90 protein-coding genes and 1 pseudogene are annotated in these 88,444 nt (G+C 68.5%); 50 read left to right on the top strand and 41 right to left on the bottom strand.

Features of this window, described 5'->3' with window-relative positions:
- The coding region (locus D3H34_RS20465; RefSeq protein ID WP_119556084.1) for an NTP transferase domain-containing protein at positions 1-546 on the bottom strand (546 nt) is incomplete at its 3' end.
- Between the two features lie 149 nt (positions 547-695).
- Here D3H34_RS20465 and D3H34_RS20470 point away from each other — a divergent pair.
- The 3 genes from D3H34_RS20470 (at position 696) to D3H34_RS20480 (ending at position 4,640) form a co-directional block, all read left to right on the top strand.
- On the top strand, positions 696-2,792 hold the full coding sequence (locus tag D3H34_RS20470; protein WP_119556085.1) for a transketolase family protein: 2,097 nt from the start codon (positions 696-698) through the stop codon (positions 2,790-2,792).
- A 132-nt stretch (positions 2,793-2,924) separates the two neighbouring features.
- Entirely contained in the window at positions 2,925-3,926 is a 1,002-nt protein-coding gene (gene gap, locus D3H34_RS20475) for a type I glyceraldehyde-3-phosphate dehydrogenase (RefSeq protein WP_119556086.1), read from the top strand.
- A 114-nt stretch (positions 3,927-4,040) separates the two neighbouring features.
- Entirely contained in the window at positions 4,041-4,640 is a 600-nt protein-coding gene (locus tag D3H34_RS20480) for a hypothetical protein (RefSeq protein ID WP_119556087.1), read from the top strand.
- Between the two features lie 22 nt (positions 4,641-4,662).
- On the opposite strand, the gene D3H34_RS20485 is transcribed toward D3H34_RS20480, so the two are convergent.
- The 3 genes from D3H34_RS20485 to D3H34_RS20495 form a co-directional block, all read right to left on the bottom strand.
- Entirely contained in the window at positions 4,663-5,262 is a 600-nt protein-coding gene (locus D3H34_RS20485; RefSeq protein ID WP_119556088.1) for a hypothetical protein, read from the bottom strand.
- Between the two features lie 15 nt (positions 5,263-5,277).
- A complete protein-coding gene (locus D3H34_RS20490) occupies positions 5,278-5,874 on the bottom strand; it encodes a hypothetical protein (RefSeq protein ID WP_119556089.1) in 597 nt (198 codons plus the stop codon).
- 95 nt (positions 5,875-5,969) lie between these two features.
- Positions 5,970-6,278, bottom strand: coding sequence for a putative quinol monooxygenase (locus D3H34_RS20495; protein WP_119556090.1), 309 nt, complete (start codon positions 6,276-6,278; stop codon positions 5,970-5,972).
- Between the two features lie 220 nt (positions 6,279-6,498).
- On the opposite strand from D3H34_RS20495, the gene D3H34_RS20500 reads away from it, so the two are divergent.
- Positions 6,499-6,789 (top strand): YciI family protein, encoded by a 291-nt coding sequence (locus D3H34_RS20500; RefSeq protein ID WP_119556091.1) that lies wholly within the window; start codon positions 6,499-6,501, stop codon positions 6,787-6,789.
- A gap of 24 nt (positions 6,790-6,813) precedes the next feature.
- On the opposite strand, the gene D3H34_RS20505 is transcribed toward D3H34_RS20500, so the two are convergent.
- Both D3H34_RS20505 and D3H34_RS20510 read right to left on the bottom strand, forming a co-directional pair.
- A complete protein-coding gene (locus D3H34_RS20505) occupies positions 6,814-7,896 on the bottom strand; it encodes a pirin family protein (RefSeq protein ID WP_167481244.1) in 1,083 nt (360 codons plus the stop codon).
- A 147-nt stretch (positions 7,897-8,043) separates the two neighbouring features.
- A complete protein-coding gene (locus tag D3H34_RS20510) occupies positions 8,044-8,460 on the bottom strand; it encodes a VOC family protein (protein ID WP_119556093.1) in 417 nt (138 codons plus the stop codon).
- A 227-nt stretch (positions 8,461-8,687) separates the two neighbouring features.
- Between D3H34_RS20510 and D3H34_RS20515 the strand changes: the two genes are divergently transcribed.
- The 19 genes from D3H34_RS20515 to D3H34_RS20605 all read left to right on the top strand — a co-directional run bounded on the left by D3H34_RS20515 (position 8,688) and on the right by D3H34_RS20605 (position 27,368).
- Complete coding sequence (locus D3H34_RS20515; RefSeq protein WP_119556094.1) at positions 8,688-10,361, top strand: sigma-54-dependent Fis family transcriptional regulator; 1,674 nt, start codon at positions 8,688-8,690, stop codon at positions 10,359-10,361.
- A 255-nt stretch (positions 10,362-10,616) separates the two neighbouring features.
- On the top strand, positions 10,617-10,850 hold the full coding sequence (locus D3H34_RS20520; protein ID WP_119556095.1) for a phenol hydroxylase subunit: 234 nt from the start codon (positions 10,617-10,619) through the stop codon (positions 10,848-10,850).
- A gap of 42 nt (positions 10,851-10,892) precedes the next feature.
- Positions 10,893-11,897, top strand: coding sequence for an aromatic/alkene monooxygenase hydroxylase subunit beta (locus D3H34_RS20525; RefSeq protein ID WP_119556096.1), 1,005 nt, complete (start codon positions 10,893-10,895; stop codon positions 11,895-11,897).
- Positions 11,898-11,943: 46 nt separating this feature from the next.
- Positions 11,944-12,240 carry an MmoB/DmpM family protein gene (locus D3H34_RS20530; protein WP_119556097.1) on the top strand — a complete coding sequence of 99 codons (297 nt, stop codon included), beginning with the start codon at positions 11,944-11,946 and terminating at the stop codon, positions 12,238-12,240.
- 43 nt (positions 12,241-12,283) lie between these two features.
- On the top strand, positions 12,284-13,861 hold the full coding sequence (locus tag D3H34_RS20535) for an aromatic/alkene/methane monooxygenase hydroxylase/oxygenase subunit alpha (protein ID WP_119556098.1): 1,578 nt from the start codon (positions 12,284-12,286) through the stop codon (positions 13,859-13,861).
- Between the two features lie 94 nt (positions 13,862-13,955).
- Positions 13,956-14,318: a phenol hydroxylase subunit P4 gene (locus D3H34_RS20540; protein WP_119556099.1), complete on the top strand. Its 363-nt coding sequence runs from the start codon at positions 13,956-13,958 to the stop codon at positions 14,316-14,318.
- Positions 14,319-14,352: 34 nt separating this feature from the next.
- Positions 14,353-15,414 (top strand): NADH:ubiquinone reductase (Na(+)-transporting) subunit F, encoded by a 1,062-nt coding sequence (locus D3H34_RS20545; protein ID WP_119556100.1) that lies wholly within the window; start codon positions 14,353-14,355, stop codon positions 15,412-15,414.
- 13 nt (positions 15,415-15,427) lie between these two features.
- Positions 15,428-15,790 carry a 2Fe-2S iron-sulfur cluster binding domain-containing protein gene (locus D3H34_RS20550; protein ID WP_119556167.1) on the top strand — a complete coding sequence of 121 codons (363 nt, stop codon included), beginning with the start codon at positions 15,428-15,430 and terminating at the stop codon, positions 15,788-15,790.
- Between the two features lie 32 nt (positions 15,791-15,822).
- Positions 15,823-16,755: a catechol 2,3-dioxygenase gene (locus tag D3H34_RS20555; protein WP_119556101.1), complete on the top strand. Its 933-nt coding sequence runs from the start codon at positions 15,823-15,825 to the stop codon at positions 16,753-16,755.
- Between the two features lie 13 nt (positions 16,756-16,768).
- Entirely contained in the window at positions 16,769-18,223 is a 1,455-nt protein-coding gene (locus D3H34_RS20560; protein ID WP_119556102.1) for a 2-hydroxymuconic semialdehyde dehydrogenase, read from the top strand.
- Between the two features lie 13 nt (positions 18,224-18,236).
- Positions 18,237-19,973 carry an arylsulfatase gene (locus D3H34_RS20565; protein WP_119556103.1) on the top strand — a complete coding sequence of 579 codons (1,737 nt, stop codon included), beginning with the start codon at positions 18,237-18,239 and terminating at the stop codon, positions 19,971-19,973.
- Positions 19,960-21,006, top strand: a complete 1,047-nt coding sequence (locus D3H34_RS20570; protein ID WP_119556104.1) for a formylglycine-generating enzyme family protein — start codon at positions 19,960-19,962, stop codon at positions 21,004-21,006. The genes D3H34_RS20565 and D3H34_RS20570 overlap by 14 nt, the downstream gene beginning before the upstream one ends.
- 17 nt (positions 21,007-21,023) lie before the next feature.
- Positions 21,024-21,854: an alpha/beta fold hydrolase gene (locus tag D3H34_RS20575; protein ID WP_119556105.1), complete on the top strand. Its 831-nt coding sequence runs from the start codon at positions 21,024-21,026 to the stop codon at positions 21,852-21,854.
- A 43-nt stretch (positions 21,855-21,897) separates the two neighbouring features.
- Positions 21,898-22,680 carry a 2-oxopent-4-enoate hydratase gene (dmpE, locus tag D3H34_RS20580; RefSeq protein ID WP_119556106.1) on the top strand — a complete coding sequence of 261 codons (783 nt, stop codon included), beginning with the start codon at positions 21,898-21,900 and terminating at the stop codon, positions 22,678-22,680.
- Between the two features lie 17 nt (positions 22,681-22,697).
- A complete protein-coding gene (locus D3H34_RS20585) occupies positions 22,698-23,624 on the top strand; it encodes an acetaldehyde dehydrogenase (acetylating) (protein ID WP_119556107.1) in 927 nt (308 codons plus the stop codon).
- A gap of 11 nt (positions 23,625-23,635) precedes the next feature.
- On the top strand, positions 23,636-24,709 hold the full coding sequence (gene dmpG, locus D3H34_RS20590; protein ID WP_119556108.1) for a 4-hydroxy-2-oxovalerate aldolase: 1,074 nt from the start codon (positions 23,636-23,638) through the stop codon (positions 24,707-24,709).
- Entirely contained in the window at positions 24,706-25,494 is a 789-nt protein-coding gene (gene dmpH, locus D3H34_RS20595; RefSeq protein ID WP_119556109.1) for a 2-oxo-3-hexenedioate decarboxylase, read from the top strand. The genes dmpG and dmpH overlap by 4 nt, the downstream gene beginning before the upstream one ends.
- Positions 25,491-25,709 carry a 2-hydroxymuconate tautomerase gene (gene thmT / locus D3H34_RS20600; RefSeq protein ID WP_286186006.1) on the top strand — a complete coding sequence of 73 codons (219 nt, stop codon included), beginning with the start codon at positions 25,491-25,493 and terminating at the stop codon, positions 25,707-25,709. Before dmpH ends, thmT begins: the two co-directional genes overlap by 4 nt.
- 81 nt (positions 25,710-25,790) lie before the next feature.
- The gene (locus D3H34_RS20605) at positions 25,791-27,368 is read left to right on the top strand and encodes a CYTH and CHAD domain-containing protein (RefSeq protein ID WP_119556111.1); all 1,578 of its coding nucleotides are present in this window, start codon (positions 25,791-25,793) and stop codon (positions 27,366-27,368) included.
- 60 nt (positions 27,369-27,428) lie between these two features.
- On the opposite strand, the gene D3H34_RS20610 is transcribed toward D3H34_RS20605, so the two are convergent.
- Together D3H34_RS20610 and D3H34_RS20615 are read right to left on the bottom strand one after the other, a co-directional pair.
- Positions 27,429-27,905 carry an FKBP-type peptidyl-prolyl cis-trans isomerase gene (locus tag D3H34_RS20610; RefSeq protein ID WP_119556112.1) on the bottom strand — a complete coding sequence of 159 codons (477 nt, stop codon included), beginning with the start codon at positions 27,903-27,905 and terminating at the stop codon, positions 27,429-27,431.
- 38 nt (positions 27,906-27,943) lie between these two features.
- Complete coding sequence (locus D3H34_RS20615; RefSeq protein ID WP_119556113.1) at positions 27,944-28,873, bottom strand: LysR family transcriptional regulator; 930 nt, start codon at positions 28,871-28,873, stop codon at positions 27,944-27,946.
- Between the two features lie 132 nt (positions 28,874-29,005).
- On the opposite strand from D3H34_RS20615, the gene D3H34_RS20620 reads away from it, so the two are divergent.
- The 12 genes from D3H34_RS20620 (at position 29,006) to D3H34_RS20675 (ending at position 40,491) form a co-directional block, all read left to right on the top strand.
- The gene (locus D3H34_RS20620) at positions 29,006-29,605 is read left to right on the top strand and encodes an NADPH-dependent FMN reductase (RefSeq protein WP_119556114.1); all 600 of its coding nucleotides are present in this window, start codon (positions 29,006-29,008) and stop codon (positions 29,603-29,605) included.
- Positions 29,602-30,456: a pirin family protein gene (locus D3H34_RS20625; RefSeq protein WP_119556115.1), complete on the top strand. Its 855-nt coding sequence runs from the start codon at positions 29,602-29,604 to the stop codon at positions 30,454-30,456. Before D3H34_RS20620 ends, D3H34_RS20625 begins: the two co-directional genes overlap by 4 nt.
- A 90-nt stretch (positions 30,457-30,546) precedes the next feature.
- Positions 30,547-31,752, top strand: coding sequence for a M20 aminoacylase family protein (locus tag D3H34_RS20630; protein WP_119556116.1), 1,206 nt, complete (start codon positions 30,547-30,549; stop codon positions 31,750-31,752).
- 42 nt (positions 31,753-31,794) lie between these two features.
- Positions 31,795-32,772 carry a tripartite tricarboxylate transporter substrate-binding protein gene (locus tag D3H34_RS20635; RefSeq protein ID WP_119556168.1) on the top strand — a complete coding sequence of 326 codons (978 nt, stop codon included), beginning with the start codon at positions 31,795-31,797 and terminating at the stop codon, positions 32,770-32,772.
- Between the two features lie 291 nt (positions 32,773-33,063).
- Positions 33,064-33,978 (top strand): dihydrodipicolinate synthase family protein, encoded by a 915-nt coding sequence (locus tag D3H34_RS20640; protein ID WP_119556117.1) that lies wholly within the window; start codon positions 33,064-33,066, stop codon positions 33,976-33,978.
- 49 nt (positions 33,979-34,027) lie between these two features.
- Positions 34,028-35,170 carry a branched-chain amino acid ABC transporter substrate-binding protein gene (locus D3H34_RS20645; RefSeq protein ID WP_119556118.1) on the top strand — a complete coding sequence of 381 codons (1,143 nt, stop codon included), beginning with the start codon at positions 34,028-34,030 and terminating at the stop codon, positions 35,168-35,170.
- 11 nt (positions 35,171-35,181) lie between these two features.
- On the top strand, positions 35,182-36,117 hold the full coding sequence (locus D3H34_RS20650) for a 4-hydroxyproline epimerase (protein WP_119556119.1): 936 nt from the start codon (positions 35,182-35,184) through the stop codon (positions 36,115-36,117).
- A gap of 11 nt (positions 36,118-36,128) precedes the next feature.
- Positions 36,129-37,232: an NAD(P)/FAD-dependent oxidoreductase gene (locus D3H34_RS20655; protein WP_119556120.1), complete on the top strand. Its 1,104-nt coding sequence runs from the start codon at positions 36,129-36,131 to the stop codon at positions 37,230-37,232.
- Positions 37,229-37,486, top strand: coding sequence for a (2Fe-2S)-binding protein (locus tag D3H34_RS20660; RefSeq protein ID WP_119556121.1), 258 nt, complete (start codon positions 37,229-37,231; stop codon positions 37,484-37,486). Before D3H34_RS20655 ends, D3H34_RS20660 begins: the two co-directional genes overlap by 4 nt.
- Positions 37,483-38,757 carry an NAD(P)/FAD-dependent oxidoreductase gene (locus D3H34_RS20665; protein ID WP_119556122.1) on the top strand — a complete coding sequence of 425 codons (1,275 nt, stop codon included), beginning with the start codon at positions 37,483-37,485 and terminating at the stop codon, positions 38,755-38,757. Before D3H34_RS20660 ends, D3H34_RS20665 begins: the two co-directional genes overlap by 4 nt.
- 44 nt (positions 38,758-38,801) lie before the next feature.
- Positions 38,802-39,470 (top strand): GntR family transcriptional regulator, encoded by a 669-nt coding sequence (locus tag D3H34_RS20670; RefSeq protein ID WP_286185991.1) that lies wholly within the window; start codon positions 38,802-38,804, stop codon positions 39,468-39,470.
- 79 nt (positions 39,471-39,549) lie between these two features.
- Positions 39,550-40,491 (top strand): fatty acid desaturase family protein, encoded by a 942-nt coding sequence (locus tag D3H34_RS20675; RefSeq protein WP_119556124.1) that lies wholly within the window; start codon positions 39,550-39,552, stop codon positions 40,489-40,491.
- A gap of 12 nt (positions 40,492-40,503) precedes the next feature.
- On the opposite strand, the gene D3H34_RS20680 is transcribed toward D3H34_RS20675, so the two are convergent.
- Entirely contained in the window at positions 40,504-40,962 is a 459-nt protein-coding gene (locus tag D3H34_RS20680) for a CopD family protein (protein WP_119556125.1), read from the bottom strand.
- Positions 40,963-41,017: 55 nt separating this feature from the next.
- Entirely contained in the window at positions 41,018-41,995 is a 978-nt protein-coding gene (locus D3H34_RS20685) for a LysR family transcriptional regulator (RefSeq protein WP_119556126.1), read from the bottom strand.
- 112 nt (positions 41,996-42,107) lie between these two features.
- On the opposite strand from D3H34_RS20685, the gene D3H34_RS20690 reads away from it, so the two are divergent.
- The 6 genes from D3H34_RS20690 to D3H34_RS20715 all read left to right on the top strand — a co-directional run bounded on the left by D3H34_RS20690 (position 42,108) and on the right by D3H34_RS20715 (position 48,706).
- Complete coding sequence (locus tag D3H34_RS20690) at positions 42,108-43,457, top strand: DUF3100 domain-containing protein (protein ID WP_119556127.1); 1,350 nt, start codon at positions 42,108-42,110, stop codon at positions 43,455-43,457.
- Positions 43,458-43,482: 25 nt separating this feature from the next.
- On the top strand, positions 43,483-44,652 hold the full coding sequence (locus D3H34_RS20695; RefSeq protein WP_119556128.1) for a M20 aminoacylase family protein: 1,170 nt from the start codon (positions 43,483-43,485) through the stop codon (positions 44,650-44,652).
- A 4-nt stretch (positions 44,653-44,656) separates the two neighbouring features.
- Entirely contained in the window at positions 44,657-46,042 is a 1,386-nt protein-coding gene (locus tag D3H34_RS20700; RefSeq protein WP_167481248.1) for an L-serine ammonia-lyase, read from the top strand.
- A gap of 106 nt (positions 46,043-46,148) precedes the next feature.
- Positions 46,149-47,243 carry a serine hydrolase domain-containing protein gene (locus D3H34_RS20705; RefSeq protein ID WP_167481245.1) on the top strand — a complete coding sequence of 365 codons (1,095 nt, stop codon included), beginning with the start codon at positions 46,149-46,151 and terminating at the stop codon, positions 47,241-47,243.
- 25 nt (positions 47,244-47,268) lie between these two features.
- A complete protein-coding gene (locus D3H34_RS20710; RefSeq protein WP_119556131.1) occupies positions 47,269-48,099 on the top strand; it encodes an isocitrate lyase/PEP mutase family protein in 831 nt (276 codons plus the stop codon).
- Positions 48,047-48,706 (top strand): uracil-DNA glycosylase family protein, encoded by a 660-nt coding sequence (locus D3H34_RS20715; protein WP_167481246.1) that lies wholly within the window; start codon positions 48,047-48,049, stop codon positions 48,704-48,706. The genes D3H34_RS20710 and D3H34_RS20715 overlap by 53 nt, the downstream gene beginning before the upstream one ends.
- On the opposite strand, the gene D3H34_RS20720 is transcribed toward D3H34_RS20715, so the two are convergent.
- Together D3H34_RS20720 and D3H34_RS20725 are read right to left on the bottom strand one after the other, a co-directional pair.
- A complete protein-coding gene (locus tag D3H34_RS20720; RefSeq protein ID WP_119556133.1) occupies positions 48,669-50,327 on the bottom strand; it encodes a hypothetical protein in 1,659 nt (552 codons plus the stop codon). The two genes, D3H34_RS20715 and D3H34_RS20720, sit on opposite strands and share 38 nt — an antisense overlap.
- A gap of 64 nt (positions 50,328-50,391) precedes the next feature.
- Positions 50,392-50,586, bottom strand: coding sequence for a YjiS-like domain-containing protein (locus D3H34_RS20725; protein WP_119556134.1), 195 nt, complete (start codon positions 50,584-50,586; stop codon positions 50,392-50,394).
- Between the two features lie 90 nt (positions 50,587-50,676).
- On the opposite strand from D3H34_RS20725, the gene D3H34_RS20730 reads away from it, so the two are divergent.
- Complete coding sequence (locus tag D3H34_RS20730) at positions 50,677-51,567, top strand: LysR family transcriptional regulator (RefSeq protein ID WP_119556135.1); 891 nt, start codon at positions 50,677-50,679, stop codon at positions 51,565-51,567.
- A gap of 14 nt (positions 51,568-51,581) precedes the next feature.
- On the opposite strand, the gene D3H34_RS20735 is transcribed toward D3H34_RS20730, so the two are convergent.
- From D3H34_RS20735 to D3H34_RS20795, 13 genes and pseudogenes are all read right to left on the bottom strand, one after another.
- Positions 51,582-52,235, bottom strand: coding sequence for an ANTAR domain-containing response regulator (locus tag D3H34_RS20735; RefSeq protein WP_205736777.1), 654 nt, complete (start codon positions 52,233-52,235; stop codon positions 51,582-51,584).
- Between the two features lie 60 nt (positions 52,236-52,295).
- Entirely contained in the window at positions 52,296-53,450 is a 1,155-nt protein-coding gene (locus D3H34_RS20740; protein ID WP_119556137.1) for a transporter substrate-binding domain-containing protein, read from the bottom strand.
- A gap of 70 nt (positions 53,451-53,520) precedes the next feature.
- Positions 53,521-55,155 (bottom strand): nitric oxide reductase activation protein NorD, encoded by a 1,635-nt coding sequence (locus D3H34_RS20745; RefSeq protein WP_119556138.1) that lies wholly within the window; start codon positions 55,153-55,155, stop codon positions 53,521-53,523.
- Entirely contained in the window at positions 55,152-55,970 is an 819-nt protein-coding gene (locus D3H34_RS20750) for a CbbQ/NirQ/NorQ/GpvN family protein (protein WP_119556139.1), read from the bottom strand. Before D3H34_RS20750 ends, D3H34_RS20745 begins: the two co-directional genes overlap by 4 nt.
- Positions 55,967-56,977 carry an alpha/beta fold hydrolase gene (locus D3H34_RS20755; protein WP_119556140.1) on the bottom strand — a complete coding sequence of 337 codons (1,011 nt, stop codon included), beginning with the start codon at positions 56,975-56,977 and terminating at the stop codon, positions 55,967-55,969. The genes D3H34_RS20750 and D3H34_RS20755 overlap by 4 nt, the downstream gene beginning before the upstream one ends.
- An 11-nt stretch (positions 56,978-56,988) precedes the next feature.
- A complete protein-coding gene (locus D3H34_RS20760; RefSeq protein ID WP_119556141.1) occupies positions 56,989-58,026 on the bottom strand; it encodes an aliphatic amidase in 1,038 nt (345 codons plus the stop codon).
- 39 nt (positions 58,027-58,065) lie between these two features.
- A complete protein-coding gene (gene urtE / locus D3H34_RS20765) occupies positions 58,066-58,755 on the bottom strand; it encodes an urea ABC transporter ATP-binding subunit UrtE (protein WP_119556142.1) in 690 nt (229 codons plus the stop codon).
- A gap of 17 nt (positions 58,756-58,772) precedes the next feature.
- Positions 58,773-59,555: an urea ABC transporter ATP-binding protein UrtD gene (gene urtD, locus D3H34_RS20770; RefSeq protein WP_119556169.1), complete on the bottom strand. Its 783-nt coding sequence runs from the start codon at positions 59,553-59,555 to the stop codon at positions 58,773-58,775.
- A gap of 14 nt (positions 59,556-59,569) precedes the next feature.
- The gene (gene urtC / locus D3H34_RS20775; RefSeq protein ID WP_119556143.1) at positions 59,570-60,634 is read right to left on the bottom strand and encodes an urea ABC transporter permease subunit UrtC; all 1,065 of its coding nucleotides are present in this window, start codon (positions 60,632-60,634) and stop codon (positions 59,570-59,572) included.
- A gap of 4 nt (positions 60,635-60,638) precedes the next feature.
- Positions 60,639-61,541: an urea ABC transporter permease subunit UrtB gene (gene urtB, locus D3H34_RS20780; RefSeq protein WP_119556144.1), complete on the bottom strand. Its 903-nt coding sequence runs from the start codon at positions 61,539-61,541 to the stop codon at positions 60,639-60,641.
- A 5-nt stretch (positions 61,542-61,546) separates the two neighbouring features.
- Positions 61,547-62,740 carry an urea ABC transporter substrate-binding protein gene (urtA, locus tag D3H34_RS20785; protein ID WP_119556145.1) on the bottom strand — a complete coding sequence of 398 codons (1,194 nt, stop codon included), beginning with the start codon at positions 62,738-62,740 and terminating at the stop codon, positions 61,547-61,549.
- Positions 62,741-63,151: 411 nt separating this feature from the next.
- On the bottom strand, positions 63,152-63,646 hold the full coding sequence (locus D3H34_RS20790) for a hypothetical protein (protein WP_119556146.1): 495 nt from the start codon (positions 63,644-63,646) through the stop codon (positions 63,152-63,154).
- Positions 63,647-64,601 (bottom strand): annotated as a pseudogene (locus tag D3H34_RS20795) (LysR family transcriptional regulator).
- Between the two features lie 95 nt (positions 64,602-64,696).
- Between D3H34_RS20795 and D3H34_RS20800 the strand changes: the two are divergent.
- A complete protein-coding gene (locus D3H34_RS20800) occupies positions 64,697-65,686 on the top strand; it encodes an NAD-dependent epimerase/dehydratase family protein (protein ID WP_119556147.1) in 990 nt (329 codons plus the stop codon).
- Positions 65,687-65,689: 3 nt separating this feature from the next.
- Here D3H34_RS20800 and D3H34_RS20805 read toward each other — a convergent pair whose 3' ends face one another.
- From D3H34_RS20805 to D3H34_RS20825, 5 genes are all read right to left on the bottom strand, one after another.
- The gene (locus D3H34_RS20805) at positions 65,690-66,637 is read right to left on the bottom strand and encodes a glutaminase (protein ID WP_119556148.1); all 948 of its coding nucleotides are present in this window, start codon (positions 66,635-66,637) and stop codon (positions 65,690-65,692) included.
- Positions 66,634-67,542 (bottom strand): DMT family transporter, encoded by a 909-nt coding sequence (locus D3H34_RS20810; protein ID WP_119556149.1) that lies wholly within the window; start codon positions 67,540-67,542, stop codon positions 66,634-66,636. Before D3H34_RS20810 ends, D3H34_RS20805 begins: the two co-directional genes overlap by 4 nt.
- Before the next feature lie 93 nt (positions 67,543-67,635).
- On the bottom strand, positions 67,636-68,142 hold the full coding sequence (locus D3H34_RS20815) for a BON domain-containing protein (protein ID WP_119556150.1): 507 nt from the start codon (positions 68,140-68,142) through the stop codon (positions 67,636-67,638).
- Positions 68,139-68,648, bottom strand: a complete 510-nt coding sequence (locus D3H34_RS20820; RefSeq protein ID WP_119556151.1) for a flavin reductase family protein — start codon at positions 68,646-68,648, stop codon at positions 68,139-68,141. The genes D3H34_RS20815 and D3H34_RS20820 overlap by 4 nt, the downstream gene beginning before the upstream one ends.
- Before the next feature lie 50 nt (positions 68,649-68,698).
- The gene (locus D3H34_RS20825; RefSeq protein WP_119556152.1) at positions 68,699-69,625 is read right to left on the bottom strand and encodes a LysR family transcriptional regulator; all 927 of its coding nucleotides are present in this window, start codon (positions 69,623-69,625) and stop codon (positions 68,699-68,701) included.
- Between the two features lie 132 nt (positions 69,626-69,757).
- Here D3H34_RS20825 and D3H34_RS20830 point away from each other — a divergent pair, with 132 nt between their 5' ends.
- The gene (locus tag D3H34_RS20830; protein ID WP_119556153.1) at positions 69,758-71,761 is read left to right on the top strand and encodes an alkyl/aryl-sulfatase; all 2,004 of its coding nucleotides are present in this window, start codon (positions 69,758-69,760) and stop codon (positions 71,759-71,761) included.
- Here D3H34_RS20830 and D3H34_RS20835 read toward each other — a convergent pair.
- Positions 71,743-72,972, bottom strand: a complete 1,230-nt coding sequence (locus tag D3H34_RS20835) for a nucleoside recognition domain-containing protein (protein ID WP_119556154.1) — start codon at positions 72,970-72,972, stop codon at positions 71,743-71,745. The genes D3H34_RS20830 and D3H34_RS20835 overlap by 19 nt on opposite strands.
- 82 nt (positions 72,973-73,054) lie before the next feature.
- On the opposite strand from D3H34_RS20835, the gene D3H34_RS20840 reads away from it, so the two are divergent.
- From D3H34_RS20840 to D3H34_RS20850, 3 genes are all read left to right on the top strand, one after another.
- A complete protein-coding gene (locus D3H34_RS20840; protein WP_286186000.1) occupies positions 73,055-74,635 on the top strand; it encodes a phospholipase D family protein in 1,581 nt (526 codons plus the stop codon).
- A 92-nt stretch (positions 74,636-74,727) separates the two neighbouring features.
- The gene (locus D3H34_RS20845) at positions 74,728-75,894 is read left to right on the top strand and encodes an ABC transporter substrate-binding protein (protein WP_119556156.1); all 1,167 of its coding nucleotides are present in this window, start codon (positions 74,728-74,730) and stop codon (positions 75,892-75,894) included.
- A 101-nt stretch (positions 75,895-75,995) separates the two neighbouring features.
- On the top strand, positions 75,996-76,346 hold the full coding sequence (locus D3H34_RS20850) for a hypothetical protein (protein ID WP_119556157.1): 351 nt from the start codon (positions 75,996-75,998) through the stop codon (positions 76,344-76,346).
- 4 nt (positions 76,347-76,350) lie between these two features.
- On the opposite strand, the gene D3H34_RS20855 is transcribed toward D3H34_RS20850, so the two are convergent.
- From D3H34_RS20855 to D3H34_RS20890, 8 genes are all read right to left on the bottom strand, one after another.
- Positions 76,351-77,076, bottom strand: a complete 726-nt coding sequence (locus tag D3H34_RS20855; protein WP_119556158.1) for an ABC transporter ATP-binding protein — start codon at positions 77,074-77,076, stop codon at positions 76,351-76,353.
- Positions 77,069-77,836, bottom strand: coding sequence for an ABC transporter ATP-binding protein (locus D3H34_RS20860; RefSeq protein WP_119556159.1), 768 nt, complete (start codon positions 77,834-77,836; stop codon positions 77,069-77,071). Before D3H34_RS20860 ends, D3H34_RS20855 begins: the two co-directional genes overlap by 8 nt.
- Entirely contained in the window at positions 77,833-78,795 is a 963-nt protein-coding gene (locus D3H34_RS20865; RefSeq protein ID WP_119556160.1) for a branched-chain amino acid ABC transporter permease, read from the bottom strand. Before D3H34_RS20865 ends, D3H34_RS20860 begins: the two co-directional genes overlap by 4 nt.
- Positions 78,792-79,652: a branched-chain amino acid ABC transporter permease gene (locus D3H34_RS20870; protein ID WP_056574479.1), complete on the bottom strand. Its 861-nt coding sequence runs from the start codon at positions 79,650-79,652 to the stop codon at positions 78,792-78,794. The genes D3H34_RS20865 and D3H34_RS20870 overlap by 4 nt, the downstream gene beginning before the upstream one ends.
- 40 nt (positions 79,653-79,692) lie before the next feature.
- Positions 79,693-80,889, bottom strand: a complete 1,197-nt coding sequence (locus D3H34_RS20875) for an ABC transporter substrate-binding protein (RefSeq protein ID WP_119556170.1) — start codon at positions 80,887-80,889, stop codon at positions 79,693-79,695.
- A gap of 99 nt (positions 80,890-80,988) precedes the next feature.
- The gene (locus D3H34_RS20880; protein ID WP_119556161.1) at positions 80,989-81,312 is read right to left on the bottom strand and encodes a 2Fe-2S iron-sulfur cluster-binding protein; all 324 of its coding nucleotides are present in this window, start codon (positions 81,310-81,312) and stop codon (positions 80,989-80,991) included.
- 11 nt (positions 81,313-81,323) lie between these two features.
- Complete coding sequence (locus D3H34_RS20885) at positions 81,324-82,772, bottom strand: glutamine synthetase family protein (protein WP_119556162.1); 1,449 nt, start codon at positions 82,770-82,772, stop codon at positions 81,324-81,326.
- Between the two features lie 8 nt (positions 82,773-82,780).
- The gene (locus D3H34_RS20890; RefSeq protein ID WP_119556163.1) at positions 82,781-84,112 is read right to left on the bottom strand and encodes an aromatic ring-hydroxylating dioxygenase subunit alpha; all 1,332 of its coding nucleotides are present in this window, start codon (positions 84,110-84,112) and stop codon (positions 82,781-82,783) included.
- Positions 84,113-84,407: 295 nt separating this feature from the next.
- Here D3H34_RS20890 and D3H34_RS20895 point away from each other — a divergent pair, with 295 nt between their 5' ends.
- A complete protein-coding gene (locus D3H34_RS20895) occupies positions 84,408-85,142 on the top strand; it encodes a GntR family transcriptional regulator (protein ID WP_070061340.1) in 735 nt (244 codons plus the stop codon).
- A 21-nt stretch (positions 85,143-85,163) separates the two neighbouring features.
- Here D3H34_RS20895 and D3H34_RS20900 read toward each other — a convergent pair whose 3' ends face one another.
- Entirely contained in the window at positions 85,164-85,970 is an 807-nt protein-coding gene (locus tag D3H34_RS20900) for a metallophosphoesterase (protein ID WP_119556164.1), read from the bottom strand.
- Positions 85,971-86,098: 128 nt separating this feature from the next.
- Here D3H34_RS20900 and D3H34_RS34300 point away from each other — a divergent pair, with 128 nt between their 5' ends.
- Positions 86,099-86,272 (top strand): hypothetical protein, encoded by a 174-nt coding sequence (locus D3H34_RS34300; protein WP_167481247.1) that lies wholly within the window; start codon positions 86,099-86,101, stop codon positions 86,270-86,272.
- Positions 86,273-86,309: 37 nt separating this feature from the next.
- Here the strand turns inward: D3H34_RS34300 and D3H34_RS20905 are convergent, their stop codons facing one another.
- Positions 86,310-87,293 (bottom strand): LysR family transcriptional regulator, encoded by a 984-nt coding sequence (locus D3H34_RS20905; protein ID WP_119556165.1) that lies wholly within the window; start codon positions 87,291-87,293, stop codon positions 86,310-86,312.
- Positions 87,294-87,416: 123 nt separating this feature from the next.
- On the opposite strand from D3H34_RS20905, the gene D3H34_RS20910 reads away from it, so the two are divergent.
- The gene (locus D3H34_RS20910) at positions 87,417-87,959 is read left to right on the top strand and encodes a hypothetical protein (RefSeq protein WP_119556166.1); all 543 of its coding nucleotides are present in this window, start codon (positions 87,417-87,419) and stop codon (positions 87,957-87,959) included.
- Positions 87,960-88,444 lie beyond the last annotated feature (485 nt).

Here is an 88,444-nt window from a genome sequence, read left to right on the forward strand (position 1 = left end):
CAGGCCCTGCTCCGACAGGCCGAAGTCGCCTTGCGGATGGTGCTCGGGATTGGCCACCAGCCACAGGTGGGCCAACTGGTCGCTGGCCGCGAAAGCGGCCGCCGCCGCGGCATCGAACGTGAAGTCGGGGGCGAACACATCGCCGGCCGCGAGCCAGAACACGGCGCCCAGCTGCGGCAGCGCACGCGCAATGCCACCCGCCGTCTCGAGCGCCGAACCCTGGCCCGACGGGTCCTCATCGGAGTAGATCAGCGGCAGCGCCGCGCCCGCGCCGGCGAAAACACTGCCAAGGCGCTGGGGAATCTGCGCGCCGAGCCAGCCGGTATTGATCACCGCGCGCGGCACGCCGGCCTGGGCCAGGGCCTGCAGATGCCACTGCAGCAGCGACCGGCCCTGCACCGCCAGCAGCGGCTTGGGGCAGTGGTCGGTCAACGGCCGCATGCGCTCGCCGCGCCCCGCGGCCAGCAGCATCGCGGGCGGCTGAAACAGGCCTGCGGCAGGCGACGGAACCGCCGTCGAAGGCGCGGAAAAAAGGGCGGAAGGCATGCGCTGAAAACTCCGGAAATGCAGGCTGGACAGAGGTTTGACCATGGGCTGCACTGTAGTGCATTGCCCCGCGATACGGCACAAAACGGCCTGCCGCTTAAAATATCGGGCTTCCCCTGACAAACACCCTCCTTTTTCGGAGCGCCCTGATGGCCAACACTCAACAAATGGCGAATGCGATCCGCGCGCTGGCAATGGATGCCGTTCAACAAGCCAATTCCGGACATCCGGGCGCACCGATGGGCATGGCCGACATGGCCGTCGCCCTGTGGGGCGAGCACCTGCGCTACAACCCCGCCAACCCGCACTGGTTCGACCGCGACCGCTTCGTGCTGTCCAACGGCCACGCCTCGATGCTCATCTACGCGGTGCTGCACCTCACGGGCTACGACCTGCCCCTGGCCGAACTCAAGAACTTCCGCCAGCTGCACAGCAAGACCGCCGGCCACCCCGAAGTCGACGTCACCCCCGGCGTCGAGACCACCACCGGCCCGCTGGGCCAGGGCATCACCAATGCCGTGGGCTTCGCGCTGGCCGAGAAGCTGCTGGCCGCCGAGTTCAACCGCAAGGGCCACGACATCGTCGACCACCACACCTACGCCTTCCTGGGCGACGGTTGCATGATGGAAGGCATCAGCCACGAAGCCTGCGCACTGGCCGGCGCCTGGCACCTGAACAAGCTGATCGCGCTGTACGACGACAACGGCATCAGCATCGACGGCCAGGTCAAGCCCTGGTTCATCGACAACACCGAAGAGCGCTTCAAGTCCTACGGCTGGAACGTCATCGGCCCGGTCGACGGCAACGACGCCAAGGAAGTGGCGAAGGCCATCGCCAAGGCCAAGAAGGAAGCCTCCAAGCCCACGCTGATCGTCTGCAAGACCACCATCGGCAAGGGCAGCCCGAACCGCGCCGGCACCGCCAAGGCGCACGGCGAGGCGCTGGGCGCCGAAGAAATCAAGCTCACCCGCGAAGCCATCGGCTGGCCCTACCCGGCCTTCGAGATCCCGGCCGAGGTGTATGCCGACTGGGACCACAAGGCCGAAGGCGCCAAGACCGAAGCCGCCTGGAACGACGCCTTCGCCGCCTACGCCGCCGCGTACCCCGAGCTCGCCGCCGAGTTCACGCGCCGCATGAAGGGCGAGCTGCCCAAGGACTTCCACCAGGTCGCCTTCGACACCGTGGTTGCCGCCCACACCAAGGGTGAAACCGTGGCCAGCCGCAAGGCCAGCCAGCTCGCGCTCGAGGCCTTCACGGCCGCACTGCCCGAAATGCTCGGCGGCAGCGCCGACCTCACGGGCTCCAACCTCACCAACACCAAGAGCACCGCCGCACTGCGCTTCGACGCCAAGACCGGCGCCGTGGTCATGAACGTGCCGGCCGTGGAAGCCACGCCGGGCGCCGAAGACGAGGCCGCACCGGCGCCCGTCGAGGCACCGCACGGCACCATCGGCCGCCACATCAACTACGGTGTGCGCGAGTTCGGCATGGCCGCCATCATGAACGGCGTGGCGCTGCACGGCGGCTACATCCCCTACGGCGGCACCTTCCTGACCTTCAGCGACTACAGCCGCAACGCCATCCGCATGGCCGCGCTCATGAAGCGCCGCGTGGTGCACGTGTTCACGCACGACTCCATCGGCCTGGGCGAAGACGGCCCGACGCACCAGTCGATCGAACACGCCGCCTCGCTGCGCCTCATTCCGAATCTGGACGTCTGGCGTCCGGGCGACACGGCCGAAACCGCCGTGGCCTGGGCCGTGGCGCTGCAGAACCAGTCGCGCCCCACGGCGCTGCTGCTCAGCCGCCAGAACATTGCCTATGCGCCCAAGAGCGAGCTGGGCGACATCAGCCGCGGCGCCTACGTGCTGTCCGAGCCCGAGAACGTCGGCCTCAAGAACAAGAAGACCGCGGCCGTCATCATCGCCACCGGCTCCGAAGTGCCGCTCGCGCTGGCCGCCCAGAAGCTGCTGGCCGAGAAGAAGATCGCCGTGCGCGTGGTGTCGATGCCCTCGACCACCACCTTCGACCGCCAGGACCTGGCCTACAAGAAGGCCGTGCTGCCCAAGAAGATCCCGCGCGTCGCGGTCGAAATGGGCTGCACCGACGGCTGGTGGAAGTACGGCTGCGCCGCTGTGGTGGGCATCGACAGCTACGGCGAGTCGGCCCCCGCGCCCGCGCTGTTCAAGCACTTCGGTTTCACGGCGGAGAACGTCGCCGCCACCGTGGAAGCCGCACTTCAATAGGCTCACCCCCAGTCTTCGCGCACTTCGTGTCGCTGCGCCAACCCCCTACCGGGGGCAACACCAGCGGCCCGGCAAAGCCGGTTCCGCGGTGTTCCCGAATTCTTAGTTTCTCAACCTTTAGGAGCAAGTCAGATGGCTATCAAACTCGGTATCAACGGCTTCGGCCGCATCGGTCGCAACGTGCTGCGCGCAGCCGTGCAGAACTTCAAGAACGACATCGAAATCGTTGCCATCAACGACCTGCTCGAGCCGGAATACCTGGCCTACATGCTCCAGTACGACTCGGTGCATGGCCGCTTCAAGGGTGAAGTCACGGTCGAAGGCAACACGCTGATCGTCAACGGCAAGAAGATCCGCCTGACGCAGGAGCGCGATCCCGCGCAACTGAAGTGGAACGAAGTCGGCGCCGACATCGTGCTCGAATCGACGGGTCTGTTCCTCACGAAGGAAACGGCTCAGAAGCACATCGACGCGGGCGCCAAGAAGGTGATCCTGTCGGCACCGTCGAAGGACGACACGCCCATGTTCGTCTACGGCGTGAACGACAAGAAGTACGCCGGCGAAGCCATCATCAGCAACGCCAGCTGCACCACCAACTGCCTGGCCCCGCTGGCCAAGGTGCTGAACGACAAGTGGGGCATCAAGCGCGGCCTGATGACCACCGTGCACGCTGCCACCGCCACGCAGAAGACCGTCGACGGCCCGAGCAACAAGGATTGGCGCGGTGGCCGCGGCATCCTGGAAAACATCATTCCCTCGAGCACCGGCGCTGCCAAGGCCGTGGGCGTGGTGATCCCCGAGCTGAACAAGAAGCTCACCGGCATGAGCTTCCGCGTGCCGACCTCCGACGTGTCGGTGGTCGACCTGACCGTCGAGCTCGTCAAGGACGTCACGTATGCCGAGATCTGCGCCGAAATGAAGGCACAGAGCGAAGGCGCGCTGAAGGGCGTGCTGGGCTACACCGAAGACAAGGTCGTCGCCACCGACTTCCGCGGCGACCCGCGCACCTCGATCTTCGACGCCGAAGCCGGCATTGCACTGGACGGCACCTTCGTGAAGCTCGTGAGCTGGTACGACAACGAATGGGGCTACTCGAACAAGTGCCTCGAAATGGTGAAGGTCGTGTCGAAGTAAGACTTCGCCGCTTCAACAAGACAAACGCGCCCTCGGGCGCGTTTTTTATTGCCCTGCGAAGCGGATGCTTGCCCCTCCTAGAATCAAATAACAATTCATTACGAGGAGAAGCATGTGATTGCAAGACTGGTTGGCATCTGCTTGGGTGCCCTGTTGATCGTGGGATGCGCTCACCGGGCGGAAGTCGGGAGCACGTCGGCGGCTTACGAGGTCCGCCGTGACCGGGTCCAGTCGAGCAAGGCGTACGTCGCTGTGTCGGGCGATCTGGCAACACTCGAGAAAATCGTCAAGCCGGGCCACATCTGCGGCGCACACAGCTTCCCGGTGGCGCTGGGCGCTGCCGTCAAGACGTCCATCGTGCGCACCGTCTCGGCGGCACACTCGTCTGTGGCGGCGATTTCGACAGCCTCGGAAGCGGGTAATGACGGCGTGCTCTACACCTTCGCTCTCGACGACTTCAACCCGCGCTTGCGGTTCCAACCGGGCTTCTTCGTACCCACCGCGGATGCGAGCGTGGAGATTTCCATCAAGACCACAGCGGTCTCCGCCGACGGCCGGGAACTCGCAACGACCACGGTGCGTGGTTTTGGACAGGAGTCGGTCGATGGCCAGTGCCCTGTGGGTGCAGAGGCCCTTGGGAAGGCCACTGAAAAGGCGATCCGGGTGTCGCTGGAAAACTTCGTGGGGCGCGTGATCAACCAGCGTCTGGACTGACGTCCGCGCTTGAGAGTGAGGCTCAGCGCAGCTTCTCGTTGCGTCGGATCTCGCTGCTGAGTTGCGCCGTCATCCGCGTGGCTGCGCGCCGGGCGGCCAGGCCGTAGTCGCCGTTGAACTCGCCGAATTCCGCCGTGCCGTTGCCGACCGCGCGCACGCGCGTGACCTCGGCGCCCGCCGTGTCCGTGACCACGCACGCCACCTCGGCCGTGAACGCGGTGGGGGGCCAGGTGATCCATGAGGACGAGCTCGAATCGGTCTTGATCTGCGGCGTGAACACCAGCGACACGCCTGCCGCCTCGTTGGCCTTGGCGTCGCCGGCGGTACGCAGGACGACGACGTTGCGGTAGACCGCGCGCAGCGCGTCGCGGATCGACTTTTCCAGGTCGCGGTAGGGGTAGTAGCTCACGCGGTCGCCGCTGCCGCCGGCGGTGGTGACCTGCAGGTCGCGCTGCGCGTCGGTCATCACGTAGGCCACCTTCTTCGGGATGAGGTGGGCGGTCGACCGCGGCGGGGCGGTCTCGGTGATCATCGTGATCGGGTGGGAGCACCCGGCCAGCAGCACGGCGGTGGCCAGCGCTGCGGCCAGCCGGGGCATCGGGGAAGAAAGAAGAAACGACATGGGGCTTCTCCTGTTCTACGGTGCCGACGGTGCAATGGCCGCGACGAACTGCGGATCGCCATACACCTGCCGCAGCAGCGCCCGCACCAGTCGCGGGTACGCGGCCTGCCCGGCGGGCACGGCCACGATGTTGGCGTAGCTGGAGTCGAAGGCGATCTCGCCGCGGTAGGTCTTGCGCAGCGTCTGCGCGGCGTTGCGTGTGACGGTGACTTCGACATCCATGCGGCCGGTGCCGTTGACCACGCCCAGGTCGAGTTCGTTCACGAGGATGCGCGCCGCGATGCGGGTCGGAGCCTTGGGGTCGTAGACCGAGATCTCGCCCAGGTCGCGCACCAGCGCGTCTTCGAGGTACTGGGCGAAGCTGCCGCTGGGCGACACCAGCTTCGCGCGGCGCAGGCCCAGGGTGTTGATCTTGTCGTTGGGGTCGGTCGGCTGCACCTTGGCCACCGCGACCTTGCCGGGGTTGCGCGCTTCGAGGCGGTCGAGCGCCTCGTAATCGGCGGCATAGGGTGGTGCGCCGAGTTGCGCGCAGCCGGTGGCCAGTGCGGCCAGCAGGAGCGCGCAAGTGCAAGTGCGCCAGCGCAGACCCTGCGGTCTGAAGACGATCGCCATGTCGTGAGTCCCCCTCGTCCGAGATGTCTTCTTCTCCCCGGCGCGAGGGTAGCAGGCATCGCGCCGCGCGCGAAGGCGGCGGCGGCGCGGCAGACTCAGATCGGCTCGAGGATGTGGATGCGCTTGCTCTCGGTGAATTCCTTGGTCTGGGCGCTGAAGGCGGCCATGTGGGGGGCCGCCCCGTGGGCCATCAGGGCGGGCAGCGACGCCCATTTCTCGATGACCACGAAGGTGTCGGGACCGAAGCTGGCCTTCGACGGCGGAATGCCCTGCGCGTCGACCGTGGCTCCGTATTCGATGCAGCCGTCCTCGGCCAGCACGGCGGCGCGGTTGGCGGCGAAGGCTTCGAGCAGACGGGCGCGCTGGCCGGGCTTGGCGGTGATGACGGCAACGACTTGGATCATGGAACAGGGTCTCCGGTGAAGTGACGTGGAAGAAGGTGTGGAACGACCGAATCTACGGGATCGCGTACCACCGCGCGGGTCCGGTGGGCGACAAGGCGCCGTGTCGGGTGCCGCATGCACAGCCCGCATGCGAGAGTTACCGGCGAGACACACACTCGCCCCGCCACTGTCGCGCCGAGGTCATAGGATCGGGTCTTCTTCCGCACCGACCTGCCTTGCCATGTTCATCGTGACCCTGACCTACATCCGCCCGCTCGAGGAACTCGACGCTCTGATGGATGCGCATGTCACCTGGCTCAAGAAGCACTACGCCAGCGGCCTGTTCGTGGCCTCGGGCCGCCAGGTGCCGCGCAAGGGCGGCGTGATCCTCGCGCGCTCGGGCGACCGCGAGGGGCTCGAGGCGGTGCTGGCGCGCGATCCCTTCGTGCAAGGGGGCGTCGCGCGCACCGAGGTGATCGAGTTCATTCCCAGCATGACCGCGCTGAGCGTCGAGGTGCTGCGCGGCTACTGAGCGCCGCGCCGCCTCGGAGGCAGATCAGGCCCCCGGCACTTCCTTGCGCCCGTCCGGGTGCCGCGCAAAGCGCGCGGCATCGGCGCCGTGCACCGGCGCCGGGTCGGTCCAGGGCCAGCCGCCGAACTGGGTGCGGCGGTAGTCGGCCATCGTCTGGGCGATCTCGGCCTGGGTGTTCATCACGAAGGGGCCGTACTGCGCCACCGGCTCGGCGATCGGGCGGCCCTGCAGCAGCAGGAATTCGCCCTCGCCCTCGGGGCCGTTGACCAGCTCGACCGCCGCGTCGGCGCGCAGCTCGATGGCCGCCGGCCCTTCCACGCGTCGGCCCGCCACCTGCGCGGTGGCGCCCTTGAAGAAGTACAGCATGCGCCGCGTGCCCTCGCCCGTGGCGGGCGGCAGCGTCCAGCGCGCGCCGGGCGTCATGCGCAGCGTCCAGATCGCGAGGTCGGCACCGGCCTGCGCGGCCCACGAATCGGGGGGCGGCGCGAGCGGGTCGATGGCTGTCTGTGCCTGCGCGTCATTGCCGCCGAAGCGCCCGGCGATCACCGCGACCTCGGTGCGGCCGCCCTGCGCGTCGTCCGAGGCGAAGCGCGGAATGGCCTCCGACCAGAACATCGTGAAGTGCGGCTCGGCCATCTTGTTCTTGGCCGGCAGGTTGAGCCAGATCTGGAACAACTCCAGCGGGTTCGGCGCGCCGGCGTCGAGCAGCGGGAACATCTCCGAATGCACGATGCCCTTGCCCGCCGTGAGCCACTGCACATCGCCGCCGCCGAAGCGCGCGGTGGCGCCCAGCGAGTCGGAATGGTCGACCAGGCCCTTGCGCACGATGGTCACGGTCTCGAAGCCGCGGTGCGGGTGCGAAGGAAAGCCCGGCACCGTCTCGCCGTGGTACATGCTCCAGCCGTCCTTGCGGCTGAAGTCCTGGCCGATCTGGCGGCCGGCCAGCGAGGCCTCGGGGCCCATGCGGCCATTGCCCTTCGGGTAGGCGTCGTCGTGGTAGACGCAGAACAGGAACGGATCCAGCGTCTGCCACGGGAAGCCGAGCGGCTGGACCTGGACGATGGGGGACGGGCTGCTGGCGCTGCTGTTGTCGTTGCTGTCGGACATGTCGGTACTCCTGGGTGGGGTGGGCACGGCCGCCATGCGGGCCGTGCCTGAACCAGGCATATCGGGGCGCCGCCGTCTTCCGGTAGGTGCCTTCCGCGCAACGATGAAGAGCGCATATGGAACGATGGGCATCGTCCGGCCCCGCGTTCACTGCTTGGGCATTTCGGCGTTCGGGTCCATGTAGACCAGCTCCCACAGGTGGCCGTCGAGGTCCTGGAAGCCGTGACCGTACATGAAGCCGTAGTCCTTCGGCTCGCTGGGCGTGGTGCCGCCGGCGGCCACGGCCTTGGCGACCAGGTCGTCGACCTCGGCGCGGCTCTCGCACGACAGGCACAGCAGCACCTCGGTGCTCGTGCGGGTGTCGGTGATGCTCTTGGTCGTGAAGGTCTTGAAGAAGTCTTCCATCAGCAGCATCGCGTGGATGCTGCCTTCGTGGATGACCATGCAGGCGGCGTTGGCGTCGGTGAACTGCGGGTTGAAGGTGTAGCCCAGTGCGGCGAAGAACGCCTTGCTCTTGTCGAGGTTCTTGACGGGGAGGTTCACGAAGATCTGCTGGGTGGCCATGGTGTCTTTCCTGTGTCGATGAAGGGTGGATCGGGTCTTTGCCGACGTCTTGTGTACGCCGTCCACAAAAGATATCAAAGAAAATGGACGGCGTCCACATTATTTTTCGGACCCGGTCTTCGGCGCGGGTGTGTACCCCGTGATCCGTGGATCGAACCGCCCTGCCGTTCGTCCTTGCAGGAGAATGCAAACGGAACGGATTTTGAAAACCAAAGGGGACAGACACTGTGGGAGAACTTCTCTCTCTCCTGCGCTTCAGCGCCGGCTCGGGCCACATCTGGCTGGACGAGCAGCGCATGCTGCTCATGCACGCCCGCGCCCTGGCCGAGTTGCGCAAGGAACTGCTCGATTCCCTGGGCATCGAGCGCGCCCGCGGGCTGCTGGTGCGCATGGGGTTTGCCTCGGGCCTGCGCGACGGCGAAGTGGCGGTGCGCGAGCGCCGCGCCGGCATGCGCATCGACGACGCCTTCATGCTCGGGCCGCGCCTGCATTCCATCGAGGGCATCGTGTCCGTGCAGAAGGTGCACGTCGACCTCGACCTGGAGACGAAGCATTTCTACGGCGAGTTCCTCTGGGAGAACTCCTGGGAGTGCGAATCGCACGTGAGCGACTTCGGCTACGGCGAAGACCCGCAGTGCTGGTCGCAGATCGGCTACGCCTCGGGCTACACCACCGCCTTCATGGGTCGGCTCGTGGTGTTCAAGGAGCTGGAATGCACCAGCATGGGCGACAGCCGCTGCCGCATCGTGGGCCAGCCGGCCGAGATGTGGAACGACGAGCACTACCTCGACTACTTCCGCCAGCACCACGTGGCCGAGAAGCTCATCGATTTCAATCTCGGCCTGCAGCACCTGCGCCGCCTGCAGCCGCGCCGCGAGTACGACCAGAAGCTGGTGGGCGTGTCGCCGGGCTTTCGCGCCGCGTTCGAGCTGATGCGCAGCGCCGTCGACAGCGCCATCACCGTGCTGCTGCTCGGCGAGACCGGCGTCGGCAAGGAAGTGTTCGCGCGCTGGCTGCACGACAACGGGCCGCGCGCCAAGCAGCCCTTCATCGCCGTCAACTGCGCGGCGATCCCGGCCGAGCTGATCGAAGCCGAGCTGTTCGGCGTGGAAAAGGGCGCCTACACCGGCGCTCACCATGCGCGCGCCGGCCGCTTCGAGCGCGCCCACGGCGGCACGCTGTTCCTCGACGAAGTGGGCGACCTGCCGCTGGCCGCGCAGGTCAAGCTGCTGCGCGTGCTGCAGACCGGCGAGGTCGAACGACTGGGCGCCGAGCAGCCGCTGAAGGTCGACGTGCGCATCGTCGCCGCCACCAACGTCAACCTGCAGCAGGCCATGCAGGCGGGCAAATTCCGCACCGACCTGTTCTACCGGCTCAACACCTTCCCGATCCAGATTCCGCCGCTGCGCGAGCGCACCGCCGACATTCCAGCGCTGGTGGCGCGCTTCCTCGAAAAGTACAGCGCGCTCTACGGCAAGAAGCTGCGCGGCCTGACCGACAAGGCCGCGCGCGACGTGCAGAAGCACGCCTGGCCCGGCAACATCCGCGAGCTGGAGAACGTGATCGAGCGCGCCGTGCTGCTGGCGCCCGACCACGGCGACATCGAGGCCTGCCACCTGTGGATGCAGCCGCCCGGCGCGCCGCTGGACAACCAGGTCGATGCCAGCGGCAAGGTCGGCGCTGCCGCCGCGCCCGCCTCGGGTGCCGACGCAGATGAACTCGACGCGCTGTGCCAGCGCGTGCTGGCGCAGAACATCGACATCGCCTCGCTGGAGCAGCGCCTCATGCAGACGGCGATGCAGCGCGCCAAGGGCAACCTGTCGCAGGCGGCGCGCCTGCTGGGCATCACGCGCCCACAGCTGGCCTACCGCCTCAAGAAGGAAGGCCTGCCGACGTCCTGAGCGGCGTCGGTGTCTTTTCTGTTTTTCACCATTTGATCAAGCTGCACCGCAGCAAATGATCAAAACAGCATCCGGGACTTCCCGGTGCTGCGGGCCCGCAGGCGCAGCGGGCCTTTGCAAATCAATCACTTAGCCACGCTGGCACGCCCGTTGCCCTTATCAGGCCGGGCGGCGCTGGTGCCGTCCACCTGTTGATGGATTGAACAAGTGATGCCCTCGATACAGCCAGGCCCCCGCAGCGGCAGCGCCGGACAGATGACCGGACAACCGTGTTTCGTGCGCGTCACCGGCACGCGCGACGCCCGTTTCGTGGAGTTCGAGTTCGCCATCGGCGACCCCGAGCTGGCCGTGGAGCTGACGTTGCTGTTCGACCAGTTCCGCGAGTTCTGCGCGCGCCACGAAGTGCGCCACCTCACCACCGAAGAGGGCGCCCGGCTCGACTTCGAGCGCATGAAGTGGCGCTTCGGCGCGCCCGGCATCGACCACTGACCGACCCGCATTCTTTTCCCGCGATAACCAAGGAGACATCCCGTGCAAGTCGACATCAAGACCTCGGACATCCGGCCGATCCGGCAGACCTTCTCGCATGTGGCGCGGCGGCTCGGCGACAAGCCGGCCTCGCGCTACCAGGAAGCCACGCTGGACATGCAGCCCACGGCCAACTTCCACTACCGGCCGCTGTGGGACCCGCAGCACGAGCTGTACGACAAGCGCCGCACCGCGATCGCCATGGCCGACTGGTACAGCTTCAAGGACCCGCGCCACTACTACTACGGCGTGTACACCATGACCCGCGCGCGCCAGCAGGAAGGCGCCGACCGCCAGTTCGAGTTCGCCGAGAAGCGCCAGCTGCTGGCCCAGGCCGACGCCGCCGTGCGCGAGTCGCTGCAGCAGGTGCTGGTGCCGTTGCGTCACTACGAGTGGGGCGCCAACATGAACCACAGCTACTGCTGCGGCCATGGCTACGGCACGGCCATCACCCAGCCCTTCATCTACGCGGCCATGGACCGCCTGGGCATCGCGCAGTACCTCTCGCGCGTCGGCCTGCAGATCGACGGCAACTCGGGCCGCGCGCTCGACGCCGGCAAGGAAGCCTGGCTTGCCCACCCGGCCTGGCAGGGCGTGCGCCGGCTGATGGAGAACCTTTTCGTCACCAAGGACTGGTTCGAGGTGCTCGTGGCCCAGAACCTCGTGCTCGACGGCCTGCTGTACCCGCTGGTCTACCGCCACTACGTCAACGCGCAGGCCGCGGGCACCGGCAATGCGCTGCCGATGCTCACCGAGTTCATGAACGAATGGTTCGACGAGAACGTGCGCTGGGTCGACGCCACGCTGAAGACCGCCGCCGACGAATCGCCGGCCAACGCCGAACGGCTCGCCCAGTGGTACGCGAGCTGGCGCAACCAGGCCGTGGAGGCGCTGTCGCCATTGGCCGCGCTGGCGCTCGGCGCGCAGGGTGCCGAAGTGCTGAAGACCTTGCACACCGCGCTCGATGCGCGCGTGGCCCGGCTGGTGCGCACGGGCACCACCGCCTGAACCCGCGCCCGAATCGATTGCATCCAGAGAACCAAGGAGACATCCCATGACCACTGCCACCGCCGAAGTGTCCCGACCGCCCGTCTTCATTGCGCTGCAGACCGGCGAGGCCGCGCGCGCCATCGTCGAGGCCATCGTGGCCGACAACCCCGAGGCCACCGTCAACGAGTACCCCGCGATGGTCAAGATCGACGCGCCCGGCCGCCTCGTGATCCGCCGCGAGAGCGTCGAAGGCCTGGTCGGCCGCCGCTGGGACCTGCAGGAGCTGCACCTGAGCCTGATCTCGCTGTCCGGAAGCATCGAAGAGACCGACGACGAATTCACCCTCCATTGGGGTGCCTGAGCGCACACCCCCCGGACCACGCAGGACCACGAAGGACAACGCCATGACCCAAGCACAAAAGACCAGCCCCACCCCGCGCCTCGGCCTGAAGGAGCGCTACGCCATGATGACGCGCGGCCTCGGGTGGGAGACCACCTACCAGTCGATGGACGACGTGTTTCCCTTCGACAAGTTCGAGGGCATCAAGATCCACGACTGGGACCAGTGGGAAGACCCCTTCCGCCTCACGATGGACGCCTACTGGAAGTTCCAGGGCGAGAAGGAGAAGAAGCTCTACGCCATCATCGATGCGTTCCAGCAGAACAACGGCCAGTTCAACATCAGCGACCCGCGCTACCTGAACACGCTGAAGCTCTTTCTCACCGGCGTGTCGCCGCTGGAGTACGCCGCGCACCGCGGCTACGCGATGGCCGGGCGGTCGCTGCGCGGCGTGGGTGCGCGCGTGGCCTGCCAGATGCAGTCGATCGACGAGCTGCGCCATGCGCAGACGCAGTTCCACACCATCAGCCACTTCAACAAGTACTTCAACGGCCTGCACGACCCGCAGCACATGCACGACCGCGTGTGGTATCTGTCGGTGCCCAAGAGCTACTTCGAGGACGCGATGAGCGCGGGGCCCTTCGAGTTCATCACCGCGATCTCGTTCTCGTTCGAGTACGTGCTGACCAACCTGCTGTTCATGCCCTTCATGAGCGGCGCCGCCTACAACGGCGACATGGCCACCGTCACCTTCGGCTTCTCGGCGCAGAGCGACGAGTCGCGCCACATGACGCTGGGCCTGGAGGTGGTGAAGTTCATCCTCGAGCAGGACCCGGACAACGTGCCCATCGTGCAGAAGTGGGTCGACAAGTGGTTCTGGCGCGGCTACCGCCTGCTCACGCTGGTCGCGATGATGATGGACTACATGCTGCCCAAGCGCGTGATGAGCTGGTCCGAGGCCTGGGAGATGTACTTCGAGAAGAACGGCGGCGCGCTGTTCGAGGACCTGGCGCGCTACGGCATCCGCATGCCCAAGTACCACGAGGTCGCCTCGAAGGAAAAGAGCCGCATCTCGCACGAGGCCTGGGCCATCTTCAACAACTACGGTCATGCCGCCAACTTCAACGTCTGGGCACCCAAGCCCGACGAGATGACCTGGCTGGCCGAGAAGTACCCCGAGACCTTCGACACCCTGTACCGCCCGCGCTTCGAGTGGCTGGCCGAGCAGGAGAAACAGGGAAAGCGCTGGTTCAACAACACGCTGCCGATGCTGTGCCAGATCTGCCAGATCCCGATGGCCTTCACCGAGCCCGACGACCCGACCAAGATCTGCTACCGCGAGAGCAGCTACCACGGCATGAAGTACCACTTCTGCTCCGACGGCTGCAAGGACGTGTTCGACGGCGAGCCCGAGAAGTACGTGCAGGCCTGGCTGCCGGTGCACCAGATCTACCAGGGCAACTGCTTCCCCGAGGGCACCGACCCGACGGTGGAAGGCTTCAACCCGCTCGCGGCGGTGCTCGACTACTACCACATCAATGTCGGCGCCGACAACGGCGAGTTCAACACCTCGCCCGACAAAGCCAATTGGGAACGCTGGACAGGGCAGGACCTGTCGGCGGCCGAGCCCAAGGTGGCCTGAGCACCCAGGCCCCAGCACCTTCATCGACCCCTCGCGCTCCCGCCGTGCCCCACGCACGGCGCGGGCGGCGCTCACCCCAAAAAAGGAGACCGACATGTCTGTTGTTGCACTCGCCCCCGGCTACACCGGCACCGTCATGGACAGCGAAGACCGCTTCCACGGCAACCGCCTGCTCTACATCGGCTGGGAAGACCACCTGCTGTTCTGCGCCCCCGTGTGCCTGCCGCTGCCCGGCGCCATGCCCTTCGGCGCGCTCGTCAGCGACGTGCTGCCCGGCGTCTACGGCAGCCACCCCGATTTCGAGAAGGTCGACTGGTCCAAGGCCGAATGGTTCGACTCCGGCAAGCCCTTCACGCCCGATGCGACCAAGTCGCTGGCCGAGAACGGCCTGGGCCACAAGTCCGTGATCCGCTTTCGCACGCCGGGCCTCGAAGGCATCGGCGGCTCGCGCAGCTGAGCACGCAGCCCTACGACACGCAAGGAGCGATGCCATGAGCTTCCAGATCATGATCGAGCCGCTGGGCCAGAGCGTCGCCGCGGCCGAGGGCCAGACGGTGCTCGACGCCTGCCTGCGCGCCGGCGTGTGGCTGCCCCACGCGTGCGGCCACGGCGTGTGCGGCACCTGCAAGGTGCAGGTGCTCGAAGGCGAGTGCGACCACGGCGACGCCTCCAACTTCGCGCTGATGGACTTCGAGCGCGACGACGGCAAGATCCTCGCGTGCTGCGCGATGGCGCAGGCCGACCTCGTCATCGAAGCCGAGATCGACGAAGACCCCGACGCGCAGTTCCTGCCGCTGGAAGACTTCGACGCCGAGCTCGTCGAGGCGCGCATGCTCACGCCCACCATCCGCGGCCTGTGGCTGCGCACCGACCGGGCCGCCGAGTTCCAGGCCGGCCAGTACGTGATGCTGCATGTGCCGGGCGTGGACGGCGCGCGCGCCTTCTCGATCGCCAATGCGCCGGGCGAAGACCTCCTCGAGCTGCACATCCGCCGCGTGCCCAACGGCCGCGCCACCGGCTGGCTGCACGACGAACTGCAGGTGGGCCAGCGCCTGCGCTTCACCGCGCCCAACGGCCGCTTCTTCGTGCGCAAGTCGGCCGGGCTGCCGATGATCTTCGTGGCCGGCGGCTCGGGCCTGTCGAGCCCGAAATCGATGGTGCTCGACCTGCTGGCCGAAGGCTGCACGCTGCCGATCACGCTGATCCAGGGCGCGCGCAATGCCGGCGAGCTGTACTTCCGCGAACTGTTCGAACAGTTGGCCGATGTGTACCCGAACTTCACCTACCTGCCGGTGCTGTCCGATGCACCTGAAGAAGGCTCCGACTGGACCGGTTCACGCGGCTTCGCGCACGAAGCGCTCAAGGCCCACTTCGCCAACGACTTCCGCGGCCACAAGGCCTACCTGTGCGGACCGCCGCCGATGACCGAGGCCTGCATCGCCACGCTGATGCAGGGGCGCCTCTTCGAGCGCGACATCTACACCGAGAAGTTCTTCACCGCAGCCGATGCTGCGTCGGCTGCGCCGCGCAGCCCGCTGTTCAAGGCGCTGTGACGTGGAGCCCGCCATGCGCTTCTCGGTCGCCATCGACAACACCCGCGAGCAGTACCTGTGCCGCGCCGACCAGACCTTGCTCGGCGGCATGGAACAGCTTGGCCGCAAGGGCATCCCTGTCGGTTGCCGGGGCGGCGGCTGCGGCGTGTGCAAGGTGCGCATCGAGTCCGGCGCCGTGCGCCGCGAGCGCATGAGCCGCTGCCACGTCAGCGTCGAAGAAGAAGCCCAGGGCTACGTGCTCGCCTGCCGCGCCTACCCGCAGAGCGACCTGGCGCTGCGCGCCGTCGAGAAGCTGGCGCGCTGCATCGAGCGGCGCCTCGCGGCATCGACACCGCCACCGCCGTCGCCACCAATCGATTCCCGTTCCCCCACCTGAACCCGTTCCCACTCAACCACAAGGAGACTCTCATGGCACTCACTGGCGTCATTCGCCCCGGCCACGTGCAACTGCGCGTGCTCGACCTCGGGGCTGCCCTCACGCACTACCGCGACGTGCTGGGCCTGATCGAAACCGGCCGCGATGCGCAGGGCCGCATCTACCTCAAGGCCTGGGACGAGCATGACCACCACAGCGTCGTGCTGCGCGAGGCCGACGAGGCCGGCATGGACTTCATGGGCTTTCGCGTCGACTCGCCCGCCACGCTCGAAAAACTCGCCGGCGACCTGAAGGCCAGCGGCCTGGCCACCGACATGCAGTGGATCGCAGCCGGCGAGCACCTGCGCACCGGCAAGCGCTTCCGCTTCACCGTGCCCACCGGCCACGCCATCGAACTCTTCGCCGAAAAGGAGAAGGTCGGCAACGGCATGCCCTATGAGAACCCCGAGGTCTACCCCGACGACCTCAAGGGCATGGCGCCCTCGCGTTTCGACCACTGCCTGCTGTACGGCGACGACCTGGACGGCACCATGAAGCTGTTCACCGAGGTGCTGGGCTTCGAGCTGGCCGAGAGCGTGGTGGCCGGCCCCGAGCGCATGCACATCGCGGCCTTCCTCACCTGCTCGACCAAGCCGCACGACATCGCCTTCATCCGCCACCCGGAGAAGAACAAGTTCCACCACGCCTCGTTCCTGCTGGACAACTGGGGCGAGGTGCTGAAGGCGGCCGACATCATCACCAAGAAGCGCGTGTCGCTGGACATCGGCCCCACGCGCCACGGCATCACGCGCGGCGAGACCATCTACTTCTTCGACCCGAGCGGCAACCGCAACGAGGTCTTCTCGGGCGGCTACATCTACTACCCGGACAAGCCGCCGCTGGTGTGGACCGACGACGAACTCGGGCGCGCGATCTTCTATCACGACCGCAAGCTCAACGAGAACTTCCTGAGCGTGGTGACCTGAAGGAGCGCACGCGATGAAACAGTTCATGAACTTCATCGGCGGCGAGTTCGTCGCCACCACCCGCACCTTCGAGAACCGCGCGCCGGTGGACAACCGCGTCATCGGCAAGGTCCACGAAGCCGGCAAGGACGAGGTCGATGCGGCCGTGCGCGCCGCACGCGCGGCGCTCACCGGCGAATGGGGCCGCATGAGCGTCACGCGCCGCGTCGAGCTGCTGCACGCAGTGGCCGACGAGATCAACCGGCGCTTCGACGACTTCCTGGCGGCCGAGATGGCCGACACCGGCAAGCCGCACGCGCTGGCCTCGCACGTCGACATTCCGCGCGGTGCGGCCAACTTCAAGGTGTTCGCCGACATCGTGAAGAACGTGCCCACCGAGAGCTTCGAGATGACCACGCCCGACGGCGGGCAGGCCATCAACTACGCGGTGCGCTCGCCGCTGGGCGTGATCGGCGTCGTGTGCCCGTGGAACCTGCCGCTCTTGCTCATGACCTGGAAGGTCGGCCCCGCGCTGGCCTGCGGCAACACCGTGGTCGTGAAGCCCTCGGAGGAAACGCCCGCCACCGCCACGCTGCTGGGCGAGGTGATGAACGCGGTCGGCATTCCGCCCGGCGTCTACAACGTGGTGCACGGCTTCGGCCCCGACTCGGCCGGCGAGTTCCTCACGAAACACCCGGGTGTGGACGGCATCACCTTCACCGGCGAGACCCGCACCGGCGAGGCCATCATGGGCGCGGCCGCCAAGGGCGTGCGACCCGTGTCCTTCGAGCTGGGCGGCAAGAACGCCGGCATCGTGTTCGCCGACGCGGACTTCGACAAGGCCGTGGCCGGCATCACGCGCTCGGCCTTCGAGAACTGCGGGCAAGTCTGCCTGGGCACCGAGCGCGTCTACGTGCAGCGCCCGATCTTCGAGAAGTTCGTTGCCGCGCTCAAGGCCAAGGCCGAGGCGCTGAAGCCGGGCCCGTCGGAAGAAGCCGGTGTCGGTCTCGGCCCGCTCATTTCGCGCGAGCACCAGCAGAAGGTGCTGTCGTACTACGACAAGGCTGTGAAGGAAGGCGCCACCGTCGTCACCGGCGGCGGCGTGCCGAAGATGGCCGGCGCGCTGGCCGAAGGCCACTGGGTGCAGCCCACCATCTGGACCGGCCTGCCCGAGACGGCCTCGGTGATCCGCGAGGAGATCTTCGGCCCCTGCTGCCACATCGCGCCCTTCGACACCGAGGAAGAAGCCATCGCCCTGGCCAACGCCACCGACTACGGCCTGGCGACCACCGTGTGGACCGAGAACCTGGGCTGCGCGCACCGTGTGGCCAGGCAGGTGCAGGTCGGCATCTGCTGGGTCAACAGCTGGTTCCTGCGTGACCTGCGCACGGCCTTCGGCGGTGCCAAGTCCTCGGGCATCGGGCGCGAAGGCGGCGTGCATTCGCTCGAGTTCTACACCGAATTGCGCAACGTCTGCATCAAGCTCTGAAGAGGAAAAAGGCATGAGAAAGCTCTTCCTGGCGCCGCGCGCGGTGCGTGGGCTGGCCCTGGCGGCGGTGCTGGCCGCCGGCGCGGGCCTGGCGATGGCCGCGGGCACCGAGGCCGGTGCCCGCCGTCCCAACATCCTGCTGATCGTGGCCGATGACCTTGGTTACTCGGACATCGGCGCCTTCGGCGGCGAGATTGCCACGCCGAATCTCGACGCGCTCGCCAGGCGCGGGCTGCGGCTCACCAACTTCTATGCCTCGCCCTTCTGCTCGCCGACGCGCGCGATGCTGATGTCGGGCGCCGACAGCCACCAGGTGGGCTTCGGCAGCATGGCCGAACTGCTCACGCCACAGCAGCGCAGCCAGCCCGGCTACGAAGGCTTTCTCACCGATCGCGCGTTGCCGTTCCCCGTGCTGCTGCAGGACGCGGGCTACCACACCTACATGGCCGGCAAGTGGCATCTCGGCGTGAAGGAGGAGCACGCGCCACCGAACCGGGGCTTCGAGAAGTCCTACGCCATGATGAACGGCGGCGCGAGCCACTTCGATCAGACCGGCATCATCACCTTCGATGCCGAGAAGACGCCGATGGCGCTGTACCGAGAGGACGGCAAGGAAGTCCAGATCCCGAAGGACTTCTATTCGAGCGAGCAGTTCGCCTCGAAGCTGATCTCCTACATCGACGGCGGCAAGGGCGACGGCAAGCCGTTCTTCGGCTACCTCGCGTTCACGGCGCCGCACTGGCCGCTGCAGGCGCGCGATGCCTACATCCGCAAGTACGAGGGACGGTACGACGTGGGCTACGACGTGATCCGCGAACGCCGGCTTGCGCGCATGAAGACGCTGGGCATCGTGCCCAAGGACATGAAGCCCTACGTGGGCAACCCGGCCTGGCCGCGCTGGAAGCAGCTGAGCGCACGACAGCAGCGCATCGAGTCCAGGCGCATGGCGGTCTATGCCGCGATGGTCGAGTCGATGGACGCCGAGATCGGCCGCGTCATCGATCACCTCAAGGGCATCGGCGAGTACGACAACACGGCGATCTTCTTCATGTCGGACAACGGCGCAGACGGCAACACCGTGCTGGATGAAGGCCAGACCCGCGCCTGGGCGAAGAAGCACCGCGACAACAGCTACGAGAACACCGGCCGCATCGGTTCGTTCGCCGAGTACGGCCCCGGCTGGGCGCAGGTCGGCTCGACGCCCTTCAACATGTACAAGGCCTTCATGTACGAGGGCGGCATCGCCGTGCCGAGCATCGTCAGCCTGCCCCGCGATGCACGCAAGGGTGCGATCTCGCGTGCACCCGCGCACGTGACCGACATCGCGCCCACGCTGCTCGAACTCGCGGCCGTAAAGCCGCCGGGCACGCAGTACCAGGGCCGCGAGGTGATCGCGATGCAGGGGCGTTCGATGGTGCGGCTGCTGTCGGGCCAGAGCGAGCGCGTGCACGAGCAGTTCACCCGCGGCTGGGAGATGAACGGCCGCCGCGCCATGCGCGTGGGCGACTGGAAGATCGTCTCGGCCAACAAGCCCTGGGGCACCGGCGAGTGGGAGCTCTATCACCTGTCGACCGATCGCTCGGAGCTGAAGAACCTGGCTGCGAGCCAGCCCGCGAAGCTCAAGGAACTGCTGGCCGCGTACGAACGCTATGCCAAGGACAACGGCGTGGTCGACTTCGAGGGCCTGGCCACGCGCCCGGGCTACAGCAACAGCCTCAACTACTACAAGGACGTCGATGAGACCGACTGACCTGTCGTGGGCGCTGTTCGCCGTGGTGTTCGCTGCACCGGCGCTCGCTGCCCAGCCGGCCTTGTGCGATGCGTACAGCGGCCTGCCGTCCGGCTTCGCCGCCGCGCAAGGCGGGCAGCCGAACCGCGCAGGGTTGGTGGCCATCGCCGGGGGGCGCTTCCGCATGGGATCGGACGAAGGCTATCCCGAGGAGCGTTCGGTGCATGAGGTGCGCGTCGATGCGTTCGCCATCGACCGCCACGAAGTGACGAATGCCCAGTTCGCCCGCTTCGTGCAGGCGACCGGCTACGTGACGCGCGCCGAGCGCGCACCTGAGGCGGCCGACTTTCCGGCCGCGGCCGCCGACCGCCTGGCGCCCGGCGCCGCCGTGTTCGTGCCGCCGCGCAAGGGCGAGCATCTGCGCGGCGCCTATGCCTGGTGGCGCTGGATGCCGGGTGCCGACTGGCGCCATCCGGCGGGCCCGGGCAGCGACATCCGCGGTCGTGGCAACCATCCGGTGGTGCAGGTGGCTTTCGAGGATGCGCAGGCCTACGCGAAATGGTTGGGGCGCGAGCTGCCGACCGAGGCGCAGTGGGAGTACGCGGCGCGCGGCGGGCTCGACGGCGCGACCTATCCCTGGGGCAACACCCCCGAGACGCGCACCCGGCCGATGGCGAACACCTGGCAGGGACGGTTCCCTTTCGGCGATCAGGGCACGGATGGACGCAAGGGCAGTGCGCCCGTGGGCTGCTACGCCGCCAACGGCTACGGCCTGGTCGACGTGGTCGGCAATGCCTGGGAGTGGACGCGCGACCTCTACAAGGCAGAGCACGACGTGCGGGCGGTCGAGAACCCGATGGTCGTCTCGCTCAATGCGGAAGGGACCGCCACGACGGCTGCGACAACGAATGCGGCACGGGTCATCAAGGGCGGCTCTTTCCTGTGCGCGCCCGACTTCTGCGTGCGCTACCGGCCCGCGTCGCGCCAGCCGCAGGAAGCGACGCTCGGCGCGATGCACGTCGGCTTTCGCACCGTTCTCAATGCACCGAACTGAACCGAGAGAGACAGCGCATGACGACCTCCAATCCTGAAATCGCCAACAGCGTCCGCACGGGTGCATTCCGCACCAACGTCCACGACCTGGGTGAAGGCGAACCCGTGCTCTTCATCCACGGCTCCGGCCCCGGTGTGAGTGCCTGGGCCAACTGGCGCCTCGTGCTGCCGGTGCTCGCGCAGACGCGCCGCGTCGTCGCGCCCGACATGGCGGGCTTCGGCTTCACCGAGCGCGTGCCGGGCGCGACGTACACGATGGACGCCTGGGTGCAACAGGCGATCGACCTGCTCGACGCGCTCGACATCGAACGCGCTGACGTGGTGGGCAACTCCTTCGGTGGCGCACTCGCACTGGCGCTGGCCATCCGCGCGCCGCACCGCGTGCGCCGGCTGGTGCTGATGGGCAGCGTCGGCGTGCCGTTCGCGATCACGCCGGGGCTCGACGCGGTCTGGGGCTACACGCCTTCGTTCGAGCACATGCGCCGCATCATGGATGTGTTTGCCTTCGACCGCACGCTGGTCACCGACGAACTTGCCCAGCTGCGCTACGAGGCCAGCATCCGCCCCGGCTTCCAGGAGTCGTTCGGCGCGATGTTCCCGGCGCCGCGCCAGCGCTGGGTCGACGCGATGACCAGCCCCGAGGCCGCCATTCGTGCGCTGCCGCACGAGACGCTGCTGATCCACGGCCGCGAGGACCAGGTGATCCCGCTCGCCACCTCGCTCACGCTGAGCGAGTGGATTCCCAACAGCCAGCTGCATGTGTTCGGCCGCTGCGGCCACTGGACGCAGATCGAGCACAGCGCGCGCTTCGCCCGCCTGGTCAGCGACTTCCTTGCCGAAGCCGACTGACGGACCGATTGATTCACCCGAGACAGAGCAAAGGAAAAGACCCATGGACCCCACCCTGATCCACCGGCTCGGCGACGAGCTCTACGACGCGCTGCGCGAGCGCAGCGTCGTGGACCCGCTCACCAGCCGCCACGAAGGCATCACCATCGCCGACGCCTACGGCGTCCAGCAGCGCATGATCGCGCGTCGCCTCGAGGCCGGCGAGCGCGTCGTCGGCAAGAAGATCGGCGTGACCTCGCGCGCCGTGATGAACATGCTGGGCGTGTACCAGCCCGACTTCGGCTACCTGCTGGACGGCATGGTCGTCGGCGAGGGCGAGAGCATCGACAGCCGCACGCTGATCCAGCCCAAGGCCGAGGGCGAGATCGCCTTCCTGCTCAAGCGCGACCTCATGGGCCCGGGCATCGGCAACGCCGACGTGCTGGCCGCCACCGAGTGCGTGATGCCCTGCTTCGAGATCGTCGATTCGCGCATCCGCGACTGGAAGATCAAGATCGCCGACACCGTCGCCGACAACGCCTCCTGCGGCGTGTTCGTGCTGGGCGACAGCGCGGTCGATCCGCGCCGCATCGACCTGACCACCTGCGGCATGGTGCTGGAGAAGAACGGCGAAATCATCGCCACCGGCGCGGGCGCCGCGGCGCTGGGCTCGCCGGTGAACGCGGTCGCGTGGCTGGCCAACACGCTCGGCGCGCTGGGCATCGGGCTCAAGGCGGGCGAGGTGATCCTGTCGGGCGCGCTCGCCGCAATGTTCCCTGCGAAAGCCGGCGACAACTTCCGCGTCTCCATCGGCGGCCTCGGCGGCTGCTCGGTGCGCTTTCATTGAATGAAGGAGAAAACCCCATGACGACAACGAAGATCAAGTGCGCGCTGATCGGCCCCGGCAACATCGGCACCGACCTGCTCGCCAAGCTGCAGCGCAGCCCCGTGCTCGAACCCGTGTGGATGGTGGGCATCGACCCCGAATCCGACGGCCTGAAGCGCGCCCGCGAGATGGGCCTGAAGACCACCGCCGAGGGCGTGGACGGCCTGCTGCCGCACGTGAAGGCCGACGGCGTGCAGATCGCCTTCGACGCCACCAGCGCCTACGTGCATGCCGAGAACAGCGCCAAGCTCAACGCGCTGGGCGTGCTGATGATCGACCTCACGCCCGCGGCCATCGGCCCGTTCTGCGTGCCGCCGGTCAACCTGAAGAACCTGCTGACGGCGGGCGGCGCGCGGCCGTCGAACGTCAACATGGTCACCTGCGGCGGGCAGGCCACCATCCCCATGGTGGCGGCGGTGTCGCGCGTGCAGCCGGTGGCCTACGGCGAGATCGTGGCCACCGTGTCGAGCCGCTCGGTCGGCCCGGGCACGCGCAAGAACATCGACGAGTTCACGCGCACCACGGCCGGCGCGGTCGAGCGCGTGGGCGGCGCGGCCAAGGGCAAGGCGATCATCATCGTCAACCCGGCGGAGCCGCCGCTGATCATGCGCGACACGGTGCACTGCCTCACCGAAGGCACACCCGACGAGGCCCGCATCACGGCCTCGGTGCACGAGATGATCGCCGAGGTGCGCAAGTACGTGCCGGGCTACAAGCTCGTGAACGGGCCGGTGTTCGACGGCAACCGCGTGTCGATCTACCTGGAGGTCGAAGGTCTGGGCGACTATCTGCCCAAGTACGCCGGCAACCTCGACATCATGACCGCCGCCGCGGCGCGCACGGCGGAGATGTTCGCCGAAGCGATGCTCGCCGGCCTTCCGCAACCCGAGCCCGCCGTGGCCTAGGAGCACACCCCATGACCACCACTCCCACCACGACGAACACCCATCTCCAGGGCCGCCGCGTCACCCTGCACGACATGACGCTGCGCGACGGCATGCACCCCAAGCGCCACCTGATGTCGCTCGACCAGATGAAGCACATCGCCACGGGCCTCGATGAAGCCGGCGTGCCGCTCATCGAGGTGACGCACGGCGACGGCTTGGGCGGCAGCTCGGTCAACTACGGCTTTCCCGCGCACTCCGACGAGGAGTACCTGGGCGCCGTGATCCCGCTGATGAATCAGGCCAAGGTCTCGGCCCTGCTGATCCCGGGCATCGGCACCGTCGACCACCTGCGCATGGCGCACGGCCTGGGCGTGCACACCGTGCGCGTGGCCACGCACTGCACCGAGGCCGACGTGTCGGAGCAGCACATCACCATGGCGCGCAAGCTCGAGATGGACACGGTCGGCTTCCTCATGATGGCCCACATGGCCTCGCCCGAGCTGCTGGTGCGCCAGGCGCTCTTGATGGAAGGCTACGGCGCCAACTGCATCTACGTGACCGACTCGGCCGGCTACATGCTGCCGGGCGACGTCACGGCGCGCATCGGCGCGGTGCGCGCGGCGCTCAAGCCCGACACCGAGCTGGGCTTTCACGGCCACCACAACCTCGCGATGGGCGTGGCCAACTCGGTCGCTGCCGTCGAGGCCGGCGCCAACCGCATCGACGCCGCCGCGGCTGGCCTGGGCGCGGGCGCGGGCAACACGCCGATGGAGGTGTTCGTCGCCGTGTGCGACCGCATGGGCATCGAGACCGGCGTCGATGTGTTCCGCATCCAGGACGTGGCCGAAGACCGCGTCGTGCCGATCATGGACCACATGATCCGCGTCGATCGCGACTCGCTCACGCTGGGCTACGCGGGCGTGTATTCGAGCTTCCTGCTGTTCGCCAAGCGCGCCGAGAAGAAGTACGGCGTGCCTGCTCGGGAAATATTGGTCGAGCTGGGACGGCGCGGCATGGTCGGCGGCCAGGAAGACATGATCGAAGACACGGCCATCACGCTGGCCCGCGCGCGCCAGGCTGTGCAGCAAGGGGTGGCAGCATGAAGCTCGATGCAAACACCATCGCCGCGCTCGCCGAGCACCTGGAGACCTGCGAGCTGGAAGCCCGCGACACGCCCAAGATCACCGACGAGCATCCCGAGATGGATTGGGACGACGCCTACGCCATCCAGAACGAGATCCGCCGCCGCAAGCTCGCGCGCGGCCAGCGCATCATCGGTCTCAAGGCCGGGCTCACCTCGCACGCCAAGATGAAGCAGATGGGCGTGACCACGCCGGTGTTCGGCTTCATGGCCGACAACTTCGCCCTGCCCGAGGGCGGCGAATGCAAGGTGAGCGAGCTGATTCATCCGAAGGTCGAGCCCGAGATCGCCTTCGTCACCAAGCGCGCGCTCAAGGGCCCGGGCTGCCACATCGCCGCCGTGCTCGCCGCCACCGACTTCGTGCTGCCCGGCATCGAGGTGATCGACAGCCGCTACCGCGACTTCAAGTTCGACCTCAAGAGCGTGGTGGCCGACAACACCTCGGCCTCGCGCTTCGTGGTCGGCGGGCGCGCGCTGCCCGCGAGCGAGGTCGACCTGCGCACCGTCGGCATCGTGCTGGAGAAGAACGGCGAGCCCGTGGCCTTCGGCGCGGGCGCCGCGGTGCTGGGCCATCCGGCCGCGGCCATCGCGATGCTGGCGAATCACCTCGGCGCGCGCGGCGAGGAGATTCCGGCCGGTACGCTGATCCTGTCGGGCGGCATCACCGAGGCCGTGGCCGTGCAGGCGGGCGACGCCGTCACGCTCAAGGTGCAGGGCATGGGCAGCGTCGGCCTGCGCTTCGTCTGACCACGCAAGCAAGGAGACACACCATGCCGTTTGCACAGATCTATCTCATCGAGGGCCGCACCGAGGCCCAGAAGCGCGCGCTCATCGAAAAGGTGACGAGCGCCATCGTCGAAGCCATCGATGCACCGAAGGAGAACGTGCGCGTCTGGCTGCAGGACGTGCCGAAGGAAAACTGGGGCATCGCGGGCGTGTCCGCGAAAGACCTGGGGCGCTGAGCACGGGCTCGTGGCCCGAGTGGCCATCGACGCCCTTTTTCCTTGGCGGTCTCTTGCCTCGCTGAAAAAAGAGCGGGCATCATGGCCGCCATGGAAATCGAGTTCAAGTTCTGCATTCCCGCCGGCCGCCTGAAGGCCGTCGAAGCCGCGTTGCGGCGCGGCGCCGTCGTGCGCACGCGGCTTCAGGCCCGCTATTTCGACACCGCCGACCAGCGCCTCTCGGGCGACGGCATGGTGCTGCGCCTGCGCAAGGAGGGGCCGCGCTGGGTGCAGACCGTCAAGGCCACCGGCGACAACGCGCTGCACCGGCTCGAACACAACGTCGACCTGGGCACCGGCGCCGCCGCGCCCGCCATCGACCCCGCACGCCATGCCGGCACACCCGTCGGCGAGCGCCTGGCCCGCCTGCTGCAACCGGCCGATGGCGGTGATGCGGTGCCGCTGGTCGAGCGCCAGTCGACCGACATCGTGCGGCTCACGCGCGACGTGCGCGTGAGCGGCCCCGGCGGCGCCGTGGTCGAGATGGCGCTCGACGTCGGCAAAGTCGCCGTGCACGCGGGCACGCCCGCGCAGCGCAGCTCGCCCGTGTGCGAGCTGGAACTCGAACTCAAGAGTGGCGACGTGCAGGGGCTCGTGGCGCTTGCACGGCGCTGGTCGCAGCAGCACGGCCTGTGGTTCAGCACCGTCTCGAAGGCCGAGCGCGGCATGCGCCTGCTGGCCGCGCAGGAGACGGAGCCCGCCGTCAAGGCCGAAGCGCCGCGCTTTCCCGCGCAAGCGCCGGACGGCCGCGCCATCCAGCAGGCCGTGGTCGCGTCATGCCTGGCCCAGATGCTGCCCAACGCCAGCGAGATCGCCGCGGGCAGCACCGACGAGGAACAGATCCACCAGCTGCGCATCGGCATCCGGCGCCTGCGCACCGCGCTGCGCGAACTCGCGGGGCTCGATGCCGATGCAAGCCGTTTCGACGCCGCCACTTGGGAGCCCCCGCTGGTCGATGCCTTCCGCGCACTCGGAGACCTGCGCGACCGCGAACAGGTCGTGAAGCTGGCCCAGCCGCGACTGCGCGAGGCGGGCGCGCCGGAGGTCGATCCGCTGGCGGGTGATGCAGCGCCGTCGGCATCGTCACCCGGCGACATCGTGCGTGCTGCGGCGTTCCAGAACGTGCTGGTGTCGCTGATCGGTTTCACTGCGGCCACGCCTGCCTCGAAGCCGGAAGACCCGGCGCCACTCGCCCCCGACGAGGCCCGCCAGCAGCTGCGCGGACGGCTCCAGCGTCTGCACAAACAGGCGGTGCGCGACGGCCGCCGCTTCGAGTCGCTCGCCACCGAAGACCAGCACCGCGCGCGCAAGCGGCTCAAGCGCCTGCGCTACCTGGCGGAGTTCGCGGCGCCTCTGTTCGCCGAGACGGAAGGCAGCAACAAAAAGAAGAAGGGCGCGGCAGAGCGCTACCTGAAAGCCCTGCGCCCCGCGCAGGACGCGTTGGGCGAGTTCAACGACGAGGCCGTGGCGCTCGCGCTGTACCGCGAGGTCGCATCGCGCGATCCGCGCGCGTGGTTCGCGGTCGGCTGGTTCAGCGCGCGCCGCGCGGCGGGGGCGAAGGCGTGCCGCGAGGCGCTGGAGAGGATCGGCGAGGCGCCGAAGTTCTGGAAGAAGAAGTAAGAGGCAACTGACGAGGCGAACGCCGGGCCGCGCGGCCCTCGGCGTTCGTCAGCCGCTCCATCAGTGATGGTGCCCGTGCGCCCCATGCACATGCCGGTGCTCGATCTCCACCGGCAGCGCCTCGCGCACATCCGTCACCTGCAGGCTGAACTTCAGCGCCTTGCCGGCCCAGGGGTGGTTGCCGTCGAGCAGCACGACCGGGCCCTTGATCTTCATCACGGTGAACACGTGCTCGCGGCCGTCGTCGAGCCGGCCCTGCAGCTGGCCGCCGACCTTCACGCCGGGCGGGAACTCGGTCTTGGGGATGCTGCGCACCAGCGTCTCGTCGCGCAGACCGAAAGCGTCTTCGGGGGCGAGGTTCAGCGTGGTCTGGTAGCCCTTTTCCTGGCCGGCGAGCGCCTCTTCGATCTTGGGCAGGGTGTTCTCGTAACCGCCATGCAGGTAGGCCATCGGCTCGGGGCTGGCTTCGATGAGCTTGCCCTGGGCATCGGCGACTTTGTACTTGAGGGTGACGACGGTGTCTTTTTCGATTTTCATGGCGGGCATTTTCTGTGGAAATCGATCCTGGCCTGAAGTCAGGTCTTCCGTGCCCGCCACACATCCGGCAACGCCTCTTCCTCCCGCAACCTCTGCGTCACCACCCCGATGAACGCCGACACCGCCAGCGGCAGGTGCTTTCGGCTCGGGTAGACCACGCTCAGCCCGTGCCCGGTGCGTTGGTACTGCGGCAGCACCGGCACCAGCCGCCCGGCTTCCACATCGGCCCGGCCCATGGCGGGCGGCAGCAGCGCGATGCCCAGGCCGGCGAGGGCTGCCTTGCGCAGGGCCTGCGCGGTGTTGGCGCCGAAGCGGCCGCCGACCTGCACTTCTTCCTCTTTGCCCTCGGGCCCGGTCAGGCGCCAGGTGGTGCGGCCGCTGGGGTGGGCGGGGGTCACGCAGTCGTGGTCGGCCAGGTCGCGCAGCGTGGCGGGCGTGCCGCGCGCGGCCAGGTAGGCGGGGCTGGCCACCAGGCCGTCGGTGCGCGGGCCGAGCAGCTGGCGGGCGACGTAGCCTGAGTCGGGCAGTGCGCCGCCGCGGAAGGCGATGTCGATCTGGTCGGCGATCAGGTCGGCCCGGGCGTCGCTGAGCACGAACTCGACGCGCACCAGCGGGTATGCGGCCAAGAAGTCGGCCACCCATTCCATGGGGAAGAAGTCGAAGAAATCGGCCGTCGCGGCCACGCGCACCCGGCCGCTGGGTTCCTGGCTGCCGGTGATGAGTGCCTGCCCGGCCTCGACCAGCCCGTCGACCGCCTCGGCGCAACGCTCGTGAAACGCCTGCCCGGCGCCGGTGAGCGTGAGCTTGCGGGTCGAGCGCTGCAGCAGGCGGGTGCCCAGCTGCGCTTCGAGCTGCTGGATGCGCCGGCTCACGGTGTTGGGCGGCAGGCCCAGCCGCCGACCGGCCTCGGCAAAGCTGCCGTGGCGCACCACCTGCACGAAGACGGCGATGTCGTTGAGGTCGAGCATGGTCTGGATTCCTTCCAAATCTGGACGAGTTCAATCCAACTCTACCGTCTAGTCGATCAATGGATGCGTGCCTAACCTTCAGTCCATGGCCTCCCGGCCTTCGATCACCCCCTTTTCAGGAGCAAGCACCCCATGACCGCACAGCAGCAGCAGCAACAGCAACCCCGCATCGGCATCATCCTCGGCTCGACCCGCGAAGGGCGTTTCGGCGAGAAGCCCGCGCAGTGGATCCACCAGATCGCCCAGCAGCGCACCGACCTGGCCTTCGAACTCGTCGACCTGCGCGACCACCCGTTGCCCTTTTTCAACGAAGCCGGCGCGCCCGCCTGGGGCCCGGTGAAGAACGAGGCCGCGCAGCGATGGCAGGCCAAGCTGGCCACCTTCGATGGGCTGATCGTCGTCACGCCCGAATACAACCACGGCCCGAGCGCGGTGCTGAAGAACGCGATCGACTGGGCCTACAAGGAGTTCATCCGCAAGCCGATCGGCTTCGTGGGCTACGGCGGCGTGGGCGCGGCGCGGGCGGTGGAGCAGCTGCGGCTGGTTGCGGTCGAGATGCAGATGGCGCCGGTGCGCCATGCGGTGCACATCGGCATGGTCGAGTTCCTGGGCATCTGGCAGCAGGGCAAGTCCTTCGACGATTTCCCGCACCTGGCGCAGTCGGCCACGGGCCTGCTCGACGACATGGCCTGGTGGACCAAGGCACTGAAGACTGCACGGGAGGCTGTATGACCACCGCCGTTGCCACCGACACCCGCGCCATCGTCTACCGCACGCGCGGCGCCAGGCATGGCGCGATCACGCGGCTCATGAGCCCCGGCGACCTGGGCGAATACCTCAAGCCCTTCGTGTTCCTCGACCTGTTCGGCTTCGACACCACGGGCGGTCATAAGGGCTTCGGCCTGCATCCGCATTCGGGCATCGCGACGCTGACCTGGCTGATGGAAGGCGACACGCTGTACGAGGACACGACCGGCGAGAAAGGCCTGCTGCGCGGCGGCGGCGTCGAATGGATGCGCGCGGGCAACGGCGTGTGGCACACGGGCGCTCCGGCGCCGGGCGTGACGCGCGTGCAGGGCTTCCAGCTCTGGGTGGCGCTGCCGGCCGCCGAGGAAAACGCACCCGCGCAGAGCATGTACCTCGCGCCCTCGCAGGTGCCGCAGGAAGGCCCGGCGCGTGTGCTGCTCGGGCGCTACGGCGCGGCGCAGAGCCCCATTCCCGCGCCCTCGCCGATGAACTACCTGGCCGTGCACCTGAAGGACGGCGAACGCTGGCGCTACACGCCGCCCGCCGGCCACACGGTGGGCTGGGTGGCGGTGAATGCCGGGCGGCTCGATGCGGGCTACAGCGCCGCCGGCCCGGTCGTTGCCGGTGAGCTGGCGGTGTTCGAAGAGTCCGACGCGGCACTCGACTTCGTGGCGCAGGGCGACACGGCCTTCGTGCTCGGCTCGGCGGTGCCGCATCCGCACGAGCTGGTGATGGGCCACTACTCGGTGCACACGAGCCGCGCGACGCTCGACCAGGGCGAGGCCGAGATCCGCCGCATCGGCGCGAAGCTGCGCGAGGAAGGCCGGCTGGGCTGATTGGCAGGGCCTCGCGTAAGCCAGCATGCGCCGCGCGGGCGGCTGCGACAGAATCGTTCGCTTCCTGTCTCGAACGATCTCGCAGCCGCCATGAATCTTGTCGACGCCTTCGCCGCCCACGCCACCCGTTTCGTCGACATCCGGCGTGACATCCACGCCCACCCCGAGCTGGGTTTCGAGGAGCACCGCACCTCCGAGAAGGTCGCGAGCCTGCTGAGCGAATGGGGCATCGAAGTGCACCGCGGCATCGCGGGTACGGGCCTGGTCGGCGTGCTGCGCAAGGGCACGGGCCCACGCACCATCGGCCTGCGCGCCGACATGGACGCCCTCCCCTTGCACGAGGCCAACGACTTCGCCCACAAGTCCACCCACGCGGGCCGCATGCACGCCTGCGGGCACGACGGCCACACGACGATGCTGCTGGCCGCTGCCTGGCACCTGTCGCGGCAAGGGCCCGGCGACTTCGACGGCACGGTGCATTTCATCTTCCAGCCCGCCGAAGAGATGGGCAAGGCGGGCGCTAAGAAGATGATCGACGAGGGCCTGTTCGAGCGCTTTCCGTGCGACGCGGTGTTCGCGCTGCACAACTTCCCGGTCGGCGACGTGGGCCGCTTCGCGCTCAACGAAGGCGCGCTGATGGCGTCGAGCAACACCTACAAGGTCACGCTGCGGGGGCGCGGCACGCACGCCTCGATGCCGCACACGGGCATCGACCCGGTGGCCGCGGTGGTCACGCTGGCGCAGCAGCTGCAGACCATCGTGCCGCGCACCATCCCGAGCACCGAGCGCGCCCTGCTCGCGGTCACGCAGCTGCAGGGCTCCGACGCGCCCAACGTGATTCCCGACGAGGCTTCGGTGGGCGGCACGATCCGCACCTTCTCCATCGAGGCCATCGACAAGATCGAGGCGCGCCTGCGCGAAGTGGCCGAGGGCGTGGCGATGGCGCATGGCTGCACGGCCGACATCTTCTTCCGTCGCTCGTCGCCACCGGTGGTGAACCACGCGGCCGAGGCGCGCTTTGCCGCCGGCGTGATGCGCGAGGTGGTGGGCGACGACATGGTCACCGACGACTTCCCGGCCGTGATGGGCGCCGAAGACTTCGCTCACATGCTGCTGGCGCGGCCCGGCTGCTACGCCTTCCTGGGCAATGGCGACGGCGACCACCGGCTCGACGGCCACGGGCCCGGCCCTTGCATCATTCACAACACCTCGTTCGACTTCAACGACGAGATCATCCCGATCGGTGCCAGCTACTTCGTGAAGCTGGTGCAGCGCTGGCTGCCGTCGGGCGCCTGAGTCAGTTTCTTCTTCCTGTTGACGATGAAAGCGGCCACCTCGATGACTTCCACCCTGTTCACCCGACGTTCGCTGGCTGCGGTTGCAGCCGCCGCCATGGCCCTGTGCAGCCTGGGCGCCGCGCATGCCCAGCAGCGCGTGATCCACATCATCGTGCCCTTCGGCACGGGCGCCGTGCAGGACACGGTGGCGCGCGCCTTCAACAACGAGCTGGGCGCGGCGCTCGGCGGCAGCGCCATCGTCGAGAACCGCGCGGGCGCGGGCGGCACCGTGGGCGCGGCGGTGGTGGCCAAGGCCCCGGCCGACGGCAACACGCTGGTGCTGGCGGCGGCCAGCCACAACATCGCGGCCTTTCTGTACAGCAAGCTGCCCTACGACCCGCTGAAGGACTTCGTCGGCGTGGCCAACGTGGGCAACGCGGGCTATGTGCTGGCGGTGGCCAGCGGCATGAACGTGGCCACCACGGCCGACTTCATCAAGGAGGTCAAGGCCAACCCCGGCAAGTACAACTACGCCTCGGCCGGCAACGGCAGCGCCACGCACCTGGCGATGGCGTCGTTCCTTGCGAAGGCGGGCCTGCAGATGACGCACATCCCGACCAAGTCGACCGGCGAGGCCGTGAACGAGGTGCTCGCGGGCCGCGTGCAGGCGGTGATCTCGTCGAGCATCGGCGTGATGGGCTTCCAGGACGACGCGCGCATGAAGCTGCTGGCCTCCACGGGCCAGTCGCGCAGCCCCTTCCTGCCGAAGCTGCCGACCGTGGCGGAGAGCGGCCTGCCGGGCTATGCCTTCGATTCGTGGATCGGCCTGCTGGCGCCGGCGGGCACGCCGAAGGCCGAGGTCGAGCGCATCAATGCGGCGGCCAACAAGGTGCTGGCCGATCCGGCGATCCAGGAACGCTTCAAGCGCCTGGGCGTGGAGCCGCGCAGCCAGAGCGCTGAAGCGTTCCAGAAGTTGCTGCGTGCGGACTGGGATGCGATGGGGGTGGTGGTGAAGGCCTCGGGGGCGAAGGTCGACTGACCGTTTCCGTTGATTTGCGCGCCCGTTCGGGGCGCGTGCGCAGGGCATCGGGTACTCCCCTCCGCGAATGTCCCCCGGGGCTGCGCCCCTCCTCCTTTATTTCGCTGCGGGGAGTACCCGATGCCCTGCGCACGTGGGCACGCTGGGGGTGCCCTGGCCAGCGTTTCTTCACAAATATCACAGAAGCCCCCGGCCCGAAAGAGCGCTTGCCCCACAGATATCCATGAGATATGTGCTTAATATATTTAAAGCACGAAGGCATCCCGCCGCACATCTTCAAGGAGCGATCACGTGAGCAATCCCCGCTGGCAAGGCATCTTTCCCGCCATCACCACCAAGTTCCACGCCGACGAAAGCATCGATGCCGAAGGCACGGCCCGCCACATCGACTTCCAGATCCGCAACGGCATCCACGGCCTCGTCACCTGCGGGTCGCTGGGCGAAGCCAGCACGCTGACGCTGGAAGAGAAGCTGCAGGTCGCGAAGATCGCGCTGGAAGCCGCCGACGGCCGCATCCCCGTGCTGGCCAACGTGTCCGAGACCAGCACCCGCGAAGCCCTGCGCTACGTCGACGGGGCCAACAAGCTGGGCGTGGCCGGCTACATGGTCATGCCCTCGGTGATCTACGTGGCCGACGCGCGCGAGGCCATGCTCAACGTGCGCACCATCGCCAACGCGGCGCAAAAACCCATCATGGTCTACAACAACCCGGTGGCCTACCGCGTGGACCTCAAGCCCCAGCACATGGTCGAGCTGGCCGACTGCGAGTGGATCGCCGCCATCAAGGAAAGCACCGACGACATCCGCCGCATCACCGACCTGCGCAACACCGTGGGCGACCGCTACCAGCTGTTCCTGGGCGTGGACGACCTGGCCTACGAAGGCCTGGCGCTGGGCTGCGACGGCCTCTTGGCCGGCGTGGGCTGCGCGTTCCCGCGCGAGACGGTGGCGCTGTACGACCTGATGAAGGCCGGCAAGTTTGCTGAAGCCTTGAAGCTGTACCAGTGGATGACGCCGATGCTGCATCTGGACGTTTCGACCAAGCTGGTGCAAAACCTCAAGCTCATCGATTTCCTGGTCGGCGTGGGCACGGAGCACATGCGCCGCCCTCGCCTGCCGCTCATCGGCGAGGAGCGCGCCTTCATCGAGAAGGTCGTCGCCAAGGCGCTGGCCACGCGGCCCGCGCAGTACCAGTCGGTCATGTAGTCGCGGTCCGTCCCTTTCGTTTTCGTTGTCCCCAACCTTAGGAAGAAGCATGAAGTCACAAGCAGGCATGGTTTCCTCACTCAGTCTCGCGGGCCTCGTGGCCCTGGCTGTCGCAAGTCCCGCGCAGGCACAGGAGCAGGTGGTCAAGATCGGTCACAGCGGTCCGCTGTCGGGGCCCAACGCCTTCGCGGGCAAGGACAACGAAAACGGCATCCGCCTGGCCATCGAGGAACTCAACGCGAAGAAGCTCAGCGTCGGCGGCAAGACGCTGAAGTTCGAGTTGGTCTCCGAAGACGACCAGTGCGACGCCAAGACCGGCGTGAGCGTGGCGCAGAAGTTCGTCGACGACGGCATCAAGTTCGTCATGGGTCCGTACTGCTCGGGCGTGGCCATTCCGGCCTCGCGCATCTACAGCGACGGCGGCACGCTGGTGTCCACCGTGGGTACCAACCCGAAAGTCACGCAGGGCGGCTACAAGAACCTGTACCGCATCATCGCGAGCGACAACCAGATCGGCGGCGCCATGGCCGTGTACGCGGCCAAGGAAATGAAGGTGAAGAAGGTCGGCGTGATCGACGACCGCACCGCCTTCGGCCAGGGCCTGGCCGAGGAGTTCACCAAGGAAGCGAAGAAGCAGGGCCTGACCATCGTGGGCCAGGAGTTCACCACCGACAAGGCCGTGGACTTCACCGCCATCCTCACCAACATGAAGGGCAAGGCGCCCGAGGCCATCTTCTTCGGCGGCTATGCGCCGCAGGCCGCGCCCATGGCGCGCCAGATGAAGCAGCTGGCCGTGCCCGGCAAGCTGCTGGGCGGCGACACCGTGTGCAGCCCGGCCACCGGCAAGATCGGCGGCGACGCGGTGAACGACCTCGTGTTCTGCGCGCAGGGCGGCTCCATGCTCGAGAAGGCGCAAAGCGGCCCGGCCTTCAAGGAGAAGTTCAAGAAGCGTTTCAACGTCGACCCCGACGCGTACGCAGCCTCGTACTACGACCAGGTGATGTTCATCGGCGAATCGATGAAGAAGGCCAACGCCATCGACCCCGACAAGGTCGGCGCCGAGCTCTACAAGACCACCTACAAGGGCGTGGCCGCCACCTACGCGTACGACGACAAGGGCAACATGAAGCAGGCGCCCATCACCGTCTTCACGTTCAAGAACGCGGCCCCCGTGCCCATCGCCAGTTACTGAGCCGCACACCCATGCAACGCATCCAGGTCATCGACTCGCACACGGGCGGCGAGCCCACGCGCCTTGTGATCGGCGGCTTTCCCGATCTGGGGAAAGGCTCCATGGCCGAGCGCCGCGCGCTGCTGGCCGAGCGACACGACCAGTGGCGCGCGGCGGCCGTGCTGGAGCCGCGCGGCAGCGACGTCGTGGTCGGCGCGTTGCTGTGCGAGCCGGTGTCGCCCGATGCGGCGGCCGGCGTGGTCTTCTTCAACAACGCCGGGTACCTGGGCATGTGCGGCCACGGCACCATCGGGCTGGTCGCGAGCCTGGCGCACATGGGGCGCATCGGCGTGGGCGAGCACCGCATCGAGACGCCCGTGGGCACGGTGACGACCACCCTGCACGAAGACGGTTCGGTGAGCGTGCGCAACGTGCCCGCGTACCGGCACCTGCACCAGGTGGCGGTCGATCTGCCGGGCCACCGCACCGTGCGCGGCGACGTGGCGTACGGCGGCAACTGGTTCTTCCTCGTGAGCGAACACGGCCAGCGCGTGGCGAGCGACAACCTCGCGGCGCTCATCGACTACACGGCCGCCTTGCGCCAGGCGCTGGCGGCGCAGGGCATCACGGGCGCGAATGGTGCGGAGATCGACCACATCGAACTCTTCGCGAACGACGATGCCGGCGCCGACAGCCGCAACTTCGTGCTGTGCCCCGGCAACGCCTACGACCGCTCGCCCTGCGGCACCGGCACCAGCGCCAAGATCGCCTGCCTCGCGGCCGACGGCAAGCTCGCGCCGGGCGCGGTGTGGAAGCAGGCCAGCGTGATCGGCAGCGTCTTCGAGGCGAGCTACGCGATGGACGGCGGCCAGGTCATTCCCACGCTGCGCGGCCGCGCGCACATCAGCGCCGAAGCCACATTGCTGATCGAAGACGCAGATCCCTTCGGCTGGGGCATTCGCCTCTGACGCCGGAGCGCATGGACGCGGACGTCATCGTCATCGGCGCCGGCATCGTCGGCGCGGCGTGTGCCCATGCGTTGGCGCAGGCCGGTCGCCGTGTGCGCGTGCTCGATGCCCGCATCGGCGGCGCCACCGGCGCGGGCATGGGTCACCTGGTGGTGATGGACGACAACGCGGCCGAGCTTGAACTCAGCCGCCATTCGGTCGCGCAATGGCGCGCCCTCGCCCCGCGCCTGGGCACCGATTGCGCCTACAGCCCTTGCGGCACGCTCTGGATCGCGGCGAACGACGAGGAAATGGCCGAGGCCGAACGCAAGCAGCAGCGGCTGGGCGCGCTCGGCATCGCGAGCCGCCTGCTGACCGCCGGCGAACTCGCGCGCGCCGAGCCTGCCTTGCGCGCCGGCCTGTCGGGCGCGCTCGAAGTGCCGGGCGACGGCATCCTCTATGCGCCGAATGCGGCGCGCTGGCTGCTTTCGCAGCATGCGTCATCGGTGCAGGTCGAACACGTAAAGGTCGAGGCCATCGAGAGCGACGGCACGCTGCGCCTGTCCGACGGCAGCCGCCGCTCCGCGCCCCAGATCGTGCTCGCCAACGGCATCGAGGCGACGACGCTGTGCCCCGAACTGCCGATCCGCCCGAAGAAGGGCCACCTGCTCATCACCGACCGCTACCCGGGCACGGTGCACCACCAGCTCGTCGAGCTGGGCTACGTGACCAGCGCGCACCACAGCGACGGCGACTCGGTCGCCTTCAACGTGCAGCCGCGCCCCACGGGGCAGCTGCTGGTCGGCTCGTCGCGCCAGTTCGACACGACGGACATGACTGTCGAGGCGCCGATGCTCGCGCGCATGCTGCAGCGCACGCTCGACTACCTGCCGGGGCTCGCCGACCTGAACGCCCTGCGTTCGTGGACCGGCCTGCGCGCCGCCTCGCCCGACGGCCTGCCGCTGCTGGGCAGGCACCCGTGGCGAGAGAAGCTCTGGCTCGCGGTCGGCCACGAAGGGCTGGGTGTGACCACGGCGCCGGGCAGCGCGCATGTGCTCGCGGCGCTGATGACCGGCACGGCACCCGATTTCGACGCCGCGCCGTATGCGCCGCGCGGCCTGCGGGAGGTGGCGTGAGCGATCAGACGCAACTGCACATCGATGGCCAGCTGGTGCGCGTGAAAGCGGGCAGCTCGGTCGCCGCCGCCTTGCGTGTCGCAGGTATCGCGGGTGGCATGGGCACCGCGCGCACCTCGGTCACCGGCCAGCCGCGCGCGCCGTTTTGCGGCATGGGCGTGTGCCAGGAATGCCGCGTGCAGGTCGACGGGCGTCGCAGGCTCGCGTGCCAGACCGTGTGCGCCGACGGCATGCGCGTGGAGACGACGGCATGAGCGGCATTGCGTTCGACGCGTGCGATGTGCTGGTCGTCGGCGCGGGCCCCGCAGGCATGGCCGCGGCCGTGGCGGCGGCGCCCAGTGGCGCGTCGGTCGTGGTGATCGACGACAACCCCGTGCCCGGCGGACAGATCTGGCGCGACGGCCCCGTCGCGTCGTTGCCGTCGGCGGCGCGCCGCTGGCGCGAGGCGCTCGCTCGCCACGCGAACATCCGCGTGCGCAGCGGCACGCGCGTTGTCGCTGCGCCCTCCTCCCGCGAACTGCTGCTCGAAGACGCCGAGGGCGCGACGCGCATGCGGTGGCACAAGCTCATCCTGTGCACCGGCGCGCGCGAGCTGCTGCTGCCCTTCCCCGGCTGGACGCTGCCCGGCGTGACGGGCGCGGGCGGCCTGCAGGCGTTGATCAAAGCTGGCCTGCCGGTTGAAGGCGAGCGCACCGTCATTGCAGGCAGCGGGCCCCTGCTGCTCGCTGCCGCAGCCACCGCCAAGGCGGCCGGCGCGCAGGTGCTGCGCATCGCCGAGCAGGCTTCGTTCGCGTCGGTCGCGGCGTTCGGCATCGGCCTCGTGCGCTGGCCCGGCAAGGCTGTGCAGGCACTCACGCTGGCCGATGTTCGCTACCGCACCGCGTCGCGTGTGCTCGCGGCGCAGGGCACGACGCAGGTCGAATCGGTGCGGCTGCTGCAAGGCCGCCGCGAGGTCGAACTGGCTTGCGACCGCATCGCCTGCGGCTTCGGGCTCACGCCGAACACGCAGCTGGGCCAGCTGCTCGGCTGCGCGCTCGCGGGGCCGGGCATCGCGGTCGATGCGCTGCAGGCCACGAGCGTCGATGGCATCTACGCGGCCGGCGAGTGCACCGGCTTCGGCGGCAGCGAGCGCGCGCTGGTGCAGGGCACTATCGCCGGCCACGCGGCAGTCGGCGAAGCCGCCAAGGCCCGCACTCACGACGGTGAACGCGCCCGCTGGAACGCCTTCGCCGCGCAACTGCATCGCCGCTTTGCACTGGCCGACCACCTCAAGGCCCTGCCGCGCCCCGACACGCTCGTGTGCCGCTGCGAGGACGTGCCCTTGTCCGCCCTCTCCGCCTGCACCGGCTGGACCGATGCCAAGCTGCACCGGCGCTGCGGCATGGGCGCCTGCCAGGGGCGCGTCTGCGGCGATGCAGCGCAGTTCCTGTTCGGCTGGACGCCGCCCGCGCCGCGCCCGCCGCTGGTGCCGGTCCGCATTGCGACACTGGCCGGGCTGGCAGCGTCCGGCGACGCCCGACAATGACGGCCTTGCATCCGCACAGGCACACGCACAAGCTTTCCCCCACCATGGCCGCCCCGAAGACCGTCACCCGACCTCCGCCCAAGCGCCGCGCGGCCGACCTGGCCTACGACGCCATCGAGGCGCTGCTGTCGACCATGCAGCTGGAACCCGGCAGCCAGATCGTCGAGACCGAGCTGGCCGACCGCACAGGCCTGGGCCGCACGCCGGTGCGCGAGGCGCTGATGCGCATGGTGTCGATCGGCCTCATCGTGCAGCAGCCGCGCCGCGGCCTGCTGGTGTCGACCATCGACCTGGCCGATCACCTGGACGTGATCCAGACCCGGCGCGTGCTCGAGCAGCTGATTGCCGCCTGCGCCGCGCGCCGTGCCACCGGGCCGCAGCGCCAGGCCATCGTGCGTTGCGCCGAGGCCATGGTCGAGGCCGCGGGCCGCGGCGACCTGAACGACTACATGCAGGCCGACCGCGCGCTCGACCTCGTCACGCATCACGCGAGCCACAACGACTCGGCGGTGAAGGCGGTGGTGCCGCTCATCGTGCAGTGCCGGCGCTTCTGGTACGCGTACCAGCACGAGGGCGAGATCGTCGAGGGTGCGAACGCGCACCTCGAACTGGCGCAGGGCATCGCCACCGGCAACGAGGCCGCGGCCATCGCGGGCGCCGAGCGCCTGATGGACTACCTCGAGGTTTTCGCCCGAAAGATCATCGACAAGTAGGCCGAAGGGCCTCGCCGCTGCGCACTCCCATCGGGGAACTACGCGTGATCTCCCGGCGCCTTCGCCGCATACTGGCCCGATGGCCGCCGCACCCCGCGCTCAACCCGACGATTTCTTTACCCCCGACGAGTGGCAATCGCTCACCGCGCGCTCGTCATGGCGGGGCCTGTGGCTGGTGGCGCACTGCTGGGGCGTGATCGGCGCCGCGATGCTCGTGGGCATCGTGTGGCCGTGGGCCATCCCGCTCATGGTGCCGATCGTCGGCACGCGCCAGCTGGGCCTGTTCATCCTCATGCACGACGCCGCGCACGCGGGGCTGCACCGCAACCGCAAGGTCAACGACTGGGTGGGCTACTGGCTCTGCTCGCCCACGATGCGCGACTACCGGCCCTACCACCTGCAGCACCACCGCTTCGTGCAGCAGACCGAAGACCCGGACCTCGTGCTGTCGGCGCCCTTCCCGATCACGCGCGACTCGATGTGGCGCAAGGTCGTGCGCGACCTGAGCGGCCAGACCTTCTACAAGCAGCGCTTCGGCCACATCGCCGACGGCATCCGCCAGCGTGCGCCGGGTGAATCGGCGCTGCGCGTGTTCGGGCGTGAGCTGGCGAAGGACCGGCGCTTTCTCATCGGCAATGGTCTGGGCCTGCTGGCCTTCGCGCTGGCCGGTTACGGGTGGGCCTGGGTCCTGATGTGGCTGCTGCCGATGGCGACCTGGCTGCCGCTCGTGAGCCGTGTGCGCAACATCGCCGAGCATGCGCTGGTGGCGCAGAACGAGGCCGATCCGCTGCGCCAGGCGCGCACCACGCACGCCGGCTGGCTCGAACGCATCTTCGTGGCGCCCTACTGGGTCAACTACCACTGCGAGCACCACATGTTCACCAACCTGCCCTGCTGGAGCCTGCCGAAGGCGCACCGGCTGCTGCAGCGCCAGGGCGCGACGGCGCGCATGGAAGTGCAGCCCGGCTACCTGCACCTGCTGCGCCGCGCAGCGCCCCTCGAACTCGCAGGCGGGCGTTGATGCGTCGGTGCGTTAGCCGCCGCGACCGATCACCGCCACACCGAACACCACCACGCCCAGCGCGAGATTCAGCGTCACCAGCTGGCGCACGGTATTGAGCCGCGCCGCCGCCACGGGCCAGGCGCTCTCGTCCACCGCACGACGCAGCGCGCGGAACACCGAGGCGCGGATGTACACATAGACCGCCGCCATCACGAGCGCGATGCCCATCATGGCCTCGACGCGCCAGTGCACGGCGCGAAAGCCGCCGGTCGCCAGGATCATCGCGAAGCCGGTCACGAACAGCAGCGTGACGGAGGCGTCCACCCCGACGAAGAAACGCCGCAGCGTCGCGGCCATCATGCGCAGGCGCAGCGGCGGCTCCAGCGTGGCGACGGCGGCAGGGCGCACGGCGAAGTGCATGACGGCCATGCCGCCGACCCAGAAGGCGGCGCACAGCAGGTGAATGAAGAGCGGGGCGAGGTAGGACATGGGGTCCGATCAGAACACCGAACCGGCCGCGCATGCAACGCAAGGCCCCATGAATTCAACCTGCCGCGCCGCGTCCGCGCGCCGTCGTGCGGGGCTTGCCGGGGCCCGCTCCCGCCACCGAATCCGCATACCCCTTCATGTCCGCCACCACCTGCCGCAGCAGCGCCGCCGCGGCCGGCGGCAGCAGGCGGCCGTGCCGCGACACGATGTGCGAGCGCCCTTGCGACAGCAGCGGGTTCTTCATCGGCAGCTCGACCAGCGCCGGATGGTCGGCGTTGGGCGTGAGCGAGATGCGCGTGCCCAGCGTGTAGCCCAGGCCCGCCGACACGAAGTGGCCCAGCGCGCTGAACGAGGTGGTGGTCAGCAGCGCGGGCAGCCGCACGCCCTCGCTGATCTCGGCCGCCTCGATGTGCTGGCGCACGCCGAAGTTGCGGTGCAGCGTGGCGCCGGGGTAGGGCAGCAGGTCGGCCAGCTTCAGCGGGCGGTCGAGCTGCGCGAGCGGGTGCGAGCCCAGCACCATGGCCTGGATCGGCTGCGCGTGCGACTGGTGCGAGGTGAGCCGCTCGTCCTTCGGCGGCTGGAACAGCATGCCGATGTGGGCGCGCTCCTCGATCACGCGGCGCACGATCTCGTCGGTGCTGGCCACGTCCAGGTTCACCGTGATCTTCGGGTGGCTCGCCATGAAGATGCGCAGGCTGCGCCGCATGAGCCAGTCGACATAGCCTTCGCCGGCCACGATGTCGATGTGGCCGCTCTCGATCTTGCGAATGCTGTCCATCTGCGCCAGCAGGTGCTGCCTTTGCCCCTGCTGGCGGCGCACGTAGCCGGCCAGCAGCTGGCCCGCGTCGGTGGGCACCACGCCGCGTCCGTGGCGCTCCAGCAGCGGCAGGCCGCATTCGGTCTCCAGGATGCCGATGGCGCGGCTCACGGCCGAGGGGTCCATGTCGAGCACGTCGGCCGCACCGCGCACCGAGCCGCTTTCGAGCACCTGCATGAAGTAGCGCACCCGGCGGGTGTCGAGCTTGTCGTCCATGGCGCTTGTCTCCGAGTGTTGCATTCAATGCAACGAATATCCTTATTTGCGGTCATTGATGCAAGGGGCAGGGCGCTCCACACTCGCCGGCACCCTCGAAAACGCCCCATCCATGACCTCCGCCGCCTCCACGCTCGCCGCCGCCGCGCCGTCTTCCGCCGCCGGCAAATTCAAGCTCCTCGTCGTCACTCTGGTCCTCGTGGCCGTGGCGGAACTCATCGGCCCGACGCAGTTCAGCGTCGGCCCCGGCAAGGTGGTGCTGCTGCCGATGCTGTGGGCGCTGCTCATGGCCGCCGCCTGGGGCATCGCGCACCGGCGCGTGCCGGGCGTGGCGCGCGTGGCCACGGCGCAGCAGTCGCTGGCCGGCGGCCTGCTCAACGCGGGCCTGCTGCTGTTCGTGGTGAAGCTGGGCCTCACGGTGGGCGCCGCGCTGCCGCAGGTGAAGCAGGCCGGCTGGGCGCTGCTGTTCCAGGAGTTCGGCCATGCGCTGGGAACCCTGGCGCTGGGCCTGCCGCTGGCGCTGCTGCTGGGCATCAAGCGCGAGGCCGTGGGCGCCACCTTCTCGGTGGGCCGCGAGGGCAACCTCGTGATCATCGGCGAGAAGTACGGCATGGCCTCGCCCGAAGGCCGCGGCGTGCTGGCCGAATACATCACCGGCACCGTGCTGGGCGCGCTCTTCATTGCGGTGCTGGCCGGCTTCATCGCCAGCCTGCACATCTTCGACCCGCGTTCGCTGGCCATGGGCGCCGGCGTGGGCTCGGGCAGCCTGATGGCGGCGGCGCTGGGCGCCATCGCCGCGCAGAGCCCGGCCGAGATGCTGCCGCAGCTCACGGCGATCGCCGCCGCGTCGAACCTGCTGACCACCGTGGCCGGCTTCTACTTCACGCTGTTCCTGTCGCTGCCGCTGTGCTCGTGGCTCTACGGCAAGCTGGAGCCGGTGCTGGGCCGCTTCTCGAAGCATGGCGCGCAGCAGGGCGCGGCCGTGGATGCGGGCGCGAACGTTTCCAGCGCCGACGTGGGGCACGCCGCGCCGCTGTCGCTGCGCGACACGCTGCTGGCCTGGCTGGTGGTGGGTGGCGGCGTGCTCATCGGCAATGCCGTGACCTACAAGGTGCCGGTGCTGGTGTCGCTCGAAGGCATGCTCGCCGTGGTGGCGATCGCCGGCGCCGTCGAAGCCATCAAGCGCTTCGTGCCGCGCCTGCCGATGGTGCTGGTGCTCTCGGTGGTGGCCACCGTGGTCGGCATTCCGGGCCTGTTCCCGTTCTCCGACGCGCTCATCGCGCTCACCGCCAAGCTCAATTTCCTGGCCTTCACCACGCCGGTGCTGGCGCTGGCCGGCTTCTCGGTCGCGAAGGACCTGCCGGTGTTCCGCCGCCTGGGCTGGCGCATCGTGGTGGTGTCGCTCACCGCCACCGCCGGCACCTTCCTCGGCGCCACGGTCATCGCCGAGTTCTTCCACTGATTCCATCCCACGAGAGATCCACCCCATGTACCGCGACCCCGAGATTGCCGAAGACACCCGCGCCCGCATGCTGAGCTGGCGCCGCGACATCCACGCCAACCCCGAGACCGCCTTCGAGGAACACCGCACCGCCAACGTGGTGGCCAACGCGCTGATGCTCATGGGCCTGCCCGTGCACCGCGGCCTGGCCGGCACCGGCGTGGTCGGCACGCTGAAGAACGGCGAGGGCCCCAGCATCGCGCTGCGCGCCGACCTCGACGCGCTCAACATGCAGGAACTCGGCACGCAGCCGCATGCCTCGAAGTGCGTCGGCAAGATGCACGCCTGCGGCCACGACGGCCACACGGCGATGCTGCTGGGCGCGGCCGAGCACCTGTCGCGCCACAAGCCGTTCCAGGGCACGGTGCACTTCGTGTTCCAGCCCGCCGAGGAGAACGAGGGCGGCGGCCGCGTGATGGTGGAGGAGGGCCTGTTCGATCAGTTCCCGGCCGACGCCGTCTACGGCATGCACAACTTCCCCTCGCTGCCGCGCGGCAAGTTCGCGATCCGCAAGGGCACCATGACGGCGTACCTCGACACCTTCGAGATCGTCATCACCGGCAAGGGCAGCCACGGTGCCATGCCCGAGACCGGCATCGACTCGGTGGTGGTCTCGGCGCAGCTCATCAACGCGCTGCAGACCATCGTGAGCCGCCGCACCGGCGCCACCGATGCGGCCGTGGTCAGCGTCACGCAGATCCACGGCGGCGACACCTGGAACGTCATTCCCGAGACCGTGGTGCTGCGCGGCACCGTGCGCACGCTCGACGCCGGCATCCAGGACAAGACCCAGGCCGCCATGCAGCAGATCTGCGACGGCGTGGCCGCCACGCACGGCGCCAAGGTGGCGCTGGAGTACCGCCGCGGCTACCCCGGCGTGGTGAACACGCCGGTCGAGACCGACGCGGCCATCGCGGCGGCGGCCAGCCTGGTCGACATCGAGCAGGTGCACACCGACATCCCGCCGGCCATGGGCTCGGAAGACTTCGCCTTCATGCTGCAGAAGCGCCCCGGCGCCTACATCGGCATCGGCGCGGGCGAGGGCCCGAACGACCCGAACGTGCACAACCCGTACTACGACTTCAACGACAACATCCTGCCGCTGGGTGCGGCCTATTGGGTGGCACTGGTCAAACAGCAGCTTCCGGTCGCATGATGCGCTGATGCTCTCCGCCTTCGACATCTTCAAGATCGGCATCGGGCCGTCCAGCTCGCACACCGTCGGGCCGATGCGCGCGGCGCTGCAGTTCGCGCAATCGCTCGAACGGCGCGGCCTGCTGGCGCAGGTGGCACGGCTGCACGTGGACTTGTTCGGCTCGCTCGGCGCCACCGGCCACGGCCACGCGACCGACCAGGGCGTGATCCTGGGCCTCTTCGGCGACGCCCCCGACACCGTGCGGCCCGAGACCGTGCAGCCGCGCCTGGAGGCGCTGCGCCGCACCGGACAGCTGAGCCTGCTGGGCACCACGCCCATCGCCTTCGACCGCGTGCGCGACATCGCCTTTCGCGGCGAAGAGTCGCTGCCCGAGCACCCGAACGCCATGGGCTTCACCGCGTTCGCGGCCGACGGCGGCGTGCTCGCCGAAGGCACCTACTTCTCGGTCGGCGGCGGCTTCGTCGTCGAAGGCGGGCAGGCGGTGGCGCAAACCGCCGCGGCGGCCGCCGCCGTGCCGCATCCCTTCACGACCGGCGACGAACTCATGGCGCAGTGCCGCGCGCACGGCATCTCCGTGGCCACGCTGGTGCTGCGCAACGAATGCGTGTGGCGGCCCGAGGCCGAGGTGCGCGCGGGCCTGCTGCGCATCTGGCAGGTGATGCGGCAGTGCGTGCAGCGCGGTTTCGGCATCGACAACCCGCTGGCCGCGCAATCGCTGCCCGGCCCGCTGCGCATGCGCCGCCGTGCGCCCGAGCTGCACCGCGAACTGCTGGCGCAGGCCGGCGCGGCCGATCCGCTCGCGGCCATGGACTGGGTCAACGCCTTCGCGATGGCGGTGAACGAAGAGAACGCCGCCGGCGGCCGTGTCGTCACCGCGCCCACCAACGGCGCGGCCGGCGTGGTGCCCGCCGTGATGCACTACTACGAGCGCTTCGTGCCGCAGGCGAGCGACGAGGGCATCGTCGACTTCCTGCTCACCGCCGCGGCCATCGGCATGCTCTACAAGACCAACGCCTCCATTTCGGGTGCCGAGGTCGGCTGCCAGGGCGAGGTCGGCGTGGCCTGCTCGATGGCGGCCGGCGCGCTGGCTGCGGTGCTCGGCGCCACGCCCGCGCAGGTCGAGAATGCCGCAGAGATCGGCATGGAGCACAACCTGGGCCTGACCTGCGACCCGGTCGGCGGCATGGTGCAGATCCCGTGCGTGGAACGCAACGCGATGGGCGCCGTGAAGGCCATCAACGCGTCGCGCATGGCGCTGCGTGGCGACGGCAGCCACTACGTGTCGCTCGACGCCGTGATCCGCACCATGAAGCAGACCGGCGAGGACATGAAGGCCACCTACAAGGAAACCTCGCTGGGCGGACTGGCTGTGAACGTCGTGGAGTGCTGAAGGCGCGAGGCTGCGTCAGAATGCGAGGCTCGTCGCGCCGGGCCCCGCAGCCCCCAGGTTCCCACGTCGTTTCCAAGGCGCACGACTTTCAGGAGTCGAGATGCCCATGGCCGGTCTTTCGCGCTGTCTCTTGCCCGGCGCGTTTCGCAAGGCACTGTCTGCCGTGCTGCTGTGTGCCGCGCACGCCGTGCCCGCGGCCGGCGTGTTCCCCGCCGGGCAGTGGGCCACCCCGAACGCGGCGGAGCCCAGCCGCTGGTCCGAAGCGAAGCTCCAGGTGGCCGATGCGTTTGCCGCATCGATCAAGTCCGACGCCTACCTCGTGATCGACAAGGGCGTGCTCGTGCATGCCTACGGCGACATCGACAAACCGATGAACCTGGCCTCGGTGCGAAAGAGCGTACTGAGCGTGCTCTACGGCATCCACATCGGTCGCGCAGAGATCGACCTGGACCAGACGCTGGGCCAGCTCGGTATCGGCGACAAGGACGGGCTCAGCGACACCGAGCGCACGGCCACCGTGCGGCAGCTGATGCAGTTGCGCTCCGGGGTCTACCATCCGGCCGCCTACGAGACCGACGAGGCCAAGGCCGAGCGGCCGGCCCGGGGCAGCCATGCCCCCGGTGCGTTCTGGTACTACAACAACTGGGACGCCAACGTGCTGGGCACCATCTTCGAACGCCGCACCGGACGCAGCGTCTTCGAGGCGCTGAAGACGGACCTGGCCGAACCGCTGCAGTTCCAGGACTTCCGCTATCCGCAAGACACCGAGTCCAGGCTCGAACGCAGCTCCGAACATCCGGCCTATGTGATGCACCTGTCGGCGCGCGATCTGGCCCGCATCGGCCTGCTGATGGCGCGCGACGGCATGTGGCAGGACAAGCGCATCGTCCCGGCCGGCTGGGTGACCGAAAGCACCACCTCGTACACGACCGTCGGACCGGGCTGGAGCGGCTATGGCTATCTGTGGTGGGTGCCGCTCAAGGGCTTCCCGTTCTGGCAGCGCGGGCCCCACCAGTTGCTCCTGGCCGTGGGCACTGGCGGCCAGTTCATGATGGTCGATCGCAAGCGCGACCTCGTCGTGGTGCACCGTGTCGACAACAGCAAGGGCTGGCTCCGACGCAGCGAGGTCCGTGTCGACCAGTTCGCCGTGCTCGCGTCACACATCCTCGCGGCTGCTCCCGTTGCCGCAACCCCTCCCTGAACACTGAAGGAAAGATGAGGCTTCCATGACCCGCTCCATCGCGCAGAAGCGCGCCGCCTTTCGCGCGCTTCACACCCAAGGCTGCTTCGTCATTCCCAACCCCTGGGACACCGGCAGCGCGCGCTACCTCGAAGGCCTGGGCTACAAAGCGCTGGCCACCACCAGCTCGGGCTTCGCGTGGTCGCGTGGCCATGCGGACGGGGCGCTGTCGCGCGACCAGATCCTCGCGCACCTGCGTGAACTCGTCGCCGCCACCGACCTGCCGGTGAATGCCGACTTCGAGAACGGCTTCGCGGCCGACGCACAAGGCGTGGCCGAGAGCGTGCGCCTCGCGGTCGAGACCGGCGTGGCGGGCCTGTCGATCGAAGACTCGACCGGCAACCCCGACGACCCGCTGTTCCCCATCGACGTCGCGGTCGAGCGCCTGCGCGCCGCGCGCCGGGCCATCGACGCCACGGGCGGCGACACGCTGCTCGTGGGCCGCGCCGAGAACTTCTTCGCCAACCGGCCCGATCTCGACGACGCCATCGCGCGATTGCGCGCCTACGCCGAGGCCGGCGCCGACTGTCTCTACGCGCCCGGCATCAAGACACGCGAGCAGATCGCGGCTGTGGTGGCTGCTGTCGCACCGAAGCCGGTCAACCTGCTGGTCGGCGGCATCAGCGAGCTCACGATGGCGGACATCGCCGCGCTCGGCGTGCGCCGCGTCAGCGTGGGTGGCGGCATGGCGCGCGCGGCCTGGGGCGGCTTCATCCGCGCCGCGCGCACGTTGGCCGAGCAGGGCCGCTTCGACGGCTTTGCCGATGCCACCGCGGGCACCGAGCTCAACGCTTTCTTCAAGCCGTTCGCAAGCTGAGGCCGTGGAGGCGCTGCTCGCCGAGATCCGCGCCTGCCGCGCGTGCGAGGCGCACCTGCCGCTCGGGCCGCGTCCGGTGGTGCAGGCGAGTGCCAGCGCGCGGCTGCTGATCGTCGGCCAGGCTCCCAGTCTCACGGTGCACCAGACCGGCCTGCCGTGGAACGACAAGAGCGGCGACCAGCTGCGCCGCTGGCTCGGCATCGACCGCGCCGTGTTCTACGACGCATCGCGCATCGCGATCGTGCCCATGGGCTATTGCTACCCGGGCCGTGGCAAGAGCGGCGACCTGCCGCCGCGCAAAGAGTGCGCGCCGCTGTGGCACGACCGCCTGCTGGCGCAGATGCCGCACATCGCGCTCACGCTGCTCATCGGGCAGTACGCGCAGCGGCACTTCCTGGGCAAGACCGCGCGCGGGGGCGTGACGGAGACGGTCGAGGCCTTCGCCGACTACGCGCCGCGCTTCATCCCGCTGCCGCACCCGTCGCCGCGCAACACCGCCTGGTTCCAGCACCACCCGTGGTTCGAGCGCGACGTGCTGCCGGTGCTGCGCAAACGCGTGCAGCAGGCGTTCAGCGCGCCTTCTTTCGAGGGGCCGACGGCCGCCTAGGCGGCTTCGCTTCGAGCACCAGCTCGGCCGGCAACGCATCGTTCCACGACTCGGTGAAGTAGGCGCGGTCGCTCGGCACCAGCTGCGGCAGCACTTCGCGCAGCAGGTCCAGCGAGCGCTCGGCGGCCTTCAGGTCGCCCGCATGCGCCGCGTACCAAGCGTGCTCGAACAGCAAGCTGCCTTGTTGCAGACCGGGGTAGCGGCGTCGCCCGGCCTGGTGATCGGCCAGCCGTGCCTGCGCCACGTCGACCCAGCGCGCGGGCCAGTTCGCGGCGTCGAAGGCATCGGCGAGCGGGCCCGCGAGCTTCGAGACGGCGGCCGGGTCGAGCGGCTTCTGTGCGCGGAACTGCGCCAGCGTGGGCTGCTTGTCGGGCTTGCAGTGGCCGCGCGCGATGCGCATCAGGTAGATCGCGTTCCATGCGGAGCGGCCCTGTCCGTCGGTGTGGCCGCACAGCCATTCGCTGAAGGCGATCCATTGCACCGCGCGGCGCGTGGTGTCGGCAGGGCCGTCGTGGGCGAGGGCGGGCAGGTCGGACAGCCCCACGCGGTCGAACAGCCACGCGGCCATGCCCATGTTGGCTGCCACGTGCTGCGCGGCGTCGAAGGAGTGCGATTCGAAGGCCGCCGCCAGCGCCTCGCCGAAGCGCTGCAGCGACTCTTCGGCCAGCGCGGCGGCGGCGGGGCGGTCGTCGGCGGCCAGCGCCAGTGCGCGCGAGCGGCAGGCCAGCGCCCACAGGTTGCACCATTCGAAGCGCACGTCGGGGTGGTGGCGCAGCACCAGCGCGCGCGCCGGGTCTTCGGCCATGCCGCCCAGCAGCGACTGCGCCAGCGGCAGGTCGCGTGCGGTGTAGGCGCACCAGGCCGAGACGATGCACTCCATGGCGCCGAGGTAGTCGTTGCCCGCCACGTGGTGCGCGAGCCGCTGCTTCTTGAGCGCCTGCAGCCGCCGGCGCGCCTGTTCGTTGTCGCCCAGCCGGCGCCACAGCATGGCCTCGTTGAGCGTGACCAGCGCGCGCTGGAAATCGCTGGCGGCCAGCGTGCCGGCCAGGCGGATGGCTTCGAGGGCGCTGCCTGTGCCGTTGCTGCCCGCGACCGGCGACATCAGCCGGCCTTGCCGCGCGGCTTGCTGCGAAGCGACGAGCTGCTCCCAGAAGGCCGCGTCCTGCAGGTGCACGGCGTCCGGTGGCGTCATCGCGCCGGCCGTCTGCGGCTTGCGCGCGCGCAGGCCGAGGAAGGAGGCCACCTCGGCGGCGGTGGCCGGCCGGTCTTCGACGAGCAGGCGCAGGCGTTTCGCCTCGGCGGCCGGCAGCCAGAACGGGCCCTGGCTGCGCCGTTCGGCATTGAGAAAGCGCGGTTCGCGCTGGAGGTCTTCGCCCCAGCCGACGTCCAGGCCCCAGGCCTTGAAGTCGCGGAAGGCGCGGCTCACGACCATGCGCAGCGTGCTGGCGTCGGACACCTCGCCGCGCAGGTCGGCCAGCCGCACGACGCCGCCGCCGTGGGCATGGGCGTGCTGCATGCGCACCAGCAGCCACAGCGACTGGAAGGCTGCGCGCCGTCCGTCGACGGACTGCGGGGAGGTGAGTTCGATGGAAAGAAGGGCAGGGGCGGTGGTGGAGGGCACGCCCCGGATTGAACCTCAAATCGCGCGCGCCTTCCTGAAGAAAGCGCGAGCGGGGTTCAGTGAGTCAATAGCGGTTGCGGTCGACCAGCTCGGGCACTTCGCTGCGGCCGATGCCGAGGTCGCGAAGGTCGTGGTCGCTCATGCCGGCCAGCAGTTGCACGTCGTCGCGGGTGCGGCGGCGTGTCACGGCGCGGCGGCGCCAGTTGTGCAAGGCATGCAGCAGGCGTTGATGAAAAGACGTGGGCTTCGGCGCGGTCACGATGGGCTCCTGGTTGGGGTGCGCTCATCTTCCGGCGGCTCGTGATATTGTGGAAGTTGAGATTTCTGACCCCTTCAATCAGCATTCCTGATGCGACAGCTCAACCTCGACCAACTGCGCACCCTCATCGCCATCGCCGACCTGGGCACCTTCTCGGCGGCGGCGCAGGCGCTGCACCTGGCGCAGCCCACGGTGAGCCTGCACATCAGCGAACTCGAAGCGCGCCTGGGCGCGCAGCTGGTGGTGCGCGGCAACCGCCGCGTCACGCCCACGGCGGCGGGTGCGTCGCTGGTCGAGCGCGGGCGCAAGCTGCTGCGCGACACCGACGAGGCGGTCGAGGCCGTGAAGCGCCAGGCCGAGGGCCGCACCGGCCGTGTGCGGCTGGGCACCTCCACCGGCGTGGTGGTCGACCTGTTGCCGCAGGTGCTCGAGGCGCTGGGCGTGGGGCATGCGGGCATCGACGTCGAGGTCAGCATCCTCGGCTCGTCCGAAGCGATGGCGCGGCTGGCGGCGGGCACGCTCGACATCGGGCTCGTCGCCATGCCGCAGCCGCCGCTGAACGACCTCGTCGTCACGCCGTGGCGCACCCAGCCCATGATGGCCTTCGTGCCGCCGCGCTGGCAGGCGCCCAAGCGGGCCACCCCGGCCTGGCTGGCGGCGCAGCCGCTGATCTTCAACGACGCCACCACGCACATGTACCGCCTGTCGATGGAGTGGTTCGCGGCGGCCGGCTTCGCGCCGCGCGCGCGCATCGAGCTGAACTACGACGCGGCCATCCGCAGCCTCGTGGCGGCGGGCTACGGCGCGGCGTTGCTGCCCTTGCAGCAGACCACCGACGCCGCGCTCAACGAGCGCATGCAGATCCTGCCGATCACGCCCAAGCTCACGCGCCGCCTGGGCATCGCGCACCGGCAGCGCGCCACGCTCGATGGCGTCACGCAGAGCGTGCTGAAAGTGCTGACGACATTCCGCCAGCTCTGAGCTCCGAGTAGCGCTCAGCCCGCTCCGGGCTTGTTGCCGCGCGCGCCGAGCGACAGGATCTCGTTGGCATTGACGATGGCTGCGGCGATGTCTTCCATGGTGGTGCGCTTGCTCATGGCCTGTTCGCGGATCAGGTCGTGCGCCTGGCCTTCCGACACGTCGTGCGTCTTCATGAGGATGGTCTTGGCCTCGGCCAGCTGGCGCACGCCGAGCAGCTTGGCTTCGGTCTTGCGCAGGCGCCGCGCGAGCGAGCGGCTTTCCTTGTGCGCCTCGCGCGCGACCACCAGCGCCGACAGAAGCCCGAACGAGCGCACCGGCGACGGCAGCACGGCCTTGGCGCCGATTTCGAGCACGGCCTCGACGATGGTCGGGTTCTCGTAGGTCACGACCGCGATGACGGCCGGTGCGTCCTCGCTCTGGGTCCACTCGAAACGCAGGTTGATGAAGTCGGGCCGCACGGCCATGAAAGCCACGTCGATGCCCTCGGGCAAATGCTGCACGGGCGGCCAGAAGGCCTGCACCTGGCAGCCGATGCGCTGCAGTTGCTGGGTGAGCTGTCGGCCGTCCGCGTCGTCGGGGTGGATCACCGCGATCTTCAGCAGCCGCAGCTCCTTGAGCTGTGGTGGCGTCACCCGCAGGGTGTGTCGCTTGGGGGCGTTGCCGTCCACGCTCAGGCCTTTCGCGCGACGTGGGGGAACGCAGGCGTTCCAGGAGTGCGGGCCGTCATCCTAGAGCTCCAGCGTGTCGAGCTTGGCCGTCCAGTCGCCCAGCGAATGGGTGACGAGGTACGGGTCCGGGTACACCGCGCGCGTGGCCTGCCGGACGATGGTGAACTGGCCTTGCGCATCGACCCGGCCGATGCGCGGGTACAGGCAGGTGTGGTGGTTGGTCGGGTCGATCTTCACGCGGCCCTGCGGCGCATCGAACTCGCTGCCCAGGATGTGCGGCAGGATCTCCGCGATGCCGTCCGTGCCCGCCTGCCGGAAGGCATTGGCGAAGATGTGCATCTGGAAGTACGAGGCCTCCCAGCACAGGTTGGGCACGCAGCCGTCGCCGAAGCGCGCGCGCAGCCGTGCCAGGCAGCGCTGGTTGGCGGGCGAATCGATCGACTGGAAATACGGCGCCGCCGTGAAATGCCCCGTGGCCACGCCCGGGCCCATCTGCGAGATCTCGGCCTCCGAGGTGGTGAGGCTCGAGATGGGCATCGTCTTCGGGTCGAAGCCGGCCTCGGCGTACGCGCGGTACAGGCTGGCGGTGGAATCGCCCACCACCGTCGAGAAGATGAAGTCGGGCCGCTTGTCGCGGATGTCGTCCATGATCGCGCGGTAGTCCTTCTCGGTGGCGTCGAGCGCCACGTAGCGCTCGCCGAGTTTCTCGCTGCCGGGGCGCTGCATCACCAGCTCGCCCATGATGCGGTTCGACTCGTAGGGGTAGATGTAGTCGGAGCCGATCAGGTACACGCGCGAACCGAAGTTCGTGGTCATGAACTCGGCCAGCTGCACGCTGTTCTGGTTGGGCGCGGCGCCCGTGTAGATCACGTTGCCCGAGTACTCGAAGCCTTCGTACAGCGTGGGGTAGAACAGCAGCTTGTTCCACTTCTCGATCACCGGGATCACGGCCTTGCGGCTGCTCGACATGTAGCAGCCGAAGATCACGTTCACGCGGTCCTGCACGATCAGCTTCTCGGCCAGCTGGGCGTAGCGCACGGGGTTCGATTGCGGGTCGTAGCGCACGGCCACGAGTTCGCGGCCGTCGACGCCGCCGGCCGCGTTGATCTCCTCGATGGCCAGCAGCGCGCCCTGCAGCTGCGACAGGCCGATGGTCGAGGTGACGCCGGTCTCGGAATACAGAATGCCGACGCGAAGAGGGTCCCTGTCAGCCACTGGGGTGTCTCCTGGATGTGTGGACCCTCATTGTGTGCTCCTCCGAGGCGCTCTTCATTCGGTCGTTCGCTCAACGTGCGGCGGCCAGCCGCGTGCTCATGCGGGCCAGCCGCGCGGGCAGGCTGCGCGCATCGTCGGCGATGCAATAGTTGCGCCAGCCGAAGATGCGCCGCACATAGGCGTCGGCCGCACCGTCCACCGCGATGCAGGCGCTGCGCACGCCGGCATCGCGCGCCTCGGCCACGGCCTGACGGGCGTCTTCGATCAGGTAGTGAGGGTCGTGCACGTCGATGTCCGACGGCGCCCCGTCGGTCACCAGCAGGATCGCGCGCGGCCCCGCGGGTTCGGCCTGCAGGTGCGTGGCCGCATGGCGCAGCGCGGCGCCCATGCGCGTCGAGTAGCGCCCGTGCACCGCGCCGATCATCGCGCGCGAGGGCGCGGCCAGCGGCTGGCCGAATTCGAGCAGGCGGTAGTAATACACCTCGGCGCGCGTGTTCGACGAGAAGCCGTGGATGGCGAGCCGGTCGATGCCGCGCGCGTTCGAGGCGGCCAGCAGCAGCGCGGCCTGCTTCTCCAGGTCGAGCAGCGACACGGCGCCGTCGCCGTGGCCCGGGTCGTTGGCCGACTCCGAGAGATCGAGCAGCACCAGCACGCTCGACGGACGCGGGCCCTTGCCCGGGCGCATGAACAGCCGCGCATCGGGCCGCAGCCGCAGGCGGCGATCGACCAGCACCTCGATGGCGGCGTTCAGGTCGATGTCGTCGCCTTCCCACTGGCGGCGCAGGCGGTGCGTGCGGTCGAGGTGGCGCGCGCGGGGCAGGGCGAGCGGCGCGATGCGCTCGTTGCCGGGCGCGGTCGGCGTGCTGGTTGAACCCAGGCCCTGCCATGCGGGCAGCTTCTCGATCACCGTGCACCAGTCGGGGCGCAGGCGCTCCTGCGTGCGGTCCCACTCGGGGTAGGTGTAGCGGCCGAGTTCCATGTCGGCGAGGCCTTCAGGCGGTGCGCCGCTGCCTTCGTTCGGCGCATCGGAGGGCGGCGGCGGTCGCGCGCCGGTCTGTTGCAAGGCGATGGCTTCGTCGGGCGGCGTTTCGGCTTCGCCGAAGTCCCACAGGTAGCTGTTGTCGTCGCGCCAGGGCATGGGCACGACATGGTCCTGCGGCTCGAAGCGCACGCGCATCTGGCCGAGGTCGTTGGCCAGGATCGAGGCGCCCGCGCGGAAGGCGTCGTAGTCGTCCAGGCCCGCGCGGGCGACGGTCTCGTCGAACAGGCGGCGCGCCTTGTTCACCCAGTGGTTGTCGTCCTGCGCGTCGGGGCACAGCAGCACGCGGTCCATGCGCGCGACCAGTGCGGCGAAGCGCAGGTCCAGCGGGTCGGGCGCGGGCGGAAGTGCGGCGATGAACCAGCCGTGCAGGCCTGGGAAGTCGCGACACAGCAGCCGCTCGGTGCGTGCATCTTCCAGTGCCGAGACCACGGCGATCCCCATGGGCTTGAGCATGCGCGCGGGCCGCGCCGGCGTCGAATGGCGCAGGTGCGCGACCGCATGCGCGACCATCGCGCGGTGCAGGGGCACGGCCTCGTCACCGTCGGGCAACAGCAGCCGGTGGCCCGTGAGCACGGCGCGCGCGCCGGCCAGCGGCTGCACGTCGACGTCGATGCCGGCCAGCCCGCGTGCCAGCAGCGACAGGGCGCCGTGCCCGTCGTTCATCCGAACTGCGCCTCGACAAAACCCTGCAATGCGCTCGCCATGTCGGGGTCGTCGGTGAGGGCGCGCGTCATCGTCATGTCGCAGCTCTCGCGCGGCGACACGCCGTCGCGGATCAGCACGCCCGCGTAGATCAGCATGCGCGTCGACACGCCCTCGTCGAGCCCGCGGTGCTTGAGTTCGCGCGAGCAATGCGCAATGGCCACCAGCTTCGCGGCCAGCGCAGGGTCGATGTCGGCTTCGTGCGCGACGATCTGCGCTTCGAGCGCGCCGTCGGGGTAGTCGAACTCCAACGCCGCGAAGCGTTGGCGCGTCGAAGGCTTCATGTCCTTCGCGCTGCTCTGGTAGCCGGGGTTGTACGAGACCACGAGCTGGAAGTCGGGGTGCGCGTGCACCAGCTCGCCCTTCTTGTCCAGCGGCAGGATGCGGCGCGCGTCGGTCAGCGGGTGGATCACCACGGTGGTGTCCTGCCGCGCCTCGACCACCTCGTCGAGGTAGCAGATGCCGCCGTGGCGCACCGCCAGCGTCAGCGGCCCGTCGTGCCAGGCGGTGCCGTTCGCATCGAGCAGGTAGCGGCCCACGAGGTCCGACGCCGTCATGTCCTCGTTGCACGCGAGCGTGACCAGCGGCCGCCCGAGCGACCACGCCATATGCTCCACGAAGCGCGTCTTGCCGCAGCCGGTCGGGCCCTTGAGGATCAGCGGCATGCGGTGCCGGTAGGCGTGCCCGTACAGCGCCACCTCGTTGCCCGTGGGCCGGTAGAAGGGCTCGGTCTCGATGCGGTAGCTGGCGAGCGGATCGTGGACGGGTGCGTTCATGGCGTGGCGAGCAGTTCCTTGAGGGCGTTGTCGATGAAGCGGGTGTCGACCGGGCTGCTGCCGCCGCCCGCGAAGTGGCCCCACACGCCGGGGATCGGGCGGCACTCGGCGTTCGGCATGTGCGACACCTCCCATTCGTTGTCGGCCACGGGAAAGTACAGGTCGCGCTCGGCGGGCATCACGAGCGCGCGCGCCTGGATGGCGCCCAGCGCTTTCTTGAAGTCGCCCTTGAACACCGGGTTGTCGCTGATGTCGCCGTGCCGCCACGACCACAGCATCGCGAGCAGGTTGTTCGCGTCCTTCTTGAGAAAGAAACCTTCCCAGTAGCCGACCAGGAAGTCTTCGAGCGAGCTGAAGCCCAGCTCGCGCCACAGCTGCTGCATGTAGAAGGGCTGCGACAGGCCCCAGCCCGCGTACACGCGGCCCACTGCACGCAGCCCCTTGCCCGGCGGGGTGGTGTACCAGCCGCCGTTCCACGCCGCATCGGCCGTGAGCGCGGCCTTCACGCCTTCGAGGAACACGATGTTGTGCGGCGCCGTCTTCGCCGAGCCGCAAAAGGGCGCGATGCGCTTCACCATCTCGGGGTACAGGCAGCCCCACTGGTTGGTCTGCTGCGCGCCCATCGACCAGCCCACCACCAGCGCCAGTTGCTCGATGCCGAACTTCTCGGTCACCAGCCGGTGCTGCAGCGTCACGTTGTCGTAGAGCGTGACGTTCGGAAAGCGCGCCAGGTTGTAGGGCTCGGGCGTGTTGCTGGGCGAGGACGACAGGCCGTTGCCCATCATGTTGGGCACGATGATGAAGTACTTCGCCGGGTCCAGTGCCATGCCCGGTCCGATGAGCCATTCGTTGTCATGGTGCTGGCCCGAGTACCAGGTCGGGTAGACGATGGCGTTGCTCTTGTCGGCATTGAGCGTGCCGTAGGTCTTGTAGGCGAGCTTCGCACCGCGCAGGGTGGCGCCCCGCTGCAGAACGACGTCGCCGAGCTCGAAGATGTCGTAGTCCATTGAGGGACGGCTCAGCGGTGCTTCGCGGGCTCGTTCGGGATGCCCTCGATCGGGCACTCGGGCGTTCCCACGGTGCTGCGCGTGAACGACTCGACCATCTCGCGCGTGCCCTCGGGGTCGTTGATCCACTGCGTGTAGAAGTTGTAGGGGCAGGCCGCCACGCCCTTGTCGCCGTCGCCCGAGTTGATGGTGCCGGTGTAGCCGCGGTGCACCAGCTTGAACAGATGGTTCTGCGACTGGCCGTTTTTGCGCGCATCGCGGATCAGCCCCATCGACAGCTCGGCATAGTTGATGCCCATCTCTTCCTCGCCGCATTCGCCGAGCGTGCGGCCGTCGAAGCCGATGAGCGCCGAGTGACCGAAGTACGAGTACACGCCGTCGAAGCCGGCCGCGTTGGCCACCGCCACGTAGGTGTTGTTCATGAAGGCCATGGCCTTGGACACCATGATCTGCTGCTCCTTGGCCGGGTACATGTAGCCCTGGCAGCGGATGATGAGTTCGGCCCCGCGCATCGCGCAGTCGCGCCAGATCTCGGGGTAGTTGCCGTCGTCGCAGATGATGAGGCTCATCTTCATGCCCTTGGGGCCTTCGCTCACGTAGGTGCAGTCGCCCGGGTACCAGCCCTCGATCGGCACCCACGGCATGATCTTGCGGTACTTCTGGACGATCTCACCCTGGTTGTTCATGAGGATCAGCGTGTTGTAGGGCGCCTTGTTCGGGTGCTCCTCGTGGCGCTCGCCGGTGAGCGAAAACACGCCCCACACATTGGCGCGGCGGCAGGCGTCCGCGAAGATCGCGGTCTCCTCGCCGGGAATGGCCGAGGCGGTGTCGTACATCTCCTTGGCGTCGTACATGATCCCGTGCGTGGAGTACTCGGGAAAGATCACCAGGTCCATGCCCGGCAGGCCTTTCTTCATGCCGACCAGCATCTCGCCGATCTTGCGTGCGTTGTCCAGCACCTCGGCCTTGGTGTGAAGGCGGGGCATCTTGTAGTTGACGACCGCGACGCCGACGCAATCGTTGCTGCTCGAAATATCACCATGTCTCATGACGCTGCTCCTGAAGGGGTGGTTGGGAAAGAAAGGGATTCAGACAGTGAGGAAGGACCGGACCTTGTCCTGGTCCAGCGTGGCGCGCGCCTCGTCGTGCACGATGCGGCCGCGGTCGATGACGAGAAAGCGGTCGGCCAGGTCGAGCGCGAAGCTCAGCACCTGCTCCGACACCACGACGGCGAAGCCGCGTTCGGCGCGCAGCACGTTCAGCGTCTGCGCGATCTCCTTGATGATCGAAGGCTGAATGCCTTCGGTGGGCTCGTCGAGGATCAGCACCTTCGGCTCGGAGATCAGCGCGCGCGCAATCGCCAGCATCTGCTGCTGGCCGCCCGAGAGGTTGCCGGCCTTGCGCTGCTTCATGTCCTTGAGCACCGGGAAGAAGCGGTAGAGGTAGTCGGGCACGGTGCGGTGGCCCGAGTTCGCGGCGCCCGAGAGGATGTTCTGCTCCACCGTGAGCAGCGGAAACACCATGCGCCCTTGCGGCACGAAGGCCAGGCCCTGCGCCACGCGCTGGTAGCTCGGCAACGACGTGAGTTCGGTGCCGCCCAGGCGGATGTGGCCGCCGCGCGCCGGCAGCAGGCCGATCAGCGACTTCAGCAGCGTGGTCTTGCCCATGCCGTTGCGGCCCATGATGGCGACCGCCTCGTCGGGTGCGACGCGCAGCGACACATCGCGGATCACGTGCGACTCGCCGTAGGCCACGTTGAGTTCGGAGACTTCGAGCATGTGAGTTTCTCCTTCGCTCAATGACCGAGGTACACGTCGATCACGCGCGGGTCGGCCTGCACCTCGGCGGCCGTGCCTTCGCTGAGCAACCGGCCCTGGTGCAGCACCGTGACGCGGTGCGCGATGCGCTTGACGAAGTCCATGTCGTGCTCGATCACGACCACCGACTTGCCCGTGGAGATGCGCCGCAGCAGGTCGCCCGTCTGCTCGCGTTCGCGCGGGCTCATGCCGGCCACGGGCTCGTCGAGCAACAGCAGCTCGGGCTCCTGCATCAGCAACATGCCGATCTCCAGCCACTGCTTCTGTCCGTGGCTGAGCTGCCCGGCGCGGTGGCCCAGGCGTTCGGCCAGGAAGACCTGCTCGGCCATCGCGTCGATGCGCTCGCGCACGGCGGGCGTGCGGCGAAAGGTCAGCGACTGCAGCAGGCCGTGCATGCGCGGCAGCGAGATCTCGAAGTTCTCGAGCACCGTGAGGTCTTCGTACACCGACGGCGTCTGGAACTTGCGGCCCACGCCGGCGCGCACGATCTCGTACTCGTTCAGGCGGCCCAGGTCCTGGCCGTTGAACAGCACGCGGCCCGCGCTCGGCTTGGTCTTGCCGCACACCATGTCCAGCAGCGTGGTCTTGCCGGCGCCGTTCGGGCCGATGATCACGCGCAGCTCGTTGCGTTCCACCGAGAGGCTCAGCCCGTCCACGGCCTTGAAGCCGTCGAAGGACACGGTGAGGTCCTCGATGCGCAGGATCTGTTCGTTCGACGGCGGCACCGCCGAGGCGGCCTGCGGCAGCGCGCCGTTGGGCATCGTCATCGTCGCGTTCATGGCGCCACCTCCGCAGCGCTTCGTCGTGAAGGACGGCGCATCAGCTTCTCGCCCAGCCCCGCGAGCCCGTTCGGCATCGCCCACACCACGAGGATGAACACCGCGCCCAGCACGTACAGCCAGCCCTCGGGAAAGGTTTCCGACAGGTACGACTTGAGAAAGCCGATGAGCAGCGCGCCGATCACCGCGCCGGGAATCGACAGCCGTCCGCCGACCGCCGCGTAGATCACCATCTCGACCGAGGCCACGACGCCGATCACGCCCGGTGCGATCAGCCCCACCTGCAGGCTGTAGAACGCGCCGCCGATGGCCGACAGCACGGCGGCCACCGCGAACACGAAGGCCTTCATGTGCGCCGTGTTGTAGCCGCTGAAGCGCACGCGGTCTTCCTTGTCGCGGATGGCGATCAGCAGCTTGCCGAAGCGGCTGCGCACGATGGCGAGCGACACCGCCATCACCAGCGCGATGGCCGCCACCTCGACGAAGTAGATCGTGCGCTTGGCCTCGTCGCCCGCGATGTCCCAGCCCAGCAGCGTGCGGAAATCGGTGATGCCGTTGGCACCGCCGGTGTCGCCCTGCTGGCCGACCACCACCACCGTGAGCGTGAGCGCCAGCGACAGCGTGACGATCGCGAAGTACACGCCGCTCACGCGCCGCTTGAAGATCGCGTACGAGAACACGTACGCCAGCACCGCCGGCACCACGAGGATGCCCGCGACCGTCCAGCCCAGCGAGTGGAAGGGCTGCCACCAGGCCGGCAGCTGTTCCACGCTGCTCCACACCATGAAGTCCGGCAGCTCGGGCGCGGAGGCTTCGAGCTTGAGGAACATCGCCATCATGTAGCCGCCCAGGCCGAAGAACATGCCCTGGCCCAGGCTCAGCACGCCGCCGTAGCCCCAGGTGAGCACCACGCCCACCGCGACGAACGCGAAGGCCAGGTACTTGCTCACGAGGTTGAGGCGGAACGCATCGAGCGTGAGCGGCAGCACCACGGCCAGCAGCACCAGCACCGCCGCCATCGCGCCGATGTCGCGCTTGCGTTGAGGAGAAAGACCGTGCATGCGTTCAACTCCTCGAGCGCGTGGCGAACAGGCCGTTGGGCCGGAAGTACAGCACCGCGATCACCAGCAGCAGGATCGTGGCCTTGGCCATCGAGCCGCTCATGAGGTACTCGAGCCAGGTCTGCGACTGCGCGATGGCGAAGCCGGAGAGCGCCGTGCCGATGAGGCTTTGCACGCCGCCGAACACCACCACGATGAACGAGTCCACGATGTACAGCTGGCCCGTGCCGGGGTTGGTCGAGCCGATCATCGTGAACACCGAACCGGCGATGCCCGCCAGGCCCGAGCCCAGTGCGAAGGTCATCGCGTCGACGCGGTGCGTGTCGATGCCCACCGCGCCGGCGATGGCGCGGTTCTGCGTCACCGCGCGCACCTTCAGGCCCCACGGCGTGCGGTACAGCAGCAGGTACACGCCGACAGCGACGAGGGCCGTGAGCCCGACGATGAAGATGCGGTTCAGCGGCAGCTGGATGCCGGCCGTGGGCTCCCACGCCCCCGCCAGCCACGAGGCCAACGGCACGCTCACTTCCTGCGCGCCGAAGATCGAGCGGTAGGCCTGCTGCAGCATGAGGCTCAGGCCCCAGGTGGCCAGCAGGGTGTCCAGCGGCCGGTCGTAGAAGAAGCGGATGAAGCCCCGCTCCAGCACATAGCCGAACGCGAAGGTCACGGCGAACGCGAACGGAATCGCGGCGAACAGGTACAGGTCCATGAAGCCCGGCGCGTAGTGCGCGAAGAAGCGCGCCGCCAGGTAGGTCATGTAGGCGCCCAGCGCCATCAGCTCGCCGTGCGCCATGTTGATGACGCCCATCAGGCCGAACACGATGGCCAGCCCGATGGCCATGAGCAGCAGGATGGTGAACAGGCTCACGCCGTTGAACACCTGCATCACCGCGATGTCGAAGTTCATCGCGTTCAGACCTTCGGGAAGGGGTTGGGCTCGACCAGCTGCGGCGATTCCCACACGATGTCGAACTGGCCGTCGGGCCGCGCACGGCCCACGCGCACCTTCTTCCACACGTGGTGGTTGGTGGCATGGATGCGCACCGTGCCTTCGGGCGCCTCGATCTCCACGCCGCCGGCGGCGGCCGTGACCTTGTCGACGTCGAAGGACTTGGCCTTCTCCACCGCCAGCTTCCACAGGTACACGCTGTTGTAGGCCACCTCCATCGGGTCGCCGATCACGCGGTCCTGCCCGTACTTGGCCTTGAAGGCCTTCACGAACTTCTCGTTGGCCGGCGACTTGATGCTCTGGAAGTAGCCCATGCAGGCGTAGTAGCCCGCGGCGTTGTCCTTGCCGATGCCGTCGATCTCGTTCTCGGACACCACGGTCGACAGCAGCACCTGCTTCGTACCGTCCAGGCCCGCCGCGCGCAGCTGCTTGTAGAAGGCCACGTTCGAGCCGCCCACCACCGTGCTGTAGATGCAGTCGGGCTTGGCGGCCTTGATCTTGTTGATGATTGACGAGAACTCGGTGTGGCCCAGCGGTGCGTACTCCTCGCCGAGCACCTTGCCGCCGGCCTTCGCGATGGCCGGCTTGGCGATCTTGTTGCAGGTGCGCGGGTAGATGTAGTCGGAGCCGACGAGGAAGAAGTTCTTGCCCTTCTCGCGCGCCATCCACTCCACGGCGGCGATCACCGATTGGGTGGCTTCCTGCGACGGGTAGAACACGCGCTTGTCCTGCTCCTGGCCCTCGTAGTAGGTCGGGTAGAACAGCAGCCCCTTGGCCTGGTTGAGCACCGGCAGCAGCGCCTTGCGCGAGGCCGAGGTGTAGCAGCCGATGATGGCCGCGACCTTGTCGCGCTCCAGCAGTTTGCGCGCCTTCTCGGCGAACACGGAGTTCTCGCTCGCGCCGTCCTCCACCACGGCCTCGATCTTCTTGCCGAGCACACCGCCCGCGGCGTTGATCTCTTCGATGGCCAGCTTTTCGGCATCGACCAGCGAGGCCTCGGCGATGGCGATGGTGCCCGAGAGCGAGTGCAGCAGGCCGAGTTTCACGGTGGCGCCGTCCTGCGCGCGGGCCAGGCTAGCCACGCCGCTGGCGGCACCCAGCACGATCATCGAGCCGCCCGTCTTCGCGATCTGGCGGCGGTTGAAAGCGTTCGTCATGTCAAATTCCTTTGCTTTGGTTTTGTGCGAGTCATCAGGAACATCCGACCTTCGGAAGCCGTGCGCCGGGTGTCTCCTCCCGCCGCGCGGCCCCTGCAAACGAGCGCTGTGCTGCCAGTGCTTTTTCTTCGGGCAAAGCTGCGCCACCGGATGACGCGCATCCGTTTTGAAAAGGCGTTGTTGCGACCGAAAAAACAAAAAAGCCCGAACCGGTGGTGAAACCGATTCGGGCTTTATTGCCCGACACCTCGCCGGCAGCACTGGCAGCGGGCGTCGTATGACTGGGAACGATTGCTCGTTGGGGCGGATTCTTCTCGTCTCACCCCCGCGTGAACATACGCTGTTTTGCTAATTGGCGAAAGTGCGGCGCGTGTGCTATTCGCGCGCAGCGCCTGCAGGCGTTAGAGGAGGTCAGCTGCGCGGGCGCGCGTAGTCCGACTCGATCCACGCCGTCGCGCTCGAGGCCGTGAGCCTGAATGCAGGCGACACGTTCACGCTTGCCAGCTCCGAGTCATCGGCATCGTCATAGGCCGTGAGCGTGGCCGAGGGGTTGTCTTCGTCGGGCACGATGGACAGCGCCACGCGCACGCGCTGGTCGTTGCGGGCGGTGACCGTCACGCTCTTGTTGAGCGTGGCGTGCAGCTGTTGCTCATGGCGGCGGATCACCTCGGCGGCGGTCTTCACCAGCGTGTGGAAGGCGGGGGTGTCCAGCGGCTTGGGGTTCTTCTTGTCGCGGCCCATGGTCCAGGGGCCGACGAGCGCGGGCTCGGGGTCGCCGTGGCGGGTCATCTCGACGGCCCAGCCGTCGTCTTCCTCGTTCTTGATGATGCGGGCGGTCCAGCGGTCGTCGCGCCAGAGGCGGTCTTCCTGCAGGGGGATGTGGTCGGGGGAATCGGTCGTCGTCATTCAGAGGGAAGCTTTGGATCTTGCGCGGGGCATTGTCGCCCGGGCCGCAGGCGCCGCTGCCGCGTCAACGTACTGTTGCAAGCCCTCGACCAGCGCATCGAAGGCCACGCGGCAGCGCGGACTGTGGCGCAGGTCTTCGTGCATCGTGACCCAGGTCTCGAGCTTCAGCGAGAGGGCGCGCGGCAGCAGGCGCACCAAGGCCGCGTCGCGCCGCGCCAGGCCGACCTGGCACACGCCGATGCCCGCGCCCGCGCGGACGAGGGCCAGCTGCGCGAGGTCGCTGTCGGTGCGCAGCGCGAAGGTCTCGCGCGTGTAGCCCGTGGCCGACTTGAGCGACTTGATCGCATCGCGCACGAAGGCCGAAGGCTGGTCGTAGCCGATGAGCACATGCGCCGCCAGGTCGTCGGGCGTGCGCGGCGTGCCGTGGCGCGCGAGGTAGCTGGTGTGCGCATGAAAGCCCAGCTCGATGTGGCCGATGCGGCGCGCCACGAGCTGCGCCTGCCGGGGCCGCACCATGCGCACGGCGATGTCGGCCTCGCGCCGCAGCAGGTCCTGCACGCGGTTGGTCGACACCAGCTCGACCTTCAGCGCGGGGTGCGCCTCGCGCAGCCGCGCCACGATGGGCGGCAGCACCTCCACCGCGACCACCTCGCTGACCGACACGCGCACCACGCCGCGCACGCCGTCGCCCTGGCTGCTGGCCGCGCGCTGCAGCGAGGCGGCGGTGCTTTCCATGGCCTCGGCATGCGTGCGCAAGGCCAGCGCGACCTCGGTGGGCAGCAGGCCCACCTGCGAGCGCGTGAAGAGCACCACGCCGAGTGCCTCTTCGAGCGCTGCCACGTGGCGCCCTACGGTGGGCTGGGTGATGCCGAGCGCGCGCCGCGCCCGACAGAGAGCCCTCGCGCAGCACGCCGAGGAAGGAGCGGTACAGCTCCCAGCTGATGTTCCAGGTCATACGGAAATGTATGGCCGATGGGTCATGTTCGGCAATTCCATTCGAACCCCGTCCTGCCCAGAATTCGTCCATCGACCACTGTTCAGGAGCATCTCATGGCACGCAACGACAACACAGTTCTGGTGCTCGGCGCCACGGGCGGCATCGGCGGCGGGGTGGCTCGCCAGCTGCGCGATGCAGGCTGGCAGGTGCGCGCGCTGAAGCGCGGCGCCACCGAAGGCCGGCGCGACGGCATCACCTGGCTGGCCGGCGACGCGATGGACGCGCAGTCCGTGCGGCAGGCCGCGAAGGGCTGCGCGGTCATCGTGCATGCGGTCAATCCGCCGGGCTACCGCCGCTGGTCGGAACTGGTGCTGCCGATGCTCGACCACAGCATCGCCGCCGCCAAGGCGGAAGGCGCAACGCTCGTATTGCCCGGCAACGTCTACAACTTCGGACCCGATGCCTTCCCGGTGCTGGCCGAAGATGCGCCGCAGCATCCCGTCACGCGCAAGGGTGCGATCCGTGTCGAGGCGGAGCGGCGGCTGGAGGCCGCGAGCCGCGAAGGCGCGCGTGTGCTGATCGTGCGCTCCGGCGACTTCTTCGGCCCCAAGGCCGGCAACAACTGGTTCTCGCAGGGGCTGGTGAAGGCGGGAGAGCCGGTGAAGGCCGTGAGTTATCCGGGCAGCCCCGGCGTCGGCCACCTCTGGTCGTACCTGCCGGACGTGGCGCGCACGATGGTCGAGCTGCTGGCGCGGCGCGACCGGCTCGAGGCCTTCGCGTGCTTCCACATGGCCGGCCACTGGGACGCCGATGGCACGCGCATGAGCGATGCGATCCGCCGGGTCGTGGCGCGCCGCACCGGCGCCGAGGTGCCTGTGCGAGCCTTTCCGTGGGGGCTCACGGCGCTGGCAGCGCCCTTCGTGCCGACCTTGCGTGAGCTGCGCGAGATGCGCTACCTGTGGCGCACGCCCGTGGGCATGGACAACGCGAAGCTGGTGGCCTTTCTCGGACGCGAACCGCACACGCCGCTCGACGAGGCCGTCGAGGCTGCGCTGGAGGGCATGGGCTGTCTCAGCGCCCCGCCGGTGGCTGTGACCGCGTAAGTCTCAGAACACCGACAGGCCGGTGCGCGCCACGAACAGCTCCAGGGCCTTCATGCCCAGCAGCGAATTGCCGGTCGCGTCGAGCGCCGGCGACCACACGCACAGCGTGAGCTGGTCGGGCACCACCGCGACGATGCCGCCGCCCACGCCGCTCTTGCAGGGCAGGCCGATCGAGAAGGCCACGTCGCCGGCGGCGTCGTAGGTGCCGCAGGTGAGCATGAGCGAGTTGATGCGCCGCGTCTGCCGCTCGCCCGTGACCTCGGGCTCGCCGGCAATCGGGTGCGCGCCGTCGCGGCACAGGAAGGCCGCGGCGCGCGCGAGCTGGCGGCAGCTCATGCGCAGCGCGCACTGGTGAAAGTAGGTGTCGAGCACCTCGGCCACGTCGTTGTCGATTTTGCCGAAGCTCTTCATGAAGTTGGCCAGCGCGACGTTGCGAAAGCCCGTGTCGGCCTCCGACTGCGCCACCTCGCCGTCGAAGGCGATGGGCTCGCCGCACAGGCTGCTCATGAGCCGGAGGATGTCCGTTTTGGCACTCCCGCCCTTGGCTTTCGCCTGGCTCACGAGCCGGTCGGCCACCGCGATGGCGCCGGCATTGATGAAGGGGTTGCGCGGCTTGCCCTGCTCGTTCTCCAGCTGCACCAGCGAGTTGAACGGGTTGCCCGAGGGTTCGCGCCCGATGCGCTCCCACAGCGCGTCGCCCATGCGTTGCATGGCGAGCGTCAGCGTGAAGAGCTTGGACACGCTCTGGATCGAGAAGGGCGTCTCGAAGTCGCCCGCGCCGGCTTCCTCGCCGTCGCAGGTGCGCAGCGCGATGCCGAACTGCCGCGCGTCGATGCGCGCCAGCGCGGGGATGTAGCTGGCCACGGTGCCGCCCTGGCCGAGCTGGGGCCGCAGGATGGCGACGATCTCGTCGAGGACGGGCTGGAATCGGGTCGGGGTCTTCGTGCTCATGCCAAGCGTTGTACCGCAGGCCGCCGGTTCACCAGCACGATGCCCAGCGCCACGCCGATCAGCGCCACCACCAGCTGCAGCGTCAGCGGCTCCTTCAGCAGCGCCACGCCGAAGATCAGCGCGAACAGCGGGGTGAGAAAGGTGAAGGACGACATCTGCGTGGCCGGGTAGTGCCGCAGCAGCCACATCCACGTGAGGTAGCTCGCGAAGGCGCCCACCACCGTCTGCAGCGCGATGGAGGTCCAGGCCCAGGCGGAGTACGAGAAGCCCCAGCTCTCGCCCAGCGCGAGCGACAGCACGGGGCACACGGCGGCGGTCACGGCCACCTGGTAGAAGAGCGTCTTCTCGGCGCTGGCCGTGGCCAGGCGCGTGGTGCGCAGCGTGAGCGTGGTCAGGCCCCAGAGCATGCCGGCCGCCAGGGCCATGCCGTCGCCGATGAGCTGCGACGAGCTCATGTGGCCGAAGCCCTCGCTGAAGGCCAGCACCACGCCCGCGAAGGCGATGAACAGGCCCAGCCACTGGAAGCCGCGCAGCCGCTCGGCCGGCACCCAGCGCGGCAGCAGCAGCGACACCCAGAAGGGAGCGGTGTAGAGGAACACCGTGAGCCGCGAGGCGCTGGTGTGCTGCAGGCCCAGGTAGATGCCGGCGAATTCGCCCGCGAACAGCAGGCCGGCCAGCAGCCCGGGCCACAGCGTGCCGTCGCGCTCGAACAGCGGCACGCGCCGCACCGCGCACCACAGCCACAGCAGCGTGACGGCGCCGACCATGCGGATCGAGGCCTGCCACAGCGGCGGCACCTCGGTCACGGTGGTCTTGATGAGGATCTGCTGCAGGCCCCAGAACGCGCAGCAGACGATGAGCAGGCCGATGGCCAGGGAGTCGAGGTGGGTCTTGCGCTGGATCATTCGCGGTCAATCGGTGGCGACAGCGGCGGCAAAAGGGCCGCCGAATTCATCCGATGATCGTATCCCGTCGGCGCAATCGCCGTGCGGCGTCGCTCAGTGTCCGGCCTGCGGGTAGGGCGGCTGGCCGCGCGTGCCCACCATCAGGTCGGGCACCACGGTCTCGACGTCGGGCACGGTGCGCGCCGCGCGTTCGAGCCTGCGGGCCAGCGCGGCATCGGGCACGCAGCCCTGAAGGTAGACCCAGCGGCGCTGGATGGTGACCCACACGCTGCCCCGGCGCACGCCCGGCACCGCCTGCAGGGCGGCGCGCACCTTGGGTGCGAGCGGCTTGTCGTAGCGGTAGGCGTTGCTGTCGGTGCACTTGCCGGCGAGCCAGCAACTGGTGCCGCGCTCCAGCCGCGAATGGGTTTGCGCGCGGCGCTCCTCGGCGGTGTAGTAGGGGCCCTGCGGCATGGCGCAGGCGGGCAGGCCGGCCGACACCTGGAAGAACGGATCGTCGAACCAGTTCTGCCGCAGCGGCGATGGCGGCTCGGACGTGCCCTGCGCCGTGGCGATCCGCGCGGCGAGCAGCAGGACGGCCAGCAGCGCGGGGTGCTTCACAAGGGATGCTCGGTATAGAAGCGCCCGCCGTGGAACAGCAGCGGCGAGGCGTCGGCGTCGTGCGTGCAGCGCTCCACCTCGCCCACGAAGATCACGTGGTCGCCCTCGTCGTAGCGGCTGCGGTTGAAGCACTCGAAGCTCGCAGCCGCGCCCTGCAGCACCGGCGCGCCGCCCAGGCCTTCGGTGTAGGCCACGTCGGCCCAGCGGTCGATGTTCTTGGTGGCGAAGCGCTCCGCCAGCGTCTTCTGGTTGGCCGCCAGGATGTTGACCGCGTAGTGCGAGCCGGCGCTCAGCGCCGACATCGAGGCGGCCGCGCGCGCCAGGCTCCACAGCACCAGCGGCGGCGCGAGCGACACCGAGTTGAACGAGTTGGCCGTGAGCCCGACCAGGCTGCCGTCGGCCGCGCGCGCGGTGACGATGGTCACGCCGGTGGCGAACATGCCGAGTGCCTTGCGGAATTCGCCGGGCGAGAAGGTGGGGGGCTGGGCCCGGCGGGAGGTGGTCACGGGAGAACTGACGGCAAGGCGGTGAGCGGCGGAGGAAGGGACATTTTGGCTCAGCCACCATCGCCGCGTTGGAACGGGTCCATCAGCTCGGTCACGAGGCGGGCATAGACCGTGGCCGCAGGCGAGGGCGTGCGCCCCGCCAGCGTCACCAGGCTGTAGTGGGTGCGCATGCGCGACAGGCCGGTCACGGCGAGCGGCACGAGGGCTTCCGTCTCGGCGTCGAGCCCCGGCGCATGGGGTGCGTGAGGCGCAAGGATCACGGCGTTGGCGGTCAGCGCCAGGTGCCGCAGCGTGCCCAGGTCGTCGCAGGTCAGGTTGAAGACGCCGCGATCGCCGCGGTGGTCCAGCTGCCGCTCGAACAGCGCCGCCACCTCGATCGGCAGGCGCGGGCCGGCCACGGGGTGTTCCATGACCTGTGCCAGGGTGACCTTGCCGGGCGTGTCCAGCAACGGGTGCCGCGGTCGCACGAAGAAGGCCACGGGCAGGTCGGGCAGTCGCGTGAGTGTCAGGCCCGACTGCGCCTGCAGATCGCGCGTGTCGGCGACGAACAGGTCGAGCTGACGCCGGTGCAGGCGCTCGCACAGCGTGGCGGTGTCGGCCACTTCCATGCGCACCCGCAGCCGCGGGTGCTGCCGGGTCATCAGCGACAGCGCCGAGCGCCCCAGCGTGCCGGCCGCGAACGGCCCCAGGCCGACGGCGAGCGAGCCGAGGGACAGGTCTTCGAGCTGCTGCACTTCCTGCTGGATCTGCCGCGCGTCGGCGACCAGCTCGCGGGCCCGCGCCAGCACCAGCTCGCCGGCCTGCGTGAAGCGCACGGTGCCGTAGGCGCGGTCGACGAGGCGGGCCTTCAGCGCCTGCTCCAGCGCGTCGATGCTGCGCGACAGCGCGGGCTGCGACAGGTGCACCGCCTGCGCGGCGCGCCCGAAGCTGCCTTGCTCGGCAAGGGCGATCAGGTGCTGGAGGTGGCGCAGCTGCATTTTGCGTTTTGGTTAAAAAGCAAGATCACATTTTGCATTTGCCAAGGGGTTGAGCGCTTCCGAGAATCGGCCACCGCCTCCCGGTGCGTCCCTGCGCCCGGTCGTCCGACAGACCACAACCCCGAGACATCGATGACCCGCATTGCTCCTGCTTTCCCCGCCCGTTTCTCCCTGGCCCTCGTCGCCTGGGCCTGCGCCTTCACCGCCACGGCGCAGCCGGCGGTGGCGCCCAAGGCGGCCGAGCCCGTCACGCTGAAGGCCAATGCCGACATGGCGAAGACGCTGCCCTTTGCCAACCGGCAGGACTTCGAGGACGCGATGCGCGGCTTCATCGGCACCGTGCCCGATGCGCTGGTGACCGGCAGCGGCCCGCGCCCGGTCTGGAACATGAAGCCCTACGACTTCCTGAAGGCGAACGAGGCGGCCGACACGGTCAACCCGAGCCTGTGGCGGCAGGCGCAGCTCAATGCCATCCATGGCCTGTTCAAGGTGACCGACCGGGTCTACCAGGTGCGCGGCTTCGACCTGGCGAACGTCACCATCGTCGAAGGCGACACCTCGCTGATCGTGATCGACCCATTGCTGGCCGCCGAGACCGCGCGCGCCGCGCTCGAGCTGTACTACCAGCACCGCCCGAAGAAGCCGGTGGGCACGGTGATCTACACGCACGGCCATGCCGACCATTTCGGCGGCGTGAAGGGCGTGGTCAGCGAGGCCGACGTGGCCGCCGGCAAGGTGCAGGTGATCGCGCCCTCGGGCTTCATGGAGTCGGCGGTGGCCGAGAACATCCTCGCGGGCAACGCGATGAACCGGCGTTCGCAGTACCAGTTCGGCACGCTGCTGCCGCCGGGCCCGCGCGGGCAGGTCGACACGGGCCTGGGCAAGGCGCTGGCGCGCGGCAGCGTGACGCTGATCGCGCCCACCTCGACGGTCGAGAAGACCACCGAGGAACGCACCATCGACGGCGTGCAGATCGTGTTCCAGCTGGTGCCGGGCTCCGAGGCGCCGTCCGAGATGCTCATGTACCTGCCGCAGTTCCGCGTGCTCAACATGGCCGAGGACGTGACGCACAACATGCACAACCTCTACACGATCCGCGGCGCCGAGGTGCGCGACGGGAACCTGTGGGCCAAATACATCGACGAGGCGCGCGTGGCCTTCGGCGACAAGACCGACGTGCTCATCGCGCAGCACCACTGGCCCACCACGGGCAGCGCGCGCGTCGTCGACCTGCTCAAGAAGCAGCGCGACATGTACAAGTTCATCAACGACCAGTCGCTGCGCCTGCTCAACCACGGCTACACGGCGTCCGAGATCGCCGAGACGCTGCGCATGCCCGCGAGCCTGGAGCAGGAATGGTCCACGCGCGGCTACTACGGCACGCTGCGCCACAACGCGAAGGCGGTCTACCAGAAGTACCTGGGCTGGTACGACGCCAACCCGGCCAACCTGAATCCGCTGCCGCCGGTGGCGCAGGCGAAGAAGACGGTCGAGTACATGGGCGGGGCCGACGCGGTGGTGGCCCGTGCGCGCGAGGACTTCAAGAAGGGCGAGTACCGCTGGGTGGCCAGCGCGATGAGCCAGGTGGTGTACGCCGACCCGGCGAACCGCGCGGCGCGCGAACTCGGCGCCGATGCGCTCGAGCAGCTCGGCTACCAGTCGGAGGCGGGCACCTGGCGCAGCGCCTACCTGGTGGGCGCAATGGAGCTGCGCAACGGCGTGCCGAAGATTGCAGGCGGCAGCAGCGCCAACGCCGACACGCTCAAGGCGGTGAGCAACGAACTGTTCTTCGACTTCCTCGGCGTGCGGCTCGACGCGGCCAAGGCGGAGGGCAAGAAGCTGGTCATCAACTGGAACTTCACCGATTCGAACCAGCAGTTCGTGCTGACGCTGGAGAACTCGGCGCTGACCCACATCGCCGGCCGGCAGCCGGACGCCGACGCCACCGTGACGCTCAGCCGCGCCACGCTCGATGCCGTCACGTTGAAGGAAACGAGCTTTCCCGCGGCGATGCTCACGGGCAAGGTGAAAGTCGACGGCGACCGCGCGAAGCTGGCGGAGCTGATGTCGATGTTCGACACCTTCGAGCCGATGTTCCCGGTGGTCGAGCCCCGCGCTCAGCCGAAGAACCAGTAGCAGACCGCAATGGCGGCCACCACGCCCGCCAGCTCGGCCAGCAGCGCGCAGGACACGGTGTGCCGCGCGCGCTGGATGCCCACGGCGCCGAAGTACACGGCCAGCACGTAGAAGGTGGTCTCGGTGCTGCCCTGGATGGTGGCGGCCACCAGCGCGGGAAAGCTGTCGACGCCCTGCGTCTTCATGGTCTCGATGAGCATCGCGCGCGCCGCGCTGCCCGAGAAGGGTTTGACGAGGGCCGTCGGCATGGCGTCGACGAAGCGCGTGTCCCAGCCGCCCGCCTGCACCAGCCAGCGCAGGCCGTCGAGCGCGACATCGAGGGCGCCCGAGGCGCGCAGCACGCCCACGGCGCACAGCATCGCGACGAGGTAGGGCAGCAGGCTCTTGGCGATGTCGAAGCCTTCCTTCGCGCCCTCGATGAAGCATTCGTAGACCTTGATGCGCCGGATCGCCCCGGCCGCCAGGAACACGATGATCACGCCGAACAGCGTGAGGTTGCCCAAGAGCGACGACAGCGACGCGATGGCCGCAGCCGACAGCGTGCCCAGCAGCGCCATGAAGCCGCCCAGCGCCAGCGCGCCCGGCACCAGGTAGGCCAGCACCACCGGGTCCCACAGCCGCAGGCGCTGCGCCACCGCCACCGTGAGCAGGCCCACCAGCGTCGAGGCGCTCGTGGCCAGCAGGATCGGCAGGAACACCAGCGTCGGGTCGCTCGCGCCTTGCTGCGCCCGGTACATGAAGATGGTGACGGGAAGCAAGGTCAGTGACGAGGCGTTCAGCACCAGGAACAGGATCTGCGCGTTGGTGGCCGTCACGGGGTCGGGGTTCAGGCGCTGCAGCTCCCGCATCGCCTTCAGGCCGATCGGCGTGGCGGCGTTGTCCAGCCCCAGTGCATTGGCCGCGAAGTTCATCGTGATGAGCCCGAGCGCCGGATGCCCCGCCGGCACGCCCGGCATCAGCCGCCGGAACAGCGGCCCGAGCAGGCGCGCGAGCCAGCCGACCAGGCCGGCGGCCTCCGCGATGCGCAGGAAACCCAGCCACAGCGTGAGCGTGCCGAACAGCAGCACCATCACCTCGACGGCCAGCCGCGCCATCGCGAACAGGCTCTCGATCAGCGCCGCGAACACGGTCGGGTCGCCGCCGACGAGCCACCGTCCCAGCGCTGCGAGCGCCGCCACCCCGAAGAACCCCAGCCACAACCCGTTGAGCACGCGTCTTTTCCTTCTTTTCGTTTGCTGCTGTGTGCGCCGCCGATCATAGGGCGGCGCTACAGTGCGACCCATGGCCGCCGCCTTGTCCCGCCTCCGTCGCTTCGTCGTCCTGATGTCGAGCGGGCTGGCCATCGCCTGGCTCGCGGGCTGCGCCAGCCTGCCGCCGCCGCAGGCGCACCCGGTGCTCACGAACGCGATCACCGACGTGGCCGACACCGACCTGGGCCGGCTGGCCGCCAAGGACGCGCCGCAGGGCAGCACGGTGCCACTTTCGGGTTTCCGTCTGCTGCCCGAGGCCGCGTTCGCGTTCGACGCGCGCATCTCGCTGGCGCGGCATGCCGAGAAGTCGCTCGACGTGCAGTACTACCTCATCAGCAACGACGACGTCGGCCTGCTGTTCCTCAAGGAACTGCGCGAGGCCGCGGCGCGCGGCGTGCGTGTGCGGCTGCTGGTGGACGACCTGTACACGGCGGGCGAGGACGAGGTGTTCAGCACCCTCTCGGCCTTCCCGAACATCGAGGTGCGGCTGTTCAACCCGCTGCCTTCGCGCGCGGGCTCGCTGCCCGCGCGGCTGCTGTTCTCGCTGGGCGACTTCAGGCGCATCAACCATCGCATGCACAACAAGCTGCTGGTGGCCGACAACAGCTTCGCGGTCTCGGGCGGGCGCAACATCGCCAACGAGTACTTCATGCGCAGCACGGCGGCGAACTTCATCGACATGGACGTGCTCTCCAGCGGGCCGATCGTGCGCCGCATGTCCGAGGGCTTCGACCGCTACTGGAACAGCGACCATGCGTGGCCCATCGAGCGCATCGTGCCGCAGCGCCTGCCGCTGGAAGAGGCGCAGCGGCGCTTCGACGTGCTGGCGCGCGCGGCCGTGCCCGACGTGCCCATGCAGCAGCGCGACGTGCTGGGCAAGTCGCCGGTCGGCGAGCAGCTCACCACCGGCCGCATCGACCGCTACTGGGCGCCGGCCACGCTGTTCGTGGACGACCCCGACAAGATCACGCGCAAGCCCGAGGCGGCCTACGGCGGCAGCGTGACCGAGGGCGCGCTGGGCGTGATCCAGGCGGCGAAGCACGAGGTGAAGATCGGCTCGCCCTACTTCATTCCGGGCCCGCGCGGCATGGCGATGATGAAGACGGCCATCGAGCAAGGCGGGCGCATCACGGTCGTCACCAATTCGCTGGGTGCCACCGACGAGCCGCTGGCCTACGCGGGCTACGAGCGCTACCGCGCCGACATGCTGAAGATCGGCGTCACCATCTACGAGATCGCGCCCACGCTCAGCGGGCGCTCGGGGCGCTTCGGCGATTTCGGCAAGTCGATCAGCCGGCTGCATGCCAAGCTGGCCATCATCGACGACGAGCGCTTCTTCGTCGGCTCGATGAACCTCGACCACCGCTCGGCCGCGGTCAACACCGAGATGGGGCTCGTGATCGACAGCCCGCTGCTGGTGAAGGACTACGACAAGCTCATGGGCGGCGAGCGCGTCAACCTGGGCTACCGGCTGCGGCTCGCGCCGGGCGGGCGGCGCGTGCAGTGGCTGGAATACGACGACGCCGGCGGCGACATCGTGCACGAGGACGAGCCCGGCGAATTCCTCTGGCTGCGCTTCAAGAACTGGCTGTTGCTGCCCATCGTGGGCGAGGAGTTGTTGTAGACCTTCGGGTTTGTCATGAGCTGTCCGGCGAGGTGCGTTACATTTCTATTTGAAATGTGAACTTTTGTCACCGAACTCTGGAGGCTTTGATCATGACCGTCCCCGTGCCGCGCGAGTCGACCGCGCCGCTTTCCACCAGCCGCCGCCGCGCCCTGTCCGGGCTGGCCGCCACGGCCGCCGCAGCCGGCGCCGGGCTGGGATTTCCGGCGTTCGCGCAGAACCGTGCGATCCGCATCGGGACGACCTTCGACAACAGCAGCGTGGAAAAGGCCAACGGCCAGGGGCTGTACCAGGGCTCCAGCGCGTTCTTCAACGCGCTGAACAAGGCCGGCGGCCTGCACGGCAGCAAGGTCGAGCTCGTGATGGCCGACGACACCTTCAAGCCTGAAGTGGCCAAGGCCAACGCGCTGGCTTTCGAGAAGGACAGCAGCGTGCTCGCGCTGGTGCACCCGCTGGGCACGCGCCAGACGGCCGAGGTGATGGACGCGGTGCCCGGCATGGCCGTGGTGGGCCCCATCACCGGCACCATCGCGCTGCGCAAGAAGACCTCGCCCAACACCTTCTGGGTGCGCGCCAACTACGACCAGGAGGTCGACAAGCTGGTGAGCACGGCCGCCGTGCTGGGCCAGACCCGCATCGGCCTCGTGCACTCGAACGACCCGCTGGGCCAGTCGGTGCTGGCGGCGTTCAAGAACGCGCTGGCCAAGGCCAAGCTGGAGCCGGCGGTGATCGCCACCACGCCCAATACCACGAGCATGGAAGTGGGCCCGGCCGCCGAGGCCATCGCCAAGGCCAAGCCGCAGGTGGTGGTGGTCGGCCTGGCGGGCACGGCGCCCGTGTTCCTGAAGGCGCTGCGCGGCGCGGGCAACAGCAGCTCGGCCTACGGCCTGTCGATCACCGCGAGCGCGCTGTCGGCCATGGGCGATCTCGCCAAGGGCCTGGGCTTCGTGATCGTGGTGCCGTCGCCGTACTCGACCAAGTTCGAGATCGTGCGTCGCTACCAGGCCGACATGCTGGCCAACGGCACCAAGGACTTCTCGCTCACCAGCCTGGAGGGCTACATGAACGCCGCCGTGCTGGCCGAAGGCCTGCGCCGCGCCGGCCCTTCGCCGACGCGCGTCGCGGTGCTCGCCGGCATGGCGAGCATCGAGAGCTTCGATCTCGGCGGCGTGAAGATCAACTACGGCCGCTCCAACCGCGAAGGTGGCCAGTTCGTGGACGTGGCCGTGATCGGCAGCCGCGGCCAGATGCTGAGCTGATGCCGGCGATGCGTACCGCGCGCCGCGGCGCGCGGTAGCGCCTGCCGGTACGCCGGCACGCAGCGGGTCGTTTCGCGCGTGGCACTCCTTACAGTGCGGCCATGACCTTCGAACTCATCATGGCCCTCGCCCTGCTGACGCTGGTGCTGCTGGACCTGGCCCTGTTCTTCCTCGTGCGCTGGGCGGTGCTGCGCGAACACCTCGGCCCGCTAGCGGCCAGCCTTGTCTACGGCCTGTGCCTGGCCCTGGTGCCGTACACCGTGTGGTGGAACCTCGGCACCTACGTGCTGCTGGGGCGGAACACGACCTTCCTCGCACCCGCGGTGGACATCGGCCTCACCTTCCTCCTGTGGGTCTGCCTGTGCCTGTCGTGGGGCGCGAGCGTGATCGCTGGCGGCCTGGCCTCCTGGCGCTTCTTCGCGGGGGCGAGGCGGGTCGGCCTTCTGAACTGAGTGCTCAGCCGGCCGGCGCTTCGGCGATGCCGACGCCCAGCAGGCCTTCGAGCAGGTCCTTGTCGGCCGCGAGCGCCGCGCTCGGGCCCGCATGCACGACGGTGCCGCGCTCCAGCACGATCGCCTGGTGCGTCATGTCGAGCGCCAGCACCGGGTGCTGTTCCACCACGATCGAGGCCAGGCCTTCCGATTCGCACAGGCGCCGGATCGCCGCCGCCAGTTCTTCCACGATGATCGGCGCGAGGCCTTCCATCGGCTCGTCGAGCAGCAGTAGCTTCGGGTTGGTCATCAGCGCGCGGCCGATGGCGAGCATCTGCTGCTCGCCGCCCGAGAGCTGGTTGCCGTAGTTGCCGCGTCGCTCGCGCAGGCGCGGAAAGAACTCGTAGACCCGCTGCAAGGTCCAGCTGCCGGGGCGGGCGATGACCGTGAGGTTCTCTTCCACCGTGAGCGAGGGGAACACCTCGCGCTCCTGCGGCACCCAGCCCAGCCCCGCGCGCACGCGCTGGTGCGAAGGCCAGCGCGTGATGTCGGTGCCCTGCCAGCGGATCGCGCCCTGCATCACGCGGGTGTTGCCCATCAGCGTTTCGAGCAGCGTGGTCTTGCCCACGCCGTTGCGCCCGAGGATGGCCAGGCTTTCGCCGGGCCGCAGCGAGAAGTCGAGGCGGTCGAGGACCACGGCGTTGCCGTAGCCGGCGGTGACGCGGTCGAAAGCGAGTGCAGCTTCAGCCATGGTGATGCGAGCTTCCCAGGTAGACCTCGCGCACGCGCGGGTCGGCGCCGATCTCGGCGGGCGTGCCTTCGGTGAGGATGCGTCCGCCCACCAGCACCGAGATGCGGCGCGCGAAGCGGAACACGAGCTTCATGTCGTGTTCGATGAAGAGCACGCTGATGTCGGCCGGCAGCGCGGCGATGGCTTCGAAGAGTTCGCCGCTCTCGTCTTCCGGCACGCCGGCGGCGGGCTCGTCGAGCAGCAGGATGCGGGGCCTGGCGGCGAGCGCCAGCGCGATCTCCAGCAGCCGCTGCTTGCCATAGGCCAGCTCGGCCACGGGCACGTCGGCGAGGCTGTCGAGCTTCAGCGTGGCGAGCAGCGCATGCGCCTCGTCGAAGACGGCGGTGCAGCCCTTGAGCGGTCGCCACCAGGTGGCGCCCAGGCCTTCGCGCTCGCTGATCGCCAGCACCACCGACAGGAGCGGCGTGAGGCTGGGGAACAGCGTGTTGATCTGGAAGGTGCGCGCCAGCCCCATGCGGGCACGCTTGTCGCCGGGCAGGCGCGTGATGTCGCGCTCGCCGAGGTGGACGCTGCCGCTGGTGGGCTTGAACACGCCCGTGAGCAGGTTGATGAGCGTGGTCTTGCCGGCGCCGTTGGGCCCGATCAGCGCCTGCCGCGCACCGGGTTCGAGCGACAGGTTCACGTCGCTCACGGCCTGGAAGGCGCCGAAGCGGATGCCTAGGTTCTGCGTGCGCAGCGCGTGCGTGGTGCTGGATGTCATCGCGCCTTCCCCGTGCGGACCACGCGCGAGAGCGCGCCCATGATCCCGCCGCGCCCCAGCATGACGGCCGCGATCAGGAAGATGCCGAGCCAGAACATCCAGTACTGCGGGTTCATGTCGGCGAACCAGTCGTGCACCAGCATGTAGACGATGGCGCCGATGAGCCCGCCGTACAGCCGCCCGGTGCCGCCGAGCACCAGGATGATCAGCACCTCGGCCGAGCGGTTGAAGCTGATCGACTCGATGCCGACGAACTGCGTGGTCTGCGCCAGCAGCGCGCCCGCCACGCCGGCCACCGCGGCCGACATCGCATAGGCCATGCGCAGGCGGGCTTCCACCGGCGAGCCGATGGCCGTCATGCGCTTGCGGCTGTCGTGGATGCCGCGCAGTGCCAGGCCGAAGGGCGAGCGCAGCACCAGCCGCACGAGCAGGAACATCGCGAGCACCACGCCGAAGGCATAGCCGAACGCGGTCTTGCCGTAGAGGTCGAACTCGAACAGGCCCAGCACCGGCGCGATCACCACGCCCTGCAGGCCGTCGGTGCCGCCCGTGATGCCCGAGAGGCGGTTGGCCAGCTCGAACAGCAGCACGCACACGCCGATGGTGATCATCAGCCGCGTGAGGTCGGCGCCGCGCACCACGAGGTAGCTCAGCACGTAGCCGAGCAGGCCGCACACGGCGAGGGCGAACAGCAGGCCGGTGAAGGGCTCGCTCCAGCCGTACTTGGCGAGCAGGCCGGCCGCATAGGCGCCCGCGCCGAAGAAGGCGGCGTGGCCCACGGTGAGGATGCCCGCGTAGCCCAGCGCCATGTCCAGCGACACGGCGAAGAGCCCGAAGATCATGATCTGGCTCATCAGCGTGAGCTTGTCGGGCAACAGGAAGAAGCTGGCCGCGAGCGCGAGCCAGAAGGCGATTTCGGCCACGCGCAATTGCGTGGGCGAGAGGCTCAGCGGCTTCATGCCAGCCCCTTCTTGGCGACGATGCCGTTCGGGCGCACCAGCAGCATGACGATCATGAACACGTAGATGAGAAAGGCGCCCGTCTCGGGCAGGTAGTACTTGCCCGCCACGTCGACGATGCCGACCAGCAGCGCCGCGATGAACGGCCCGGTGACGGTGCCCGCGCCGCCCACGCACACCACCATCAGGAAGTAGACGAGGTACTTGAGCGGGAACGACGGCTCCAGCCCCAGCATGCCCAGGCTCAGCGCGCCGCCCAGGCCCGCGAGGCCGCAGCCCAGCGAGAAGGTCAGGAAGAACAGGCGCTGCACGTGGATGCCCGTGCCGCCCGCCACGCGCTGGTTGTCGACGGCGGCGCGCACCATCGCGCCGTAGCGCGTCTTGCCCAGGCCCAGCAGCAGCGCGACCAGCACGGCCACGCCGCAGCCGATCAGGAAGAGGCGATAGCGGCCCACCTCGAGGCCGAGCAGCGACACCTGGCCTTCGAGCGCCTTCGGCAGCGTGAAGGGCTGCATCGTCGGGCCGAAGAAGTAGGTGAACGCGGCGATCGAGACGAACACCACGCCGATCGACAGCAGCACCTGATCGAGCGGATGCGCGCGGTACAGCCGCCGGTAGAACACGAACTCCAGCACCGCACCCGCCAGCGCAGCCGCGATGAAGGCCGCGGCCAGCGAGAGCCCGAAGCCCAGGCCCCACTGGTTCATCAGCACGGCGGCCGCGTAGCCGCCCACCATCGCGAAACTGCCGTGCGCGAGGTTGACGAAATTCATGAGTCCCATCGTGATGGACAGGCCCACGCCGATGAGAAACAGGAGCATGCCGTAGGCCACTCCATCGAAGATCACGATACCCATGAATTTCCTGCTTGCTGCGTGCTGGCTGGCGTTGGCTTGCTTACTTGGGAGCGGCTTCCTTGGCCGGGTCCTTCACGCGCTCGAACTTGTCGAACTCCACGTTCACGAGCTGGCCGTTGGCACGCTCGGTCTTGCGGATGTAGACGGTCTGCACGATGTCGCGCGTGGCCGCATCGATCTCGATCGGGCCGCGCGGGCTCTCGAAGCTCAGGCCTTTGAGCGCGTCCATGAACTTGTCGCCGGCGGTGTCGCCCTTGGTCTTGGCCAGCGCCAGGTCGATGGCGGCCATGGTGTCGTAGGCGGTCACGGCGAAGTAGCTCGGGCGCAGCTTGGCGCCGTTGTCGGCGGCGAAGTCCTTCACGAACTTCTGGTTCTTCGGCGAGTTGTGCGCGAACGAGTAGTGGTGGCTGGTCACGAGGCCCAGCGCCACGTCGCCGGTGGCGTCCAGGTAGCTGTCGTCGGTGGCCTCACCGGTGGCGAAGAGCTTGATGCCGGCCTGCTCCATGCCGCGCTCCTTCCACACCTTGAGGAAGGCCGGCGGCATCACGCCCGAGGGGAAGAAGAAGAACACGGCCTGGGGCTTGGCGTCCTTGATGCGCTGCACGTAGGCCGAGAAGTCGGGGTTGTTCATCGGCGTGCGCACCTCGCCCGAAACCTTGCCGCCACCGGCGGTGAAGGCCTTCTTGAACGCGGTCTCGGCGTCGACGCCCGAGGCGTAGTCGGCGACCACGGTGTAGGCGTCCTTCACGCCCTGCTTGAGCATGTAGCGCGCCATCGGGTCGGTGACCTGCTGCACGGTGAACGACAGGCGCGCCACATAGGGCGAGCTGGTCGTGATGGCCGAGGAGGCGGCATTCATCACCAGCGTGGGGATCTTGGCCTGCGTGGCGATCGCGCCCACGGCGTAGGCGTTGGGGCTGAAGTCCAGGCCGGTGAGCACGTTCACCTTGTCGCGCACGATCAGTTCCTGCGCGATGCGCTTGGCGGCATCGGGCGCGGGGCCGGCGGTGTCCTTCTTGATGATCTCGACGGTGCGCCCGCCCACCTTGCCGCCGTGCTCCTTCAGGTACAGCGCGATGCCGGCGTCGAACTGGCGGCCGTAGTCGGCGTAGGGGCCGGAGTAGGTCGCGATGAGGCCGATGCGCAGCGGCTCGGCGCTTTGAGCCTGGGCGGCACCCGCCATGCCGAAGCCGGCGAGCAGCAGGGTCGAGAGGAGGGTTCTCTTGGTCATCGTCATCATGAAAAACGCCTTTCAGTGGGAGTGGAATGCGCCGCTCGGGCGCCGCTGGCTTGTAACCGGATGTTTGGCAGCGGGCGATGATGCCCGACGCGTTGGTCAGACCTGTGTATCGGGCACACGCACCGTGAGGCCATCGAGGGCCGCGCTCACGTTGAGCTGGCAACTCAGGCGTGAACTGGGCTGGCGCTCGGACGCGACGGCGTCGAGCAACGCGCTTTCCATGTCGTCGGGCGGCGGCAGCAGTTCGAGGAACGCGTCGTCGACGTAGACATGGCAGGTCGCGCACGAACAGCAGCCGCCGCACTCGGCGTCGATGCCGCGCACGTTGCCGCGGATGGCGGTCTCCATCACGCTGGCGCCGATCTTGGCGTCGACAGCGCGCGTGGTGCCGTCCTTGAGGATGTAGTGGATCGTGGGCATGAAGGCAGGGCTCAGAACATGTCGAAGTACTCGCGGTGTTCCCACTCCGAGACTTCGAGGTTGAAGCGGGCGATTTCCGCTTCCTTGATGTGGCACAGGTAGTCGATGAAGACCTTGCCCATCTGTGCGTTGAGCATCTCGTCCTGGCGCAGGCGCGCGAGGGCGTCGCTCAGCGAACGCGGCAGCTGTTCGGCCGGCGTTTCATACGGCGCGTCGGCCGAAGGACCGGGGTCGGTCTTGTGGCGGATGCCGTCCAGGCCCGAGAAGAGCTGCGACGCGAGGTACAGGTACGGGTTGGCCGTCGGTTCGCCCACGCGGTTCTCGATGCGCGTGGCGTTCTGCCCCGCACCGCCGAGCACGCGCAGCATCGCGCCGCGGTTGTCGCGCGCCCAGATCGCGCGGTCCGGCGCGAGCGAGAAGGGGCGGTAGCGGCGGTAGCCGTTGATCGTCGGGCTGGCCAGTGCAGCCGCACCCAGGGCATGGGCCTTCAGGCCGCCGAGGTAGTGCATGCCGATCTCGCTGAGGTCGCGCCCGCCCGGCTCGGGCATGAAGGCATTCACGCCGTCGCTCTTGCGGCGCAGCGACTGGTGCAGGTGCCAGCCGCTGGACATCACGTTCGGGATCTTCGGACGGCACATGAAGGTGGCGTGCAGGCCGGCGCGCTGGCAGATCTGCTTGATCGCGCTGCGCAGCAGCACCATGGTGTCGGCGGGCATCACGCCGGCTGTGGGGCCGAAGGTCAGCTCGAACTGGCTCGGGCCGAACTCGATCTCCAGCGAGCGCAGCGGCAGGCCGAGCGCGATGAGTTGCGAGCGCAGCAGCTCCATCAGCGTGTCGACGCGGTCGTAGCGCAGCTCGGTGAGGTACTGGTGGCCGTGCGAGAGCAGCGACACGCGCGGCGGCTCGCCGGGCTGGCCCGAGTCGGCCAGGCCCATGCGCGCGTCGTCGAGCTTGAAGACGTGGAACTCGACCTCGAGGCCGGCGATGAAGTCCAGCCCGAGCTCGTCGAGCTGCGTCACCGCGCGCTGCAGGATCTGCCGCGTTGCGAAGGGGCAGGGCCGGCCGTCGGCCATGTACGCGTCGCAAAGAATCCAGCCGGTGCGCGGCGACCACGGCAGGACCTTGAAGGTGGCGGGGTCGGCGACGATGGTGAAGTCCGCGCCGCCCTGCAGGCCCTCGATGGCGAAGCCGCCGCCCTGCGTGAACACGGGGAACACGGTCTTGTGCGAGGTGTCCTTGGCCAGCAGCGTGGAGGTGAGGTTCACGCCCTCCCACAAGGCCGAACGCGCCTCGGTGGCCACCAGCGTCTTGCCGCGCAGGATGCCGTGCTGGTCGGGCCAGGCGAAGCGGACCAAGTCTACCTCGCCGCTGTCGATGCGGCGCACCAGTTCCCTGGCCTGCGCGTGCTGATCGTCGGACCAGAGACCGAAGCGGTCGACGAATGTGTGGCTGCTGCTCATGGCCGTGCTCAGGCAGCCAGGCGGGCGGAGGCCCAGTCGGACTTCAGGCGTCGCGCGCGGTCGGCGTCCTGCCAGTAGGCCTCGGTGGCGGCTTCATCGACGACCTTGCCGATGCCGTCGATCGACGGCGGCCCGGTCATGGCGCTGGCCTGCGCGGCGTCGATGAGCATCGGCGCGGTCTCGCCGGCCAGCGTGGCCTCGATCGCCTTCACCAGCACGCGGCGGTAGGCAATGATGCCCTTGTCGGTGCTGCCCAGGTGCTCGCGCGTGCGGTCCTGGATGGCGCCCTGCGACTCCACCGCCCACTGGTCATGCACGTTGATGTCGTCGCCCATGCCGGTGTAGGTCTCGGTGAGCTGCTCTTCGATGCTGTAGCCGTAGTTGTTGCGCTTGTTCTTGCGCGAGGTGTAGTCGGGCAGCTCGTACAGCTTCAGGCGCTGGTCGCGCATCTGCTGCTTGTCGACCGGGCCGGTGAAGCTGGTGAACACGGCATACCAGTAGCAGTGCGTGTCGTCCACGGGCACGTGCCATTGCGAGATGGTCATCTCGGCGCTCATCGGGATCACGAAGGCCTGGGGGAACACCACGTTGGTCACGCGCACGTGCGTGGTGTCTTCGCTCAGCTTGCGCAGCGCCTTCAGGCGGAAGCCGTAGTCGGTGGGCTCCACGCTGATGTCGGGCCGGTCGTACTCGCGCAGCACCTTGGTGATCGGCATGTCGGAGTCGGCCGAGGCGCCGCGGAACTGCTTGCCGTAGCTTTCCGACGTGTCCTCATCCTCGAAGAAGCGGTGCAGGTACGAGGCGTGCGCGGGGTCGATGCCCACTTCGAGCGCCTGCAGCCAGTTGCACTCGAACAGGCCCTTGAACGCGAAGGTGTGGGTGTCGGGCGCGACGAAGCAGTCGAAGTCGGGGAAGGCCGGGGGCTCGCCCTCGCCGATGTACGCGAAGATCATGCCGGCCTTCTCGACCACCGGATAGGCCGACTGCTTGATGCGACTGCACAGCTTGCTGGTGGCGGGCTCGGCGGGGGTTTCCAGGCAGTTGCCCTTGGCGTCGAACAGCCAGCCGTGGAAGGCGCAGCGGATGCCGCCGTTTTCCAGCCGGCCGAAGGCGAGGTCGGCGCCGCGGTGCGGGCAATCGCGGTCGAGCATGCCGAGCTGACCGCTCTCGTCGCGGAACAGCACGAAGTCCTGGCCCATGAGCTTCACGGGCTTGACCGGGCGCGGGCCCGCCAGTTCGTCGGCCAGGGCCACCGGCTGCCAGTAGCGGCGCAGCAGCTTGCCGGCGGGCGCGCCGGGTCCGACGCGGGTGATGAAATCGTTTTGCTCGGCGCTGATCATCGTGCGGGCTCCATCGAGAGGTCTTTGTCAGAAGGCCTGCAGGCATTGCATGCAGTTGTATGCATTGTCTTGGTGATGTTTGACAAAGGTCAAACTTTCATCGACTTGTTTGCCCCGTTTTGGGGCTTGAAGCGGCCATATATAGGGTTAACTCTAGGATGCTTGTGTGTTTTTGACACATATTCAATTCGAGTGCATGCAACAACCGCGCCCGTTTGGCTATGCTGCGTGCAGTGGCGGGCGGGTCTCCTAGAATCCGCTCATTCATCCCCCTCTGCTGCCCTGGCGCCTTCCGATGGACTCCCAACAATCCCGCGTGCTCGTGCAACTGCGCGACCTGATCCTCAAGGGCGAATTCGTGCCCGGAGAGCGGTTGGCCGAGATCCCGTTGGCCGAGAAGCTCGGCGCCTCGCGCACGCCGGTGCGCCTGGCGCTGGCCAGCCTGGAGCACGAAGGCCTGATCGAGCAGTCGCCCAGCGGCGGCTACCAGATGCGCCGCTTCACCTCGCAGGAAGTGGCCGATGCGATTCGCGTGCGCGGCGTCATCGAAGGCTTTGCGGCCCGCCTGCTGGCGGAAGACGGCGTGTCGCGCCAACTGCTGCGCGACCTGAAGGACTGCCTGGAAGACGGCGACCGCGCCGTCAACAAGCCCAGCATGGAGATCGACGATTACGCCGCCTACGTCGAGATGAACGACCGCTTCCACAAGCTGATCCTCGAGGGCTGCGGCAACCTCGCGCTCAAGCGGGTGATGGACATGCTCGGCGGCCAGCCCTTCGCCGCGCCCAGCGCGATGCTGCCGATGCAGTCGTCGATGGAAGAGGGTCAGCAATGGATGCGGCAGGCGCATCGCACGCACCACGCGATGGTGCAGGCCATCGAGCGCGGCCAGGGGTCGCGCGCCCAGGCGCTGGGTGAAGAGCACGTCGAGATCGCCCGCATGAACCTCGACTACGCCCTGGAGCGGCCCGAGCTCGCGGCCGAACTCATGCCCGGCATCCGCCTCGTGGCCAAGGGGCGCACCGCCTGAGCGGCGGCGCCCGTCCGAGGATCAGTTGATCTCGATCAGCAGTTGGGGCTGGTACCCCTCCTGCTCCCCGTTGCTGCGGTAGCCCAGCGGATTGGCCACCACCCGGCAGCCGTCTTTCACATAGTCGAACGGGCAGTGCAGGTGGCCGTGCAGCCACAGCTGTGCATGCGGCAGCAACTCGTCGAGCGAATTGCAGAACCCCGCGGTGCCAGGCGTGAGTCCGTAGCGGGGATCGGCGCTCGCCAGGCTGGGCGCGAAATGGGTGATGGCCACGGTCGTGCCGTCATACGGCTGAGCCAGGGCATCGCGCAGCCAGGCCTGACAGGTGAGCGCTTGCTCTCTCATTTCGGCCGCCATGAAAGGCTTGCCGTTGCGCGTGGTGGCCATCTTCTCCAGATAGAAATCGGCTGCGCGCATCGCCTTGCCTTGCTTCTTGAGCGCTTCGGCCAGGCCGTCGCGGGGCTCGACCAAGGCGTCGAAGTCGGCCCACAGCGTGGTGCCGATGAAGCGGATGCCTTCGATGACCAGGGTTTCGCGCTCGAGCCAGAGGATGTCGAGCTCGTCGCACAGCGATCGCAGGCGGGCATGCGTGGCGTCGAAGTCGAGGTTGTCGTACTCGTGGTTGCCCGGCACATAGATCACTGGCGTCGGCCAGCCCTTGCGTGGCGAAAACCGGCCCAGGCCGAAGTCGGTGTCCGTCAGGCGGGAACCTTGCTGGTAGGAGCCGATGTCGCCCCCGAGTACCAGCAGGTCGGCGCCGGGGATGGGATCGGCATGGAAGCGCGGGTGGGATTCCAGGTGCAGGTCGGAGAGCAGTTGGAGCTTCATCGTCGGATCAGTCTAGGTGAATCGCACCATGCATGAGATGCATAACTTGGGGCTTGCTTTACTAGGGATTACCCTTAATCTAGAACCATCATCAATCACCCCGTCGCAGCCACGAGCCGCGCACCGTCATGTTCAGTCTTTTCGCCCAAGTGGCCCGCTTCTTCCGTTCGTCGTCGACCCAGACCCCCGCCAGCCACGCTGCCGCGCTGATGGAAAGCGCCGACAGCCGTGCCGGTCGTGGTGCGCACCACGCCCAGGAGCTGCGCGCCGCGGCTTCGGCCTGGCTCAGCGTCGTCAGGTAACTGACGGGGAGGCGCCGCCTCGTGCACGCCTCTTGAATCAAAGGGTCGGCCCCACCTGTCCGTGGACCGAGCCCGTGAACGCCGCGGCCGCCGAGCGCAGCAACGCCGTTCGCAACCATTCATGGGAATGTCCATGCTGGGCGCGCCGGTGCCAGATGGCATCCACGTGCACCGGTGGCTGATCGAATGGCAGATCGCGCACCACCAGTTGCTCCTCGATGCCGGTCACGCTCACGAAGTGACGCGGCAGCACCGCCAGCAGGTCGGAGTTCGAGACCACCCGTCCGGCGGTGAAGAACTGGTTCACCGTCACCGCGATCCGTCGCTCGCGACCCATGGCGCCCAGCGTCTGGTCGATGAAACCGTAGGGCCGCCCCGAAAAGCTCACCAGCAGGTGCCGCGCGGTGCAGTAGCTGTCGAGCGTCAGCGGTTCGGCCGCCAGCGGATGGCCGCGCCGCATCACACATACATATTGGCCTAGGTAGAGGCGTTGGGTCTCGAACGGCACTCCCACCCCCGACTGGCCGCGCGCCGCCAGGCTCGCAATCACGGCCGGAAAGTAGCCGATCGCCATGTCGACCTCTTCGTGCTCCAGCATGCGGCGCGGGTCGCGCGTGGTCAGCGGCAGCACGCGCAGCGAAATGGCCGGCGCTTCTTTTTCGGCGATCTTCACCAGTCCCGGCATGAGTTCGGCGGCCGTGGCGTCGGCCATGGCCAGCAGAAAGGTCGTGTCAGCGGTGCCGGCGTCGAATTCGCCCGGTGCCAGCGTGTGCTGCAGCTGGCGCAACGCGTCGCGCACGGTCGGCCAGAGCGCTTGGGCGCGCGGCGTCGGTTCCACGCCCGCGCCAGAGCGTCGCACCAACTCGTCGCCCAGCAACTCGCGAAGGCGGCGCAGCGAATTGCTCACGGCGGGCTGCGTGATCGACAGGTTGCGTGCGGCGCGCGTGAGGTTGCGCTCTGCCATCACCTCGTCGAAGACGCGCAGGAGGTTGAGATCGAATGTGCGGAAATTGACGTCCATCAGTCGTGTGAATGATAAACATCAGAAAGATAAAGTAGCCAAACACTGGGGTAATCCCTAATATCAGGACATCGGCCTTGTTCGCCACCACTGATTACCACTTGTCCCCAGGAGGGATGCATCATGACCAGCTTTGTCCACGTTGACCAACCCACCGAACATCCCGGCGTCCGTCGCGCTGAAGTTCTCTTCGGCCAGATCCAGGCCGCCCGTGCCGGCGCCAATGGCGCCCGTCCGCTGATCGCCCTGCTCGTGCTGGCCCTCGCGGCCGCCGTGCTGGTGGTTGCCGACAAGATCGTCTCCAACTGGGACGAAGGCGCGTTGCTCGCCGCATGGACTGTGTTCTGTGTCGCCGCCATTGCCTTGTTCGCGCTGTTTGTCGGTTCGGTGCGCCAGAGCAGCCTTGCCACGATGTGGCGCGAAGCCGCAGAGCGCCGCGCCGAAGCGCGCGCAGACGCCCGCTTCCTGGCGACGGCCCAGAGTGACCCGCGCATCATGCAAGAGCTGCAGGCTGCGGTCTGGCGCCAGCAGTCGGACGGCGTCGCGCCGGTCGAAGCCGTCGCGAAGGTCGACGCACTGGCCCGCATGAACCGTCGCTCGCAAGAGGTGCGCATGCCGACGCTGTACGAAGCGATGCGTCGCATGAACAGCTCGCGCTACTACTAAGCAAGAAGGCTGAGCCGAGCGCGGAAGTTCTCGGCCGCCTCGAGTTGGTTTCGGTGCCCGTCAGACGTATGTCTGCCGGGCACTTATCGTTTGGGGCTCAGGCGGCGCAGGTTGATGAGCGCCTCTGATGCCGAAGAGGTTTGACTGAGGCGCTGCGGGAGTTGCTCGATAGCGCCCTACGCCTTGAGGGTGTCGCCTCTATCTCTATATATGTAGAAGGGCTGGAGTGAGTCCGGTTCCTGGGAAGCGCTGAGCGAGATCGGGCGTTGCTTGGCGCGTCTCTAAGGCGAAGGACGGTTGCTTCTGCAGATTCTTTTCATCTTGTGCTGGCTGCGGCGCCAAAATGACATACACTAGAGGGCTTCGCTACTGAATACCTCTGGTGTTCGAAGCGATCGGGGCTCTCAGGAGTGCTGGTTGTGGATAGTGAAGAAAGTCTTCGAAAGTTGACGCGGTTTGAAAAAACAGTGCATAATCGAAGGCTT

The organism is Acidovorax cavernicola (assembly GCF_003581445.1).

Bases quoted from the DNA above. Each gene is read 5' to 3' on its own strand.
- D3H34_RS20470 (WP_119556085.1), top strand. From the start codon at position 696: ATGGCCAACACTCAACAAATGGCGAATGCGATCCGCGCGCTGGCAATG.
- gap (WP_119556086.1), top strand. From the start codon at position 2,925: ATGGCTATCAAACTCGGTATCAACGGCTTCGGCCGCATCGGTCGCAAC.
- D3H34_RS20485 (WP_119556088.1), bottom strand. From the start codon at position 5,262: ATGTCGTTTCTTCTTTCTTCCCCGATGCCCCGGCTGGCCGCAGCGCTG.
- D3H34_RS20490 (WP_119556089.1), bottom strand. From the start codon at position 5,874: ATGGCGATCGTCTTCAGACCGCAGGGTCTGCGCTGGCGCACTTGCACT.
- D3H34_RS20495 (WP_119556090.1), bottom strand. From the start codon at position 6,278: ATGATCCAAGTCGTTGCCGTCATCACCGCCAAGCCCGGCCAGCGCGCC.
- D3H34_RS20500 (WP_119556091.1), top strand. From the start codon at position 6,499: ATGTTCATCGTGACCCTGACCTACATCCGCCCGCTCGAGGAACTCGAC.
- D3H34_RS20505 (WP_167481244.1), bottom strand. From the start codon at position 7,896: ATGTCCGACAGCAACGACAACAGCAGCGCCAGCAGCCCGTCCCCCATC.
- D3H34_RS20510 (WP_119556093.1), bottom strand. From the start codon at position 8,460: ATGGCCACCCAGCAGATCTTCGTGAACCTCCCCGTCAAGAACCTCGAC.
- D3H34_RS20520 (WP_119556095.1), top strand. From the start codon at position 10,617: ATGACCGGACAACCGTGTTTCGTGCGCGTCACCGGCACGCGCGACGCC.
- D3H34_RS20530 (WP_119556097.1), top strand. From the start codon at position 11,944: ATGACCACTGCCACCGCCGAAGTGTCCCGACCGCCCGTCTTCATTGCG.
- D3H34_RS20535 (WP_119556098.1), top strand. From the start codon at position 12,284: ATGACCCAAGCACAAAAGACCAGCCCCACCCCGCGCCTCGGCCTGAAG.
- D3H34_RS20540 (WP_119556099.1), top strand. From the start codon at position 13,956: ATGTCTGTTGTTGCACTCGCCCCCGGCTACACCGGCACCGTCATGGAC.
- D3H34_RS20545 (WP_119556100.1), top strand. From the start codon at position 14,353: ATGAGCTTCCAGATCATGATCGAGCCGCTGGGCCAGAGCGTCGCCGCG.
- D3H34_RS20550 (WP_119556167.1), top strand. From the start codon at position 15,428: ATGCGCTTCTCGGTCGCCATCGACAACACCCGCGAGCAGTACCTGTGC.
- D3H34_RS20555 (WP_119556101.1), top strand. From the start codon at position 15,823: ATGGCACTCACTGGCGTCATTCGCCCCGGCCACGTGCAACTGCGCGTG.
- D3H34_RS20560 (WP_119556102.1), top strand. From the start codon at position 16,769: ATGAAACAGTTCATGAACTTCATCGGCGGCGAGTTCGTCGCCACCACC.
- D3H34_RS20565 (WP_119556103.1), top strand. From the start codon at position 18,237: ATGAGAAAGCTCTTCCTGGCGCCGCGCGCGGTGCGTGGGCTGGCCCTG.
- D3H34_RS20570 (WP_119556104.1), top strand. From the start codon at position 19,960: ATGAGACCGACTGACCTGTCGTGGGCGCTGTTCGCCGTGGTGTTCGCT.
- D3H34_RS20575 (WP_119556105.1), top strand. From the start codon at position 21,024: ATGACGACCTCCAATCCTGAAATCGCCAACAGCGTCCGCACGGGTGCA.
- dmpE (WP_119556106.1), top strand. From the start codon at position 21,898: ATGGACCCCACCCTGATCCACCGGCTCGGCGACGAGCTCTACGACGCG.
- D3H34_RS20585 (WP_119556107.1), top strand. From the start codon at position 22,698: ATGACGACAACGAAGATCAAGTGCGCGCTGATCGGCCCCGGCAACATC.
- dmpG (WP_119556108.1), top strand. From the start codon at position 23,636: ATGACCACCACTCCCACCACGACGAACACCCATCTCCAGGGCCGCCGC.
- dmpH (WP_119556109.1), top strand. From the start codon at position 24,706: ATGAAGCTCGATGCAAACACCATCGCCGCGCTCGCCGAGCACCTGGAG.
- D3H34_RS20605 (WP_119556111.1), top strand. From the start codon at position 25,791: ATGGCCGCCATGGAAATCGAGTTCAAGTTCTGCATTCCCGCCGGCCGC.
- D3H34_RS20610 (WP_119556112.1), bottom strand. From the start codon at position 27,905: ATGAAAATCGAAAAAGACACCGTCGTCACCCTCAAGTACAAAGTCGCC.
- D3H34_RS20615 (WP_119556113.1), bottom strand. From the start codon at position 28,873: ATGCTCGACCTCAACGACATCGCCGTCTTCGTGCAGGTGGTGCGCCAC.
- D3H34_RS20620 (WP_119556114.1), top strand. From the start codon at position 29,006: ATGACCGCACAGCAGCAGCAGCAACAGCAACCCCGCATCGGCATCATC.
- D3H34_RS20625 (WP_119556115.1), top strand. From the start codon at position 29,602: ATGACCACCGCCGTTGCCACCGACACCCGCGCCATCGTCTACCGCACG.
- D3H34_RS20630 (WP_119556116.1), top strand. From the start codon at position 30,547: ATGAATCTTGTCGACGCCTTCGCCGCCCACGCCACCCGTTTCGTCGAC.
- D3H34_RS20635 (WP_119556168.1), top strand. From the start codon at position 31,795: ATGACTTCCACCCTGTTCACCCGACGTTCGCTGGCTGCGGTTGCAGCC.
- D3H34_RS20645 (WP_119556118.1), top strand. From the start codon at position 34,028: ATGAAGTCACAAGCAGGCATGGTTTCCTCACTCAGTCTCGCGGGCCTC.
- D3H34_RS20650 (WP_119556119.1), top strand. From the start codon at position 35,182: ATGCAACGCATCCAGGTCATCGACTCGCACACGGGCGGCGAGCCCACG.
- D3H34_RS20655 (WP_119556120.1), top strand. From the start codon at position 36,129: ATGGACGCGGACGTCATCGTCATCGGCGCCGGCATCGTCGGCGCGGCG.
- D3H34_RS20665 (WP_119556122.1), top strand. From the start codon at position 37,483: ATGAGCGGCATTGCGTTCGACGCGTGCGATGTGCTGGTCGTCGGCGCG.
- D3H34_RS20670 (WP_286185991.1), top strand. From the start codon at position 38,802: ATGGCCGCCCCGAAGACCGTCACCCGACCTCCGCCCAAGCGCCGCGCG.
- D3H34_RS20675 (WP_119556124.1), top strand. From the start codon at position 39,550: ATGGCCGCCGCACCCCGCGCTCAACCCGACGATTTCTTTACCCCCGAC.
- D3H34_RS20680 (WP_119556125.1), bottom strand. From the start codon at position 40,962: ATGTCCTACCTCGCCCCGCTCTTCATTCACCTGCTGTGCGCCGCCTTC.
- D3H34_RS20685 (WP_119556126.1), bottom strand. From the start codon at position 41,995: ATGGACGACAAGCTCGACACCCGCCGGGTGCGCTACTTCATGCAGGTG.
- D3H34_RS20690 (WP_119556127.1), top strand. From the start codon at position 42,108: ATGACCTCCGCCGCCTCCACGCTCGCCGCCGCCGCGCCGTCTTCCGCC.
- D3H34_RS20695 (WP_119556128.1), top strand. From the start codon at position 43,483: ATGTACCGCGACCCCGAGATTGCCGAAGACACCCGCGCCCGCATGCTG.
- D3H34_RS20705 (WP_167481245.1), top strand. From the start codon at position 46,149: ATGGCCGGTCTTTCGCGCTGTCTCTTGCCCGGCGCGTTTCGCAAGGCA.
- D3H34_RS20710 (WP_119556131.1), top strand. From the start codon at position 47,269: ATGACCCGCTCCATCGCGCAGAAGCGCGCCGCCTTTCGCGCGCTTCAC.
- D3H34_RS20715 (WP_167481246.1), top strand. From the start codon at position 48,047: ATGCCACCGCGGGCACCGAGCTCAACGCTTTCTTCAAGCCGTTCGCAA.
- D3H34_RS20730 (WP_119556135.1), top strand. From the start codon at position 50,677: ATGCGACAGCTCAACCTCGACCAACTGCGCACCCTCATCGCCATCGCC.
- D3H34_RS20745 (WP_119556138.1), bottom strand. From the start codon at position 55,155: ATGAACGACGGGCACGGCGCCCTGTCGCTGCTGGCACGCGGGCTGGCC.
- D3H34_RS20750 (WP_119556139.1), bottom strand. From the start codon at position 55,970: ATGAACGCACCCGTCCACGATCCGCTCGCCAGCTACCGCATCGAGACC.
- D3H34_RS20755 (WP_119556140.1), bottom strand. From the start codon at position 56,977: ATGGACTACGACATCTTCGAGCTCGGCGACGTCGTTCTGCAGCGGGGC.
- D3H34_RS20760 (WP_119556141.1), bottom strand. From the start codon at position 58,026: ATGAGACATGGTGATATTTCGAGCAGCAACGATTGCGTCGGCGTCGCG.
- urtE (WP_119556142.1), bottom strand. From the start codon at position 58,755: ATGCTCGAAGTCTCCGAACTCAACGTGGCCTACGGCGAGTCGCACGTG.
- urtD (WP_119556169.1), bottom strand. From the start codon at position 59,555: ATGCCCAACGGCGCGCTGCCGCAGGCCGCCTCGGCGGTGCCGCCGTCG.
- urtC (WP_119556143.1), bottom strand. From the start codon at position 60,634: ATGCACGGTCTTTCTCCTCAACGCAAGCGCGACATCGGCGCGATGGCG.
- urtB (WP_119556144.1), bottom strand. From the start codon at position 61,541: ATGAACTTCGACATCGCGGTGATGCAGGTGTTCAACGGCGTGAGCCTG.
- urtA (WP_119556145.1), bottom strand. From the start codon at position 62,740: ATGACGAACGCTTTCAACCGCCGCCAGATCGCGAAGACGGGCGGCTCG.
- D3H34_RS20790 (WP_119556146.1), bottom strand. From the start codon at position 63,646: ATGACGACGACCGATTCCCCCGACCACATCCCCCTGCAGGAAGACCGC.
- D3H34_RS20800 (WP_119556147.1), top strand. From the start codon at position 64,697: ATGGCACGCAACGACAACACAGTTCTGGTGCTCGGCGCCACGGGCGGC.
- D3H34_RS20805 (WP_119556148.1), bottom strand. From the start codon at position 66,637: ATGAGCACGAAGACCCCGACCCGATTCCAGCCCGTCCTCGACGAGATC.
- D3H34_RS20810 (WP_119556149.1), bottom strand. From the start codon at position 67,542: ATGATCCAGCGCAAGACCCACCTCGACTCCCTGGCCATCGGCCTGCTC.
- D3H34_RS20825 (WP_119556152.1), bottom strand. From the start codon at position 69,625: ATGCAGCTGCGCCACCTCCAGCACCTGATCGCCCTTGCCGAGCAAGGC.
- D3H34_RS20830 (WP_119556153.1), top strand. From the start codon at position 69,758: ATGACCCGCATTGCTCCTGCTTTCCCCGCCCGTTTCTCCCTGGCCCTC.
- D3H34_RS20845 (WP_119556156.1), top strand. From the start codon at position 74,728: ATGACCGTCCCCGTGCCGCGCGAGTCGACCGCGCCGCTTTCCACCAGC.
- D3H34_RS20850 (WP_119556157.1), top strand. From the start codon at position 75,996: ATGACCTTCGAACTCATCATGGCCCTCGCCCTGCTGACGCTGGTGCTG.
- D3H34_RS20855 (WP_119556158.1), bottom strand. From the start codon at position 77,076: ATGGCTGAAGCTGCACTCGCTTTCGACCGCGTCACCGCCGGCTACGGC.
- D3H34_RS20860 (WP_119556159.1), bottom strand. From the start codon at position 77,836: ATGACATCCAGCACCACGCACGCGCTGCGCACGCAGAACCTAGGCATC.
- D3H34_RS20865 (WP_119556160.1), bottom strand. From the start codon at position 78,795: ATGAAGCCGCTGAGCCTCTCGCCCACGCAATTGCGCGTGGCCGAAATC.
- D3H34_RS20870 (WP_056574479.1), bottom strand. From the start codon at position 79,652: ATGGGTATCGTGATCTTCGATGGAGTGGCCTACGGCATGCTCCTGTTT.
- D3H34_RS20875 (WP_119556170.1), bottom strand. From the start codon at position 80,889: ATGACGATGACCAAGAGAACCCTCCTCTCGACCCTGCTGCTCGCCGGC.
- D3H34_RS20880 (WP_119556161.1), bottom strand. From the start codon at position 81,312: ATGCCCACGATCCACTACATCCTCAAGGACGGCACCACGCGCGCTGTC.
- D3H34_RS20885 (WP_119556162.1), bottom strand. From the start codon at position 82,772: ATGAGCAGCAGCCACACATTCGTCGACCGCTTCGGTCTCTGGTCCGAC.
- D3H34_RS20890 (WP_119556163.1), bottom strand. From the start codon at position 84,112: ATGATCAGCGCCGAGCAAAACGATTTCATCACCCGCGTCGGACCCGGC.
- D3H34_RS20895 (WP_070061340.1), top strand. From the start codon at position 84,408: ATGGACTCCCAACAATCCCGCGTGCTCGTGCAACTGCGCGACCTGATC.
- D3H34_RS20900 (WP_119556164.1), bottom strand. From the start codon at position 85,970: ATGAAGCTCCAACTGCTCTCCGACCTGCACCTGGAATCCCACCCGCGC.
- D3H34_RS34300 (WP_167481247.1), top strand. From the start codon at position 86,099: ATGTTCAGTCTTTTCGCCCAAGTGGCCCGCTTCTTCCGTTCGTCGTCG.
- D3H34_RS20905 (WP_119556165.1), bottom strand. From the start codon at position 87,293: ATGGACGTCAATTTCCGCACATTCGATCTCAACCTCCTGCGCGTCTTC.
- D3H34_RS20910 (WP_119556166.1), top strand. From the start codon at position 87,417: ATGACCAGCTTTGTCCACGTTGACCAACCCACCGAACATCCCGGCGTC.